This window comes from Micromonospora sp. WMMD987 (assembly GCF_029581435.1).
GTDB lineage: Bacteria > Actinomycetota > Actinomycetes > Mycobacteriales > Micromonosporaceae > Micromonospora > Micromonospora rifamycinica.
The window spans coordinates 1,954,661-2,070,003 of the sequence record NZ_CP120861.1; the positions used below are offsets into that span (position 1 = coordinate 1,954,661).

The window sequence follows — 115,343 nt, forward strand, 5'->3', positions numbered from 1 at the left end:
GGCGAGATGGGCCGTCGGCTGGCCGGGTACGACTGGTCGGCCAGCCCGTTGGGCACCCCCGACACCTGGCCACCGGCGCTGTGCCACGCGGTCGGCATGATGCTCTCCTCGCGGGCGCAGATCGTGATGTTCTGGGGTCCTCAGCAGCTCGCCTTCTACAACGACGCCTACCGGCCGACCATCGGCGACAAGCACCCGCAGGCACTCGGCCGACCGGCCGCGGAGCACTGGGCGGAGACCTGGGACGTGCTCGGCCCGCTGCTGGACGGGGTGCGCCGCACCGGCGAGGCGTACCGGGGCGAGGACCATCCGTTCCTGCTCGACCGGTACGGCTTCGTCGAGCAGGTCTACTTCGACATCTCCTACGACCCGATCCGGGACGCCGACGGCGGCGTCAACGGGGTGTTCTGCTTCGTCAACGAGACCACCGGTCGGGTGCTCGGCGAGCGACGGTTGCGGGCGCTGGCCGAACTCGGCTCCCGGCTCGGCGCGGCGGGCAGCATGGCGGAGCTGGGGCAGGCCACGGCGGGCGTGCTGGACGGGCACCGGGACGACGTCCCCTTCGCCCTGGTCCACCTGACCGACGAGACCGGCCGCCCGGTGCTCACCGGGGCCAGCGGCGTCGACCCGGACCGGGTGCCGGCCGAGCTGCCGACCGTGCTGTCCCGGGTCGCCGCCGGTGGGGTGGCCGCCCGGGTCGACGTGGCCGAGCTGTGCGGCGAGGTCCCGGACGGCGTCGCCGGGCAGGCCCTGGCGCTGCCGCTCACCGCCACCAGCGAGCCGGCCGGGGTGCTGGTGGTCGGCCTCTCCGCCCGGCTGCCGTTCAACGACGAGTACCGCGACTTCGTGGGCCTGATCGCCGCCCAGGTCTCCCGGGCGGTCGGCCAGCAGCGGGTCTACGAGCAGGAGCGGGCCCGCGCCGCCGAGCTGGCCGCGCTGGACCGCGCCAAGACCAACTTCTTCGCCAACGTCAGCCACGAGTTCCGTACCCCGCTGACCCTGGTGCTCGGCCCGCTGGAGGACATGCTGGCCGATCCGACGCTGCCGCCGGCCCACCTCGACCGGCTGACCGTGATGCACCGCAACGCGCTGCGCCTGCTCAAGCTGGTCAACACGGTGCTCGACTTCTCCCGGCTGGAGTCCGGCCGGCTGGCCGCCCACTACCAGCCCACCGACCTCGCCGCGTACACCGCCCGGCTGGCCAGCACCTTCCGGTCCGCGACGGAGCGGGCCGGGCTGCGGCTGGTGGTGGACTGCCCGCCGCTGCCCGGACCGGTCTTCCTGGACCGGGACATGTGGGAGAAGATCGTGCTCAACCTGCTCTCCAACGCGTTGAAGTTCACCTTCGACGGTGAGATCCGGGTCCGGGTGGTCGCGGCGGACGACGCGGCCCGGCTGGAGGTGTCCGACACCGGGGTGGGCATCGTCGCCGAGGAGCTCCCGCACGTCTTCGAGCGGTTCCACCGGGTGCCGGGGGCGCGGTCGCGTAGCCACGAGGGCACCGGGATCGGCCTGGCCCTGGTCCGCGAGCTGGTCGAGATGCACGGCGGCACGGTCGCCGCCGCGAGCCGGGTCGACCGGGGCACCACCTTCACGGTGACCGTGCCGTTCGGTTCCGCGCACCTGCCCGCCGACCGGGTCGCCGCGGCCACGCCGCTGCCCACCGCCGAGTCGGCGCAGGCGCCGCTCTACGTCGCGGAGACCGCACTGTGGACCGACGGCGGGCGGGCCGTCCCGGCGGACGGCACCGGGCCGGAGCAGCGCCCCGGTCGCGCCGGGCGGGAGGCCGCCTCGGCGGGCCGGGTCCTGCTCGCCGACGACAACGCCGACCTGCGCGAACACGTCGTCCGTCTGCTCGGCCCCGAGTACGAGGTGGTGGCCGTGCCGGACGGCGTGGTGGCCCTCCAGGAAGCCACCGCGAGCCCGTTCGACCTGGTGCTCACCGACGTGATGATGCCCCGGCTGGACGGCTTCGGCCTGGTCACCGCGCTGCGGGCGGACCGGCGTACCCGGCACGTGCCGATCGTGCTGCTCTCCGCGCGGGCCGGTTCCGCGGAGGCGGTCGCCGGCCTCTCGGTGGGTGCCGACGACTACCTGACCAAGCCCTTCTCCGGAGCCGAGCTGATCGCCCGGGTCCGGGCCAACGTCGAGCTGGGCCAGCTCCGCGGGCAGATCATCCGACGGCTGCGGGCGCTCGCCGACGCCGCCGTGGCGGTCAACACCGCCAGGTCGACCGCCGAGGTGGTCCAGGTCGCCGCCCGGCACGCCCTGCACCTGGCCGAGGCGGCCCGGGTGGTGGTCGCCACGACCACCGGCGCGCGGCACGAGGCCGACGGTGGCGGCACCGCCCCCGACCAGCCCTTGCAGGTGCTGTCGCTGACCGGCACCACCGGGGCGCAGCTCGGCGAGCTGCGCGTCTGGCGGCACGAGGGCGACGGCACCGACCAGGCCGCCGTCGCGGAACTGGCCCGGCTGGTCGGGGTTCGGCTGGAGAACGCCCAGCTCTACGAGGCCGAGCACCGGATCGCCACCACCCTGCAGCACAGCCTGCTGCCCCGCTCGCTGCCCCAGCACCCCGGCGCGGTGGTGGCCAGCCGTTACCTGCCCGGCAGCACCGACGTCGAGGTCGGCGGCGACTGGTACGACGTGATCGGGGTCGGCGACGACGAGGTGGTGCTGGTCATCGGTGACGTGGTCGGCAAGGGGGTCCGGGCCGCCGCCGCGATGGGCCAGCTCCGCAACGGCCTGCGGGCGTACCTGCTGGAGGGTTACGACCCGGGCCAGGCGTTGACCCGGCTGAACCGGCTGGTCGGCTCGACCGAGCGGCAGTCGTTCGCCACCGTGTTCTGCCTCTCCTTCTCCCCGCACACCGGCCGGCTGCGATATGCCAGCGCCGGTCATCCGTCCCCCCTGCTGATCCGAGGAGACGACGTGGCTTTCCTGCACGAGCGGGCGCTCGGGCCGCCGATCGGCGCGCTCGCCGGCACCGACTACCGCACCGCCCGGGGTGAACTCGCCCCCGGCGGCCGGCTGCTGCTCTACACCGACGGGCTGATCGAGGACCGGCACGCCGGCATCGACGCCGCGCTGGCCCAGCTCCGGGCGGACGCCGCTGTCGGCGGCGACCACGTCGCCGACCTGGTGGACGCCGTGGTGGCGCGGGTCGACGGGCGCGACCGGCACGACGACGTCGCGGTGCTGGCCCTGGAGGCCGCCGAGCCGAACCGGTTCGCGCTGCGGCTGCCCGCCGACCCGACCCGGCTCAGTGTGCTGCGCAAGCGGCTGGAGGACTTCCTGGTCGCCCACGGGGTGGCCGAGAACGACCTGTTCGACCTGACCGTGGCCGTCTCCGAGGCCGCCGCCAACGCCATCGAGCACCCGGTCGCGCCGGTCCGGCCGACCATCACCGTCGAGGTGTCGATCGTCGACCGCACGGTGGTGGCGACGGTGCGCGACACCGGGCGCTGGCGGGAGTCGACCGGGGCCGGCTTCCGGGGCCGGGGGCTCGCCCTGATCGAGGCGCTGGGCGAGCTGACGGTACGGCGTACCGGGGAGGGCACCGAGGTGTCGCTGCGCCGCCGGCTGGCCGACTGAGCCGGGCCGGCGCGGGCCAGGCCCGTCGGCGCTGGTCGGGCCGGATCGGCGCGGGCCAGACTGGGCCGGCGCTGGTCAGGTCGGGTCGAGCCAGTCCTGCTCGCCGAGGCCGGAGATCTCCAACACCCGTCTGACCTGCCGGGACGGGAGCACGGTCAGCGCGCCCGGGGGGAACCGCCGGGCGAGCTGGACCACCGCGTGGATGGCGGCCGAGTCGAAGAAGGTGACGGCCCGCAGGTCCAGCGTGAGCTGCCGGGCCGGCTCCCGCAGCGCCGTCTGGATCATGGTGTCGGCGGTCGCCATGTCGACCTCACCGGTCACCGTGACGCGGGCGTGGTCACCGGCGAGTTCCGCGCACGCGGAGAACACGGGAGGTGCGCCCCCTAGATCCACGCAGCCACAATGGCACAGCCCGGTGGCGCCGGCAACAACCGCCGTGCCGGGGATCACGCGGGTGCCCGGAGATAGGCTGTCGTCATGACCGTCCGTGCCCCGCTCACCCCCGGCACGCTCTCCCCGTGGCGAGCGGTTCCCGGCCACATCGCCCGACCGGAGTACGTGGGCAGGAAGCAACCGCAGCAGTGGCGCGGCTCCCACGTGCAGACCGCGGAGACCATCGCGAAGATGCGGGTCGCCGGCCGGCTGGCGGCCCAGGCCACCCGGCTCGCCGGTGAGCACTGCAAGCCCGGGGTGACCACCGACGAGATCGACCGGGTGGTGCACGAGTTCCTCGTCGACCACGGGGCCTACCCCTCGACCCTCGGCTACAAGGGTTTCCCCAAGTCCTGCTGCACCAGCATCAACGAGGTCATCTGCCACGGCATCCCCGACTCCACCGTGCTCGTCGACGGCGACATCGTCAACGTCGACGTCACCGCGTACCTCGACGGGGTGCACGGCGACACCGACGCCACCTTCTGTGTGGGCGAGGTGAGCGAGGAGGCCCGGCTGCTGGTCGAACGCACCCACGAGGCGATGATGCGCGGCATCCGGGCGATCCGCCCCGGCCGGCAGATCAACGTGATCGGCCGGGTCATCGAGTCGTACGCCAAGCGGTTCGGCTACGGGGTGGTCCGCGACTTCACCGGCCACGGCATCGGCGAGGCGTTCCACAGCGGCCTCTACGTGCCGCACTACGACAGCCCCCGCCCCACCGACATCATGGAACCGGGGATGACCTTCACCGTCGAGCCGATGATCACTCTCGGCACCTACCAGTACGACATGTGGGACGACGGCTGGACGGTCGTCACCAAGGACCGCAAGTGGACCGCCCAGTTCGAGCACACCATCGTCGTCACCGACGACGGCCACGAGATCCTCACCCTGCCGTGACCGAGACCCCGGCGGCGCTGCGGGAGGCGCACCACGCGGACGTGTCCGGCGGCTGGCTCCGGCCCGCCGTCTTCGGCGCGATGGACGGGCTGGTCACCAACATCGCCCTGATCGCGGGAGTCGGCGGCGGCGGGGTGGCGGCGCACAGCATCGTGCTCACCGGCACCGCCGGCCTGGTCGCCGGTGCCATCTCGATGGGCCTGGGCGAGTACACCAGTGTCCGTTCGGCCAACGAGCAGGTCGCCGCCGAGGTGGCCAAGGAACGCCGGGAGCTGGAGCGCCACCCGGAGGCGGAGGCCCGCGAGCTGTCCGACGCCTGGGTGGCCCGGGGCCTGCCCCGCGACCTGGCCGACCAGGTCGCCGAGGCGGTACGCCGCAACCCGGAGGAGGCGCTGCGGGTGCACGTCCGGGAGGAACTGGGCGTCGACCCCGACGAACAGCCCAGCCCCTGGGCGGCGGCCGTGTCGTCGTTCCTCTGCTTCTCCGTCGGCGCGCTCATCCCGCTGCTGAGCTACCTGTTCGGCTCCACCAGCCTGGCGCTCGCGCTCGCCGTCGGCGGGGTGGGGCTCTTCGTGGCCGGTGCGGTCGTGGCCCGGTTCACCGGCCGCCCATGGTGGGCCGGCGGGCTGCGTCAGCTCCTGCTCGGGGCGGCGGCGGCCGGGGCGACGTACCTGGTCGGCATGCTGATCGGCGTCCAGGGCGGCCTCGGCTGACCGGCCGTCCCGCTCACCGTGGGGCCACTCACGGTTGGGCCGGACCGGTCGGGACCAGCCGGAAGATGTGGATCTCCCGGCCGCCGGCCCGGCGCACGTACGTCCGGTAGGCCGGCCACTCGGTGACCAGGAGCTGCCAGAGCCGCTCCCGCTCCGCCCCGGTGGCCAGGTCGGCCCGGACGGCGAGCCGGCGGCCCTTCACGGCCACCTCCCCCCGCGGGAGGGCGAGCAGGTTCAACGCCCATCCCGGCTGCTGACGCTGGCCCCAGTTGGAGCCGATCACCACGAAACCGTCGCCGTCCGGCACGTACAGCAGGGGATTGCTGCGCGGCAGCCCGGACCGGTGCCCGGTGGTGGTGATGATCAGCGAGGGGACCAGACCCAGCGCGACCACCCGGCCCCGGGTGAGTCGGCCGACCAGCCGGTCGGTGGGCACCAACAGGCGCATGGCGGTGCCGAACCACTCGTGGTGACCGAGCCGACGGGTGAGGGTTCCGATGACGGGCACCCGGCCAGTCTGCCTGGTCGGACCCGTATCCGCACCCACCGGATCCCGGCCCGTCCCCGACGGACCGACCCGGCCGGCCGCACCGTCAGTCCAGTCGGCGTTCGACCGCGAGGCGGGAACGGGTGAACAGGCCCGCGCCGAGCATGGCCACCAACGGCACCACCACCAGTACGCCGAGGGTCTGCCAGGGCACCACCACCGGGAACGGCGACTGGACCGGCCAGGTCTGGGCGTACTGCCGGTTCATCGCGGTCAGGATGATCAACGCGGAGCCGAGCCCGGCGACGATGCCGAGCACCGAACCCACCACGGAGATCACCCCCGACTGGCAGAGGGAGAGCACCCGGCGTACCCGGGGACTGGCCCCCACCGCGGCCAGCGTGGACAGGTCCCGGCGGCCCTCCGCCGCGGCGAGCCCGGTGGCCACCCCGGCGGCGCCCACCGTGATCACCCCGGCACCGGCGGCCAGCAACAGCAGCAGCGGGCGCTGCGGGGAGTCCGGCGGGGCGCGCTCCACCTCCACCGACACCGGCAACACCGGCCGCAGGGCGGTCACCACCCGGTCGAGCTGGGCGGAGGACGGCGCGGTGGCGGTGTCGACGGCATAGCCGAACGGCCGGGCGGCCAGGCCCACCTGATCGGCGGCAGCCGGGGAGAGCACCAGCCGGTCGACCGGCAGCCCGCCGCGCAACAGGTACCCGGGGAGGGTGACGGTGGTCGACGTCGACGGCCGGGAACCACCCGTCGAATGGTCGACCCGGACGACCACCCGACCCTCGACGAGGTACCGGGGGTCGGTCACCACCACGCCACCGGCGCGCAGCACGGCCCCCGCCGCCGCCAGCTCCTCCGGCGGCGCACCGCTGAGCACCCCCAGGGCGGCTCCGTCGTCGACCAGGGTGGGCAGGTAGGAGCCGTTCACCGCCCGTGCCGGCGCGGCGCAGCGCGGGTCGGCCAGCGCCTGCCGGCGGACCTCCGCCGAGCGGTACTCCCTCGCCTCGTACGGGCAGACCCGGTCCGCCGGCAGCACCGACATGACCGAGCAGTACCCGTTCGGCGTCTCGTCGACGCAGTCGGGAACGGCCAGCGGCAACACCGCGTCGGTGCCCAGTTCGGTCCGGATCCGCTCGGTGACCAGCGGCAGCGGGGGCAGCGGACCGGTGCCCTCGCCGTCCGCCCGGACCAGCAGCACCCGACCCGGTGGCAGGCCCGGCTGCCACGCGGCCCGGTTCCGGGCGTCGTCACTGGCCACGTAGACGCCGAGCGCGACGCTGCCGGCGACGGCGGCCATCACCGCCGAGATGGCCGGCGCGGCTGAGGAACGGTTGCGGCTGGCGTCGCGCAACGCGATCCGGGGTGCCGGAGGCAGCAGCCGGCCGAGGTTGGCGAGCAGCCCGATCAACGTCGGCGTGGAGAAGACCAGGCCCAACTCGCCCAGGACCAGCCCGGCGAGGAGCACCGGGGTGTTACCGCGGCCGGCACCGAGCGCGGCGGCCCCGGCCCCCAGCACGGTGAGCGTCACCCCGAGGACCAACCAGCGTCGCCGGTGCGGTGGCACGGAACGGCGGCCCGCCAACCCGGCCACCACGTCCTGCCGGGCGGCGGCGAGCGCCGGGGCGAGCGCGGCCAGCACCCCGGCCAGCACCGCGACCCCCGCGATCACGGCGAGCGCCGCCGGGAAGAAGCGGTACCCGCCGCTCCGCTCGCCCATGACGTACTGCTCGACCAGCGACCGGCCGGCGACCGCGGCGGTGACCCCGAGCAGCAGCCCCAGCACCGCGCCGAGGCCACCGAGCACCACCCCGTCGGCGAGCACGATCCGGCGCAGGTGCACCGGGTCACCGCCGGCAACCGCCACCAGCGCCAGGTCCCGCCGCCGACGGCGGACCCCGACCGCGAAGGCCGGGCCGACCAGCAGGACGACCTCCAGCAGGCCGAGCCCACCGACGAGCACCGAGTTGCTCGCCACCACCGGATCGGGCAGCGTGACACGCTCAGGCCCCCCGCCGGCCGGCTGCCCGCCAGGCACCGCGGTCCGGGCGCGGACCATGACGCCGTGCGCGTTGAGCCGGTCCACCAGGGCGGCGTCCACCGCACCGGGGAGGTCGACCAGCCAGCTCTCGTCGTAGCCCGGACCGAGCCGGGGGAGCCCACCCGGGGCCACCGCGACCACCTCGCCCAGCTGGCTGGGGAACTCCACCACGCCGACCACCCGCCACCGGCCGGAACCGTCGGCCGGGACGACCGTCCCACCGATCCGTACGCCCAGCCGCGCGGCGGCCCGCCCGCTGACCGCCACCTCGTCCGGGGCGGTGGGTGCCCGCCCGGCCCGCAGCCGCACCGTCGAGCGGGCCAGCGGGTCGGTGAAGTCCAACACCCGCCCGTCCATCGTCTCGGTGCGGTCACCGATCCGGACCTCGAACGGCACCCACCAGAGGATCCGGCTGACCCGGCTGCCGGCGGGGAGCAGCGTCGCGAGTTCCCGGCGGTCCACCGGCCGCTCCCGGCTCACCTCCTCGCCCTCCCGGGGCCAGGTCGATTCGCCCCAGGCGTCCTGGTGCAGCGGATTCTCCGACAGCCAGCGCAGCTCCACGTCGGCGGCACCGGCCCGGTGGTCGAAACTCTCCGCGCGGGTGAGGGCGGCCATGTCGTAGCTGACCGCCACGAAACTCAACGCCAGCACCGGCAGCGCGATCATCGCCAGCACCAGCGCGGTACGCCCACGCGCCCGGCGGGCCTCCCGACGGGCGATCCGCAGCGCCGCCCGCCAGGACCCGACCGCCTCGCCGAGCCGACCGGAGCGTTCGGGGCGGGGCGGTCGGCTCACCGGCCGATGCCCGAGAGCAGGTGCTCGACCCCGGTCAGCGGCGCGGTGGAGTCGACCATGAGGCCGTCGCGGAGGAAGACCACCCGGTCCGCCCAGCCCGCGTGCCGGGCCTCGTGGGTCACCAGCACACCGGCCGCGCCCGCATCGACCCGGCGGCGCAACAGGTGCAGCACGGCCTCCCCGGTCTGCGAGTCCAGCGCCCCGGTCGGCTCGTCGGCCAGCACCAGCCGCCGCTGGCCGACCAGCGCGCGGGCGATCGCCACCCGCTGCTGCTGGCCACCGGACATCTGGTCGGGGAAGCGCCCGCCGAGCCCGGTCAGGCCGACCTCCTCCAACGCCTCCAGCGCCGCCCGCCGGGCCGGTCGTACCCCGACCCCGTCGAGTTCGAGGGGGAGCGCCACGTTCTCGGCGGCGGTGAGGCTGCCGAGCAGGTTGAGGTCCTGGAAGACGTAGCCGATCCGGCGGCGGCGCAGCCGGGCCAGTCGCCGCCCGTCCAACCGGCCGAGCGACTCCCCCTCGACCAGCACCTCGCCCGCGGTCGGCCGGTCCAGCCCGCCGGCCAGGGTGAGCAGGGTCGACTTGCCCGAACCGGAGGGCCCCATCACGGCCACCAGCTCACCGGGCCGCACGGTGATGCTGACGCCGCGCAACGCGTGGACCGCCGCCGCGCCGCCGCCATGGGTACGGTGCACGTCGCGCAGTTCGAGCACCGCCTGGTCGGAGTCGGTCACCGGTGCGCCTCCTCGTCGGCCCGTTCCACCACCTCCGGCGGTGACCCGCTGCGGGCTGTCGGTGTCGCCGGTCGGTGCCGGACCAGGCTGGTCTCGCAGTGGTCCAGCCAGCGGATCTCCGCCTCGGCCTGGAACATCATCGCGTCCAGCACCAACCGCCAGGGCAGATCCTCCGGCCGGTCGCTGGTGTACTTCAACCGGGTCAACTCCTGGAGGGTACGCATGGTCGCGCTGCGCTGGGTCTGCACCACGGCCCGGACGTCCACCCCGGGGGTGGTCAGCGCCAGGGCCAGCTTGATGGAGAGTTCGTCGCGGGGCCGGTCGGTGCGGCTGATCGGGGTGACGAACCACAGCGCCAGGTCCGCCCGCCCGGCATCGGTGATCTCGTACGGCCGCTGGCCGCCCTCGTGCTCGGGCAGCGAACGGACCAGGCCGTCGCGTTCCAGCCGGTTGAGGGTGGTGTAGACCTGGCCGATGTTCAACGGCCAGGTGGAGCCGGTCGACTCCTCGAACGAGGCCCGGAGTTGGTAGCCGTACATCTGGCCACGCTCCAGCAGGGCGAGCAGGCCGTGACGGATGGACATGGGAACGGAGTATGCATACCCCGTATGCGGACCGCAACCGGAGCGGGCATCCGACCGTGACCGGCGTCACCCGGCGGCCCGTTCCGCGACGGGCTAGGTGGGGCGGCCGGGGAACGGGACGGTCAGCGGGGTGGCCCCGGCGCTGCGCCGCCACCGGGTGGCCCGTACCGCGCAGTCGGTCAGCGCGTTGAGCGCCCGGGTGCGGTCCGCGCCGGTGGTGACCGGTAGCGCCGCCCGCCAGAACGCTCCGGTGCGCTCCTCCACCTGCACCGCCAGCCGCAGCGCGCTGGCCCGGTCGGTGACCGGGAACGGCAGCGCGTAGCCGGCCTGGTCGCCGGGGACAGTGCCACCGGCGGCACTGAGCTGGAGCACCAGGGCGTCGCGGCGGGACCGGTGGGCCGCCTCGGCGGCGCGGGCCGCCCGCCGGTCGGCGTCGTTGAGGCGTACCCCGATCGGGCCGTAGGCGTAGATCGCGGCGTACTCGGCGGCCAGGGCGGCGGCCAGCGCGTCGCCGGGGGCGGACGGGGCGGTACGGCGGTTCACTTGAGCGCCTCCAGGTGGGTGGCCCGGGCGGCGGCGATCGAGCCGAGCAGCGCGGCCCGCTCACCCGGCGCTTCGGCGCACGCCTTCGCCGCGTTGTCCCGGCCGCTCTGCTCGGCGGCCCGCAGCCCGGCCAGGACGGCGGCGGGTGTGCCGGTGGCCGCGGTCGGTTCCGGGGTCGCCGGGCCGCTGGGCGCGGGGCGGCCGATCAGCCGGCGCAACTCGTCGGCGTGCGCGGCGTGCGCGTCGGCGATCGGGGTGAGCCGGTCGGACAGCCCCGGGTCGGCGGCGATCGCGGCCCGGTACCGGTCGGCCAGCGCCCGGGACTCGCCCGCGAGCGGCTCCAGCGGGTCGGGCGGCCGGTCCGGCCCGTCGCGGTCGAGGAGGTCACAACCGGTCAGCGGTACGGCGGTCACGCCCACCGCCAGGAGCGCGCCGGTGCGGAGCACGGCACGCCGGGATCGCCCCGCTCCGTCGTGGTGCGTCGTCGTTCTGCCCGTGGCCACCGGACAAGTCAACACCATCCGTGCCGACCGCCGGGCGGCCGCCGTCGGTGCGCCGCCGGGGCCGTCACCCCGGCGGCGCGTTACGCTCTGCGCAGCCACCGGGGCGGCAGCGCCGGTGGCGTACCGGCGTGCCGTCCCGACGACCGCCGCTGACCAGCAGAAGGGTGCCCAGATGACGCAGCGTGGTCGTGCTACCAGGCCGGCGGCGCCGACGGGACGCTCCCGTCGCACCGACGGCCCCCGGGGCGGGGACCGTGCGGGCGCGTCCCGGGGCGACCTGGCCGCCCGCCGGGCCACGCTGACCGACGTGATCACACCGGTGGTCACCGGGGCGGGCTACCACCTGGAGGACGTCTCCGTCTCCCGGGCCGGCCGCCGGCACGTGGTGCGGGTGATCGTGGACGCCGACGGCGGGATCAACCTGGACGCCGTCGCGGACGTCTCCCGGCTGATCTCGGCGGCGCTGGACGCGGCCGAGGAGACCGGCGGGGACATCGTGGCGGGTGAGTACCAGCTGGAGGTCAGCTCCCCCGGGGTGGACCGTCCGTTGACGCTGCCCCGGCACTGGCGGCGCAACACCGGCCGGCTGGTCAAGGTGACCGTCCGGGTCGCGCGACCCGACGGGCAGCCGGCGGTGGACCGCCAGGTGACCGGCCGGGTGGTGACGGCCGACGACGAGCGCGTGGTGCTGGAGACCGATGCCGGCCAGGTCGAGCACCGTCACGCCGACCTCGGTCCCGGCCGGGTGCAGATCGAGTTCCACCGCCTCGACGAGATCGGCGAGGCGGACGGGGCCGGCGACGACACCGACGACGACCATGACGACGACGATGATGATGTGGAGGGCGAGGAGAGGTGAACATCGACCTCGCGGCGCTGCGCGCACTGGAGCGCGAGCGGGAGATCCCGTTCGACACGATCCTCGCGGCGATCGAGACCGCGTTGCTGACCGCCTACCGGCACACCGACGGCGCCGAGTCGCACGCCCGGGTGGAGATCGACCGTAGGACCGGGGCCGCCCTGGTCTACGCCCAGGAGCTGGACGACGACGGCAGCGTGGTGCGGGAGTGGGACGACACCCCGCACGACTTCGGCCGGATCGCGGCGATGACCGCCAAGCAGGTGATCCTCCAACGGCTGCGGGAGGCCACCGACGAGGTGCACTTCGGCGAGTACGTCGGCCGCGACGGCGACCTGGTCACCGGCGTGGTGCAGGCGCACGAGGCCCGCAGCGAGAAGGGCATCGTCAGCGTCGACCTCGGCAAGCTGGAGGGCGTGCTGCCGCAGTCCGAGCAGGTCCCCGGGGAGCGCTACCACCACGGCGAGCGGATCCGCTGCGTGGTGGTGCACGTGACCAAGGGGATGCGTGGCCCGCAGGTCACCCTCTCCCGGTCGCACCCGGCGCTGGTGAAGAAGCTCTTCGCGCTGGAGGTCCCGGAGATCGCCGACGGCACGGTCGAGATCGGGGCGATCGCGCGTGAGGCAGGTCACCGCACCAAGATCGCCGTGCGCTCCACCACCCCGGGCGTGAACGCCAAGGGGGCCTGCATCGGGCCGATGGGCCAGCGGGTCCGGGCCGTGATGAGCGAGCTGCACGGCGAGAAGATCGACATCATCGACTGGTCGGACGACCCGGCGGCCTTCGTCGGCAACGCGCTCTCCCCGGCCAAGGCGTTGCGGGTGGAGGTGGTCGACCTGGCCACCCGGACGGCCCGGGTGACCGTGCCGGACTTCCAGCTCTCCCTGGCCATCGGGCGGGAGGGGCAGAATGCCCGGCTTGCCGCCCGATTGACCGGTTGGCGGATCGACATTCGCTCCGACGCGGAGCAGGCGGGCAGCGGCGGCCGGGGTGCGGCCGAGGGCGTCCCGGAGCCGGGCAGAGCGATCTCGGGCGGCTAGGGGTAGACTTCTGCCAGTGGTACGACGCGCGCAACCGGAGCGCACCTGTGTGGGTTGCCGGAAACGCGCGCCGGCCAGCGAACTGCTGCGGATCGTCGCGGTCGGTGACGAGGATGGTCACAGTCTCCGGCCTGATCCGAGCCGCAGTCTGCCGGGTCGGGGAGCGAACCTGCACCCGGATCCGGCCTGCTTCGCGCTGGCGGTGCGGCGTCGCGCCTTCGGGCGGGCGCTGCGGCTCACCGGGGTTCCTGACCACGGTGCCGTCGCGGAGCACGTCGATGCGCCAACCACTACGTCCGGTCAACCCGACCGGGCGAGGGTCGCTAGCAAGGTAGGACGACCGACATGAGCACACGATGAAGTCCCTGAAATGACCAGGCTTCAAGTGCAGGAGTGAGGTCGCTGCGGGTGCTGCCCGCACGACCTCGGAGTGAGGAGTGCAGTGGCAGGTAAGGCCCGCGTACACGAGCTTGCGAAGGAGCTCGGGGTCGAGAGCAAGACAGTGCTCGCCAAGTTGAAGGAAATGGGCGAGTTCGTGAAGTCCGCGTCCAGCACCGTCGAGGCGCCCGTCGCCCGTCGGCTGCGTGGCGCATTCGTCGCGTCCGCCGGTGGTTCGTCGGCACCCGCCGCCCCGGCGGCGGCACCGACCCCGGCACCGACCCCGACCCCGCCCCAGACCCCGGGTGCCCCCCGGGTCTCGGCCCGACCGATGCCGCCCCGGCGGCCGGCCGCGCCGACCCCTGGACCGAGGCCCAAGGGCCCGGTCCCCGGCCCGCCGCAGCCGGTGACCCCGGTTGCCAAGCCGGCGAGCGCCCACGACATCGAGGTGGCGGCCGCCGAGGCGCGCGCCGCCGCGCTGAAGGCCGAGCAGGAGGCGGCGGTCAAGGCCGCCCAGGCCGCCCGCCAGCAGCAGCGGGAGAACGTCCGACGGGAGCCCCCGACCGAGGGTGGTCCCCGTCCGGGTCCGCGTCCCGGTCCGAACGCCGTGCCGCCGCGTCCGGGTACCCCGGCCGCCGGTCGTCCCGGCGGTGCCCCGGCGGGTCCGGGTGCCCGGCCCGGTGGTCGTCCGCCGGCGCGCGGCGCCGGTAACAACCCGTTCGGGATCCAGGGCGGTCAGCCCCAGCGGCCCCCGGCCGCCGGTGGCGGCGGTCCCCGGCCCGGCAATCCGGCCGGCATGCCGCCGCGCCCCAGCCCGGCCTCCATGCCGCCGCGTCCCAGCCCGGCCTCGATGCCGAGCCAGCGGCCCACCACCGGTCGCCCCGGCGGTCCCGGTGGCGGTCGTGGCGGTCCCGGCGGCGGCGCCGGTCGTCCCGGTGGCGGTGGCGGTGGCTTCCGCCCCGGTGGCGGTGGCGGTGGCGGTGGCTTCCGTGGTGGTCCCGGTGGCGGCGGTGGTGCCGGCGGCGGTGGCTACCGTGGTGGTCCCGGTGGCGGCGGTGGCGCTCCCGGCGGCGGGTTCCGTCCGGGTGCCCCGGCCGGTGGCGGTGGTCGTCCCGGTGGCGGTGGCCGTGGTCGTGGCGGTGGCGCCGCGGGTGCCTTCGGGCGTCCGGGCGGCCGGCCGACCCGTGGCCGCAAGTCCAAGAAGCAGCGCAGACAGGAGTTCGACAACCTGTCGGCCCCGACCATGTCCTCGGGTGCCCCCCGGGGCCAGGGTCAGGTCGTCCGGCTCTCCCGTGGCGCCTCGCTGTCGGACTTCGCCGACAAGATCAACGCCAACCCGGGTTCGCTGGTCCAGGAGATGTTCAACCTGGGCGAGATGGTCACCGCGACCCAGTCCTGCTCCGACGAGACCCTGCTGCTGCTGGGTGAGCACCTCGGTTTCGACGTGCAGATCGTCAGCCCGGAGGACGAGGACCGTGAGCTGCTCGCGCAGTTCAACATCGACCTCGACGCCGAGGTCGCGGCGGACCGCCTGGTCAGCCGGGCGCCGGTGGTGACCGTCATGGGTCACGTCGACCACGGTAAGACCAAGCTGCTCGACGCGATCCGCAAGGCGAACGTCGTGGCCGGCGAGGCGGGCGGCATCACCCAGCACATCGGCGCGTACCAGGTCCACGTCCCGCACGAGGGCGAGGACCGGGCGGTCACCTTCATCGACACCCCGGGTCACGAGGCGTTCACCGCCATGCGTGCCCGTGGTGCCCAGGTCACCGACGTCGTGGTGCTGGTGGTGGCGGCCGACGACGGTGTCATGCCGCAGACCATCGAGGCGCTCAACCACGCCAAGGCGGCCGACGTGCCGATCGTGGTGGCCGTCAACAAGGTCGACAAGCCGGAGGCCAACCCGGACAAGGTCCGCCAGCAGCTGACCGAGTACGGCCTGGTCGCCGAGGAGTACGGCGGCGACACCATGTTCGTCAACGTGGCGGCCAAGCCGGGCATCGGCATCGACGAGCTGCTGGACGCGGTCCTGCTGACCGCCGACGCGTCGCTGGAGCTGACCGCGGCGATCGACGGCCCGGCCCAGGGTGTGGCCATCGAGGCGCACCTGGACAAGGGTCGCGGTGCGGTGGCCACGGTGCTGGTGCAGAAGGGCACCCTGCGTGCCGGCGACTCCATCGTCGCCGGTGGGGCCCACGGTCGGGTCCGCGCCATGCTCGACGAGAACGGCAACCAGGTCACCGAGGCGGGTCCGGCCCGTCCGGTGCTGGTTCTCGGTCTGACCGCGGTGCCGGGTGCCGGTGACACCTTCCTCGCGGCGGCCGACGACCGTACGGTCCGGCAGATCGCCGAGCAGCGGCAGGCACGGCGGCGGGCGGCGTCCTTCGCCAACTCCCGTGGCCGGGCCACCCTCGAGACGCTCATGGAGCAGCTCAAGGAGGGCGAGAAGACCTCGCTCAACCTGGTGCTCAAGGGCGACGTCTCCGGTTCCGTGGAGGCCCTCGAGGACGCGCTGTTCAACCTCGACATCCCCGAGGAGGTCCAGCTCAGGATCATCCACCGGGGTGTGGGTGCGATCACCGAGAGCGACGTCATGCTCGCGAGCGCCTCGTCCGAGGCGGTCACGATCATCGGCTTCAACGTGCGGGCCGCCAACAAGGTCCGCGAGATCGCCGACCGCGAGGGCGTGGAGATCCGGTACTACACGGTCATCTACCAGGCCATCGAGGAGATCGACGCCGCGCTCAAGGGGCTGCTCAAGCCGGAGTACGAGGAGGTCGAGCTGGGCACCGCGGAGATCCGCGACGTCTTCCGCTCCTCCAAGATCGGCAACATCTCCGGTTGCATCGTCCGGTCCGGCATCATCCGTCGCAACGCCAAGGCGCGGCTGCTGCGGGACGGGGCGGTCGTGGCGGACAATCTCACGATCAGTTCGCTCAAGCGGTTCAAGGACGACGCGACGGAGGTCCGCGAAGGCTTCGAGTGTGGTCTGACCCTGGGTGGTTTCAACAACGTCCAGGTCGGCGACACCATCGAGACCTTCGAGATGCGGGAGAAGCCGCGCTCCTGATCCGGTGCTGACACGGTGCTCAAGGGGTTTACGCCGACCGGCGTAAACCCCTTGAGCATGTCCGGGATGGTTCCGTAACGTCCTGGGCGATGTATACCGGAACCGCACTCTTCGACCTGCTGCTGCCAGGCGACTCCCGATCGTTGAAGGCCAAGCGGTCGTACGTCCGCCCGATCGTGGCGGCGCTGCGCCGCTTCGAGGTGTCGGCCGCCGAGGTGGGCGCGCTCGACCTGCACGGCCGGGCCGAGATCGGGGTGGCCGTGGTGGCCGCCGAGGCCGCCCACGTCCGCGACGTGCTCGACTCCTGCGAACGCCTGATCGCCGCCCGCCCTGAGATCGACCTCCTCTCCGTCCGTCGCGACCTCCACACCCCGGAATCCTGACCCGCCCCCGGTCTCGCCCCCCGCCCCCGCCCTCGCCCTCGCCCTCGCCCTCGCCCTCGCCCTCGCCCTCGCCCTCGCCCTCGCCCTCGCCCTCGCCCTCGCCCTCGGCCTCGGCCCCGCCCTCGCCCTCGGCCTCGGCCCCGCCGCCTCGCCCAGCCGCCCAGCCTGCCCTAGGCCCCGTTTCGGTGATCAAGAGATTTGAGTCAGGATTCAGCGGGATGCTGACCTGAACCTCTTGATCACCGGGGCGGGGGAGGGGTGGCCGGGGCGGGTGGGGAGCGGGGTGGGGTTGAGCAGGCCGGGTGAGTGGGCGGGCGGGTGTGCCGGGTGGGGGAGCGGGGTGGGTGGGGTGGGTGGGGGTGGATCGCGGGTAGTGTTCGGGTGTTGGGTGGTTGGTTCGGTGGCGTTCGGCGTTGCCGCTCCGGCCGCGGGAGGAACGCCCTGGAGGTGGGGGACATGACTGATCCGGCCAAGGTTCGCCGGCACGCCGAGCGGATCCGGGAACTGGTCGCCTCGGTGGTGCGGAGCCAGATCAAGGACCCCCGGCTCGGGATGGTCACCATCACCGACGCCCGGATCACCGCCGACCTGCGCGACGCCACCGTCTTCTACACCGTGCTCGGTGACGCGACGGCCCAGGCGAGCACCGCCGCCGCGCTGGAGAGCGCCAAGGGGATGCTGCGCAGCACGGTCGGCAAGGCCCTCGGACTGCGCCACTCGCCCTCGCTGACCTTCGCCCTGGACGACGTACAGGACCAGGTCAAGCAGATCGACGACCTGCTCGCGCAGGCCCGTAACGCCGATGCCGAGGTGCAGCGGCTGGCCGCGCAGGCGAAGTACGCGGGCGACGCCCAGCCGTACCGGGTCGACGAGGACGACGACGACACGGACGACGACGCCGTCGATGCCGACCCGTCCGTGACGGACCGGCGGTGACCGCCGCCCCGGGCACGGCCGACGGGCTCCGCACCGGGTCGCCGTCCACCGGCCCCGGCGACGACGACTGGGCGGCCGCCGTCGCGGCGGTACGCGGCCTGCCGGCCGATGCCCGGGTGCTGCTGATCTGTCACGTCAATCCGGACGGTGACGCGCTGGGCAGCATGCTCGGCTTCGGGCTGGGCCTGCGTCGGCTCGGCGTACGCCGGTTGCAGGCCACCTTTCCGGGGCCGCCCGAGGTGCCGGAGCCGTTCCGCTGGCTGCCCGGGATCGACCTGCTGGTGCCGGCGGCCGAGGCGTACCCGGATCCGGATCTGGTGATCTGCTTCGACGCGGCGGCGGAGTCGCGTCTCGGTGACCTGGTGGACCGGCTCGACACCGCCGGCACGGCGGTGGTCCTCGACCACCACGCCTCGAACACCGGTTTCGGCACGGTGCGCCTGGTGGACCCGGGGGCGGCGGCCACCTCGGTCGTCGCCGCGCAACTCCTCGCCCGGCTCGACGTGCCGCTGGACGCGGAGATCGCGGCGGGCCTCTACGTCGCACTGACCACCGACACCGGTTCGTTCCGGTTCGCGGCGACCACGCCGGAGGTGCACCAGCTCGCGGCCCGGCTCCTCGCCACCGGCCTGCGCCCGGGTGACATCTCCCGCGAGGTCTTCGACACCCGGCCGTTCGGCGCGGTCCGTCTCTTCGGCGAGGTGCTGGGCCGGTCCCGGCTCGAACCGGAGGCCGCCGCCGGTCACGGTCTGGTCTGGACGCAGGCCACCCTCGACGACCTGACCCGGCACGACCAGCGACCGTACGTGTTGGAGTCGCTGATCGACTCGGTGCGGTGCACCGCCGAGGCGGACGTGGCGTGCGTGCTCAAGCAGGTCGGGCCGGACGAGTGGGCGGTGTCGATGCGCAGCAAGGGCGCGGTCGACGTCAGCGCGGTGGCGGTGGCTCTGGGTGGCGGGGGTCACCGCTTCGCCGCCGGGTTCACCGGACGTGGCGACGTCGAGCAGGTCGTCGCCCTCATCCGAGCCGAGCTGCCCGGTGCCCTGACGGGGGGCCGCGCCGATGCCGACGGGTGTCGGTCTTCCCGCACAGGGTGAGCCCGGGGAGAATCGGACGATGGAGCAGCCGCACGAGATCGCCCTGGAAGCCTCCCGTACCTGGGACAGGCCGGTGGTCACCGTGCCGGTGCTGGCCTGCATCTCCCTGGTCGGCGGGCAGTTTCCGTCGTTCTCCGCACAGGCCAACCTCTGGACGTTGAGCACCGGTGGCGCGCTGATCTGGCTCGGCCTGGGCAACCGGGTGCAGCGCCGCCCGGCGCCGCGCCGGCTGGGCCGGGGCGCCGTGTGGTGGCTGCTCCCGGCGGCGGTGTTCGGTGTCCTCGAGGGTGCCACGTTCGTGATGTCCGTCGGGGACGATTTCCCCACCTTCTCCCGGCTGGCCGACCCACTGTTGGAGGACGAGCTGGTCCGTTCGGCGGCCTGGTTCGCCTGGTTGGCCGCGTTCTGGGGGTTGGTCCGGCGATGATGCGTACCCTCGCCATCGGCGGGTTCCTCGCCTCGCTGGTGCTCTTCGCGGCGGTGGAGTGGGCCGCCCGCCGGGAGGGCTCCCGGATCCCGTCGCTGGGTGACGTCTGCGCCTACGTGATGCGGTACGAGGTCGGCCCGGTGCCGGTCGGCCGGATCGGGGTGTTCGGGTTCTGGTGGTGGCTGGGCTGGCATTTCCTGGCCCGCTGAGCGTCCACCACCCGCACCCGGACGGGCCGTCCCGCTGACCGTCGCCGCGTCGACGGGCCGTCCCGCTGACCGTCGCCGCGTCGCGGCTGCCGCCCCGGTGCCGTCGAGCCCCATCGCCGTCGCCTCCGTGTGCGGTCGAGCACCGGTGCCGATGCCGCTGGCCCGCCGTCGACGTGTCGAAGACTGGCGTGGGGTCGACACGTGCGGATTGCCTGCTCTCCTGCTCTGCCGACGGCGGCGGGCTGCGCGGGGTCGGTTCGGTCACCGGCGCGGTCGTCCTGACCGGTTCCTCCCATCCGGTCCAGATGGCGGGAAGAGTGGACAGCATGTGGAAAGTAAACGTTAACTTGGGAAAGGCCGACGTCGCGTCGCGACGCAGGTCGTGGGCGGTGGTGCCACACCCGGTGCCGCCTCCCTCCAGGGTCTGACCGACCCGGGCTCACGCTGCCAGGCGAGCCGTTCCGGTGATCCCGGGCCGCCCTCCCGGCGCTCAGCAGGACCGCCCGTAGGGCCACCTGTTCCGGTGACCCGCACCCTGGAAGGACACCGCCATGGCGACCAAGCCCAAGACCGAGACCACCGACGAGGCCCGCGAGCAGATGCGTCGCGCGTTGCAGACCTCGATGGACACCCGGCAGTGAACTGACCTACCGAGGGTGACGCTGACTCGTCGGCGTCACCGCAGGCCGCCGGCGGGTCTTCCTGCCGTCGGACGGCCCAGATCATGACGGCGACGCCTGTCCGGGGCCGGCACTCCTGCTCCGCCGCTCGCCGTCAGCGAATACTCGACCCCGAGGTCGACGGCCACCGCGCTGACCACACCACGCGGGCCGCCCCGGTGGTCCCGGGCGGTGTGACGATCCCCCTCGGGCACGCGGCAGCGCCTTCCGCCTCGGTGGCTCCGGCGGTGTGACGATCCCCTCCCGGAGCGCGCAGCAGTGTCCCGCCCCCGGCACGCGCCGTGGTGCCGACTGGTCGTCGGCAGTTCGGGCACCGAGCCGGTGGCGATGCCGGTGAGCCGGGTTCTCCGGCCGTCGGGTGGTGCGGGTACGCCGAGTCCCTCGGCCGTCGGATGTTGCGCCTCGGCCCTCGGCCGTCGGGTGCTGCGCCTCGGCCCGTTCGCGCGGTGGGCGTGGTCCGCCGCCCGTCACCTCGTCGGCCTCCGGGCTGGCCGGGTCTGGTGTGCGGGGCCCCGACAAGGGAGTACGGCCGACGGGTGTGCGACCGCCGTGTGGGCGGTGCCGCCGGGACCCCACCATTCGTTCCGCCCTTGCCGCCGGACTCCCACCATTCGCTCCGCCGTTGCTGCCATCGCCATCGCCATCGCCACCGCCATCGCCGCCGCCACCGCCGGGCGGCGGCGGTGTTCTCGTTCCCCTCAGGTGCTGCCTGTTGCCGGGAATTGCGCGACGACGAGCAGGAACGCCACCGGTCGGCTGTTTCGTCGAGCCGGACGCGTAAGGAATGACGGCTATTGTGATCCTTACCTGATCATGGCAGGATCGGTTCCGATGACCACCTCCGTCACCCCACCCGTCGTCGCCACGCCGCGCCGGATCGCCGCGCTGGCGCTGCCCGCCCTCGTGGTGCTCGCCGCCGAGCCGCTCTACGTCCTGGTCGACACCGCCGTGGCCGGGCACCTCGACCGGGTGGCGCTCGCCGCGCTGGCCGTCGGTGGCACGGTGCTGACCCTGATCGCCTGGCTGGGCACCGTGCTGGCGTACGGGATCACCGGGCGGGCGGCCCGCCGGTTCGGCTCGGGGGACCGGTCCGCCGCCGTGGCCGAGGGCGTGCAGGCCTCCTGGCTGGCCTTCGGCGTGGGGGTGCTGGTCGCGCTCGGCATGCAACTCGGCGCCGGCCCGCTGACCGACCTGCTCGCCGGGCCGGGAGACGTGGCCGACGCGGCCGAGCGGTGGCTGCGGGTCGCCGTGCTCGGTGCTCCCGGACTGCTGCTCGCCGCCGCCGGCAACGGCTGGCTGCGCGGCGTGCAGGACACCCGCCGGCCGCTGTGGTTCGTGCTCGGCCCGAACCTGCTCTCCGCGCTGCTCTGCCCGGTGCTGGTCTATCCCGTCGGCTGGGGGTTGACCGGTTCGGCGGTGGCCAACGCGTTCGCCCAGACCATCGCCGGCGGGCTGTTCGTCGCCGCGCTGGTCAGCGAGCGGGTGGCGCTGCGCCCCCGCCCGGCGATGCTCCGCCAGCAGCTCATGCTCAGCCGGGACCTGCTGGTCCGGGGCATCGCCTTCCAGGCCAGCTTCCTGTCCGCCACCGCCGTCGCGGCCCGGTTCGGCGCGGCGGCGGTCGGCGCGCACCAGATCGCCGTACAACTGTGGTTCCTCACCGCTCTGCTGCTCGACGCGCTGGCGATCGCCGGGCAGGCGCTGGTCGGCGCGGCGCTGGGGGCGGGCGATGCGGCCGGCGCCCGTGCCCTGGCCCGCCGCCTCGCGTTGCTCGGGGCCGCGTGCGGAGTGACGTTCGCGGTGCTCATCGCCGTCGGGGCCGGCGTCGTGCCCGGCCTGTTCAGCTCCGATGCCCGGGTACGCGAACAGGCCATGGTCGCCTGGCCCTGGCTGGTGGCGTTGCAACCGCTCGGCGGCGTGGTGTTCGCCCTCGACGGGGTGCTGATCGGCGCGGGCGACGTGCGTTACCTGCGCAACCTGACGATCGTCGCGGCGTTCGGCGGGTTCCTGCCGGCGATCTGGCTGACCTACGCGTTCAACCTGGGGCTGGGCGGCATCTGGGCCGGGCTGACCCTGTTCGTGCTGTTGCGGCTGGCCGCCCTGCTGTTGCGGCTGCGCTCCGGCGGCTGGGCGGTGGTCGGCGCCGTACGAGGCTGAGCAGGGCGGGAGCGGCCGTCGGGCACGGTGCCGTGGTGCGTGGCGGGTGTCGTGGTCGCGGGCGTCGCCGTGCGGTGACGGGGGCGGCCGGCCCGTCTGGCAGGCTTGGCGGTCGTGAACGGTGACGGTCTGATCGTGGTCGACAAGCCCGGCGGCATGACGTCGCACGACGTGGTGGCGCGGATCCGCCGGTTGGCCCGGACCCGCCGGGTCGGGCACGGCGGCACGCTCGACCCGATGGCCACCGGGGTCCTGGTGATCGGGGTGGGGCGGGCCACCCGGCTGCTGACGTACGTGATCGGGGCCGGCAAGAGCTACACCGCGACGGTCCGGCTCGGCCAGTCCACCGTCACCGACGACGCCGAGGGTGACGTGCTCACCAGCACGCCGGCCGGTGAGCTGACCGACGCCGCGATCCGGGCCGCGTTCGGGCCGCTGACCGGCGAGATCGACCAGGTGCCCAGCGCGGTCAGCGCCATCAAGATCAATGGTGAGCGGGCCTACAAGCGGGTCCGGGACGGGGAGAGCGTCGACCTACCCGCCCGCCGGGTCACCGTGCACCGGCTGGACGTGCTGGCCATCCGTCGGGACGCCCCGGACGTGGTCGACGTCGACATCGACGTCACCTGCTCGTCGGGGACGTACATCCGGGCGCTGGCCCGCGACGCCGGCCGGTCACTGGGCGTCGGCGGGCACCTCACCGCGCTGCGGCGGACCGCTGTGGGCAGTTTCACCCTCGCCGAGGCGGCCACCCTCGCCGCCCTGGAGGAGCGGGCGCCCGAGGTGGTCAACCTGCCCCTGGACACCGCCGCCGGCCGGTACTTCCCCCGCCGGGACGCCGGGGTCGACGAGGCGCGGGTGCTCTCGCACGGTGGCCCGCTCGACCCGGTGGGTATCGCCGGGCCGTACGCCGTCTTCGGACCGGACGGCGGCCTGATCGCTATCGTCAGCGAGCGGGACGGCCGGGCCCGGGCGGAGATCGTGCTCGCCCCGGCCTGACCGGTCGCCGACCAGCGCCGACGGCGGCGGGTGGGTCGGCGACGGACGGCACGGCGCGACGAGCGGGGACAGCGGGCGGGACGGCCCGGTGGTGGTGGGCACGGTGGGCCGGTCAGCGGCGGAGCAGGGGAGGAGCGGCATGCAGCGGTGGCGGGGGTACGAGGCGACGCCCGGTGGGTGGGGGCGGTCGGTCGTCACCATCGGCGTCTTCGACGGCGTGCACCGAGGGCACCAGGCGACCATCGGGCACGCCGTGGCCCGGGCCCGGGAGCTGGGCATCGGTTCGGTGGTGGTGACCTTCGACCCGCACCCCGTCGAGGTGGTCCGCCCCGGTTCGCACCCGGCCGTGCTCACCGAGCCCGCCCGCAAGGCCGAGCTGATCGAGGCGCTCGGGGTCGACGTGCTCTGTGTGGTGCCGTTCACCAAAGAGCTCTCGCTGCTCCCGCCCGAGGCGTTCGTGCACGACATCCTGGTCGAGCACCTGCACGCCGCGCTGGTGGTGGTGGGGGACAACTTCCGGTTCGGGCACCGGGCCGCCGGGAACGTCGAGCTGCTGGAACGGCTCGGCCGTACCTCCGGCTTCGAGGTGGAGCACGCCCCACTGGTCGCCGCCGCCGGGACGGTCTTCTCCTCGACGTACATCCGGTCCCGGGTCGAGGAGGGTGACGTGGCGGCGGCAGCGGCGGTGCTCGGCCGGCCGCACCGGCTCGAAGGGGTGGTGGTCCTCGGCGACCAGCGCGGCCGGGAACTGGGCTTCCCCACCGCCAACCTGCGCTGCCCGCCGCACGCGGCGGTGCCCGCCGACGGGGTCTACGCCGGTTGGCTGGTGCGCGGGGGGACCGAGCGGCTTCCGGCGGCCATCTCGGTCGGCACCAACCCGACGTTCGCCGGTCGGGAGCGCCGGGTCGAGGCGCACGTCCTGGACTTCTCCGGCGACCTGTACGGCGAGTACGTCGCCCTGGACTTCGCCGCCCACCTACGCGGCCAGATCCGGTACGACGCGATCGAGCCGCTGCTCGTCCAGATGGCCGAGGACGTCGAGCGGACCCGCCGGGCGGTCGCCTGACCCGCCGGGCGGTCGGCGGGCCGGCGGGCTCGGCGGCCTCGTCCGGATCCGCCGTCGGGGCCGGCGCGTGGGCCTTGACCGGGCGGTTCGGCGACGGGCTGGTAAGGTGGCGGTGACGTCGGATGACCGACGCGGGGCCTCGCGTGCCTGCACGACGCCGCGGGTGCGAGGTTCGTTCGTCCCCGGTCCACTCGGATCCGTACGACGGACATCAGTTGTCAACCCACCGAAACAGGGAGAACATGGCGCTCGACCAGGAAGCCAAGGCCAAGATCCGCGCGGAGTACGCGACCGCCGAGGGCGACACCGGTTCGCCGGAGGTGCAGGTCGCGGTCCTCACCAAGCGGATCGCGGAGCTGACCGAGCACCTGAAGGTGCACAAGCACGACCACCACAGCCGCCGTGGGCTGCTGCTGCTGGTCGGTCGGCGTCGCCGGCTGCTCAACTACGTCCAGAAGAAGGACATCAACCGCTACCGGTCGCTGATCGAGCGGCTCGGCCTGCGTCGATGACGTGACGGGGGAGTGGCCACCGGGTCGCTCCCCCGTTCCGCGCACCACCAGAAGAAGAGGGCCGCGCGACCACCCGACAGGGAGCCGGTCAGCGTACCGGTCTCCGGTAGTGGCCCCCGGGCAACCCGGCATCATGCCGTCCACCCGGGCGCTTCGATCGAAGACCGGCCGTCTGAGCAGCTCCGGTGTCGTGGGCCCACGACGCGAAGGAGTACCACCGCACATGACCGAGACCAACCTCGGCACCGAATCCCGTACCGCCGTGATCGACAACGGGTCGTTCGGCACCCGTGAGATCACCTTCTCCACCGGCCGGCTGGCCCGGCAGGCCGCCGGCTCCGTCGTCGCCCAGCTCGGCGAGACGGTCGTCCTCTCCGCCACCACCGCCGGTAAGCACCCGAAGGAGCAGTTCGACTTCTTCCCGCTGACCGTCGACGTCGAGGAGCGGATGTACGCCGCGGGCCGGATCCCCGGCTCGTTCTTCCGCCGCGAGGGCCGGCCCAGCGAGGACGCCATCCTCACCTGCCGGCTGATCGACCGGCCGCTGCGCCCGTCGTTCGTCAAGGGCCTGCGCAACGAGGTCCAGGTCGTCGAGACCGTCCTCGCGCTCGACCCGCAGCACCCGTACGACGTGGTCGCGATCAACGCGGCCTCGATGTCGACCAAGCTGTCCGGCCTGCCGTTCTCCGGCCCGATCGGGGCGACCCGGGTGGCCCACGTCGACGGCCAGTGGGTGGCCTTCCCGACCCTGGAGGAGCTGGCCCGCGCCACCTTCGACATGGTGGTGGCCGGCCGCGCGCTCGACGACGGCGACGTCGCGATCATGATGGTCGAGGCCGAGGCGACGCCGAACGCCGTCGCCCTGATCGCGGGCGGAGCGACCGCCCCGACCGAGGAGATCGTCGCCAGCGGCCTGGAGGCCGCCAAGCCGGCGATCCGCGAGCTGTGCCGGGCGCAGAGCGAGCTGGCCGAGGTCGCCGCCAAGCCGGTCACCGAGTTCCCGGTCTTCCTCGATTATCAGGACGACGCCTACCAGGCGGTGGCCGACCTGGTCCGCGCCGAGGTGGCCGAGGCGCTCCAGATCGCCGGCAAGGCCGACCGCGAGGAGGCCCTGGACCGGATCAAGGCCAAGGTCGCCGAGGAGCTGGGCGGCCGGTTCGAGGGCCGGGAGAAGGAGCTGTCCGCCGCCTTCCGGTCGCTGACCAAGTCCGAGGTCCGCAACCGGGTGCTGCGCGAGCAGGTCCGTATCGACGGCCGGGGTCCGCGTGACATCCGGGCGCTGACCGCCGAGGTCGGCGTGCTGCCCCGGGTGCACGGTTCCGCGCTGTTCGAGCGGGGCGAGACGCAGATCCTCGGGGTCACCACGCTGAACATGCTGCGCATGGAGCAGATGGTGGACACCCTCTCGCCGGAGAACCGCAAGCGCTACATGCACAACTACAACTTCCCGCCGTACTCGACCGGTGAGACCGGCCGGGTCGGCTCGCCGAAGCGGCGGGAGATCGGCCACGGCGCGCTGGCCGAGCGGGCGTTGCTGCCGGTGCTGCCGACGCGCGAGGAGTTCCCGTACGCGATCCGGCAGGTCTCCGAGGCCCTCGGCTCCAACGGCTCGACCTCGATGGGTTCGGTCTGCGCCTCGACGCTGGCGCTGCTGTCGGCCGGTGTGCCGCTCAAGGCGCCGGTGGCCGGCATCGCGATGGGCCTCATCTCCGACGAGGTGGACGGCAAGACCCAGTACGTGACGCTGACCGACATCCTCGGCGCCGAGGACGCGTTCGGTGACATGGACTTCAAGGTCGCCGGCACGCCGGAGTTCGTCACCGCGCTCCAGCTCGACACCAAGCTCAACGGCATCCCGTCCGACGTGCTCGCCGCCGCGCTCCAGCAGGCGAACGAGGCCCGGCAGACCATCCTCGGCGTGATGCAGGCGGCGATCGAGGCGCCGGCCGAGATGTCGGACTACGCGCCGCGGGTCACCACCGTCAAGATCCCGGTGGACAAGATCGGTATGGTGATCGGCCCGAAGGGGCAGACCATCAACGCCATCCAGGACGAGACCGGCGCCGAGATCTCCATCGAGGACGACGGCACGATCTACGTCGGCGCGACCAACGGCCCGTCGGCGCAGGCCGCCGTGGACCGGATCAACGGGATCGCCAACCCGACCCTGCCCAAGGCCGGCGAGCGGTTCCTCGGCACGGTGGTCAAGACCGCCGCGTTCGGGGCGTTCATCTCGCTGCTGCCCGGCCGGGACGGCCTGCTGCACATCTCCAAGGTGGGCGACGGCAAGCGGGTCGAGCGGGTCGAGGACTTCCTCAACGTCGGTGACAAGGTCGAGGTGGAGATCGCGGACATCGACGCCCGTGGCAAGATCTACCTGGACAAGGTCCGTCCGGAGGGCGCCGAGGCGCCGGCCGCCGGTGAGGCCGGCGAGGCCGCCGGTGGGGACCGTCCGGCCGGCCGCGGTGGCGACCGGGGTCCGCGGGACCGTGGTGACCGGGGCGGTGACCGGGGTGGTCGTGCCCCGGAGCGCGGCGAGCGCGGCCCGGGTGGCGGCGAGGGTGGCGACGGCGGCGAGCGTCCGCGTCGGCGTACCCGGCACAGCTGAGCAGTGACCGGCCGGGTGACGACGTCGTCGTCGCCCGGCCGGTGCGTTTCCCTCCCACCCCTCGTCTCCCTCCCACCCCTCGTCGCACGGAGAGCAGGTTTGCGTGAGCCGTTCGCCGTTCCCCCCGGCTCGACGGCCGGTGACCCCGCCCGGTGCCGTCCGGCACGCCACCGCCGGGCAGGCCGGTCGCGCCGGCACGGCGTCCCGGGCGGTCACCCGCACGATCAGTGACGACCCGTTGGGTGGGACCGTGCGGCGTACCGTCCTGCCGAGCGGCCTGCGGGTGCTCACCGAGGCGATCCCGACGATGCGCAGTGTCTCGTTCGGCATCTGGGTCGCCGTCGGTTCGCGGGACGAGACCGGCCCGCAGGCGGGTGCCGCGCACTTCCTGGAACACCTGCTCTTCAAGGGCACCCACAAGCGCACCGCGTTGGAGATCTCCTCGGAGATCGAGGCGGTGGGTGGTGAGACCAACGCCTTCACCACCAAGGAGTACACCTGCTACTACGCCCGCGTGCTGGACGAGGACCTGCCGCTGGCGATCGACGTGATGTGCGACGCGGTCGCCGACTCGCTGCTGGAGCCGGCCGACGTGGAGACCGAGCGCGGGGTCATCCTCGAAGAGATCGCCATGCACGACGACGAGCCCGGCGACGAGGTGCACGACCTGTTCGCCCGCGCCGTCTACGGTGGTCACCCCCTCGGCCGGTTGATCTCCGGCACCGAGGAGACGGTCACCCCGATGACCCGCCGGCAGATCCAGGGCTTCTACCGTCGCCGCTACACCGCGCCGCAGATCGTCGTCGCCGCCGCCGGCAACCTCGACCACGCCGCCGTGGTCCGGCTGGTCCGCCGGGCGCTGCACGGCACCCCGCTGGACACCGCCCCGGCCGAGCCGGGCACGCCCCGGCCGACCACCCCGACGGTACGCACGAAGCCGGCCACCGTCCTGGTCGAGCCGAAGGAGACCGAGCAGGCGCACGTCATCCTCGGCTGCCCCGGCATCGACCGGGTCGACGACCGGCGGTTCGCCCTCGGGGTGCTCAACAACGTCCTCGGCGGCGGGATGTCCAGCCGGCTGTTCCAGGAGATCCGCGAACGCCGTGGCCTGGCCTACTCGGTCTACTCCTACGCCAGCCAGTACGCCGACAGCGGCCTGTTCGCCGTCTACGCCGGCTGCGCGCCGGGCAAGGTCGACGAGGTGCTCCAGCTCACCCGCGCCGAGCTGGCCCGGGTGGCCGCCGACGGGCTCACCGGGGCGGAGGTGGCCCGGGGCAAGGGGATGAGCAAGGGCTCGTTCGTGCTGGGCCTGGAGGACACCGGATCCCGGATGAGCCGGCTGGCCAAGGGCGAGTTGCTCTACGGCGACCTGACGCCGGTCGACGAGCTGCTGGCCCGGGTCGACGCGGTGACCGTGGCCGACGTGAACACCCTGGCCGCCGAGCTGCTGAGCCGGCCGATGTCGCTGGCGGTGGTCGGCCCGTTCGGGGAGCGCGACTTCGTCGGCTGAGCCCATTGCGGCCGGGTCGGCTGAGCCCGCTGCCGGCGGCGGGTGTGGGACGGTGGTGGTCCGGCGGTGGGCCGCGTCCCGATTGGGATAGGTTGTGCCCCGTGACTGAGGAGCAGACGAAGGGCCGGGACGGGTCGATCCGGGTGGGTGTGCTGGGTGCCCGGGGCCGGATGGGCGCCGAGGTGTGCCGGGCCGTCGAGGGGGCCGACGACCTGGACCTGGTGGCCGCCGTCGACCAGGACGAAGACCTGTCCGCCGTCTCCGCCGCCGAGGTGGTCGTCGACTTCACCACCCCGGACGCCGTGATGGACAATCTGCGCTGGTGCGTCGACCGGGGCGTGCACGCCGTGGTCGGCACCAGCGGCTTCACCGGGCAGCGGCTCGACCAGGTGCGCGGCTGGCTGGCCGACCGGTCCGACGTCGGGGTGGTGATCGCACCGAACTTCGGCATCGGCGCGGTGCTGATGATGCAGTTCGCGGCCCGCGCGGCCCGGCACTTCGAGTCCGTGGAGATCATCGAGCAGCACCACCCGCGCAAGCTCGACGCGCCGAGCGGCACCGCCACCCACACCGCCCGGCTGGTCGCCCAGGCCCGTGCCGACGCCGGTCTCGGCCCGGCCCCCGACGCCACGAGGGACGAGGTGCCCGGCGCGCGGGGCGCCGACGTCGAGGGGGTACGCGTGCACGCGGTCCGCGCCACCGGCCTGCTCGCCCACCAGGAGGTGCTGTTCGGCACCCTGGGCGAGACGCTGACCATCCGGCACGACTCGTACGACCGGGTGTCGTTCATGCCGGGGGTGCTGCTGGCGGTGCGGTCGGTGCGGCAGCGACCGGGCCTGACCATCGGCCTGGACGCCCTGCTCGACTAGGCCACCGCGCCGCGCCGTAACGCGCCCCGCCCCGCTGTCCGGCCGCGCCGCCCCGCTGTCCGGCCGCGCCGCCCCGCTGTCCGGCCGCGCCGTACCCCGCCCCGCCGAGCGGCAGAGCGGGCCGTGGTCGCCGAACTCCGCCGCTGAGCCCTCGGCGGTGTCACTCCTGCTCGATCACCGACAGGATGTTGCCGGCCGGGTCGGTGAACCAGGCGATCGTCGGCCCGTTGTCGCGCATGATCCCCCGGTCGTCCTGCGGGAACCCCGGGTACCGGGCGAACCGCACCCCCCGCGCGGTCAGCTCGTCGACGGCCCGGTCGACGTCGGGGACCGGGAAGTTGAGCACGGTGAACGTCGCCGGCACGTGGTCGGCCTTCGGGTAGACCACCACGTCCCGGCCGCCGGCCAGGTGCAGCCTCAGCAGCCCGCCGGGGCCGCCGAGCTGCGACACCCGCAGGTCGAGGGTGCCGGCGTAGAAGTCCCGCGCCCGGTCGGTGTCGTCGGCCGAGAACCCGCTGAACGCCTTCGTCTCCCGGAACATGCTCGTCTCCCTCGTTGCCGCCCGTATCCTGACGGTCTACCAGGTGGGGCCGACACGACCGGCCGCGACGCGGCGGACCGGCTCGGGGTCAGGGCGTGTCGGCCGGCTCGGCGGGGACCGCCACGTGCAGCCGTACCTGGCCGACGAGCATGTCGTCGACGTCCAGCGCGCGGGCCGCGCCGTCCGGCTCCCAGCCGGTGCTGGTGAGGAACCGGCGGGTCGCCTCGTCCCCGTCGAACGCCCAGGCCACCGCGTGGGTGAACCCGTCGGCCCGCCAGCCGTCCACGACGGCGGCGAGCAGCCGGCTGCCGTGCCCGCGTCGGCCCCAGCGCGGTTCGACCAGCAGGTCGGTCACCGCCGCCACCCCGGCCCCCAGCGCCGCCGGCGGCTCGCCCGGGGCGAGCGCTTCGGCGTCCGCCGGCCCGGAAGCCGCGAAACCCACCAGATAGGATTGCTCGGCCTGTTCCACGGCGACGAGCACCCGGTGCGTGGCCGAGGGCGGCTCCTGCACCGCGGCGCTCCACCGCCGGGCGAGCCACGCCTCGTCCAGGTTGTCGAGCACGTGCCGGGGCAGCAGTCGACGGTACGCGACCCGCCAGGTCGCGAGCTGCACACGGGCGATCTCGGCGGCGTCCTCCGGACGCGCCGGGCGGACGAACCCCAGAGCCATGGCACGAAAGCCTAGGCCACAGCGAGGGAGACGACGGTGGCGCAGGGTGCCAGGCGGACGACCGGGCAGGTCGTCGCGGTGGTGGTGCTCGCCGTCGCGGTGACCGCCTTCCTGTCCGTGGCGGCCGTCCGGCACGGTTTCTTCGACCTCAAGGTCTACTACGGGGCGCTGCACTTCTGGGTCCACGACCACGGCGAGATCTACGACTACCTCAAGCCCGGCACCCAGTACGGCTTCACCTACCCGCCCTTCGCGGCCCTGGTGATGCTCCCGATGGCGTACCTGCCGTGGCCGGTGGCGATCGCCGTCAGCGTGGCGGCCACGGTGGTGGTCAGCGCGGTGCTGGTCTGGTGGCTGCTCGACCCGGTCGCCCGGCGGGCCGGCTGGACCCGCTGGTTCACCCTGGCGGTGGCGCTCTGCCTGGCCGCCGCGTTCGAGCCGATGCGCGAGACGGTCAACTTCGGCCAGGTCAACATGCTGCTGCTCTTCCTGGTGGCGGTGGACCTGCTGCGGCTGCTGCCGGCCGGCAACCGGTGGGCCGGGGTCGGCATCGGGCTGGCCACCGCGATCAAGCTGACCCCGGGCGTCTTCATCGTCTATCTGCTGGTCACCCGGCGGTTCCGGGCCGCCGGTACCGCGGTGGCCGCCGCGGCGGCGGCCACGCTGCTCGCCGCCGGTCTCTTCCCCGACGCCGCCCGGGAGTTCTGGACGTCGGCGCTGTGGAACACCGACCGGGTGGGCGAGCTGGCGTTCGTGTCCAACCAGTCGCTGCGCGGGGTGGTGGCCCGGCTGAATCCGGAACATCCGAGCACCCTGGCCTGGCTGACCCTGGTGTTGCTCACCCTGGTCGTCTGGGCCTGGCGCTGCCGGGCCGCCGTGGCGGTCGGCGACGAGGCCACCGGGCTGGCGCTGACCGGCGCGGTGATGTGCCTGGTCAGCCCGGTCACCTGGGTGCACCACCTGGTCTGGCTGATCCCGGCGCTGATCCTGCTGGTCGACAATGCCGTCGCCGCCCCCGCCGGCGGCCTGCGGCGGCGGGCGCTGCTCGCCCTGGCGGCGGTCGGCTACGCGCTGCTGTGCAGCCGGATCGTCTGGGCCTGGGAGAAGGACTTCACCGGGGTCACCGGCTTCCTGGGCAGCAACACCTACGTCTGGATCAGCCTCGCGTTGCTGGTGCTGCTGCCGGTCCGGGCCTGGGCCGCCCCGGTCGGCGGCCGGGGTGACGGGCCGTCGAGCCCGGTCGGGTCAGCCGGGGAGCCGGCCGGTGTAGCGCAGCTCGTCGAGGTGGACCGGGGGTCCGCCGCCGGCCAGCGGCACCGGGTAGCGGGACCGTCGGCCGTCGGCTGACAGGCCGGCCCGCTCGTAGAACCGGCGGGCGCGGGCGTTGTCGGCCAGCACCCAGACCCGGTACTCCCGCCAGCCGCGTGCCGCCAGGCCGTCCCGGGCGGCGGCGAGCAGGGTCCGCGCGGTGCCGTCGCCCCAGTGCGCCGGCTCCACGTAGATCGCCAGCAGTTCGCCGTACGTCGGGTCGAGGTCGCCCCGGTCCTGGTTCCTGCGGTACGGGCCGAACGTGGTGAACCCGGCCGGCACCCCGTCGATCTCGGCGAGCAGGGTGGTGAACGGGTGCTCCGGGTCCGCGGTGCCCAGGTCCCGTCGGCGCTGCGCCCAGGCCACCGGGTTGAGCCGGGCCAGCACCTCGGCCGGCATGAAGCCGGCGTACCCGGCCTGCCAGCCGTGGATGTGCACCCGGGCGATCGCCTCGGCGTCGTCCGGCTCCTCGCGGCGGATAGTGAGCATGTGTCCGTTCTATGCCCCGGCGGGCGTTCGGTCCAGTACCCGGTCCGGTGTCGTACCGCTGGTCTAGGGTCGTCGGCGATGGCCGCACCGGAATCGCTCTCGCTCGCCCAGGCCCGGCGGATGGCGCTCGCCGCCCAGGGTTTCGCCGACCCGCCGCCCACCGGGGCGCCCACCCGCCGGCACCTGCGCCGGGTGCTCGACCGGGTCGGGTTGATCCAGATGGATTCGGTCAACGTGCTGCAACGCGCGCACTACCTGCCGCTCTACAGCCGGCTCGGCCCGTACCCGACGAGCCTGCTCGACACCGCCGCCTACCGTCCGCCCCGGGAGCTGTTCGAGTACTGGGGACACGAGGCGTCCCTGGTGCCGGTGGGGCTGCACGCCGCGTTGCGCTGGCGGATGGCCAAGGCCCGCGACGACGCCTGGGGCGGGATGCGGCGGATCGCCCAGGAGCAGCCCGAGCTGGTCGCCTGGGTCCGCGACGAGGTGGCCGACCGGGGGCCGCTGACCGCCGCCGAGATCGAGCACGACGCGCCCCGGGAGACCGGCAACTGGGGGTGGAACTGGTCGGCGGTGAAGCGGGCGCTGGAGTTCCTGTTCTGGGCCGGGGAGGTCACCGCCGCCACCCGTACCCCCTCCTTCGCCCGCCGGTACGACCTGCCCGCACGGGTGCTGCCGGCGGCCGTGCTGGACGCGCCCACGCCGACCGACGCCGAGGCGTACCGCACCCTGGTCGCGGTGGCGGCCCGGTCGCTCGGGGTGGCCGCCGAGCCGGAGCTGCGGGACTACTTCCGGCTCCCGTTGGCCGGCGCCCGGCAGGCCGTCGCCGAGCTGGTCGAGGCCGGTGAGCTGGTGCCGGTGACGGTGCCGGGGTGGCGGCAGCCGGCCTGGCGGCACGTCGACGCCCGGCTGCCCCGCTGGGTGCGGGTCAACACCCTGGTCAGCCCGTTCGACCCGCTGGTCTGGGAGCGGGCCCGCACCGAGCGGCTGTTCGGCTTCGGCTACCGGATCGAGATCTACGTGCCGGCCGCGCAGCGGGTGCACGGCTACTACGTGCTGCCGTTCCTGCAGGGCGAGCGGTTCACCGCCCGGGTCGACCTCAAGGCCGACCGGAAGGCCGGGGTGCTGCTGGTGCCGGCGGCCTGGCAGGAGCCCGGCGTCGACCCGGGGGAGACGGCCGTCGCGCTCGCCGCCGAGCTGCGCCGGCTCGCCGGCTGGCTCGGTCTGGACGCGGTCGCCCCACCGGCGGCGGGCGACCTGGCGGCCCCGCTCGCCGCCGCGCTGCATCGTCTCACCGGTGTACCGTGAGGTCGTGACGAGCGTTGACGGGCCGACCGGGCCGAGCCGGTCGGGGCAGGACACCGATCCGATGCCGCCCGGCTCCTGGTCGGCCGGGCCGGGCCGGACAGCGCAGGGCACCGACCCGGTGCCGCCCGCCCCCTGGTCGGCCGGGCCGCCCGTGGCCTGGCAGCAGCCCGAGCCGGACCGGCTGACCCGTCTCGTGGTCCGGCTCTACGACCGTTCGCCACGGTGGGCGGTGCCGCTGGCCGCGCTCGGCTGTGTCGGTGCCGGGATGGCGTACGCGCTGATGAGCGGCCCGACCACCAGCGACCCGGACGCCCCACCGAGCTGCCTGCTCAAGCTCACCACCGGGCTGGACTGTCCGGGCTGCGGGGGCACCCGGGCGCTGTGGTACCTGCTGCACGCCGACCTGCCGGCCGCCGCCCGGCACCACTTCCTCTTCGTCTTCGCGGTGCCGTTCCTGGCCTACCTCTTCGTCGCCTGGGCCGGTAAGCAGGCGTTCGGCTGGCGGCTGCCCGAGCTGCGGCTCAGCTCCCCGGTGATCGGCGGTTTCCTCGCCGTCTGGATGGCCTTCTCGGTGGTGCGCAACCTGCCCTGGGCACCGTTCACCGCCCTCTACGTCTGATCCGCCGTCCCCGGGGAGACGTTGGCCACCCGTCGCCGCCCCCGGGTCGAACTGTCCATGATCTCGCTGGTCAGCGCGGTGGCCCGGGTTTCCCCGCGGTCCGTCGGGCCACTACAGTCGCAGGAATGCCGGAGATGGTGCAGCCCCAGGTGCAGTTGATCGCGTGGACCCAGTTCCAGGCCCCCGACGACGTGCCGTGGTCGACCGACGCCGAGGGCGGCCAGGCGCTCGCCGAGTTCGCCGGCCGGGCCTGCTACCAGAGCTGGTCCAAGCCGAACCCGGCGACCGCCACCAACGCCGGCTACCTGGCGCACATCCTGGAGGTCGGTCACCTGTCGGTGCTGGAGCACGGCAGCGTGACGTTCTACTTCACCGGGGTGTCCCGCTCGTTCACCCACGAGCTGATCCGGCACCGGCACTTCTCCTACTCCCAGCTCTCCCAGCGCTACGTCCCGGAGCGGGACGCGGCGATGGTCGAGCCGGCGGTGATCGCCGACGACCCGGAGCTGCACAAGCGGTTCGTCGAGGCCGCCGAGGCGAGCGTCCGGGCGTACACCGAGCTGCTGGAGGGGCTGGAGCAGCGGTTCGCCGACGAGCCCAACCCGACGCTGCGGCGCAAGCAGGCCCGGCAGGCGGCGCGGGCGGTGCTGCCCAACGCCACCGAGACCCGGATCGTGGTCACCGGCAACTACCGGGCCTGGCGGCACTTCATCGGGATGCGGGCCACCGAGCACGCCGACGTGGAGATCCGCGAGCTGGCCGTGGAGTGCCTGCGGCAGCTCCAGCGGGTCGCCCCGAACGTGTTCGCCGATTTCGTGGTCGCCACCCTGCCCGACGGCACCGAGGTGGCGACGAGCCCGTACGCACAGCTGTCCTGAGCCCTTCCCCACCGGACGTCCGGTGCTCGTCCGCTAGGTTGTGAGCATGACGCACGACCACCCTGCCGCCCCCGACCGGGCCACCCCCCGTCCCTTCGGGCGACTGCTCACCGCGCTGGTGACCCCGTTCACCGCCGACGGCTCCCTCGACCTCGACGGCGTGGCGCGGCTGGCGACATACCTCGTCGACGAGCAGGGCAACGACGCGCTGGTGGTCAACGGCACCACCGGTGAGTCGCCGACCACCACGGACGCGGAGAAGGAGTCCCTGGTCCGGGCGGTGGTGGAGGCGGTCGGTGACCGGGCGCAGGTGGTGGCCGGGGTGGGCACCAACGACACCCGGCACACCATCGAGCTGGCCGCCACGGCGGAGAAGGCCGGGGCGCACGGCCTGCTGGTCGTGACGCCGTACTACAGCAAGCCGCCGCAGCGCGGCCTGCTGCGGCACTTCACCGCGGTCGCCGACGGCACCGGGTTGCCGGTGATGGTGTACGACATCCCGCACCGTGCCGGGGTGCCGATCGAGACCGAGACGCTGGTGCGGCTCGCCGCGCACGAGCGGATCGTCGCGGTCAAGGACGCCAAGGGCGACCTGACCGCCACCAGTTGGGTGACCAGCCGCACCGACCTCGCCTTCTACAGCGGCGACGACGCGCTGACCCTGCCCACCCTGGCGGTCGGCGGGGTCGGGCTGGTCGGCACCTCGACCCACTTCACCGGCGCGCTCGCCAAGCGGATGATCGAGGCGTACGAGGCGGGGGACACCGGCACGGCGCTGACCCTGCACCGGCGGCTGCTGCCGCTGTTCACCGGGATCTTCCGCAGCCCGGGGACCATCCTGGTGAAGGCGGGCCTGAACGCGATGGGCCTGCCCGCCGGGCCGGTGCGTCCGCCGCTGGCAGACGCCACCGACGACGAACTGGCCCTGCTGCGCGCGGACTGCGTGGCGGCGGGCCTGGACCTGCCCGAATGACCGAACGACACGACGGACGCCGGGTTACGGCGTCGCAGAATGAGGTGGACGCGTGACCGAGGCGCAATTCGAGGGTGAACTGCCCCCGCCACTGCCCGAGGGCGGCCTGCGGATCATCCCGCTCGGCGGACTCGGTGCCATCGGTCGGAACATGACCGTCTTCGAGTACGACGGCAAGCTGCTGATCGTCGACTGCGGGGTGCTCTTCCCCGACGTCGAGCAGCCCGGCGTGGACCTGATCCTGCCCGACTTCGGGCCGATCCTGGACCGGCTGGCCGACGTGCAGGCGATCGTGCTGACCCACGGTCACGAGGACCACATCGGCGCGGTGCCGTACCTGCTCGCCCACAAGCCGGACATCCCCCTGGTCGGCTCCCAGTTCACCCTGGCCCTGGTCGAGGCCAAGCTGGCCGAGCGGCGGATCCAGCCCTACACGCTGACCGTGCGGGAGGGTGGTCGGGAGCGGCTGGGTCCGTTCGAGTGCGAGTTCTTCGCGGTCAACCACTCGATCCCGGACGCGCTCGCGGTGGCCGTGCGTACCCCCGCCGGCCTGGTGCTGCACACCGGCGACTTCAAGATGGACCAGCTCCCGCTGGACGGCCGGATCACCGACCTGGCCGGCTTCGCCCGGCTCGGCGCGGAGGGCGTCGACCTGCTGCTGTCGGACTCCACCAACGCCGAGATCCCCGGTTTCGTCACCCCGGAGCGGGAGATCGGGCCGGTGCTCGACTCGATCTTCGCGAAGGCACGGGGACGGATCATCGTCGCCTCGTTCGCCTCGCACGTGCACCGGGTGCAGCAGGTCTTCGACTCGGCGCTGGAACACGGCCGCAAGGTGGCGCTGATCGGCCGGTCGATGGTCCGCAACATGGGCATCGCCCGTGACCTCGGCCTGCTCAACATCCCGGCCGGGCTGGTGATCGGGATCGAGGAGGCCACCACGCTGCCGCCCGACCAGATCGTGCTGATGTCCACCGGGTCGCAGGGTGAGCCGATGAGCGCGCTGGGCCGGATGGCGAGCGGCGACCACCGGCACATCACGATCGCCCCCGGTGACACCGTCGTGTTGGCCTCCTCGCTGGTCCCCGGCAACGAGACCTCGGTCTACCGGGTGATCAACCGGTTGGCCCGGGCCGGCGCGGTGGTGGTGCACAAGGACGTGGCCAAGGTGCACGTCTCCGGGCACGCCCCGGCCGGCGAGCTGCTCTACCTGCTCAACGTCGTGCGGCCGAGCAACCTGATGCCGGTGCACGGCGAGTGGCGGCACCTGCGGGCGCACGCCCGGCTCGGCATCGAGTCCGGTGTCGCCCCGGACCGGGTGGTCATCTGCGAGGACGGCGACGTGGTCGACCTGGTCGAGGGCCGGGCCAGCGTGGTGGGGCACGTGAAGAGCCGGTACGTCTACGTCGACGGCCTGGCCGTGGGCGACGTCAGCGAGTCGCTGCTCACCGAGCGGCGGATCCTCGGCGACGGCGGGTTCATCGCCACCACCGTGGTGGTCGACTCGGTCACCGGCAAGGTGGTGGCCGGTCCGACCCTGTCGGCGAAGGGCTTCTCCGAGGACCCGGCCGCGTTCAACCCGGTGATCCCGCTGGTCACCGAGGCGCTCAACCGGGCCGCCGCGGACGGCGTCACCGATCCGCACCAGCTCCAGCAGATCGTCCGGCGCACCGTGGGGCGCTGGGTCAACGACGCGTACCGCCGCCGTCCGATGATCGTCCCGACCGTCGTGGAGGTCTGAGCGGGGTCGTCGTACCGACAGCGTTGCGGGCCGGCCGCCGTCGTCACGACGGCGGCCGGCCCGCGCACCTGCGGTGCGTTCAGCGGTGGTGCAGGGTGGCCGCGATCAGGTTGGGATCGGTCGCGGTGGTGTAGGCGGCGCTGGCCACCAGGAGGGTGTGCCCGCGTACGGCCACCGAGGTCGGGTTCTGGAGCCCGTCGGCACCGGTCAGCAGGGTCCGGGTCCGCCCGTCGCGGTCGATGCCCACCACCGTGTTCGGGCCGTTGAGGGCGGCGACCACCAGGCCGTCGGGGGCGAAGGTGAAGTCGTCCAGGCCGACCAGGCCGGTCGCCCTGGTCTCCACCCTCCCGGCCCGGCCCTGCCGCAGCGGGATCCGCAGCAGGGTGCCCTGGTCCAGGTTGGTCACCCAGACCGCACCGCCGCGCACCTTGACGCCGTTGACGCCGAGGAACCCCGTCGCGGCGAGCGCGGACGCCGACGACCAGACCCGGGCGGCACCGCCGGCCAGCGGAACGGTCGAGACGGTGCCGAGCACCGAGTCGGTGACGTAGAACGTCCTGCTCGCCGGGTCGAGGGCGAGGCCGTTCGGTAGCCCTGCCGCCGGCAGCGCGGCGATCCGCCGGGGCTGCTGGCCGGGCGGCATCCGGTAGAGGCCGGTGCTGGCGGCGTCGCCGCTGGCGTACAGGAAGTAGAGCGTGCCGTCACCGGTCCGGACGAGGCCGGTGGTCAGCGCGAAGCCGAGCACGGGGGTGGCGACGCCGCCGTCGGCCGGGGCCGGCAGGGTGGCCAGCACCCGGGTCCGTCCGGCCCGGTCGACGGCGGCGACCTGCCGGGCCGCCGCGAACGTGAGGTAGGCCGTGCCGTCGGGGCCGAGCGCGATGTTCTCCGGTAGCTGCCCCTTGGCCAGGTCGAAGTGGGTCACGATCCGCGCCGCCGGGGCCGACCGGGCAGGGACGACGGGAGCCGACCGGGCCGGGGTGACGGCGGCGGTCGGGGTGCTCGCCGGTGCCGGATCCGCCCACGGTACGACCAGGGTGCCGGCCGCCGCGACGGCCACCGCGAGGGTGAGGATTCTTCTGCGCATGGTTCGTCCTTCTGGTGAGGGGTCCGCGAGTGGACCCGGTATCGGGCGTGGACGATCCGGCACCCGTTCGGGTGCCCTCGTCCTACGGTGTCGCCGCGGCGTCGGCCGACCGGACCGTCGGGTCGGTCGCCGGCCCGCCGGGCCGGAGGGGACGGCAGCACCACGCTGCCGCCGGTGGGGCGGCGGCGGGTCGGCCGTGGGCGGGTGGGCAGCGGGCCCGCCGTGGGTGGGCAGGAACCCGTCAGCCGCAGGTGGGCGGGGAGGCCCGCCGTCGGTGGGTGACGGCGGTCAGCCGTGGGTGGGCAGCGGCTGCCGGACGGTGGCGCGGCCGGTGACCGCGGCGTGCACGAGCAGCGTCATCGCCGCCTGCGACGGGGAACCCGGTGCGGTGGTGGCGACGACGACCGCCTGGTCGTCCCCGGTCCGCAGGGTCTGTTGGGTGACGGTCAGCTCGCCGACCACCGGGTGCCGCATCGTGTAGCCGGCGGCGCCGCCGGCCTTGACCCGGTGGTCGGCCCACCCGGCGGCGAACTCGGGGCTGCGGACCGCCAGCTCGCCGACCAGGGCGGCGAGCAACGGGTCCGCCGGGTGCTGCCCGGAGGCCATCCGTAGGGTCGCCACCACCGCCCGTGCCTTGGTCGGCCAGTCGACGTACAGGTCACGGGTGTGCGCGTCGAGGAAGACCAGCCGCGCCATGTTGGGCCGCCGGTCCGGCCGGTCCACCACCGCCGGGTCCAGGTGACCGGCGAAGAGGGCGTGCCCGGCGGTGTTCCAGGCCAGCACGTCGAGCCGCCGGCCGAGCACCAGCACGGGCACGTCCCCGAGCGCGGCGACGAGCTGGCGTACGGCCGGGTCGATCCGCTCCGGCGGCGGCCGGCGGGCGGCCGGACGTCGGTGCCCGGCGGCCAGCCCGGTCAGGTGGTGGCGTTCCGTGTCGTCGAGGCGCAGCGCCCGGCTGAGCGCGTCCAGCACCTCGGGTGAGGCGTTGGTGGCCTGCCCCTGCTCCAGCCGGGCGTAGTACGAGGCGCTCACCCCGGCCAGCAGGGCCAGCTCCTCCCGGCGCAGCCCGGGAACGCGCCGCCGCCCGCCGTAGGTGGCCACCCCGGCCTCCTCCGGGCTGAGCCGGGAGCGGCGCGAGCGGAGGAACTCGCCGAGCTGTCCTGATGCCTGCATGACTCCCAGTATCGGCACCGGCCACCCGGCCAACCACACCCTGTCAGGGGTAGGCAGGGCGGCCGGGAGCGTGACGGCGCGGACACGTTCCGTCGATATGTGTGGATCTGCTCAACCGGGCGGTGTCCGTTTCCGTACCTCTGTCCGGCGGGCGTACCCCGCGTCGGCCGGGAGGAGCATGACGGATGGACCGCAGACGGATGACAGCGATCGGCGTCGTGCTGGCGGCAGCGGGCCTGACGGCGGCGGTGACCCTGCCGTCGTTCGCCGGTGACCAGGGCACGCCGAACGCCGGTGGAGCCGACGCGAGGGCCACCGGCGGGGTGGCCCCCGAGGTGGTGGACGCCCTCAGCCGCGACCTGCGGATCAGCCGGGACCAGGCGGTCCGGCGGCTGGCCGCCGAACAGCAGGCCGCCGGGCGGCTGGCCGGGCTGCGGGCCGCGCTCGGCGACGCCTACGGCGGGGCCTGGATCAGCGGCGACGGGTCGACCCTCAACGTGGCGGTCGCCGACCCCGCCAGGGCCGACCGGGTCCGGGCCGCCGGTGCGGTGCCCAGGCAGGTCGACCGTGCGGTCGGCGAGTTGGACGCGGCCAAGAGCCGGCTCGACTCGGCGGGCCGGCAGGCCTCGCCGGCCATCACCGGCTGGTACGTGGACGTCGCCACGAACTCGGTGGTGGTGCTCGCCCAGCCGGGTGCCGAGGCGCGGGCCCGCCGGTGGGCGGCGGGCAGCGGGGCACCGGCCGACGCGGTGCGGATCACCACCTCCCGGGAGCAGCCGCGCCCCCTGTTCGACCTGGTCGGTGGCGAGCCGTTCTTCATCAACGACGTGGGGCGCTGCTCGATCGGCTTCTCGGTGGTGGGCGGGTTCGTCACCGCCGGGCACTGTGGTCGGGTCGGCGACCGGACCACCGGCTTCAACCAGGCCCGGCAGGGCGTCTTCGCGGCGTCGTCGTTCCCCGGGGACGACTGGGCGTTCGTGCGCACCAACGGCCAGTGGACCCCGCAGGGGGTGGTGAGCGACTTCAACGGCGGCGTGGTGCCGGTCAACGGCTCCACCGAGGTGCCGGCCGGCGCGTCGATCTGCCGTTCCGGTTCCACCACGGGGGCCCGCTGCGGTGTCGTCCAGGCCCGCAACGCCACCGTGAACTATCCGGAGGGGACCGTCACCGGGCTGACCCGCACCGACGTCTGCGCCGAGCCGGGCGACTCCGGTGGCTCGTGGATCTCCGGCGACCAGGCGCAGGGCGTCACCTCCGGCGGCTCCGGTGACTGCACCGTCGGCGGGGTCACCTTCTTCCAGCCGGTCAACGAGATCCTCCAGCGCAACAACCTGACCCTGGTGACCGCCAACGGCCAGCAGGACGCGCAGCCGCGGGTGAACACCCGGCAGCGGGCACGGACCGCCGGCGCGGCGGTGCGCTGACCTCCCGCCCCGGACCCGGCCGCCGTCGGCGTGGCCGGGCCGGGGCCACCGGTACCGCGGCCCCCGACCCCCACCGCCCGGTGGTCGGGGGCCGCTCCGGGTCCGACCCCGACTGGTCGTGCCCGGCCCCGGCGCTCCGTGCCCGGCCCGCTGGCCGGGTCCGCCCCGCCGGCCGGTTCAGGGGGCGGCGGCCGGGTCAGGGAAGGGCGGCGACGGCCCTGGCGTACGCGACGCCGGTGCTCACCGCCGCGTCGACCAGGATGCCGAGCTGTGTCGGGGCCACCCCGTACGCCAGGTCGGTGGTGACGTCGCCGGCCAGCACCAGTTCACCGCCGGGCAGCTCGTGCACGTACGCCTTGGGCAGCAGCCGGTCGTGGTTCCAGGCGTTGCAGAACTCGTACGCCTCGGCGAGCCGTCCCGCCGCCAGCCGCCGGGCCGCCACCACCCGGGCGTGCAGGATCTCCCCCTGCCTGCCCACCTGGGAGAACTGGATCACCGCGTCGTCCCAGCGGCCGACCACCACGCCACCGGCGTCCACCGCGTACACGTCGCCCCGGGCATCGAGCACGGCGGTGAGCTGCGCCAGGGTCAACGGGGCCGGCTCCCCGGCCGAGGGCGGGAACGGTCCGTCGTCCGGTTCGTCGACGCTCTCCCACGCCGGCACCGGCACCGGGTCACCGGTCGGCCGCTCGGCCAGCCAGGCGGCGATCCGGCCGGCGTGGTGACCGGTGCCGTTGCGGGCGTCGAAGCTGCCCGCGAGCCGGGTCGCCACGGCCAGCAGGTCGGTGCCGAGGGTCGCCACGTCCAGGTCGGCGGTCGGCCGGTCGGCGTGGCCGGGGCGGTGCACCCGTCGACCGTCCCGGCCGGACTCGACGGCGAGCGCGCAGACCAGCGCCCCGGCGGCGGCGAACTCCAGCGCCGACAGGTCGTCGTACGGGTGGTCCAGCCGGGGCAACTGCTCGGCGAGGATGTCCAGACCCCGCTCGGGGTGCCCGGCCAGCGCACAGAACCGCAGCTGGGCGGCCAGGTACGGCAACGCCCGCCGTTCCCGCCGGTGCCGCCGGTACGCCCGCGCGTGCGCCGCCCCGGCCCGTGCGCCCGCCCCGGTGCGCAGCCACGGCAGCAGGCCCACCGCGAGGGCGCCCTCCGGCTGGTCGGTGCACTCGACCACGGCGTCGAGCACGGGTCGCAGCGCGTCCAGGGCCGCCCGGTCGTCCCCCCAACCGGCCAGCAGCTCCGCCCGCCGGACCGGCAGACAACCGGGGCAGCCGGCGGCCGGGTCCTGGTCGGTGGCCGTCCACCGGTCGTACCACCGGCGGGCGGTCGGCTCGTCCCCCCGGTGGTCGGCGAGCCGGCACCGCAGCTGGGCGACCACGGCGGCGTCCTCGCCGACCCGTCGGGCCAGCGCGTCGAGCAGCGCGTCGGCCTGGGTCAGGCCGATCCGGGGGGTGCCGATGGCGGCCTCCACCGCCTGCCGCAGGTGCCGCCGCAGCAGCTCCGCGTCGCCGGGGCGGGCGTCGAGCAGGCCGGGGGACCGGTCGACGGTGGCCAGCAGGCGGCGTACCGGCTCGACGATCCGCCACCGTCCCCCGCCCCGCAGGTACGCCTCGACCAGCGCGAAGCGGGCGTCCAGGGCGGAGTGCGGATCCCCGATCGCGTCGGCGCGGGCGGCGATCCGGTCGAGTTCGGCCAGCCGGGTCTCCCCGTCGGGCAGCTCCGCGGCGTCGGCGAGCGCGGCCGCCAGGCCGGGATCACGGTGGACGGCCGGCCGGTCCGTCGGGGGGTGGAACTCGGCGGTCATCCGGGTGTCCCGCCGGGCAGCAGGCCGACGGCGGCGGCGAGCTGGCAGCCGGTGGTGATGCCCCGGTCGAGGAGCTGGTCGAGCTGGTGCGGGGTGACCCCGCGTTCCAGATCGGTGATCACCTCGCCGCAGACCTGGGCCCGGCCGTCGTCGTCGACGTGCACGAACGCCTTGGGCCAGAGCCGGTCGCGGTTCCACGCGTTGCAGAAGGCGTAGAGCGCCGGCACGTGGTCGATGCCGAAGGTCGGTGCCGCCAGGGTGCGGACCTGGAGCAGCTCGCCGAGGGCGCCCTGGCGCAGGAACCAGATCAGGCTGTCGTCCCAGCGGCCGAGGAGGTCGCCGTCCTCGTCGGTGACCACGGCGTACCCCCGGTGGCGCAGCACGGCGACGACCAGCTCGGCGGTCAGCGGACGCAGGGCCTGCGGGTCACCCGCCAGGGGGTCCGGACGGTCCGCGAAGGCAGGCGACGCCATCGGGCATCCCTTCTGAGGCGAATAACACGTCTGCGGGCGTGGTCCGTGCTGCGACGCGCGGACACGACCCGGAAAAGCGGCGATCTGCCGGGTAACGCCGTTACGGTGACTCTATGGCGGGCCGTACCTCTCAGGCGAGCCGGCGGCGCGGCGCGTCGCCGCGTGGCACCACGAACAGTCGTGCCCGTCAGCCGGCGAAGAAGACCACCCGGGCGACGCCCCGCCGGCGACCGGCGGCCCGGCCCGCTCCGGCGGCGTACGTCGGACGGGCCGTCGGGGCACTGTGGATGGGCCTGGCACACGGCGTCGGCTGGGGCTTCCGGGCCGCCGGCCGGCAGGCCGCCTCCGCCCGGGACCTGGACCCGGAGCACCGCCGCGACGGCGCCGGACTACTGCTGTTCGGCCTGGCCATCCTCAGTGCGGTGGGCATCTGGTTCTCCGGTGCCGGCCCGCTCGGCGCGCGCCTCGCCGACACCGTGCGGCTCTTCCTGGGGGCGATCGCGGTCGTGGTGCCGGTGCTGCTGATGATCGGCGCCTGGCGGCTGATGCGTACCCCGTCGGACCCGGAGCACCGGGGGCGGGGCCTGGTCGGCTGGGGTTCCATGCTGGTCGCCACGGCGGCGATGCTGCACATCGGACAGAACCCGGTCGACCCGGTGCAGCGGGACTACGCCGGCGGCCTGATCGGCGCGGGCGTCGGCGACCTGCTGGAGCGGGCGGTGACCGCCTGGGTGGCCATGCCCCTGCTGATCCTGCTGCTCGTCTTCGGGCTGCTGGTGGTCACCGCCACCCCGATCAACCGGATCCCGGAGCGGCTCGGCCTGCTCGCCGGCACGCTGGTCGCCCCGCCCGAAGCCCCGGCGGAGGAGGTCGCGGAGCCGACGGAGACCGCCGCCAAGCCGGCCCGCCGCCGGCCCCGCAAGGCCGCGCCGCCGCCGGTCGACCCGGACGACTTCGACGACGTCGGCCCGGAGGTGGATCTCCAGGAGACGATCGTGCTGCCGCGCCGGCCGGCGAGCCGGGTGCCGGCCAGCCGCAAGCCGGTGGAGCCGCCCGAGCACTCCGCCCCGCCCACCCGGGCCGAGCAGCTCGCGCTGACCGGGCTCGCGGGCGACTACGTGCTGCCACCGGCCAACATGCTCACCGGCGGCGCGGCCCCGAAGACCCGCAGCAAGGCCAACGACGAGGTGATCGCCGCGCTGACCGGCGTCTTCGACCAGTTCGGGGTGGACGCCGAGGTCACCGGCTTCACCCGGGGCCCCACCGTCACCCGGTACGAGGTCGAGCTGGGGCACGGGGTCAAGGTGGAACGGATCACCCAGCTCTCCCGCAACATCGCGTACGCGGTGAAGTCGCCGGACGTGCGGATCCTCAGCCCGATCCCGGGCAAGAGCGCGGTCGGGGTGGAGATCCCCAACACCGACCCGGAGAACGTCGCCCTCGGCGACGTGCTGCGGTCCCGGGCCGCCACCAGCGACCACCATCCGATGGTGGTGGCCCTCGGCAAGGACATCGAGGGCGGCTTCGTGGTGGCCAACCTGGCGAAGATGCCGCACATTCTGATCGCCGGGGCCACCGGTGCCGGCAAGTCGAGCTGCCTCAACACCCTGCTGGTGTCCATCCTGACCCGGGCCACGCCGGACGAGGTGCGGCTGCTGCTGATCGATCCCAAGCGGGTCGAGATGACCGGGTACGAGGGCATCCCGCACCTGGTCACCCCGATCGTGACCAACGCCAAGAAGGCGGCCGACTCGCTGGAGTGGGTCGTCCGCGAGATGGACATGCGGTACGACGACCTCGCCGCCAACGGGGTCCGGCACATCGACGACTTCAACCGCAAGGTGCGCAACGGCGAGATCAAGGCCCCGCCGGGCAGCGAGCGGGAGATGCGGCCGTACCCGTACCTGCTGGTGATCGTGGACGAGCTGGCCGACCTGATGATGGTCGCCCCGCGTGACGTGGAGGACTCGGTCGTCCGGATCACCCAGTTGGCCCGCGCCGCCGGCATCCACCTGGTGCTGGCCACCCAGCGGCCGAGCGTCGACGTGGTCACCGGCCTGATCAAGGCGAACGTGCCGTCCCGGCTGGCGTTCGCCACCTCGTCGCTGGCCGACTCCCGGGTCATCCTCGACCAGCCGGGCGCGGAGAAGCTGCTCGGCCGGGGCGACGGGCTGTTCCTGCCGATGGGCGCGTCGAAGCCGGTCCGCATCCAGGGCGCCTGGGTGACCGAGCGCGAGATCGCCGACGTGGTGAAGTTCTGCAAGGACCAGCGGGAGCCGGAGTTCCGCTCCGACGTGCTGGCCCCGGCGCAGGACAGCAAGAAGAAGATCGACGAGGACATCGGCGACGACCTGGACCTGCTGGTGCAGGCGGTGGAGCTGGTGGTGACTTCGCAGTTCGGCTCGACCTCGATGCTCCAGCGCAAGCTGCGGGTCGGCTTCGCCAAGGCGGGTCGGCTGATGGACCTGATGGAGACCCGGGGGGTGGTCGGCCCGTCCGAGGGTTCCAAGGCCCGCGACGTGCTGGTCAAGCCGGACGAGCTGGAAGAGGTCCTGGACGGGCTGCGCGGCGACGTGGACTGAGCCTGCGGGGTGCGCCGGTCGGGCGTACCCCTGACCGGGCCGGGACGTGCGACGGGCCCGCCGGAAGTCCGGCGGGCCCGTTCGCGCAGGGCGTGGTCAGCTGTTCAGCATGGCGCTGACGAGTACGAGGCTGAGGACGATGGCGGCCACGTTCGCGGCGGCGGCGTACCAGCCCAGCGGCTTGTCGCCGAGGACCGCGCCGACGATGCCGAGCGCCAGGCCGATGATGCCGAAGATGACCGGCGCGATCAGCAACGCGACGACGGCGAAGACGAACGCCAGGATGGTGCAGATGCGGGCGGCGTTGGTACGCGGGCGGGCGGGGGCGTGGATGTCGGCCATGACGTCCTCCGTGGTCGGGATCATCGGTAACGGTGTTGATCGCTCACTACCCACACCGGACGGAAACTACGCACCGGGCGGCGACCTCCCACCGCGTGCCCGTCGGCGTCGGTCCGGGAATTCCGGTCGATCCGGGGCCTGCCGGTGTGGCAGGGTCATCCGATGCCGGCATCCCGTCGTGACCTGTTGCGTACGCAGTTCGACCTGACCTGGTCCCTGTTCGAGTACCACCTCGAACGCCTGGAGCCGGCGGACCTGCTCTGGGAGCCCGTGCCGCACTGCTGGACGATGCGTCCGGGTGCCGACGGCGGGTGGGTGCCGGACTGGGCGGACGTCGAGCCCGACCCGGTCCCGGTCCCGACGATCGGCTGGGTCACCTGGCACATCGGCTGGTGGTGGACGGTTGCTGTGGACCATGCGTCGGGGCGTCGGCCGCGGGAGCGTACCGAGATCGGCTGGCCCGGTGACCGGGACGGGACGGTGGCATGGCTGGGCGACCTGCGTACCGCGTGGTTGGCGGTGTTCGACCAGCTCGGCGACGCCGACCTCGACGCGACCGCGTCGTTCCCGTGGCGGGACGACCCGGCGTACACCGTCGCCCACCTGGTCGCCTGGGTGAACGCCGAGCTGATGAAGAACGTCGCCGAGATCGGCCAGCTCCGGCTGCTGCGGCACGCGGGCCGGCCCTGACCCGTCGGGCGGTCCCCGGGAGCGGGGCCCGGCGGCCGGGACCGGCCGTTCACCGGCAGCCGGCCCGGCCGCTTCCGTGGCGCGGCTCAGTGGAAGAGCTTGAGGCCGACCACGCCGGCCACCACCAGCAGCAGGCTGAGCAGCCGGGGCAGGCTCGTCGACTCGCCCAGCGCCACCATGCCGACCACGGCGGTGCCGACCGCCCCGATGCCGACCCAGACCGCGTAGCCGGTGCCGACGGGGATGTCGCGCAGCGCGTACGCCAGACCGGCCATGCTGGCGACCAGGGTGACCGCGAAGACGGTCGAGGGCAGCGGCCGGGTGAACCCGGCGCTGCGGTCGAGGGAGACCGCCCACGCGGTCTCCAGGAGTCCGGAGAGCACCAGCACGATCCAGGCCATCGGGCATCACCTCGGGGCGTCGGTCCCGGGCCGTGGCCGGGGACGAGTCGGTTCGGTACGGGGCGTCTTGGCCTGACCGGGTACGCCCACGACTCGTCCGGGGTGACCGCGCGGGCCACCACGACCGACGCTAGCACCGCCGGGTGCCGGGGTGGGGTGATCCCTCCCACCACATCTTGAGCTGAAGTCAGCTTCAGGTTGCAGCATGACGGCATGACGCTGCTCTTCGACGACCGGCAGGTCGCCGCCACCCTGGACGCGCCGACCACCGTCGCGGCGATGCGGGAGGCCCTGCTGGCCGCGCACAGCGGCCGGCTCGTCGCCCCGCCCCGGGCGTCCGCGCCCCTGGCGGGCGGCCGGATGGTGCTCACCGCCGGGCAGCTCGCCGACGAGTGGTACGGCTTCCGCTCCTACGACACCCTCGGCCACCCGGCCGGCGGGCAGCTGGTGGTGCTGCACGACGCCCGGACGGGGGCGGTCCGGGCCATCGCCGTCGGCGCGGAGCTGGGCTCCCGGCGTACCGGCGGGCTGGGCGCGGTGGCGGTCGACGCGCTGGCCCGCCCGGACGCCACCACCCTGGGCGTGATCGGCTCGGGCGGGCAGGCGTGGACCCAGGTCTGGGCGACCGCCGCCGTCCGGCCGCTGCGCGAGGTGACCGTGCACAGCCGCTCGACGGCCCGCCGCGAGGCGTTCGCCGCCCGGGTCCGCGCCGAGCTGGGGATTCCCGCCCGCGCCGTCGGTTCGGCCGCCGAGGCGGTCCGTGAGCGGGACGTGGTGGTCCTCGCCACCACCAGCGTCACCCCGGTGCTGGCCGCCGCCGATCTCGCCCCGGGCACCCACGTCAACACCGTCGGCTTCAAGCAGGTGCACCGGCACGAGTTCGGCACCGACCTGCTCGACGCCGCCGACCTGCTGGTCACCGACTCGCCGGCCCAGGCGGCGGCGTACGACCCGCCGCTGCTGACCGCCGTCGGGCCGTACCGGGGGAAGGTGCGGGACCTGGGGGCGGTGCTGGCCGGTGCGGTCCCCGGCCGGACCGGCGCGGACCAGGTGTCGGTGTTCTGCTGCACCGGGCTGGCCGGCACCGAGGTCGCCCTGCTGGACCGGCTGGTCCGGGTCGGTGCGGCGGCGGTCTGACCGTCGTCACGGTGCCCGCCGCGCGGTGGGGCGCGACGGTTCGCCGGTCACCGGAACCGCCAGGCGGGTGCGTCACGATCAGCTTGCGGTTGCCGTGAGCGTTCCCGGCGTGTCGGGTGCATTTCCGTCAGGTGATCGACGACCGGTCCGGCGGGGGAGGGTGAACCGGCCGACACCGCCCGCCGCCGTCGGTCAGGCCCGCTCCCGCGCCCGGTACCCTCGGATGGTGTCTGCCACCCCCACGCCCGCCAACGCCGGCCCGTCCCGCCGCGCCCCGGAGCAGCCGCCCGCCGACGGCCGCCGGGTCGCCCTGCTGACCCTGGGCTGCGCCCGCAACGAGGTCGACTCGGAGGAGCTGGCCGCCCGGCTGCACGCCGACGGCTGGCAGGTCACCACCGACGGCGAGGGCGCCGACGTGGTGGTCGTCAACACCTGCGGGTTCGTGGAGAAGGCCAAGCAGGACTCGATCCAGACGCTGCTGGCCGCCGCCGACACCGGGGCCAAGGTGGTCGCCGCCGGCTGCATGGCCGAGCGGTACGGCCGGGAGCTGGCCGACAGCCTCCCCGAGGCGCAGGCGGTGCTCAGCTTCGACGACTACCCGGACATCACCGCCCGGCTCGACGCGGTGCTGGCCGGCGAGGCGGTCGCCGCGCACACCCCCCGGGACCGCCGCGAGCTGCTGCCGCTCACCCCGGTCGCCCGGCGGGAGTCGGCGGTGTCGCTGCCCGGCCACGGCACCCCCACCCGGGCCACGGTGGAGACCGACGAGCACACCCCGGCGCACCTGCGGCAGGTGCTGCGGCGCCGGCTCGACACCGGCCCGGTGGCCTCGCTGAAGCTGGCCAGCGGCTGCGACCGGCGGTGCGCGTTCTGCGCCATCCCCGCCTTCCGGGGTGCGTTCGTCTCGCGTACCCCCGACGAACTGCTCGCCGAGGCGGAGTGGCTGGCCAAGACCGGCGTCCGCGAGCTGGTGCTGGTCAGCGAGAACTCCACGTCGTACGGCAAGGACCTGGGCGACCCCCGGGCGCTGGAGAAGCTGCTGCCGCAGCTCGCCGCGATCGACGGCATCGTCCGGGTACGGGCCAGCTACCTCCAGCCCGCCGAGACCCGTCCCGGCCTGGTCGAGGCGATCGCCACCACCCCCGGCGTGGCCGCGTACTTCGACCTGTCGTTCCAGCACTCCAGTGAGCCGGTGCTGCGCCGGATGCGCCGGTTCGGCTCCACCGACCGGTTCCTGGAGCTGCTGGCCGGCGCCCGCGCCCTGGCCCCGGAGGCGGGCGCGCGGAGCAACTTCATCGTCGGGTTCCCCGGCGAGACCAAGCAGGACGTGGCCGAGCTGACCCGCTTCCTGACCGAGGCGCGGCTCGACGCGATCGGCGTGTTCGACTACAGCGACGAGGACGGCACCGAGGCCGCCGGGCTGCCCGGCAAGCTCTCCGCCGCCACCGTCAAGCGCCGCTACGACCGGCTCGCCGCGCTCGCCGACGAGCTGTGCTCGCAGCGGGCCGAGGAGCGGCTCGGCAGCACCGTCGAGGTGCTGGTCGACACGGTCGACGACGGCGTGGTGGAGGGCCGGGCGGCGCACCAGGCCCCCGAGGTCGACGGCTCGACCACCCTGGTCGCCCCGGTCGGCGGCGGGGTCGACCTGGCCGCGTTGCGCCCCGGCGACCTGGTCCGGGCCACGGTCACCGCGACCGAGGGCGTCGACCTGGTGGCCGTGCCGGATGAGATGATCTCGGCGGCGCCCGGCGCGGAACGGTGACGGTGCGCCCGGACGGAGCGGGGGAGCCAGGTGGGGCGGTGCCAGGTGGGCCTCGACGGCCGGAGCGGGGTCCGGCGGTGACCGGGGCGGCGGAGTCCGCGCCGCCGGTCGCCCGGGTGCCGGTGCTCAACGCGGCCAACGGCCTGACCCTGCTGCGGCTGGTGCTGGTGCCGGTCTTCGCGGTCTCGGTGACCGCCTCCGGGATGACCCACACCGGGTGGCGGATCGCCGCCTGCCTGATCTTCGCGTTCGCCTCGATGACCGATCTGGTGGACGGCTGGATCGCCCGCCGCTTCGGCCTGGTCACCTCGGTCGGCAAGGTGGCCGACCCGATCGCCGACAAGGCGCTCACCGGCGCGGCCCTGGTGCTGCTCTCCGTCTACGACCGGCTGCCCTGGTGGGTGACGGTGCTGATCCTCGTCCGCGAGCTGGGCATCACCGGGCTGCGGTTCTGGGTGATCCGGCACGGGGTGATCGCGGCCAGCCGGGGCGGCAAGCTCAAGACGGCGTTGCAGATCCTGGCCATCGCCTGGTACCTGTGGCCGATGCCGGCCGCCCTCGCCGCCGTCGGTCCCTGGATCATGGCCGCCGCCGTGCTGGTCACCGTGGTCACCGGCTTCGACTACGTGGCGCAGGCCGTGCGCCTGCGCCGCCCCCGCCCCTGACCGGGGGCTCCCCGCCGTCGATCCCGCCCCGTCCCTGACCGGGGCTCCCCGGCGTCACCTCCGCCCCGGCTCCTGGGCGGGGCTCTCCGGCCCTCGCACCCGTGCCCGCGCCGGAATCCCGGGGCGGGTGGGACGGCTGTCCCTGCCGGCCGGGACACCGCGCCCCGCAGAGTCGTCACCGCACCGGCCCCTGCGGCCCGGTGCGGCGTCGGCCCGGTCGGGTCGACGTCCGGCGACGGCGGGCGGTGCGTGCCCGGTGGCGGAAGGAACAGCGGTGGGGACAGCGACGAGACAGATCCGGGGACGCTCCCGGGGCGGTGGGTGGCGTGGCCGACGGCTGTGGGCGGCCGGCCTGACGGCGGTGCTGGCGGTCACCATGCACCAGACCCCGGCCCGGGCCGCCGACCCGGTGCCCTTCGACGAGCAGGCGGTGCACGGGGCGCTGTTCGGGGCGGTGGTGCAACTACGCGACGCCGGGGCGGCCGGTCTGAAGGACGCCCTGCTCACCGCCGAGCTGCTGGACTGGCGCACCGGCCAGCCGGGAGCGGACGCGACGCAGGTGGCCGGGCACGTCGCCACCACCCGGGCGGCCGCCGACGCGGCGGTCGGTGACGCCCGGGCCGAGGACCGCTCCCGGTTCGCCGTCGCGATGGCGGTGCTGGCCCGGCTCGGCGACTCCACCGGCGCGGTGACCACCGGCCCGGCGGTGCGGGCGTTCCTGGCCAGCACGGTCGGCGCGGAGGGCGCTAACGTGGTGCCGGACGCGCTGAACCTGGTCCGGGGCGGTTACCAGGACGCGGCGTGGAACGCCCGTTCCCGGGACCTGGCCCAGGACACCTGGCGGGAGCTGCACCGGCGGGCCGCCACCGACGACGCGTTGGCGGCCGGCTGGGACAGCGCCTTCGTCGGACGGACCGGCACCGGGGTGCGTACCCCGGTCGACGGGTTGCTGGCCGCCCGGATCCACGAGCCGCGCGCCGACGGCAACACCGGCACCGTCGGCCACTACGTGCCGCTGGCGGCGATCCGCGACCTGCGCGGCGACCCGACCGCCTTCCGGACGCTGGTGCAGGAGCGGGCGTACGCCGCCCTGAAGGTGCTGGACACCGACGGCAACAACCGGATCACCGAGGTGGTCGGCTACGCCAACACCTACCCGCTCAACCAGGACCCGAAGCCGAGCCAGGCGCTGGTCGACGCGGAGAAGGCGAAGACCGAGCTCAACCGCAAGATCTTCGAGGGGCTCGGCTCGACCGTCACGGTGCTGTCCACCCTGGTCGGTTTCGTCGACAAGAAGTTCGGCAAGCAGCTGGAGACCATCGGCAAGGCCGTGGTGACCTCGGTGACCGCGATCAACACGTACGTGACGACGGTGCTCGGCCAGGGGCTGACCATGGCCGCGACGGCGATGGGCACGGCGGTGCTGACCGGCAACCTGCTCGGCGCGGCGGTGAGCCTGATCGGGCTCTTCGCCGGTGGCGGTGACCCGAACGCCGCGATCCAGGCGGAGATCGGCAAGCTGCGCCAGCAGATCGACCGGCTGGCCAAGGGCATCGACAAGCGGTTCGACCGGATCGAGTCGGCGCTCAAGGAGATGTACGCCGGGCTGGTCGCCCAGCTCGACGCGCTCACCAAGGGCCTCGACGAGGTACGCGCCAACCTCGGCCGGATCGCCACCCAGTTGCAGACCATCGAGCGCAAGGTCGACTCGATGGCGCTCGCCACCCACGTGGCCCTGGAGAACATCGCCAAGAGCCAGCTCAACCAGGTGATCACCACGTACGTGCACCACCGGGAGATCACCGGGCAGCCGATCCCGGACTACGTGGGCACCTACTTCCCGAAGGCCGAGTCGCCGACCTTCACCTTCGCCACCGTCAACGCCGCCGACGAGGGCACCTTCACCGCTCCGGCCGGCGCCAGCCTGGCCGACCCGGTCAGTGTTCTCGACACCCACCTGCCGGCCGGCTCGATCAACTACCTCGGTCGGTGGGCCAGGGACCGGGTCGGTGGCGAGTGGACCATCGGCCCGGTCGCCAACGCCGCCGCCTGGACCACCGCCGCCCGGGTCTACAACATCCTGCAACTGGAGAACCCGCAGTTCGCCGGCCAGGTCGCCGCCGGCCGGGGGGAGGCCGTGACCCAGGCCGGGCGGACCATCAACGAGCGGGTGCGGCAGTTCAGCCAACCCACTGCCGACGGTCGTACCAACCCGCTGTTCACCGCGCTGATGGCCGACTACCGTACGGCGGTCGCCGGCTGGAACGCCCAGGTGGAGAACGTCCGCAAGGCGGTGGTCTGGAACGGCAGCGAAACCCTGCCGGTGCACGACATGTGGGGCAGCCCGGACCAGGAACTCCCGGCGGCGAACCGGATTCCCGAGGCCGAGTCGATCGGCGGGTGCGGGGCGAGCCGGGTCAGCCGGCCCACCCCGTCGACGGTGCGTCGGAGCAACCTGCCCAACGCCTTCCACCTGGCCCACCACGCCATGCCGCCGGGGCACGCGCCGGCGTTCTCCACCTGCTACGACGCGAACTTCGTCAACGTCGAGGAGCACGAGGGCCCCCGGTTCGTGACCACCACCGGCGATCTCCAGATCACCCTGCGGTCGCGGGTCAAGTGGGCCGGCGGGGACTGGCAGGAGGTGCAGAACACCACCCGGACCTTCCCCGTCGGCACGATCTGCTCGTGGGACGTCCGTTCCCCCATCCCGCAGGGCTACTGCCACGACGAGAACAAGTACCTCACCGAGCGGTGGCCCGGGACGTACAAGCCGGCGTTCGAGTCGACGGCGGTCCCGGTCGACGCGACCCAGGCGACGACCGCCCGCACCAAGGCCGCCGCGATGCTCTCCGGCCGGCAGAAGTACTTCTACCGGGTGATGCGGGCCGGCACCGGGCCGAACCCGCCGAGCGGCGACACCTGGGAGGTGTCCCGGGTGCTGTGGCAGAAGGGCAAGGCCGTCGCGGACGCGTTGCGGCTGTTGCAGGCGTACACCGAACTGGGCTGGGGGACCGCGCTGGAACTCGACGACAGCCTCGCCGGCCTGCTCCTCGGCGGCAACGGGCTGCCCGCCGACTACACCCGGCCGCGCAGCGACGCCGACCAGTCGGCCCACCAGCACCTGCGCAACGCGATGACGCAGGCGGTGGCCAACTACGCCGACTGCGTGCAGACGTTCGACTGGAACCCGTGCAACGACGACCGGTCGGGCTTCGACCCGCTGCGCGACCAGGGCCAGTACGGGGCCGGCTGCGCCCAGGCCGCCATGCCGGACAAGCCGCGTGACCCGCTGAGCGCCTGCCTGGCCGGTGCGGCGTACGTGCGGGTCGGGCAGCTCGGCGAGCGGTACGACCACTGGTCGGCCCGGATCCGCTCCGGCGGGCACGTCGAGGGGCTGCCGGAGGTCACGGCGACGACCGACATGACCCGGGCGACCACGGTGGGCGTCCACCCGGCGGGCTGACGCCGATCGGTCCCGCCGGCCCGGGACATCCGTCCCGGGCCGGCGGGACAGCCGACGGTCGACGATGGTCCGACCGTTCACCGCCGACCGCCGGCCCACCCGGCGGTGCCACTGTGGACGATCCACCACCTACGCTGCGGCGGGACGGGTGCCGGGAGACCGGACCCGCCGTCCGCGCACGGCATCCGAGGAGTGACCATGACGCTGACCGCCGGCGACGACCGACGGATCCTGTTGATCGCCACCAACGACACGTTCTGCCACGTCTACCAGAACCTGGCCGACCTGCTGGCGACCGCCGACCACGGCGAGAAGCTCGCCGGTGCGGTCGAGTTCTTCGACGTCACCGGCCGCCGGCTGTACCCGGTCTTCTCCGCCGACTGGCGGCTGGAGGCGTTGGAGGCCGGCACCGGCCCGGCGGTGCCCGACGTCGTCCGACAGCGGCTGACCACGGTGGTCGCGCACGTGACGCAGTACGTCCACGACCATCCGGACGTGCTCGTCCGGTCCCGGATCCCGCTGGAGCGGGCGCTGTCCGAGCTGCCCCGCCTCGACGACCCGGACCTGTCCGAGGTCATCGGCGCCCTGCCGGAACACCTCGAACACGACTCCGGGAACTGGCTGCACAACGCCATGCACGCCGCCGGTTGGGCGGACTGACCCACCAGCCGCCCCGACCGCCGACGACCACCCCGGGAGGCCCTGCCGTGCCGTCGACCATCGCCGCACTGTCCGCCCCCCGCCGGGTCCTGGCCGGGGTGGGCCTGGTCGTCGCCGTGCTCGTCCTGGTCGGGCAGTGGCGGGATCCGTACCCGGCGGCGGCCGGGCCGGCGGCGTTGACCGGCGCGATCGCCGTCTCGTTCACCGCGCTCGGGGGTCTGGTGCTCGCCGGGCTGCCCGGCCACCCGGTAGGCCGGCTGATGCTGGCGGCCGGTCTCGTCGCGGGCACGACCGTGCTGGCGCTGAGCTGGTCGGCGGTCACCCCGCTGGCGTGGCTGAGCCAGTGGCTCTGGTGGCCGCCGTACGGTCTGGTCTTCCTGGCCCTGCTGGTCTTCCCGGACGGCCGGCTGCCGGGCCGGCGCTGGCGGCCGGTCGCCGTCGGGCTGGTGGTCACCACGGCGGTGGTGGCCGTGGCGTTGGCGGTGGCCGCCACCAGCGACCCCCGGGGCCTGCTGCTGTCCGCCACCCCGGCCGCCGACCCGACCGCCCGGCTGCTGGTCCGCCTCGCCCTGCTGACCGTCGCGGTGGAGCTGCTGCTGGTGGTCGCCGTACTCGGATCGCTGGCCCGCCGCTGGCGGCGGGCCGTCGGCGAGGTCCGGCAGCAGCTCGCCTGCCTGCTGGCCGCCGGTACGCTGTTCCTGCTCGGCCTCCTGCTGGACTGGCTCGGCCTCTCCGGCGCGTGGCTGCTGATGGTGATCGCGATCCCGGGCGCGATGACCCTGGCGGTGCTGCGCTACCGGCTCTACGGCCTGGAACAGGTGATCAACCGCACCCTGGTCTGGCTGGTGATGAGCCTGCTGGTGATCGCCGCCTTCGTCGGGGTGGTCGCCCTGCTGCGGGACCTCGTGCTGCGCGGGGACACCTCGAACGCGTCCCTGGTGGCGACCGGCCTGATCGCGGTGACCTTCGAGCCGCTGCGGCACCGGGTGCAGCGCGGGGTGAACCGGCTGCTCTACGGCGACCGCGACGAACCGTACGCGGTGCTGGCCCGGCTCGGTGACCTGTTGGAGCGGACGGTGCAGCCGCAGGCGGTGCTGCCGCTGCTCACCGGCACCATCGCCCGTTCGCTCCAGGTGCCGTACGTGGCGGTGGAACTCGGCGGGGAGGACGTCGACGAGGGGCACCCCGGACGGGTGCACGCGGCGTACGGCCGGGCGACCACCTCGCTGGAACGCTTCGACATGGTCACCCACGGGGAACGGGTGGGTCGTCTGGTGGTGGCCCACCGGGCGGCCGGCACCCGGTTCACCCCGGTCGAGCGGCGGCTGCTCGGCGACGTCGCGATGCACGCCTCGGTGGCCGCCGCGACCGCCCGGCTGATCGGCGACCTGCGGGACTCCCGGGAGCGGCTGGTGACGGCCCGGGAGGAGGAGCGCCGTCGGCTGCGCCGGGACCTGCACGACGGTCTCGGTCCGACCCTCGCCGGCATGTCCATGCAGGTACGCGCGGCCCGCAAGATCGTCGCCGCCGACCCCGACCGGCTGACCCGCATCCTCGACGGGCTCGCCGACGACCTGCTCACCTGCACCGGCGAGGTACGCCAACTGGTCGACCAGCTCCGGCCGGCGGCCCTGGACCGGGGGCTGGAGTCAGCGTTGCGGGCCGAGTGCCAGCGCTTCGACGGCCCGGCCCTGGCCGTCCGGCTGAGCGTGCCGGACGCCCTGCACCGGCTGCCGGCCGCCGTCGAGGTCGCGGCGTACCGGATCGTCGGCGAAGCGTTGGCCAACACCGCCCGGCACGCCGGGGCGACCTGCTGCGACGTGGTGGTGCGCCGGGGCCGGGCGCTGGTCGTCGAGGTGTCCGACGACGGCACCGGCATCGTCGCCCGCCGGCCGGGCGGGGTGGGCCTGGACTCGATCCGGGAGCGGGCCACCGAGCTGGGCGGCGACTGCGAGTTCGTCGACCGCGCCCCGCACGGCACCCTGGTCCGGGTCCGGCTCCCCCTCCCGTCGGACGACGCCCCGCCCCCTGCCACTCCGCCCGCCCCCGGCCTGTCCGCTTCCGGTGATCAAGAGGTCTGCGTCAGAATCCGGCCGGAGGACGACGCGAACCTCTTGATCACCGGGGGTTCCCGGGCCCCGGCGAGGGGCGGGGCGGGTGGGGGTGACGTGGAGGAGAACGCTGCGGGAGGGGGAGGGCGTTGACGGGTGAGGCGGCACGTGGTGGGGCGGTCCGGGTGCTGATCGTGGACGACCACCCGGTGGTCCGCCGTGGCCTGCGGACCATGCTGGAGGGTGAGACCTGGGTCGACGGCGTCCTGGAGGCGGCCACCTGCGCCGAGGCGGTCGGCATCGCGACGACCGAGCCGGTGGGGGTGGTCGCGATGGACGTGGCGCTGCCGGACGGCGACGGCGTCGAGGCGACCCGGCGGATCGTGCAGTCTCGACCGGAGACCCGGGTGCTGATGGTGACCATGGACGACGACGAGGAGGTGGTCGGCCGGTCGCTGCGGGCCGGTGCCCGGGGCTACGTGCTCAAGGACACCGACCCGGACGTGATCGTCGACGCGTTGCGCACGGTGGCCGGCGGCGGTCTCGTCCTCGGCCCCCGGGTCGGTCCGCAGGTGCTGACCAGCCTGCGTCGTCAACCGGTCGAGCTGCCGCCCCCGTTCGACCGGCTCACCCCCCGGGAGCGGGACATCCTGCGCCGGTTGGCCGGTGGAGACACCAACGCCCGGATCGCCCGGCACCTCGGGCTCAGCGAGAAGACGGTCCGCAACCAGCTCTCGGCTGTCTTCGCCAAGCTCGGCGTCGCCGACCGGGTGCAGGCCGCCCTGCTCGCCCGCGACGCCGGGCTCACCGGCTGACCGCCCTGCCGGCCGGGAACGTCGGCCACCCCGCTGACCGCCCTGCCGGCCGGGAATGCCGGCCACCCCGCTGACCGCCCGTCGCGGACGCCGGCTGGCCGTCCCTCGGGTGGGGACGCTGGCTGGTCGCCCCCCCGGCGGCGGCCGGACCGGCGGCCCGGAAGATGAGTAGCGGGGTGACCCGGGGGAAGGAGGACGGCATGGGGACCGGTACGGAACACGGGCCGACGGCGGGCAGCCCGACGGTGGGTAGCCCGGCGGCGGGCGTGGTGCACAGCCTGCACGAGCGGCAGCAGACCCTGGCCACCGTCGAGTCCCTGACCGGTGGACTGCTGGCCGCCACGATCGTGGAGATCGCCGGGGTCAGCGCCGTCTACCGGGGTGGACTGGTGACGTACGCCACGGAGCTGAAGGCGCGGCTGGCCGACGTACCCGAGGATCTGCTGGCCGACCGCGGACCGGTCGATCCGGACGTGGCCGTCGCCCTCGCCGAGGGCGGTCGGCGGCGCTGCGCCGCCGACTGGGGACTGGCCACCACCGGGGTCGCCGGTCCCGAGCCGCAGGACGGCCGGCCGGTCGGCCTGGTCTATGTCGCGGTGGCCGGACCGGGCGGCCCGGTGGTCCGGCGGCTGGACCTCGGCGGGGGTCGCGACCGCATCCGGGCGACCACGGTGACCGAGGCGTTGCGCCTGCTCGCGGAGCGGATCCACCGGGCCTTCCCGGAGACCGGTCCCGGCCCGCGCCCGGGGCCGCCGGCCGACGCCCCGCCGGCCGGCGGCCGACGGCGGTGAGCGGCCGTGCCCAGATCCGACAGGCGGGGCGGGATGTCGCCGGGCCGACCAACGGGTACGGTTGCGGGAAGGCTCCGGCGTACGGCGTCGGCGGCGGCGCGGTCCACCGCGTCCGGCGCGGGCGACCGTCCGCCCGGAGAGTGAATCCCGTCAGGGGGAGGTGCGATGGTCCTGCTACGCCGGGTGATCGGTGACGCACTTCGCGCGCGACGCCAGGGTCAGCACCGCACCCTGCGCGAGGTCTCCACCGCCGCCAACGTCAGCCTCGGCTACCTGTCCGAGATCGAACGCGGCCAGAAGGAGCCCTCCAGCGAGCTGCTCGCCGCCATCTGTGACGCGCTCGGTGCCCGGCTGTCCGAGTTGCTACGCGAGGTGAGCGACACCGTCGCGCTCGCCGAGCAGCTGCCGGGCGTGCTCATGCCGGTACAGGACGAGCCGGTCGCCGCCGGTTCCGCCGCCGGCCCGGTGCGCAAGGCCACCGGCCGGGGGGTGCGCCAGGTGACCACCGACGGCGCGGTCGCCGTCTCGGTGCGCCAGGACTCCCCGCTGAAGGCCACCCTGCGCAGCGCCCGGGTCCGTCCCAGCGACCGCGACGTGGTCTGCGCCGCCTGACCCGGGTCCGTCCCGTGGCCGGGCTGGCAGACGCCGCGTAGTGTTGATCGCAGGCCGCCGGGGCACCCCGCGGTACGAACGGCCCTGCTGGCGTCCGGCTGCGACGATGGGGGCGTGCCGTGCGGCCCGTCCGGCCCCCGGTGTGGCCGAGGCGCAGCGACGCTACTGAGGGGATACCGCGGAGATGGCGAACCCGTTCGTCAAGGGCTGGAAGTACCTGATGGCGCTCTTCGGTGCCAAGATCGATGAGCACGCCGATCCGAAGGTGCAGATCCAGCAGGCCATCGAGGACGCGCAGCGTCAGCACCAGACGCTGGTCCAACAGGCGGCGGCGGTGATCGGCAACCAGCGTCAGCTGGAGATGAAGCTCTCCCGGCAGATGACCGAGGTCGAGCGGCTCCAGGGCAACGCCCGGCAGGCGCTGGTCCTCGCCGACCAGGCCCGGGCCAAGGGCGACGAGGCCGAGGCCGGTCGCTACGAGCAGTCCGCCCAGGTGCTCGCCACCCAGCTGGTCTCCGCCGAGCAGGCCACCGAGGACCTGAAGACCCTGCACGACCAGGCTCTCGGTGCCGCCGCCCAGGCCCGGCGCGCGGTCGAGAACAACTCCATGATCCTCCAGCAGAAGCTCGCCGAGCGGACCAAGCTGCTCAGCCAGCTCGAACAGGCCAAGATGCAGGAGAGCGTCGCCCGCTCCCTGGAGTCGATGTCCTCGCTGACCGCGCCCACCAACACCCCCTCGTTGGACGAGGTGCGCGACCGCATCGAGCGCCGCTACGCCAACGCGATGGGTCGGGCCGAACTGGCCGGCAACTCCGTCGAGGGACGGATGCTGGAGATCCAGAAGTCGACCCTGGACAGCGCCGGGTCGTCCCGGCTGGAGCAGATCCGGGCCAGCATGGCCGGCGACCAGCTCGGTGGCCGGCAGGAGCAGCCGGCCGTGCAGCAGCAGGCCCAGCCCGCCGCGCCGACGGTCGACCCGGCCGCCGCCGCCCGGCTGGACGAGATCCGGGCCAGCATGGGCCGCGACCGCGGCGTGGGGGACAGCACCGCCGGCTGAGCGGCCGGCACGAGGAGGTACGGGTGGCCGACGAGCGAACGCGACACTTCCGTCGACTGGGCAGGCTGCGGCGTTCCGCCCGCCGGTGGAGCGTACTGGCCGGCGGGCTCACCGGCGCGGCGGCGGTGCTGACCCCGTACGCCGGACTGGGGTTGCCCGACGCGGCCTGGGCCGGTGCCGCCGGCAGCGCCGTCGCCCTGGCCGCCTGGCGCTGGATCGACCTGCGGGCGTTCGCGGCCCGCCCGGTTCCGCCCGCCCTCGACCCGGCCGAGGCCGCCGCCCGGTCCCGGGCCCGGCTGGTCGCGGCCGTCGAACGGCTCCCGGTCGGTCCCGGCGTGCTGGCCGAGGCCCGCCGGTTCCGTTCCCGGTTCGCGTTGCGGGGCACCTCCGCCGCCGAGTCCTGGGCCCGGTTGGACCGGGCCGCGCTCACCCTGGCCGGAATCGCGCCCCGGCTGACCGGCCTGGCCGAGCCGGCGGTGCTGGAGGCCGCGGCCGCCGACCGCTCGCTGCGGGACCTGGCCGACCGGACGGCCGGCGTGGAGCGCGCCCTGCGGCTCGCCCCCGCCGAGGCCAGGCCCCGGCTCGCCGAGGCGCACCGGGCGCTGCGCGACCAGCTGGTCGCCGGGGTGACCGCCTACGAGGGGCTGGTCGCCGCCGCCGCCGGTTACGTCGCCGAGGACGCCCACCCGGAGGTTGTCGCCGACCCGGCGGCGACCCGGCTGATGGAGGCGACCGACCTGCTGCACGGTGTCGCCGCCGCCCTGGCCGAGCTGCGCACCGTCGGCGAACCGCTGCGTACCCCCACCCGCTGAGCCGGTCTCAGCGGGGCGTGCTGACCGGCAGCGGGACGGTCCACGGCGAACTGCCCACCACGTTGAACGAGCGGACCCGGTAGTGGTAGGTGACGCCCCGGGCCAGACCGGTGTTGGTGAAGGCCCGGCCGGTCACGGTGAAACTGGTCAGCTCCCGGCGGAACTGCGGGTCCACCGCGCGCTGCACCACGAACCCGGCCCCCGGCCCCGGGGGGATGCCGGCCGCCCAGCTCAACGACACCGTCGCGGTGTCCGACGCGGGGACGCCGACCGTCGCCGCGAGCCCGGTCGGCTGAGCCGGCAGGGGCGGGGTGACCACCGTGGCCACGGTCGACCACGGGGACGCCGCACCGAGGTACGTCGTCCGGACCCGGTAGTAGTAGGTGGTGTCCGCAGCCACCGCGGCGTCGACATGGTGGTCGCAGACCGGGACGGCGGTGGTGCCCGGCCCGCTGGTGAAGGTCGGGTTGGTGGCCCGCTGCACGTCCAGGCCGGTGGCGAAGGAGCGGTTCACCCAGCGCAACGCCACCCGCAGCGGCACCGCCGCCGGCACCGTCGCGGCCAGCCCGTCCGGTGCGGGCAGCCGAACCGAAGCCGGGCTGCTGTTCGACCAGGCCGAGCAGCCGGCGGCGTTCTCGGCCCGGATCCGGTAGTGGTAGGTGACACCGGGGGTGATGGTGGCGTCGGTGTAGCGGATCGCCGTCGCCGCCACGGTGATCGTGGTCAACCCGGCGGTGAAGTCGACGTCGGTGGCCCGCTGGAGCAGGTGGCTGGTGGCCGCCGGCCGGCTGCCGTTGCCCGTCCAGGCCAGGGCGATCGCCGGCAGCGCGGTGGCCGAGCCGGGTACCGGGGTCGCGGTCAGCCCGGTCGGCGCGCGGGGGGACACCCGCAGCACCAGGGGTCGGCTCATGCCCAGGTCGCGCAGCCCGGCCGCGCCGCTGGACCAGCGGAACTCCCAGCCCAGGTTGACCGGCTGGTTGACCACCGTCGCCGGCTGGCCGTCGCAGGGGCTGACCGGGGTGGCGTCGAGCCGTACCCCGGGCGGGCGGGTCGGATCGAGCAGCCGCAGGCTGTCGGCGACCTTGAACGGCAACGGCGGCACCTCGGGGCGCAGCGCCACCACCACGTCCTCGGCCGGGTTGACCCGGACGGTCTGCTTCCAGCCCCGCTCGCCGCCGTCCGGGGGGCGGACCGTGCCGTCGCCGCCGGTCCGGTTGACCACCTGCACGTCGCAGCCGTCGAAGCGGACCGGATGGGTCTGCCGACCGGTGCCGCGGATCCGCCACAGCTCGATGCCGTCGGCGGCTTCCCCGGCCCCGACCGTCGGGTCGGCCGCGACGAGGATCTCGGTCGCCGGGTCCGCCGGGCCGAGCGGCAGGGTCCTCGGGCCGAGCGGTCCGGCGTTCGGGTGGGCCACCCCGAGCCGGCCGGCCCGCCGCCCGTACTCCGGCTCGAAGACGGTGCCGACGGTCTTCACCCGGATCGGCAGGGTGACCGGCCCGGTGCCCCCCGGCGGGGTGACGGTGACCGAGGCGGCGTGCGCGGGGACCACCGCGCCCCGGTGGGTGGTGGTGCCGAACGCCCGGTCGTACTCCGGCTGCGGCACGACCGGTGGCCGCTGGCTGGCGGCGTACGCGGCGGGTAGCCGGTCGGTCAGCCGGTCCAGGTCGTACCGCTCGGTGGGGGTACCGGTGACCCGGAACTGGAGCACGGTACGGGTGTTCGGGCCGTAACCGGGCAGGGTGACCGGGCCACCCCCCTCGGTGCGCTGGTCCGGGGCGTCGGTGTGCCGGTCGTAGCGGGGGTCGGAGCCGGGCAGCGGGGCCGGGCAGTCGTTGTAGAGCAGCACCGTCGCGCCGGGCGGCAGGGCGGCGAAGTCGACGAGCACGTCGGCCCGTTCCCCCGGGGCGAGCAGCAGCGCGGCCGAGTCGACGTTGAGCACGGTCGGGTCACGGCGGTCGTACCGGTAGCCGACCGGGCGGTTCGGCACCACCACCGGGGCGGGGAGCAGCCCGCACTCGTTGCCGATCTGGATCATGGGTGGGCCGGCGGCGGCCGGGTCGGGCACCCCGCCGTCCCGTCCGTCGACCGGCCAGTCCGCCGGCCGCCCGGGAGCCCGTGCGGCGGCCACCATCGGCACCTCGCCGGCGTCGGCGTCGGCGAGGCTCCCGTCGGCCCGCCACATCGGCCCGTCCGAGCGGGCCCGGTAGAGCTGGAGGTTGAGGGCGCGGTCGGCACAGCCGTTGACGATCCGGAACCGGTACGTCGTCGGCCGCACCCGCAGGTACGGGTAGGCGACCCCGTTGACCAGCATGGTGTCCCCGTACGCCTCGGGCACGGCGCTGGGGTGCGGCACCCCGGGCGCGCGGGGCGGCTCCTGCGGTGCGGCGACCGGATCGTGGTGCGGGTTGTCGACCGGGCCGACCCGTGGCCCGTCCCGGCCCTCCTCCCCGCCGGGCAGCCAGGGCCCGTAGTCCCAGCGGCCGGTGGGGTTGCGTCCGGAGTCCCGGTGCGGGTCCTGCCGGGGCTGGTAGACGTGCGGGTGCCACAGGCCGCCCCGGGTGCCCCAGCGGTCCCGGTCCCAGGTGGGGTCCTCGACGGCGAGCTGGGCGTCGTCGGGGACGAAGGTCCGGTCCTGGACCACCAGCGGGATCTGCCCGGCGGGGAGCACCCCGTCGGCGACCAGCCCCTCCTCGGCCGGGTCGGTGAGCAGGTAGAGGGCGAGCTGGCCGGACAGCACGGTCAACCGGGACAGCCCGAGGGTGTTGTCCTGGAGGCACATCAGCCGGCCGCTCTGCGCGTTCGGGTAGTAGAGCGTGGTGGCGCCCGCCCCGGGCGGTGGCATGTCCGGCACGTGGGTCAGGCCCGGCCCGGTCGGGTACGGGGTGATCTCCCCGGCCGGGGTCACCCACTGCCACGGGTTGCCGGCGCTGATCCAGCCGGTGTGCGCCCCGGACAGCTGCGGCACCGCGCGGTTCTGCGGGTAGGGCGCCGGTCCCTCCAGCGGACCCGGTCCGGCGCCCGGGAGGCTGGTGTCCACCGGGAGGAACAGGTCCCCGGCCGGCCCGGTGGGGAGCTGGTTGATGAACTTGATCCGGACCGGACGGTCCCGCCGCGCCATGATCAGCGGTCCGAGGTGGTAGGGCCGCTCCGGTGGGGCGACGGTGTTGTGCCCGTCCGGGTCGGTGCCCAGGTTGAGCTGGCGGTAGCCGCGCAGCCGGGTGGCGGGCAGGTCCCGGTGCAGCCGCTGGGTGTACTCGGCCAACCCGATCTCGTAGTAGTCGCAGCCCGGCCAGCTCACCGTGTCCGGGGTGGCGACCGGCAGACAGCCGCCCAGCTCGGTGCGGACCAGACCGGGCAACGGGAGCGCGTCGACGAACTTGCGCAGGCCGGTGCCGGTGAGCACCCGGCCCTGCGGGTCGCGTACCGGCAGGGGGCTGCCGGCGAAGTTGGGCACCGGGCCGAAGCAGCGTGGCACGGCGGCCGGGTCCAGGCTCGTCGGGGCGGGATCGGACTCGCCGGTCCGGGCCGCCGGCACGGCGGGCCGGTCGGTCCGGTCGGTGCGGACGACCCGGGTCGTCCAGGGCGGTCGCGGTCTGCGGAACAGGGCCATGGCTCTCCCCGGGCACGGGGACGCGCCGACCCCCACCCCGGCGTGGTGGACGGTCGCGTCCGGTGGTGACGAACGGTGAGCACTCCAACGCAGCATGCAACCTGGACGCGCGGATAGGAATTACCCATTCGTCCGTGTCTGCCGGCTCGTCCCGCCAGCCGGGAGGGCAGCGGCGCGCGAGCGGCGTCCGTCCGCTGTGGCGGGGGTCAGGGGGTCGCCGGAGCCGGCTGGCAGACCGGGCACCAGTAGGTGACCCGTTCGCCCAGCTCCTCCCGGCTGATGGCGGTGCCGCAGCGGCGGCAGGGCTGGGCCCGTCGGCCGTAGACGTAGCTGGTCTGCCCGCGGCGCAGCGAGCCGGTGGTGCTCTGGGTCCATCGCCCCCGGTTGGCGGCGAGCAGTCGTCGGGCCAGGGCCACCACGCCGGGCAGGTCGGGCACCGCGCCGACCGGCGTCCACGGCGAGAGGCCGCGCAGGAACAGGAGCTCGCACTTGTAGAGGTTGCCCACCCCGGCCAGGTTGCGCTGGTCGAGCAGCGCCTCGCCGATGGTTGCCCCGGGTGCGGCGGCCAGCCGGCGGACCGCCTCGTCCGGATCCCAGTCCGCGCCGAGCAGGTCGGGTCCGAGGTGCCCGAGCAGGCTCTCCTCCCCGGCGGTGGGGAGCAGGGCCAGCTCGTGCAGGTGGTAGCCGACCGCCACCGCCTCCGGGCTGCGCAGCACCACCCGGATCAGGTGCGCCGGCCGGGCGGTCCACCGTTCCCCCGGGGCGTACGCCCGCCAGGTGCCGTCCATCCGTAGGTGGGAGTGGAGCGTCCAGGCGGCGGTGGCCGGTGCCGGTGCGGTCAGCCGGAGCAGGAGGTGCTTGCCCCGGCTGGCCGACTCGCGCACCGTCCAGCCGGTCAGGTCGGTGGTGGCGAGGGCGGGAATCCGGAAGTCGCTACCGGTGAGCCGGGCACCGGCGAGCGCCCGGTGCAGGACGCGGGCGGTGTTCCAGACGGTGTCTCCTTCGGGCACCCCGGCATTCTCCCTCGTCCGAATGAAATTCGCATGTATCGCTATTTGTAGCGCACTTCCTGTCGATCTACCAACAAATGCACTATGAGGGAGTTCTGAGGAGAAAATTATGGCATTTTGCCCCCGTCGTCCCCCGTCCTCCCTGCTCGTCGGTCTGCTGGCCGTGACCCTGACCGGCGCGTTCACCCCGACCACCGCCGCCGCCGCACCCCGTGCCTCCAGCGGCGCGGACCGGTCCCGGCCCGCGCCGGACCGTGCTGTGCTCGACCGGTCCGTGCTGGCCCGCTCGGTGCCCGACCGTGCTCTGCTCGACCGTGCTGTGCTCGACCGCGCTGTGCTCGACCGTGCTGTGCTCGACCGCGCTGTGCCCGACCGGTCCGCGGCGGCGGCCGGCGGCGAGCGGTGGTCGATCGACCTCGCGGTCGGCGGCGGTGACGACGTCAACGTCCGGTCCGACACGGGCCTGCTGCGCCTGGCCGACACCCGGCCCACCCGGCGGACCCGGCCCGCCGCGCTGGCGGCGTCGGTGGCCGAGGGGGCGCTGCTCGCCCCCGCGCGCACCCTCGCCGGCCCGGCCAACCGGATCCACGCCGACCTCACCGCCGAGACACCCGCCGGCACCACCGTTCAGGTGCAGGTCCGGGGCGCGCGGTCCACCGGCTGGACGGAGTGGCGGGAGGCCGGCGGCGCTCCGGCCGTCTTCGACCGGCCGGTCAGCCGGATCCAGACCCGGGTGCTGCTCACCACCCGCGACCCGAAGGCCGTCGCCTCGGTACGCGCGGTCCGGCTCACCGCCGACACCGCCACCGTCGCGGCCCCCGCCCCCGTCGCGGTCCGCAGCTACCGGGTCTTCGCCACCCGGGAGGGCGAGGTCGGCGGGGTGACCGCCAACGGCCACACCATCCGACCCCGGGACCACTTCGTCGCCCTGCCCTCCCGGCGGGGGCTCGCCCCGCTCGACAGCGGCGACTACACCGTCCGGGTCTGCACCACCAGCGGCAGCCGCTGTGAGTACGCACCGGTCTGGGACGTCGGCCCGTGGAACACCCGCGACGACTACTGGAACCCCGCCGCCGTCCGGGAGAACTGGAAGAACCTGCCGCAGGGGCGGCCCGAGGCCCAGGCCGCCTACCAGGACGGCTACAACGGCGGCAAGGACCAGTTCGGGCGCACCGTGCTCAACCCGGCCGGCATCGACCTCGCCGACGGCACCTTCTGGGACGGCCTGCTGCTGACCGACAACGCCTGGGTCGACGTGACCTACCTGTGGACCGGCAGCGGCCCACGCGGCGTCGTCGGCTCCGGGCCGCTCAACATCCGTACCGGCCCCGGCACCTCGTACGCCACCCGGGGGCTCGCCGCGACGCACGCCGACGTACCGATCCAGTGCTACGTCAAGGGGCAGACGGTCGCCGGGACGTACCGGACCACCAACCGGTGGAACCGGCTGGCCGGCGGCCAGTACGTCAGCCACGCGTACGTGTCCGCCGTGTACGGCGGCACCGTGTCACCCTGCTGACCGGGCCACCCGTCGACGCACGGGACCGCCCCCGACCCCGGGTACGTCCCGGCCGGTCGGGGGAGGGCCCGGCTCAGGGCCGCTCGTCCGGGCGGGGTGGGCGGACCATGTCCTGGTAGCGGGGGTGACTGGCACCGTACACGGCGAAGTTCAGCCGGGCGTGGGTGAGACTCAGCTCACCGTTCGCCCCGCCCCGCACCACGTCGGCATCGGCGTCGCCCTGGCCGTCATCGGTCCAGAAACAGACCGGACAGGTGCCCCCACCCGTCCGGGACGCACAACAGGGACAGCCCACCGGAACCCACACTTCACCCACCGCAGCAGCATTCCACACCGGACGCCCGGCAGGGAGCGCAGCTCACCCCCGGACCCGTCCCCGCACCGTGACGAGGGTGCCCGGGGCGACCCCGAGCAGGTCCACCGCCCGGCCGCCGTTACGGGCCACCGCCACCAGGCCGGCGGAGTCGACGAGCACGAGCAGCTCACCGGCGGGCACGTCGCCGAACGTCCGTCCCTTCACCGCCGGGTGGCCGGCGACCTCCACCGCGCCGGGCAGCGACGTCAGCAGGTCGGCCCCGGCGGCGAGCTGCACGTTGCCGAAGTGGTCCACGGTGAGCACCTCGGCGGTGAACCCGTCCGCCTCCCGACGTGACACCGGTGCGGGCAGGGTCACCAGGGTCGCCGGGTCGACCTGCGGTCCGGCGTCGGCCGGTCGCCCACCGAGGGCCAGCCGGGCGGCCACCGGAGCGAAGACGTCCCGGCCGTGGAAGGTGTCCGACACCTCGGCCGCCAGCCACCCCGGCGCGGTCAGCTCCACCGCCGAGGTGATCCCGCCGAGCGCCCGAGCCGCTTCCGGTAGCACCCCGTTGTCCGGCCCGACCAGCAGCCCGCCCGGCGTGACCAGCGCCACCGCCCGCCGTGCCGTGCCGACGCCCGGGTCCACCACCGCCACGTGCACCCCGTAGGGCAGGTGGGGCACGGCCTGGGCGAGCACCGCCGCACCCCGGCGGACGTCCCCCGGCGGCACCAGGTGGGTCACGTCGACCACCCGCGCCGCCGGGGCGATCCGGCCGATCACCCCGTGGCAGACGGCCACGAAGCCGTCGGTGAGCCCGTAGTCGGTGGTCAGCGAGATCCAGGGGGTGGTGGTCATGCCGGCAGGCTAGTGCGGTGGGCGCACTATCACTGACCGGACACCCCGATCGGCCGACCGGCCGGTGCCGCCCACGGACCGGGTTCGGCAGACTGCCGGGGTGACGAAACGCCTTCGTATCCTGTCCACGACCGCTGCCGTCCTCGTCGCGCTGGCCCTGGCCGGCTGCGGTGACGACCCCGCCGACGAGCGGGACGGCGGGGCGTGGGCCGACGGCCGGTCGAAAGCCCCGGCCACCAGCGAGGCCGCCCCGGCGGACGGTCCGGCGAAGGCCGCCAAGCCGGGCACCACCCCCCGGGAGAGCCCCTCCACCCCGCCGTTCGTGCGGCCGACCAAGGAGACCAGCGCGCCCGCCGCCCGCAAAGTGGTCGACGCGTTCAAGGCCGCCGGGCTGAAGGTGCCCGACCCGCGTGACCGGTCCAAGGACTGCGGACCCGACGGTACGGGGGTCGGCTGCGCCCAGCTCATGGTCACCGACGCGGTCTCCGTCTACGTCTTCCCCGACGAGGCGGCCGCCACCAACCAGACCGACCTGTGGGGGTCCAAGGCGTACCGGGCGGGCGCGGTGGTGCTCAACTACCTGGGCACCCGCACCAGTGCCGCCGAGCAGCAGCGCTACAACGACGTGCTGGCCAAGCTCGGCTGACCCGGCCGGCCCGCCATCGGCCGGTCGTCGCCGCACCGGGCGGCACCGGTGCGGGTGGCCGTCATCCCCGCGAGGAGGCCTGCCCGGTAGCCGGGTTGGCGCAGGCTCCGCCGGGTGGCCCGCCCGGTCAGCCGCGTAGGCGCAGGCCACGGGGGGTGGTCCGGAAACCGGCGGCGGTGAGCGCGTCGCTCAGCGGCGACGAGTGCACCGCCGCGCCGTCGGCCCGCTCCACCGACATCGCCCCCAACGCCCCGGAGTGCACGGCGTCGGCGAGCGCCTTGCCCGCGACGGCCAGCGTGTCGGCGTCGTCGGTGAACGAGAGGATCGTCCGTCCGCCCCGCTCGACGTAGAGCGCCAGGTCGCCACCGACCAGCACCACCACCGCCCCGGCCTTGCGCCCGGCCCGGTGCCCGCTGCCCGGTGCGGTGCCGTCACCGGAGTCGACGGCCCGCTCCGGCCAGGGCAGCGCCGCGCCGTACGGGTTGGCCGGGTCGGTGGCGGCGAGCACCGTGGTCGGCCCGTGACCCCGGCCCCGGTCGGTCGGCTCGGCGAGCGCCCGCAGCCGGTCCACCGCGCCGGGCACCGCGAACTGAGCCGCCCCCAGCCCCTCCACGAAGTAGCCCCGTCGGGCCGCGCCGCGCTCCTCCAGCGCGGCGAGCACCGGGTAGACGGCGGCGAACCCCCCGACCACCTGCTCGGCCAGCACCGCGCCCCGGGTCACCACCCCGTGCCGGTCGAGCAGCAGGTCGGCCAGGGCGGCGGCCCGCCGGGTCGGGTCGGTGTCCCGCTGCGGCAGCCGCGACCAGCGCCCGGCCACCGTAGGCGGGCCACCCCGGCTGGGCAGCGCCACCCGCCCCGGACGCCGGTAGCGGGTCCGTGGGGCGGCCGGGCGGGACCGGTGCGCGCCCCCGGCGCCGAGCGCCGCCCGCAGTGGGGCGAGGGTGTCGTTGGTGAGCTGCCCCGCCCAGACCAGATCCCAGATCACCGCGGTCAGGGCGGCGTCGTCGGTCGAGCCCACCCGGTCGGCCAGCGGGCGGAAGAACAGCGCCTGACCGTCGGCGAGCGCGTCCAGCACGGCGGCGTGCAGCGGGGTGCCGGCGAAGGCGTCGTCCGCCGGGGGGAGCAGCAGTGGCGCGACGTCCGCGTACGCCAGGGTGATCCAGCCGTCGCCGCCGGAGATCGCCCCCGAACCGCACCACACCACCTCACCCCCGGCGCACAGCTCGTCGAGCTGGGCGGGGGAGTAGTCGGCGACCCGGGCGGGCAGCACCAGCCGCTCCCACGCCGACGCCGGCACCGCCGTGCCCTGCAACTGCTCGACGGCGGCGGCGACCGCCTCGACCCCGCGCGCCGACGAGCCGATCTGCTGCCACCGGGGCAGGAAGCCGGCGAGCACCCGGGGCGGCACCGGTTCGATCTCCCGGCGCAGCGCGGCGAGCGACCGGCGGCGCAGCAGCCGCAGCACCTCGGCGTCGCACCACTGGGTGCCCACGCTGTCCGGGGTGAACTCGCCGGAGACCACCCGCCCGGTCGCGGCGAGCCGGCGCAGCGCCTGCTCCACCACGAACACCCCCAGCCCGAAGCGGGCGGCACAGCTCGCGGCGGCGAACGGCCCGTGGGTGCGGGCGTACCGGGCGACCAGGTCGCCGAGCGGGTCGGCCACCGGCGTCAGGTACGCCTCGGCCACCCCGACCGGCAGCGCCACCCCGAGCGCGTCGCGCAGCCGGGCGGCATCCTCGATGCCCACCCAGCGTTCCTCGCCGGCGATCCGGACCCGCAGCGCCCGGCGGGCCGCCGCCAGCTCCACCGGCCAGTCCACCGGTACGCCCCGCTCGGCCAGCTCCGCCTCGCTCAGGTCGCCGACCACCCGCAGCAGCTCGGCGACGTCCTCGGCGTCGCGGGGACGACGCTGGTCGGTGCGCCAGCGCACCTGCCGCTCGGTCTCGGCGAGCACCGCCGGGTCGAGCAGTTCGCGCAGGTCCACCCGGCCGAGCAGTTCGCCGAGCAGGGCCGAGTCGAGCGCCAGCGCGGCGGCCCGCCGCTCGGCCAGCGGGGCGTCCCCCTCGTAGAGGAACGCGCCGACGTAACCGAAGAGCAGCGACCGGGCGAACGGCGAGGGCCGCTCGCTCTCCACCTCGACCAGGCGGACCTTCCGGCTGGCCAGGTCGCGCATCAACCCGGCCAGGGCGGGCTGGTCGAAGACGTCCTGGAGGCATTCGCGGGCGGCCTCCAGGGTGACCGGGAAGTCGGCGTACTCGCGGGCCACGTCGAGCAGTTGGGCGGCGCGTTGACGTTGCTGCCAGAGCGGTTGCCTACGGCGCGGGTCACGGCGGGGCAGCAGCAGCGACCGGGCGGCGCACTCGCGGAACCGGGCGGCGAAGAGCGCGGAGGTGCCCACCGACTCCTCGACCAGCTGGGCGATCTCGTCGGGCTCGAAGACCACCACGTCGGCGCCGGGCGGCTCGTCGGCGGTGTCCGGCAACCGCACCACGATCCCGTCGTCGGCGGGCATCACCTGGGCGTCCACGCCGTAGCGTTCGGCCAGCCGGCGACCGATCGCCAACGCCCACGGCCCGTTGACCCGGGCCCCGAGCACGCTGTGCACGGCCAGCCGCCAGTCGCCCAGCTCGTCACGGAACCGCTCGACCAGCACCGTCCGGTCGTCGGGCAGCGAGCGGGTGGCGGCCTGCTGCTCCCGCAGGTACGCCATCAGGTTGCCGGCCGCCCAGTCGTCCAGGCCACCGGCGCGCAACGCGGTCAGGGCGGTGGCGTCGTCGAGGCGCAGCAACGCCCGGACCCGGGCGCCGATGGCCCGGCCCAACTCGACCGGACGGCCCGACTGGTCGCCCTTCCAGAACGGCATCCGGGCCGCCTGGCCGGGGGCGGGGGAGACCAGCACCCGGTCGGGGGTGATCTCCTCGATCCGCCAGGACGACGAGCCGAGCAGGAAGACGTCGCCGACCCGGGACTCGTAGACCATCTCCTCGTCCAGCTCGCCGACCCGGGCGGCGCGTTCCGCCCCGGCCAGGAAGACCCCGAACAGCCCCCGGTCGGGAATGGTGCCGCCGCTGGTGACGGCGAGGCGCTGGGCGCCCGGCCGGCCGGTCAGCACGTCGGTGGCCCGGTCCCAGACCACCCGGGGGCGCAGCTCGGCGAAGGCGGTCGACGGGTAACGGCCGGAGAGCATGTCGAGCACGGCGTGCAGGGCCGAGTCGGGCAGTTCGGCGAAGGGGGCGGCCCGGCGGACCAGCCCGGCCAGGTCGCCGACCGACCACGGTTCGAGGGCGACCATGGCGACGATCTGCTGGGCGAGCACGTCCAACGGGTTACGCGGGTAGTGCAGCTCCTCGATGGCACCGACGGCCATCCGTTCCGCGACCACCGTGCAGGAGAGCAGGTCGCCCCGGTGCTTGGGGAAGACCACCCCCCGGGACACCGCGCCCACCTGGTGCCCCGCCCGGCCGACCCGTTGCAACCCGGCCGCGACGCTCGGCGGGGCCTCGATCTGCACCACCAGGTCGACCGCGCCCATGTCGATGCCCAGTTCCAGGCTGGAGGTGGCCACCACGGCGGGCAGCCGGCCGGACTTGAGCGCCTCCTCGATCTGTTTGCGCTCCTCCCGGGAGACGCTGCCGTGGTGGGCGCGGGCGATCACCGGAGCGACACCGGAGGCCGTGCCGGACTGGGCCATCACCTCGGCCGGGGGGTGGGGGATCCGCTGCGGACCCACCGGTCCGCCCCACCGCTGCGCCCCGCCCGGCCCGGCACCCGGGCCGTTCGGTGGCCCGTCCCCGTTCGGTGGCCCGTTCCCGTTCGGTGGCCCGTCCCCGTTCGATGGGCCGTCCCCGTCGGGCGGCCTGTCTCCGTTCGGTGGCCCGTTCCCGGCGGGTGGCCCGTCTGCGGGCGGCGGCGCGGCGGCGGGCGGCGGCGCGGCGGCGGCCGGTTCCTCGGTGGCCACATCCTCGGCGGCGAGTTCGTTGAGCCGGGCGCAGAGCCGTTCGGCGCTGCGCCGGGAGTTGGTGAAGACGATGGTGGAGCGGTGCGCCCGGACCAGGGCGAAGACCCGCTCCTCCACGGCGGGCCAGATCGACGCCCGGCGCGGGCCGGGGCCGCCCAGGTCGTCCTGGGGCGGTTGCTCGGTCTCGTCGAGCCGGGTCATGTCCTCCACCGGGACCTCGACGCTGACCTCGATCGTCTTGGGGACGGCCGGCTGCACCACGTCGACCGGGTGGGCGCCGCCGAGGAACCGGGCGCAGGCGTCGATCGGCCGGACCGTCGCGGACAGGCCGATCCGCTGGGCGGGCCGCGCCAGCAGCCCGTCGAGGCGTTCCAGGGACAGCGCCAGGTGGGCGCCGCGCTTGGTGCCCGCGACGGCGTGCACCTCGTCGAGGATGACCGTCTCGACGCCGCGCAGCGAATCCCGGGCCGCGGAGGTGAGCAGCAGGAACAGCGACTCCGGGGTGGTGATGAGGATGTCCGGTGGGGTGCGGGCGAACGCCCGCCGCTCGTCGGCCGGCGTGTCGCCGGTGCGCATTCCGACGGTGATGTCCGCAGGGGTCGTCCCGAGCCGGGTGGCCGCCTGCCGGATACCGGCGAGCGGGGTGCGGAGATTGCGCTCGACGTCGACCGCGAGCGCCTTGAGCGGGCTGACGTAGAGCACCCGGCAGCGTCGCCGGGCGTCGGCCGGCGGTGGTGCGTCGGCCAGCCGGTCGAGCGACCAGAGGAACGCCGCGAGGGTCTTGCCCGAGCCGGTGGGTGCCACCACCAGGGCGTTACGGCCGGCGGCCACCGACTGCCAGGCACCGAGCTGGGCGGCGGTGGGCGCGGCGAAGGCGGCGGTGAACCAGGCCCGGGTGGCCGGGCCGAAGCCGGGCGGCACCGCCGCCGTGCCCGCCGTGCCCCGCTGCCCCGTCACGCGTCCATCCTGCCCCGACCGGCCGACATTCCACCGAAGCGTCGAGCGATCTGTCCGCATAAGGTAATTAAAGACTGATTGACTTTTTAGTACGTTAAGTCTTACTTAACTGCTTGCTTGTGCCCGGCGACATAAAGTAACTTCACTCGGAACGTAGCAACGGGCGAAAGGAATCGGATGTTCGTCGAGGAACGTGGCCCCACGCCCGGCACCGACGTGCTCATCCGCAAGGTCGAAAGCCACCTCGCCGCCCTGCGGACCAGTCTGCGCGGCCCCGAGCTGGAGCTGGCCGAGCGTCTCGCCGGCAGTCTGCGGGAGCTGGTCGTCTCCACCGCGCAGTCCAGCGCCGCCGACCGGGGCCAGGTGCGGGTCGCCGTGCACTATTTCGTGCTGCGCCGGGAGAGCCGCGGCAAGCTGCTGCCGGTGCGCTCGCTCGCGGTGGCCCAGCGGGTGGTCGACAAGGTCGCCCGCCAGCTCGGTCGCCCCGACCTGCTGGTCGAACCGGTCCGGGACCTGACTCCCGTGCTCGCCGGGGGCGACGTCCCGTCCGGCTGAGCGGACGATTTCCCGAAAACGCCCCATAGCGGGCGGAACTGGCGTGTGATCGGTGCTGGCCGGGACATCTCGCCCGGCGCGCGCCGCCAGTTCGACGGGAGGACGCGTGCTCGTACTGCTGCTCCTCCACCTGGTGGCGGCGCTGTCCGCGCCGCTGCTGGTCCGCCGGTGGGGGGCCCGCGCCTGCTACCCGCTCGCGCTGGTGCCCGCCGCCGCGTGCTGCTGGGCGCTGGCCCGCACCCCGGCCGTCCGCGACGGCGGCGCGGTCGTCGAGACGTACCGCTGGATCGGGCAGCTCGACCTGGACGTGGCGCTGCGGCTGACGACGCTGTCCTGGCTGATGACCCTGCTGGTCGGCGGGATCGGCGCGGGGGTCCTGGTCTACTGCGGCCGGTACTTCGCGGCCGACTCGGTGGGGCTGCCCCGGTTCGTCGCGGTGCTGGTCGCGTTCGCCGGGGCGATGCTCGGCCTGGTCCTCGCCGACGACCTGCTGCTGCTCTACGTCTTCTGGGAACTCACCACCGTCTTCTCCTACCTGCTCATCGGCCACAGCACCGAGCGACGCGCCAGCCGCTGGGCGGCGGCCCAGGCGCTGACCGTCACCACCATGGGCGGGCTGGCCATGCTGCTCGGCTTCCTGATCCTCGGCGGACACGCCGGCACCTACCGCTGGTCGGAGATCGCCGCCGCGCCGCTGCCCGGCGGCCCGACGCTGGTCGCCGTGGTGCTGCTGATCCTGACCGGCGCGCTCGCCAAGTCGGCGATCGTGCCGTTCAACGGCTGGCTGCCGGCGGCGATGGCCGCGCCCACCCCGGTCAGCGCCTACCTGCACGCGGCGGCGATGGTGAAGGCCGGCGTCTACCTGATCGGCCTGCTCGCCCCGACCCTCGCCGACGTCGGGCCGTGGCGTCCCGTGCTGCTCACCCTCGGCCTGGTCACCATGCTCGTCGGCGGCTGGGCGGCGCTGCGCCAGTGCGACCTGAAGCTGCTGCTGGCCTACGGCACCGTCAGCCAGCTCGGCCTGCTCACCGTGGTCATCGGCACGGGCAGCGCGGACGCCGCGCTCGCCGGGGTGGCGATGCTGCTCGCCCACGCCCTGTTCAAGGCGGCGCTGTTTCTCGTGATCGGCATCATCGACCACGAGGTCGGCACCCGCGACCTGCGGGAACTCTCCGGCCTCGGTCGTCGGGCACCGGTGCTGGCGGTGGTCGCCGTGCTCGCCGCCGCCTCGATGGCGGGCGTGCCGCCGCTGTTCGGCTTCGTCGCCAAGGAGGCGGTCTTCGCCGCCACCGCCGACCGGCCGGTGGTGCTCGCCGGCCTGGTCCTGGGCACGGTGCTCACCGTCGCCTACAGCATCCGGTTCCTCTGGGGCGCCTTCGCCACCCGGCCCGACGTGCCCGTCACCGCGCCGGACCCGGTCCCTGTGCCCATGCTCGCCCCGCCGGCCCTGCTCGCCCTGGCCGGGCTGGTCGCCGGTCCGGCCGCCGCCGGACTGGACGGCCTGCTCGCCCCGTACGCGGCACTCTTCGGCCCACCCGACGACGAACTCGCCCTCTGGCACGGGTTCACCCCGGCCCTCGGCCTGTCCGCGCTGGCGTTGGCCGGCGGGTTCCTGCTGCACGCGGTACGCGGCCCGCTCGCCCCGACGCTGGCCCGGTGGCGGCTGCCGTTCACCGGCGACCGGGGATACGAGTGGGCCACCCACCGGTTCGACCGGCTGGCCATCGAGGTCACCGGTGCCACGCAGCGGGGTTCGCTGCCGCTCTATCTCGGCACCGTCCTGCTGGCCCTGGTGCTGGTGCCGGGGACCGCGCTGGTCAGCACGAGCCCGTGGCGGACCCGGATCGCGGTCTGGGACAGCCCGCTGCAACTGGTGGTCGGCGTGATCGTCGGGGTCGCGGCGGTCTTCGCGGTCAACGCCCGGCGGCGACTGACCGCGATGCTCCTGGTCGGGGTGACCGGTTACGGCACCGCGATGCTGTTCGTGCTGTACGGCGCACCCGACCTGGCGCTGACCCAGTTCCTGGTGGAGACCGCCACCATCGCCGTCTTCGTCCTGGTGCTGCGGCGACTGCCGGAGCGGTTCTCCGCCCGGCCGCTGCGCCGGAGCCGGTGGGCCCGCCGGCTGCTCGGCTCCGCGGTGGGGGTGGTGCTGGCCGGGCTGGCGCTGATCGCCTCAGACGCCCGCACCGCCGTGTCCGTCTCCACCGACTTCCCGGCCCTGTCCGTCGCGCAGGGGTACGGCCGCAACGTGGTCAACGTGACCCTGGTGGACATCCGCGCCTGGGACACCATGGGGGAGGTCGCCGTGCTGGTGGTGGCGGCCACCGGGGTGGCCAGCCTGATCTTCGAGCGGTCCCGTACCGGGCCGCGACCGCGCCGGGTCGAACCCTCCTCGCCCCGCCGCGACGACCGGCCGGTCTGGTTGCGCGGTGGGGCGACGCTGCACGAGCGGCGGCGCTCCATCGTCTTCGAGGTGGTGACCCGGCTGCTGTTCCACACCGTCGTGCTCTTCTCCCTGTTCCTGCTCTTCTCCGGCCACAACGCGCCCGGCGGCGGCTTCGCCGGTGGCCTGGTGGCGAGTCTGGCGCTGGCCGTGCGCTACCTGGCCGGGGGCCGGTACGAGCTGGCCGAGGCGGCCCCGGTCGGGGCGGGCACGGTGCTCGGCGCGGGCCTGGCGATCTGTGTCGGCGGCGGGGTGCTCAGCCTGCTGGCCACCGGGACGGTGCTGGAGAGCGTCAAGGTCGACCTGCCGTTGCCCGGCCTCGGCGGGCCGTACCTGGTGACGTCGCTCTTCTTCGACGTCGGGGTCTATCTGATCGTGGTGGGACTGATGTTGGACATCCTGCGCAGCCTCGGGGCGGAGATCGACCGGCACGCCGAGGCGGCCGGCAAGGCCGACCGGGGGCTCGTCGTCGACCACGAGGGGGACCGGCGGTGAGGGACAGCGGCGTAGGACCCACGCTGGTGCTGGTGATCGCCGTGGGGGTGCTCACCGCCACCGGGGTGACCCTGCTGCTGGAGCGCAGCCTCACCCGGATCCTGCTCGGCGTGATCCTGGCCGGCAACGGGGTGAACCTGCTCATCCTGGTGGGTGGCCGGGCGGGTGGGGCGCCGGTGGTCGGCACCGGCCCGGACGGGGAGATGAGTGATGCGCTGCCCCAGGCGATGGTGCTCACCGCCATCGTGATCACCTTCGGGCTGACCGCGTTCCTCGCCGCCGTGGCGTACCGGAGCTGGTATCTCAGCGGCAACGACGAGGTCCAGGACGACGTGGAGGACCAGCAGATCGTCGCCCTCGCGGCCCGTAACGAGGTGGCCAACGCCGACCTGGGCGGCGAGGGACCGGGTGACGACCCGGAACAGGTGTCCCCGGAGCCGGCCCGGCGGCCCCCGCACCGGTCGGACGGTGCCCGGTGAGCCGGCTCGTCCCGCTGCCGGTGGTGGTGCCGCTGCTCGGCGCGGCGCTCACCCTGATCCTGGTCGACCGGCCCCGGGTGCAACGCACCGTCAGCGTGGTCGCGCTCGGCACCAACCTGGTCGTCGCGGCGTTGCTGCTGGTCCGCGCGCACCGGGAGGGGCCGGTGGTGGCCGAGGCGGGAGGGTGGCCCGCGCCGGTGGGCATCGTGCTGGTGGCCGACCAGCTCGCCGCGCTGATGCTGGTGGTCTCCTCGGCGGTGACCCTCTGCGTGCTGCTCTACTCGATCGGCCAGGGCCGGGCGGAGACCAGCGAGTCCGCCCCGGTGAGCATCTTCCACCCCACCTACCTGGTGCTGACCGCCGGGATCTGCAACGCGTTCCTCGCCGGTGACCTGTTCAACCTCTTCGTCGGGTTCGAGATCCTGCTCGCGGCGAGCTTCGTGCTGATCACCCTGGGCGGCACCGAGGCCCGGATCCGCACCGGCTCCACGTACGTGGTGGTGAGCATCCTCTCCTCGATGATCTTCCTGGCCGCGGTGGGACTCGTGTACGCGGCCACCGGCACCCTCAACATGGCGCAGCTCGCCGGCCGGCTCGACGCGCTGCCCGACGGCGTACGGCTGGCGTTGCAGTTGATGCTGCTGCTCGCCTTCGGCATCAAGGCGGCGCTGTTCCCGCTCTCCGCCTGGCTGCCGGACAGCTACCCGACCGCTCCGGCACCGGTCACCGCCGTCTTCGCCGGCCTGCTCACCAAGGTCGGCGTCTACGCGATCATCCGGACCGAGACGCTGCTCTTCCCCGGCGCCGAGGTGGGCAACCTGCTGATGGTCGGCGCCGGACTGACCATGATGGTCGGGGTGCTGGGCGCGGTGGCCCAGTCGGACCTGAAGCGGATGTTGTCGTTCACCCTGGTCAGCCACATCGGCTACATGATCTTCGGGGTGGCGCTGAGCACCACCGCCGCGCTCTCCGGGGCGATCTTCTACGTGGTGCACCACATCACCGTCCAGACCACCCTGTTCCTGGTCGCCGGGCTGGTCGAGGAGCGGGCCGGCAGCACCGACCTGCGCCGGCTCGGTGGGCTGGCCCGGGTCGCCCCGCTGCTGGCGGTGCTCTTCTTCGTCCCCGCGATGAACCTGGCCGGCATCCCGCCGTTCTCCGGCTTCCTCGGCAAGGTCGGCCTGCTCCAGGCCGGGGTGGCGCACGGCGGGCCGCTGCCCTGGGCGGTGGTCGTCGCCGGCACGGTGACCAGCCTGCTCACCCTCTACGCCGCCTCCCGGGTGTGGAACATCGCGTTCTGGCGGGCGCCCCGACTGGCCACCGCCGACCCGGTGGAGCGGCTGCCCCGGCTGATGGTCGGCGCGACCACCGCCCTGGTGGTGCTGGGGCTGGTCCTCACCGTCGCCGCCGGCCCGCTGTTCCAGGTCACCGCCGACGCCGCCGTCGACCTGCGGCTGCGCACCCCGTACGTGCGGGCCGTCCTGCCCGGTGGGCCACCGTGACCGGCTCGTCGCCGCCGCGCACCGGACGCCGCCGCGACCAGGTCATCGCCCTCGGCTGGCTGGTCGTGGTCTGGAACCTGCTGTGGGGGCAGTTCTCCCCGGCCAACCTCCTCACCGGCCTGCTCGTCGGCGGGGCGGTGCTGCTGTTCTTCCCCCTCCCGCCGGTCTCCTTCGGCGGCCGGCTGCGCCCCCGGGCGCTGCTGACCCTGGCCGGTGTCTTCGTCGTCGAACTGGTCAGCGCCAGCATCCACGTCGCCACCATCGCCGTGCGTCCGGGCTTCCGCCCGCGCGGGGCGATCATCGGGGTGACGCTGCGGGTCCGCACCGACCTCAACCTGGCGCTCACCGCCGAACTGCTCTCCCTGGTGCCGGGCACCCTGATCGTCGAGGTGGACCGGGACGCGGGGGTGCTCTACGTCCACGTGCTCGACGTGCGGTCCCCGGCCGACCTGACCGGCAGCCGGGACCGGATCCTCGCCGTCGAGGAACGGATCGTCCGGGCCGTCGGCTCCGACGCCGAACTACGCAAGCTCAGCACCGCACCCACGGAGGCACCGTGACCGTCGTCCTCGCCGTCGTCCTGACCGTCCTGCTGTCGGTCACCGCCCTGCTGGCCCTGGCCCGGATCTACCGGGGTCCGTCGTTGCTGGACCGGGTCATCGCCGCCGACCTGCTGCTCGCCACCATGCTCGGCGCGGTCGGCGCGGAGGCGGCGGTCAACCGGCACGCCACCACCCTGCCGGTGCTGGTGGTGCTCTCCCTGCTCGGTTTCGTCGGGTCGGTGGCCCTGGTCCGCTTCGCCGCCCGGGAGGAGTCGTGAGCGTGGGTACGGTGCTCGACGGGCTGGCCGCCGTCGCCCTGGTCTGCGGGGCACTGCTCAGCCTCGCCGCCGGGATCGGCGTGCTGCGCTTCCCGGACGTGCTGGACCGGATGCACGCGGCCACGAAACCCCAGGTGCTGGGCGTACTGCTGTTGCTGGTCGGGCTGGCGCTGCGGCTGCGTACCGCCGCCGATCTCGGCATGATCGTCCTGGTCGGGGTCTTCCAGCTGGCCACCGCGCCGGTGGCCGCCCAGATGATCGGCCGGGCCGCCTACCGGTCGGGTCGGGTCGACCGCAGCCTGCTCGACGTCGACGAGCTGGCCGACCCCGGACCCCGGGGACGACGATGACGAGCGGGCACATTAGGCCCACCCTCAGCGGGCTCGCAGGCAGCGCGGATATCATTGCCGAATGATCGACTCCTCTGCCCAGGAGGGCAGCAGTAGCCAGCCGGGTCGTGCCCGGCAATCCCCCGCCCCGACGTCCACGGGAGCCCTGAGCGACCCGTGTTGATCGTCGTCGGCCTCGCACTCATCATCGTCCTCACCGCCGCCACCGGCTACTTCGTGGCCCAGGAGTTCGGCTACGTCGCCGTCGACCGGGGCAAGCTCAAGCAGCTCGCCGACGACGGAGACGCCAAGGCGGCCCGCGCCCTGGAGGTCACCGGCCGGCTGTCGTTCATGCTCTCCGGAGCGCAGCTCGGCATCACGGTGACCGCCCTGCTGGTCGGCTACGCCGCCGAGCCGTACCTGGGAGCCGGCCTGGCCGAGCTGCTCGGTGGGGCCGGCGTCGGCACCGGGGTCAGCCTGCCGTTGTCGGTGGCGCTGGCCCTGGTCATCGCCACCGTCGTACAGATGGTCCTCGGCGAGCTGGCCCCGAAGAACCTGGCCATCGCCCGGCCCGAGGCGCTGGCCCGGGCGCTGAGCCGGTCCACCCTGATCTACCTGAAGATCGCCGGGCCGCTGATCACACTCTTCGACCGGGCCGCCGTCCGGCTGCTGCGCCGGGTCGGCATCGAGCCGATCGAGGAGCTGCCCAGCGGCGCCACCCCCGCCGACCTGGAGCAGATCATCGCCGAGTCCCGGGAGGAGGGGCACCTCGACGCCGAGATGTCCGACCTGCTCGACCGGGGCCTCGACTTCCGGGAGCTGACCGCCGGGGAGGCCATGGTCCCCCGGGTCGACGTGGACACCGTCCGGTCGCACGAGCCGGTCAGCCGGGTGGTCGAGCTGCTCGACACCGGCCACTCCCGTTTCCCGGTACGCGGTGCCGACGGCGTCGACGACCTGGTCGGCGTGATCGGCATCGCCGACGTGCTCGGCGTCCCCCCGGCGGAGCGGGCCACCACCCCGGTCAGCACGGTGGCCGTACCGCCGCTGCTGGTGCCCGAGACGTTGCCGCTGCCCACGGTGCTGGACCGGCTGCGGTCCGGGCACCGGCAGCTCGCCTGCGTGGTCGACGAGTACGGCGGCTTCGCCGGTGTGATCACGCTGGAGGACATCGCCGAGGAACTGGTCGGGCCGATCCGCGACGAGGACGACCCACCCGAGCGTGCCCCGGCCCGCCAGGACGACGGCTCCTGGGTGGTGCCGGCCCGCTGGCGGATCGACGAGGTGGCCGACAGCACCGGTATCTCGCTGCCCGAGGCCCCCGAGTACGACACCCTCTCCGGGCTGGTCATGCGGGAGCTGGGCCGGGTGCCCGAGGTGGGGGACCGGCTGGAGATCGTCCTGCCGGCCGACGGCGAGGAACCGGTGGAGCGGCCGAAGGCCCTGGTCGAGGTGCTCGCGGTGGACCGGCACGTGGCCGACTCCGTCCGCCTCACCATGGCCGGTGACCGGAACGCGGCCGTGGACCTGAGCGCCACCCGCAGCGGGGAGGAACGGTCGTGAGCCCGGTGGTCGCACTGGTGGTGTCGGTGCTGCTGCTCGCCTTCAACGGCTTCTTCGTGGCCGCCGAGTTCGCCCTGGTGGCGGCGAAGCGCTACCGGTTGGAACAGACCGCCGCCGGCGGCAGCCGGGCCGCCCGCGCCGCGCTGGACGGGGTACGCGAGCTGTCCCTGATGCTGGCCGGGGCGCAGCTCGGCATCACCCTGTGCACCCTGGGGCTGGGCGCGCTGGCCGAACCGGCGATCGAGCACCTGATCAGCCCGCTGCTGCACGCGGTCGGACTGCCGGCCGCGGCCAGTCACGTCGTCGCCCTGGTCTTCGCGCTGGGGCTGGTGACGTTCCTGCACCTGGTGGTCGGCGAGATGGCCCCGAAGTCGTGGGCGATCACCGACGCCGAGCGCTCGGCGACGCTGCTGGCGTTGCCGTTCCGGGCCTTCGCCCGGGTCGCCCGCCCGGTGCTGTCCCTGCTCAACGCCCTGGCCAACGCGATGCTGCGGCTGGTCGGGGTGCAGCAACAGGACCAGCTCGCCCAGGTCCACGGCCCGGACGAGCTGCGCATCCTGCTGGAGCAGTCTCGCGAGCACGGCCTGCTCGGTGCCGAGCAGCACCAGATGCTGACCAGCATGCTGGAGTTGCAGGAGACCACCGTCGCCCAGGTGATGGAGCCCTTCGACCGGATCATCACGGTCCACCGGGACGACACCGCCGAGCGGATCGAACAGGTCAGCCGGGACAGCGGCCGGTCCCGGCTCGCCGTCCTGGACGGCGGCGGCGAGGTGTGCGGGCTGGTGCACGTCCGGGAGGCGGTCCGGGCGGTGACCACCGGCCGGACGGCCACCGCCGCCGAGCTGATGACCCGGTCGTTCACCCTGCCGGCCACCTCCTCGGTCACCGAGGCGGTCGCCGCCATGCGGGCCGACCAGGCCCAGTTGGCGTTGGTCCGCAACGGTGGCGGCCCGACCCGGCCGATCGGTTTCGTGGCGCTGGAGGACCTGCTCGAAGAGGTCATCGGGGAGTTCGACGACGAGACCGACCCGATTCCCCGGGGCCGCCGCCTGCGTTGACGACGACCCGTCTGACCGTGCCGGCCCGCTCCGGCGCATCCCGCCCCACCCCGCTCCCCGCCCGGAGCGGGGTGGGGTGCTTCGTGAGGGTGTCCGGGGGAGTGCCGGGCCGGACACCGGGAATCCCGCTGTCCGTCGCCCGGTCCGCTCGGGCGGGGTGGCGGTCACCGGCCCGTCCGGGCCGGTGACCGGCGGGGGAAGGAGCGGCGATGCGGTTGACCGGGGTGTCCCGGGAGTCCGGTGCGACCGGACTGGCGGTGAGCACCACGCTGACCAATCCGAGTACCCGGCCGGGCCTGCGGCTGCCGGGGCGGGTGATGCTCAGCGCCGGATCGTGGGACGTGCCGATCCGGCACGTGCGCCTCGGTCTGGTCGCCACCGCCGAACCGGAGGACCCCCGCGCGCCCCGCCGGCTCGTGCAGTACCACCAGGTGCCGGTGGGGGGCCGGTTCGTCGTACCGGCCGGGCGACGGCGGGCCATCGACTTCGCGGTGCCGCTGCCGTGGGAGACCCCGGTGACGATCTTCGGCGGGGTGCCGTTGATGAGCCTGCGCACCGCGCTGCGTACCGAGGTGTCGGTGGACCCGGAGCTGGAGCAGGGTGCGCTGGTGCCGGTCTTCGTGCATCCGATCCCCACCCAGCAGGAGGTGTTGGCGGCGCTGGGCACCCTCGGGTTCGTGATGCGGCAGGCGGGTCTGGTGTCCAGCCGGCTGCCGGGGGTCGCGCAGAGCCTGCCGGTGCACCAACGTCTCGGCTACTGGGTCGGCCCGCTGTACGCCGGCCCGATCACCGAACTGGAGCTGATCTTCGTGACCAGTTCCGCCGGCCTGGAGGTGCTGCTCTGGCTGGACCGGCGTCTCTCGTTGACCGGGATCAGCCACCAGAGCATCAGCCGGTTCCGGATCTGGCACGCCGACGACGGGCAACGGGACTGGGTCTCCGTCGTCGACGGCTGGTTGCGTGCGGCGATCGACCGGCACGCGGCGGCGGCCTCGGACGCGCACTGGTCGGCCCGGATAACCGAGTCGGCCCATGTCAGCCGCCCGCCCGACCGACCGGTCCGGCCCGGCTACGGGCTGGGCGGCACCGGTGGCGGCGGTGGGGTCGGCGGCGGTGGTGGCGACGGCACCTGACCGGCGGGGCGGCCGGTCAGACCGAGGCGGTGGCGAGCTTGACGCCGAAGCCCAGGAAGAGCACCGCGACACCGGTGGTGGCTCCTGCGGCGAGCCGCTGCCGCTGCCGGAACTGGGCGGCCAGGAAGGTGCCCGCGAAGATCAACGCGGTCAGGTAGAGCACGCTGGTCACCTGGGCGATCAATCCGAGCAGCAGGAACGACAGCGCCGGCCAGGCGTAGCCCGGGTCGACGAACTGGATGAAGAACGAGATGAAGAAGAGGATCGCCTTCGGGTTGAGCAGGCTGATCACCAGTGCCTTGCGGAACGGGCTGCGCAGCGCCGCCGGTTCGGCGGCGTCGATCAGCCGGGGTGCCGCCGGATCGTGCCGGTCGCGCCAGCGCCGCCAGGCCGCCCGCAGCATGGTCAACCCGACGTAGCCAAGGTAGGCCGCGCCCGCGTACCTGATCACGAGGAAGAGCGGCGGGTACGCCCTGAGCAGCGAGGCCACCCCGGCGGCGGAGAGGATCATCAGCACCGAGTCGCCGAGGAACACCCCGCCGGCCGCCCGGTAGCCGACCGCGACACCCCGTTTGGCGGCGGTGGAGAGCACGAAGAGGGAGTTGGGGCCCGGTAGCAGCACGATCGCCACGGTGCCCAACAGGTAGGTCCAGATGTCGGTGATGCCCAGCACGCCCGTCATACTCGCCCCGGCGGTGCCGGAAAGTGAAACCCTTTCCGCAGCCTGGGCTGTGTGTTCGGCCACTCTGCGGCGGTCGTCGCGGGCGACAGGGTGCCTGGCCGTGCGCCTCCCCCGACTCAGGCCCCCCGGGCGGTGGCGGGCAGGTAGGAGGGGGTCGGTGCGACCACCCCGTCGGCCGGCTCGGGTGCCCCGGCGGCCAGCCGCAGCGGCACCACCCCGGCCCAGTGCGGCAGGTCGAGGTCGGCCGGCTCGTCGCCGACCCCGCCGGTGCGGGACCGCACCGACACCTCGCGCAGGGGCAGGGCCAGGACGGCCGTCTCGGCCAGCTCCCGCCGCGACGGCGGGCGGCTGTCGGCGGCCCGCCCGGCCCCGACCTTCTCCACCAGCGCGGTGAGTGCCGCGCGCTTGTCGTCGTCGCCGGTGACCAGGTGGGCGGTACCGTGCACGACCACGGAGCGGTAGTTGGCGCTGTGGTGGAACTGCGACCGGGCGTAGACCAGCCCGTCGAGCAGGGTCACCGACACGCAGACCGGCAGGCCGGCGTCACCCCGGGCGGCCAGCAACGGCCGGCTGCCGGTGGACCCGTGCAGGTAGAGCACGTCGTCGACGCGGACGTGCAGGGTCGGCAGCAGGCGGGGCTCACCGTCGACCACGAATCCCAGCACGCAGTGGTACGCCTCGTCGAGCACGGCGTGGGCGGCGTCCCGGTCGTAGCTCATCCGGTCCCGGCTGCGGTTGGCGGTGGTGCGCGCGGTCGGTGCGTACATGTGACATCCTGTCTTTGTTCTAGTACGATCCCGAAACTGTGCCAGCACATTATCAGATCCTCGGGTCGACGTCCGCCGCGATTTCGGCGAGCGTCGAAACCGGCATCCGTACCGGTGCGCTCGCCGCCGGTGACGCGTTGCCGCCGGTCCGCTCGCTCGCCGCCGCGCTGGCGGTCAGCCCGGCCACCGTCGCCCGTGCCTACCAGGAACTGCGGCAACGGGGTCTGGTCGCCACCGCCGGCCGGCACGGCACCCGGGTGCGGCCCCGGCCACCGGTGGCCACCCGCCGGGCCGCCCGGCCCCCGGCACCCGCCCCCGGCACCCGTGACCTGTCCCAGGGCCAGCCCGACCTGCGGCTGCTGCCACCCCTCGGTCCGCACCTGGCGGCGCTCGCCACCGGGATCGGCCCACCCGCCGGCTACGCCTCGACCGGCGTGCACCCCGCGCTGGCCGAGGCCGCCCGCTCCCGGCTCACCGCCGACGGGGTGCCCGCCGACGAGCTGACCGTCACCGGGGGAGCGCTCGACGGCATCGAGCGGCTGCTCGCCGGCCACCTGCGCCCCGGCGACGCGGTCGGGGTGGAGGATCCGGGCTGGGCCAACCTGCTCGACCTGGTCGCCGCGCTCGGCCTGCGGCCGGTCGGCGTGCCGGTCGACGACGACGGGCCGACCGTCGCCGGGGTCCGGGACGCGCTGGCCCTGGGGGTGCGGGCGCTGGTGGTCACCAGCCGGGCACAGAACCCGACCGGTGCCGCCGTCTCCGCCGCGCGGGCCGGGGCGCTACGGGCACTGCTCGCCGGCCGCTCCGACCTGCTGCTGATCGAGGACGACCACGCCGCCGAGCTGTCCCGGCTGCCCCTGCACGCGCTGGCCGGGGCCACCCCGACCTGGGCCTTCGTCCGCTCGGTGAGCAAGCCCTTCGGTCCCGACCTGCGACTGGCGGTGCTGGCCGGTGACGAGGTGACGGTCTCCCGGGTGGCCGGGCGGGCCAGGGTGGGCGCCGGCTGGGTCTCCACCGTCCTGCAACGACTCGTCCTGACGCTCTGGTCCGATCCGGCCACCACGGCGCTGGTCCACCGGGCCGCCGAGGCGTACGACCACCGCCGGTCCGGCCTGCTCGCCGCGCTCGCCGAACGTGGCCTGACGGGGCACGGCCGCAGCGGCATCAACGTCTGGCTGCCGGTGCCCGACGAGACCGCCACGGTCACCGCCCTGCGTGACACCGGCTGGTCGGTCGCCCCCGGCGGCCTCTACCGGATCGGCGCCCCGCCCGCCGTGCGGATCACGGTCAGCACGCTCGACGACACCGACCTGGTTCCGCTGGCCGACGCGATGGCGGCGGCGGTCCGCCCCGCCGACCCGTTCGGCTTCACCGCCTGACCCGCCCCGTCGACCTCCTCCCGCCGGCCTGCGGCGGGACGGCGGGAGGAGGCGCGGTCAGCCCCGCCCGCTGCACGAAGATCCGCCGCCGGGAGACGGCCTCCCCGGCGGCGTTCACCTGGTAACCCTCCAGCCAGACCCAGCCGTCGTAGGTGGGCCAGTCGAGCACCCGGATCACCCGGAACCGGCCGATGGAACCACTTCCCACGAGACATGCGCTGGTACTCCTGACGTCGGAGGTTTACGTGACGTAAAGGGTACATTGAGAAAGCGTGTGCAGTACAGCATGTACGCTTCCGGAAGCGTACTCTATCTCTGCCCGTAGCGTTCGTCACGTGGGGCTGGCGTTGATGGGGGCGGCGGAGATCCAGGAACGTCTGGGTATCTCCCGCCAGCGCGCGTACATCTTGATCAACCGGCGGGACTTCCCGGCCCCGACTGCCACTCTCAAAATGGGCAACGTCTGGTTGAAGTCCGATGTAGAGGCCTGGATCGCCGAAAAGCGCCCTCATCTGATCGAAGCCGACGAGGAGCCATAGCCGGGCGACACCGGTAGCTGGTTGAACCCGCCTTCCCGATGGCTAGGTGATTCGGCTGAGCGGGGCGCTACCGGGGACGGAGGACCGGCGGGTCCGTCGCGGGTGCTCCCGTGGGAACGGGTAGAACATTCGCCATGGCCGAGCAGACCGATCCACCCGGTGCCCAGCAGTTCATCCCGCCGCAGGCCGGCACGCTGGCCGAGCTGCGGACCGCCGCCGCCGGCTGTCGGGGCTGTGAGCTGCACCGGGACGCCACCCAGACCGTCTTCGGCCGGGGCGACGAACACGCCCGGGTGGTCTTCGTCGGTGAGCAACCCGGCGACCTGGAGGACCAGCACGGGCTGCCCTTCGTCGGCCCCGCCGGTCGGCTGCTGCGCCGGGCGGTCGACGACGCCGGCCTCGACCCGGCCCACCTCTACATCACCAACGCGGTGAAGCACTTCCGGCACGAGCTGCGCGGCCGACGGCGGATCCACCAGACCCCGGACCGGGTGCACATCGTCGCCTGCCGGCCGTGGCTGGTCGCCGAGTTCGCCCGGCTCCGCCCCGAGCTGGTGGTGGTGCTCGGCGCGACGGCGGCGAAGGCCCTGCTCGGCCCGGCCTTCCGGGTCACCCGCCAGCGCGGCGAGCTGCTGCCCTGGCCGGCCGCCGCCGAGCACCCGGCGGATTTCACCCGGGTGCCGGTGGACGCCGGTACGGTCGCCGCCGCGCCCGCCGCCCGCCTGCTGGCCACCATCCACCCGTCGGCGGTGCTGCGCGCCGACAACCAGGACGTCGCGTACCGGGGGCTGGTCGACGACCTCACCGTGGCCGCCCGTGCCCTGACCGGCTGACCGGCGCCCGTGCCCTGACCGGCTGACCGGCGCCCGTGCCCTGACCGGCTGACCGGCGCCCGTGCCCTGACCGGCTGACCGGCGCCCGTGCCCTGACCGGCTGACCGGCGCCCGTGCCCTGACCGGCTGACCGGCGTCCGCGCCGATGGTCGACCGGGTCATACCCCCGTGCGGACGGCGGGCCGGTTGCGCGAGGATGGGCTCCCCGAACCAGGAGTCTGCGATGACCGTCGACCTGCGTGTGCCCACCCGGCCCGATGTCGCCCCGATCCAGCGGCGCACGCTGCGACTGCTCATCGCCACCCAGATCATCGGGGGGATCGGGGTGGCCATCGGGATCTCCGTCGGCGCGTTGCTGGCGGCCCGGGTCGCCGGTGTCGCGGTGGCCGGGCTGGCACAGAGCTGCGGCGTGGTCGGCGCGGCGCTGCTCGCCGTACCGGTCACCCGGATCATGAACGGGCACGGGCGTCGTCCGGGGCTGGTGGTGGCGTACCTGGTCGGGGCGGTCGGGGCGGCGCTGGTGGTGCTCGCCACGGTCACCGGCGGGGTGCCGCTGCTCTTCCTCGGGATGCTGCTGTTCGGCGGTGGCACGGCGGCCAACCTCCAGGCCCGTTACACGGCGGTGGACCTCGCCGAACCCGCCCGCCGGGGCCGTCAGCTCTCGCTGGTCGTCTGGGCCACCACCATCGGCTCGGTGGCGGCACCCAACTTCGCCGCGCTCGCCGACGGGGTGACCCGGGGTTGGGGGCTGCCGTCGTTGGCCGGCCCGTTCGCGTTCAGCGCCGTCGCGTTCGGTCTGGCGGCGGTCGTACTGCTGCTGCTGTTGCGGCCCGACCCGCTGCTCACCGCGCGGCGGCTCGCGGCGGCCGAGGCCGGGACACGGCCGGCGGGTGACGGCGGGACGCCGCTGGTGGCCGACGCTGGGACGCCGCTGGTGGCCGACGCTGGGACGCCGCTGGTGGCCGACGCTGGGACGTCGCCGGTGGCCGACGCCGGGACGTCGCCGGTGGCCGGGGCCGCTCCGGCGGCGACGAAGACCACGCCGGTGGCGCGGGGGGCCGGCATGTGGGCGGCCTGGCGGGTGGTGCGTGGCCGTCCGGCCGCCCGGCTGGGCATCGCCGCCGTCGCGGTCGGCCACCTGGTGATGGTCGCGGTGATGGCGATGACCCCGGTACGCCTCGGCGAGTCGCACTCCGACGCGGACGTGCTGCGGGTCGTCGGCATCGTGCTGAGCGTGCACATCGCCGGCATGTACGCCCTCTCCCCGGTGGTCGGGTGGCTCACCGACCGGCTGGGCCGTCGGGCGGTGATCCTCGGCGGCGTGGGCATGCTGCTGGCCGCGTGCGCGGTGGCCGGCACGGCCGGACACCACACGCCACGCCTCTCGATCGGCCTGGCCCTGCTCGGCCTCGGCTGGTCGGCGACCATGGTGGCCGGCTCGACGCTGCTGTCCGAGGCGGTGCCGGCCGGGGTGCGTCCCAGCGTGCAGGGGCTGTCCGACCTGACCATGGGGTTGGCCGGGGCGGGCGCGGCGGCGGCCAGCGGGTTTGTCATGCGGGTGGTGGGTTATCCGACGCTCACCCTGTTGGCGGCGATCGCGGTGCTGCCGCTGCTGGCGCTAGCGTTGCGTCGGGTGCCGTCGACGGCATCCGTGGAGGAGGAGTGATCACGTGCGGCTGACCGACTTCTGGACCCGGCTGGACGAGGCGTTCGGGCCGGGTTACGCGGCCAGCATCGCCAGCGACCAGGTGCTCTCCCAGCTCGACGGACGGACCATCGAGCAGGCTCTCGCGGCCGGTGAGCAGACCCACGTCGTGTGGCGGGCGGTGGTCGCGGCGTATCCCGACCGGGTGCCCGTACGGCTACGCTGAGCTGCCGATCCGGCACTTCCGTGTGTCGCTTGCCGTCTCGTACACCTGTTCGGCTATTGTCCACAGCGGGGTGCTCGTCCACAGCTCGCGGCCCGTCGGCTGGTTTTCTGTCGGACCCAGCGCCTAGCGTGTCCGCGTGACGCGAAGCTCAGGAAAGACGCCGGCGAAGGCAGGAGTGGCAAACATGGCCGCAGGGCCCGACCGGGAGAAGGCACTCGACCTTGCTCTCGCTCAGATCGACAAGCAGTTCGGCAAGGGGTCGGTGATGCGGCTGGGCGAGCGCCCGGTCGTCCAGACCTCGGTCATCCCGACCGGCTCCATCGCGCTCGACGTGGCGCTCGGGGTGGGTGGCCTGCCCCGGGGCCGGGTCGTCGAGATCTACGGCCCCGAGTCCAGCGGTAAGACCACGGTCGCCCTGCACGCGGTGGCCAACGCCCAGCGGGCCGGCGGCATCGCCGCCTTCGTCGACGCCGAGCACGCGCTCGACCCCGACTACGCCAAGGCGCTCGGCGTCGACACCGACGCCCTGCTGGTCTCCCAGCCGGACACCGGCGAGCAGGCGCTGGAGATCACCGACATGCTGGTCCGCTCCGGCGCGATCGACATCATCGTGATCGACTCGGTGGCGGCCCTGGTGCCGCGCGCCGAGATCGAGGGCGAGATGGGCGACAGCCACGTCGGTCTCCAGGCCCGGCTGATGAGCCAGGCGCTCCGGAAGATCACCGGCGTGCTCAACAACACCGGCACCACGGCGATCTTCATCAACCAGCTCCGCGAGAAGATCGGCGTCATGTTCGGCTCGCCCGAGACGACCACCGGTGGTCGGGCGCTGAAGTTCTACGCCTCGGTCCGGCTCGACGTGCGCCGCATCGAGAGCCTCAAGGACGGCACCGACGTGGTCGGTAACCGCACCCGGGTCAAGGTCGTCAAGAACAAGGTCGCCGCGCCGTTCAAGCAGGCCGAGTTCGACATCATGTACGGCAAGGGCATCTCCCGCGAGGGCTCGCTGATCGACGTCGGCGTCGAGCAGTCGATCATCCGTAAGTCCGGTGCCTGGTACACCTACGACGGTGACCAGCTCGGCCAGGGCAAGGAGAAGGCCCGGGAGTTCATGAAGGAGAACCCGGACGTGGCCGCCGAGATCGAGAAGAAGATCCTGGAGAAGCTCGGCGTGGGGGTCGGTGCGGGTGACGCCGCCGGTGGCCCTGAGCTGCCGCCGGTCGACTTCTGACCGGCCGCGGTCGGATGGCAGGACGACGCGCCCGCACGGGGCGGGGTTGGGACGCCGCCCCTCCCCGCGCGGGAGCTGACGACACCACTCCCGGCCCCCGCCCGGGCGCTGACGACACCACTCCCGGCCCCCGCCCGGGCGCTGACGACACCACTCCCGGCCCTCGCCGGGGTCGCCGGGGGCGGTCCGACCCGGCCGCGCCGACGTCCGGTGAGTCGACGCCTCGTGACGAGAGCGAGGTGGCCCGGGAGATCTGCCTGCGGCAGCTCGCGCTGCGTCCGCGTACCCGGGCCGAGTTGGCCGGGGTGCTGGCGAAGAAGGGCATCTCCGCGGAGGTGTCCGCCGGGGTGCTCGACCGCTACGACGAGGTCGGCATCATCGACGACGCGGCCTTCGCGCGGGCCTGGGTCTCCAGCCGGCACAACGGCCGCGGGCTGGCCCGCCGGGCGCTCGCCAACGAGCTGCGCCAGCGTGGCGTGGACGGCGAGGTGGCCAGCGAGGCCCTCGACGAGTTGGACGAGGAGACCGAGGCGCAGACCGCCCGCGCCCTGGTCGACCGGAAGCTGCGGACCGCCCGGGGTGAGCCGGACGCGGTGTTCCGCCGGCTGGTCGGCATGCTCGCCCGCAAGGGCTACCCGCCCGGGGTGGCGATCCGGGCGGTGAAGGACGCGCTCGCCGCGCAGAGCGCCGAGGCTGCCGAGTTCGCCGAGCAGATCGACGCCGACGCGCTGGCCGACGCCGAGGGCGAGCGGGGCTGACCGGTGCAGCTCGACGCCGGTGCCGGTGCCGGGGGCGAGCGGGGCTGACCGGTGCAGATCGACGCCGACGTGCTGGCCGGTACCTCCCGGACGGTGGCCCGCCCTCCGACACTGCCACCCTGGCGTCACACGCCCGTGCCCTGGGCGTCACCTGACCCCTGCGTACCGCCACCCGCCTGGACCTGCGCCCTGGGCGTCACCTGACTGACCCCGCGCGTATCCGCACCTGCGTAGCCTCCCTTGCCGTTCCGCCTACTCCCACATCCCGCAAGATCGTGCTCGAACCTGGTTGTAGCGGTATCCGTCGTTTCGGAGGCCACTGCAACCAGGAAACAGTGCGATCTTGCGGCGTGGGGTGTGGGCGCTGGTCCGGAGGGCGGCCCCGGTCCGGACAGCAAGCGGAGTGGAGAGACGCCCGGGTGTGGAGGGCCGCAGGCGCCGGAGGTGAACAGCGGCCGGAGGACGGCCGATGGGCGTATGAAACGGGAGTTTTGTGGAGTGGTGTCCGGACTTGCATCACCAGTGGGTGACGTCCCCGACTCTCTCCGTTCGGGTGGTTTGATCATGAGTTCTTGACCGAACGGCCTTCCTCGACCTAGCCTCGCCATACAGGCTCACTTTGCCCGACCAGCGCAGGCTAAGCGCACAACATAGATCTCGTAACAGAACCGCATCACTTTGGCCAGCTCCACCGGCCTTGACGGTCGCTCCGGACAGCCGGTCCGGAGCCGACCCGACAACTGCACCCGGCTGTCGGCGATGCCCCCTGGGCACCGCCGACGGAGAGCTATCCCTACGGCCAGCCGCTCGGTCGGGCGTCCAGAGCCGCAGAGGTGCGTGCCCTTCGGCACGGTTCCCCTGCGGCGTAGACGTTTGGGGAGGCGCGACCATGGTGGGTCGGCACAGGGACCGGGGGTCTCCAGGAGGCGGTGGCGGGCGCGGACGCGGCCCGGGAACTGCCGGTGGTGCTGCTCCACCCCGACCGGGTCGTCGCTGCCGGGCCGACGCCGCCCGGCCATCCGTCACCGTGCCGCCCGGCGGGCCGGGACAGCCCACCGGGGCGGTGCGGTGCCCTGTCGGCGCTGCTGACGGGACGCCGGCATGAGCACCTTCGACGTGGTGCTCCTGGTCGTCGTCGGACTCCTCGCCCTGGTCGTGGTCGGTGCCGTCCTGGTCGGCGTACGCGCGTTGCGTCGCATCAGCGTCGCACCCGCCCCGGAGGACCCCGCCTTCATCGCCGAGAAGGACCGCCAGGAACAGTCGCTGGCCGCGTTGCGGACCGCCGCCGACGAGGTGAACAGCACCATCGACGTGGCGAAGTCCGCCGCCTCCGCGGCCCGCGCCGAGGCGGCCGGGGCCAAGGCGGAGGCGAAGTCGGCCCGTGCGGAGGCCCGCCGGGTGCTCGACGACGCCCGTGCCGAGGCGGACACCGTCCTGGAACGGGCACACAAACAGGCCGAGGCGGACGCCGAGCAGTTGCGGGCCAGCGCCCGGCGCAGCGGCGAGCGCGAGGTGGCGGTGCTCGCCGCGACGACGCGGGAGCAGGCGGCCGAGGTGGAACGCCGGGCCGCCCGGATGGACGAGCGGGAGCGGCTGCACACCGAGGAGGTGGAGCGGCTGGCCGAACGCGAGCGTCAGCTCACCGCCGCCAGTGCCGCGTTGGCCGAGCGGGAGGCGGTGGTCAGCGCCCGGGAGGCCGCGCTGACCGTGGCGGAGGAACAGCGCCGCCGGGAACTGGAACGCGTCGCCGGGCTGACCGCCGAGTCGGCCCGCGCGGAGCTGATCGAGGCGATCGAGACCCAGGCGAAGCGGGAGGCGGCGCTGCTGGTCCGGGACATCGAGTCCGACGCCCGCAGCACCGCCGAGCAGCGTGCCCGGCACATCGTGGTGGACGCCATCCAGCGGGTGGCCAGCGAGCAGACCGCGGAGAGCGTGGTCAGCGTCCTGCACCTGCCGGGGGACGAGATGAAGGGGCGGATCATCGGCCGGGAGGGGCGCAACATCCGCGCCTTCGAGTCGGTGACCGGGGTCAACCTGATCATCGACGACACCCCGGAGGCGGTGCTGCTGTCCTGCTTCGACCCGGTGCGCCGCGAGGTCGGCCGGCTCACCCTGGAGAAGCTGGTCCTCGACGGGCGGATCCACCCGCACCGGATCGAGGAGGTGCACGACCTGGCCCGGCAGGAGGTGGAGGAGCTGTGCCACCGGGCCGCCGAGGACGCCCTGGTGGAGGTGGGCATCACCGAGATCCACCCCGAGCTGGTCACCCTGCTCGGCCGGCTGCGCTACCGCACGTCGTACGGGCAGAACGTGCTCAAGCACCTGGTGGAGACCGCGCACATCGCCGGGATCATGGCCGCCGAGCTGCGGCTGGACGTACCGACGATCAAGCGGTCGGCGTTCCTGCACGACATCGGCAAGGCGCTCACCCACGAGGTGGAGGGCAGCCACGCCATCATCGGCGCGGACCTGGCCCGCAAGTACGGCGAGAGCGAGGACGTGGTGCACGCCATCGAGGCGCACCACAACGAGGTGCCGCCGCAGACCATCGAGGCGGTCCTCACCCAGGCGTCCGACGCCTGCTCTGGCGGGCGGCCGGGGGCCCGGCGGGAGAGCCTGGAGGCGTACGTCAAGCGGCTGGAACGGATCGAGGAGATCGCGGCCGGCAAGCTCGGCGTGGAGAAGGTCTTCGCCATGCAGGCGGGCCGGGAGATCCGGGTGATGGTCAAGCCGGACGACGTCGACGACATCGGCGCGGCGGTCCTCGCCCGGGACGTGGCCAAGCAGATCGAGGAGGAGCTGACCTACCCGGGGCAGATCCGGGTGACCGTGGTCCGCGAGTCCCGGGTCACCGAGATCGCCCGCTGACCGGTGCGGGGCTGGAAGACACGACGAGCGCCGACGACCGTACGAGGTGACGAGGGCCGGTCCGGAGTTCCGGACCGGCCCTCGTGCCGTGCAGGATCAGTTACCGACCGCGCCGCCTCCGCCGCCCCCGGCCTGGGAGACGAGCGCGGTGGCCGGGGCCTGCGGGGCCGGGGTGCCGGCCGACTTGCGGCCCCGGGAGAGCCGTCGCTGGACGAACTGGGCCAGCTTGGACAGCGAGTAGTTGACCAGGATGAAGAGGGCGGCGATCACCACGTAGACCTGGATCGGGTTGTCCAGCACGCCGATGATCTGCTTACCGATGTTGAGGGTTTCCTCGTAGCTGATGATGAAGCCCAGCGAGGTGTCCTTGAGCACCACGACGAGCTGGCTGATCAGCGCCGGCAGCATGATCCGGAACGCCTGGGGCAGCAGGATCATCCGGGTGGTCTGGGCGGGGGAGAGGCCGATCGCGGCGGCGGCCTCGGCCTGCCCGCCGGGCAGCCCTTCCATGCCGGAGCGGAGGATCTCGGCGATGACCACGGAGTTGTAGACGGTCAGGCCGATGACCAGGTACCAGAGCGTGTCGAAGGAGATGCCGAACTCGGGGAAGCCCCGGGCCACGAAGAAGATGGTGAGCACCACCGGCAGGCCCCGGAACACCTCGACGCAGACCCGGGTGACCGCCGAGAGGGTGACGCTGAGCCCGCGCAGCAGGTAGGACACCGGAGTGGCCATGCCGGTGAAACGTCGCCGGGTCAGGCTCTTGAGCTGGATCCGGAGCACCGCGAGCAGGGTGCCGACCACCAGCGAGGCGACGATGGCCAGCGCGGCGGCGGTCAGGGTGTTCTTCAGGCCGAGGCCGATCCGGTCCCACACCTGGGAGAAATTCTCGTTGGAGGGGTCGACCAGCGGCCCCCACAGCTCCATCGAGAACTGGCCCTTGTCGTCCAGTGGACGGTAGATCAGGAAGTACGCGCCGACTGCCAGCAGCACGGTGGCGACGATGCTGCTGATCAGGGTGATCCGCCGCTGGCGCGGGCCGGGGACGTCGTACAGGACGCTGGTCTGCTGACTCATCGGGCCACCGCCTGTCGCTTCTCCAGCCGGTCGAGCAGCGCGCCGAGCGGCACAGTCATGATCAGGTAGCCGATCGAGATGCCGATGGCGACCGGGATGAACGCGTAGCCCTCGGCGGAGGTGAGCTGGTCGGCGCTCTGGGAGAGGTCGCCCACCACGCCGAAGAAGCCGATCAGCGCGGAGTTCTTGATCATCGCGATGATCACCGAACCGAGCGGCACGACCGAGGCCTTCCAGGACTGCGGCAGCACGACGTGCCGCAGGTTCTGGCCGAAGGTCAGGCCGAGCGAGCGGGCCGCCTCGGCCTGGCCGGGGGGCACCGCGTTGACCCCGGACCGCAGCGCCTCGCAGACGAACGCGGCGGTGTAGAGCACCAGGGCGATCAGCGCGAACCGGAAGTACGGCAGGTCGGTACCGAGCCGGGTGAACAGCGAGTCCAGCACCGGGATCCGCAGGAAGTCGGCATTGGAGCCGAGCGCCGGCAGGCCGAAGGCGGCGAAGAACATCACCACGGTCAGCGGCATGTTCCGGAAGATGTTCACGTAGGCGGTGCCGACGGCGCGCAGCGGCGGCACCGGCGAGATGCGCAGCACCGCCATGACGGCGCCCAGGACCAGGGCGCCGAACGCGGCGAGGACGCAGATCTGGAGGGTGAGCCAGAAACCACCCGCAAAGACGTCGAACTTGTCGATGAGCACACTCACGGGCCGGTGTTCCTCCCCACCCTCCAGATCGAGGTCAGATCAGTAACGGTTGACGGTGGGCGCGCTGCCCAGCTCCGCGCCGAACTTGCCGGCGGTGTCGTCCCACGCCTTCTTCCAGCTGCCGTCGTTGAACGCCTTCTCCAGCGTGTCGTTGACGAAGTTGCGGAAGTCGTTGTCCTCCTTCTTCACCCCGATGCCGTACGGCTCCTTGGTGAAGTTCTCGCCGGCCAGCTTGAACGACGCCTCGTCCTTGGCGATGTAGCCGAGCAGGATCACGTTGTCCGTGGTGACGGCGTCGACCTGGCCGCCCTTGAGGGCGTCACGGCACTTGTCGTACGTGTCGAAGAGCACCAGCTGGGTGCCGACGTCCTTGACGTACTTCTTGATCTCCTCGGCCGGGGTGGACCCGGTCACCGAGCAGACCTTCTTGGCGCCGTCCTTGAACGAGTCCGGGCCGGTGATGGTGGTGTCGTCCTTCTTGACCAGGATGTTCTGGCCGGCCTCGTAGTACGGCCCCGCGAAGGCGATCCGCTCCTTGCGCTTGTCGTTGATCGTGTAGGTGGCCGCGACCAGGTCGACGGTGCCGTTGACGATGACGTCCTCACGGACCTTCGACGGCGTCTCGACGTACTCGATCTTGTCCTCGGGGATGCCCAGCTCCTTGACGATGAGCTTGGCCACCTCGACGTCGAAGCCCTCCGGCTTGCCCGACAGGCCCTTCTGGCCGAAGCCGGGCTGGTCGAACTTGGTGCCGATCTTGATCTTCTGCGCCTTGTTGAGCTTCTCCATGGTGCTGCCGGCGGCGAAGGACTTGCTGCCGGAACCGGTGCCCTCGTCGGCGTCGTCGCCACCGCAGGCGGCCAGACCGAGCGCCAGAGTAGCCGCCGCGGCGACTGCCGCCACGCGCTTCATACGCATACTGATCTCCTTCTTCGTCGGAATGCACCGGGAACCGGCGCGCTCCACTACGGACGCCTAGTGCGTGAGGATCTTGGAGAGGAAGTCCCGGGCCCGCTCGCTGCGCGGGTTGGCGAAGAACTCCGCCGGCGGGGCGTCCTCGACGAGCTGCCCGTCGGCCATGAAGATGACCCGGTTGGCGGCGTGCCGGGCGAAGCCCATCTCGTGGGTCACCACCACCATCGTCATGCCCTCGCTCGCCAGCGAGGTCATCACGTCCAGCACCTCGCCGACCATCTCCGGGTCGAGCGCGCTGGTCGGCTCGTCGAAGAGCATCGCCTTGGGCTGCATGGCCAGCGCGCGGGCGATGGCCGCCCGCTGCTGCTGGCCGCCGGAGAGCTGGGCCGGGTACTTGTCGGCCTGGTTGGCGATGCCCACCCGGTCGAGCAGGGCCAGGCCGCGCTCGCGGGCGGCGGCCGGCTTCTCCTTGCGGACCTTGATCGGCCCGAGGGTGACGTTCTCCAGGATGGTCTTGTGGGCGAAGAGGTTGAACGACTGGAACACCATGCCGACCTCGCTGCGCAGCTTCGCCAGCGCCCGGCCCTCGGCCGGCAGCGGCTGCCCGTCGAAGGTGATCGTCCCGTCGTTGATCGGTTCCAGCCGGTTGATCGTCCGGCAGAGTGTCGACTTGCCGGAGCCGGACGGCCCGATCACCACGACGACCTCACCCTTGCCGACGGAGAGTGACACGTTGTCCAGCACGTGCAGCGGGCCGAACCACTTGTTGACCCCGTCCAGCACGATCAGCGGTTCGCCGGTCGTCACGTCGTCCACCGTCCCTGTCGTCGTACCGGAAACCGGGGGCGCTCCACCCCCGGTTGGGCCACTGTAGGCGGGGCGACGTGGCGGAACGCAACTCCACGGGTCACGGAGAGGTAACACCGGTGCCGGCTGGGTGCCGACGTCCGAATTCCGCCTTCTGTCGGGCCGTCGGGTGGCGGGCCGGCCGACGGGCGGAGAGCATGGGGGGATGACCGACCGGGTCCGCCTGACCGAGTACGCGCGTGGTGGCGGCTGCGCCTGCAAGATCCCGCCGGGTGAGCTGGAGGCGATGGTCGCCGGGCTCGGCCCGGCCACCGGCAGCGCCGAGCTGCTGGTCGGCCTGGACCACGGCGACGACGCCGCGGTGGTCCGGCTGGACGAGCGGACCGGCCTGGTCACCACGGCCGACTTCTTCACCCCGGTCGTGGACGACGCCTACGACTGGGGGCGGATCGCCGCCGCGAACGCCCTGTCGGACGTGTACGCCATGGGCGGCACCCCGCTGGTCGCCATCAACCTGCTCTGCTGGCCCCGGGACGTCCTGCCGCTGGAACTGGCCCGGGAGGTGCTGCGTGGCGGTCAGGACGTGGCCCGGGAGGCCGGTTGCCACCTGGCCGGCGGGCACAGCGTCGACGACGACGGCCCGAAGTACGGGCTGGCCGTGACCGGGCTGGTCCGCCCGGAGGAGCTGATCACCCTGGACGCCGGCCGGGCCGGGCTGCCGCTGTCGCTGACCAAGCCGCTCGGCGTCGGGGTGCTCAACACCCGGCACAAGGCCACCGGCGAGGTCTCCGCCGAGGCGGTGGCGTCGATGACCACGCTGAACCGGGACGCCGCCCGTGCCGCCGTCGCGGCCGGTGTCCGCTGCGGCACCGACGTGACCGGTTTCGGGCTGCTCGGGCACGCCTCGAAGCTGGCCCGGGCGAGCGGGCTGACGGTGGCGATCGACGCCGCCCGGGTGCCCTACCTCCCCGGTGCCCGGGAGGCGGTCCGGGACGGGCACGTCAGCGGCGGCACCCGGCGCAACCTGGACTGGGTGCGCCCGTGGACCGACTTCGGGTCGACCGGTGAGGCGGACCGCCTGCTGCTGGCCGACGCGCAGACCTCCGGTGGACTGCTGCTGGCCGGTGAGGTGCCCGGTGGCACGGTGGTCGGCGAGCTGCTGCCCCGGGGTGGGTCGATGGTCGTGGTCCGCTGACGCCCGATGCGGCGGGCGTACGGCGGCGCCGCCCGCATCGGGCTGGCCTGGGTCGGGCTGGCCTGGGTCGGGCTGATCCTTGTCGGGCTGATCCGTGTCGGGCTGGCCCGGGCCGGACTGGCTCGCATCGGGCTGCCCTGGGTCGGGCTGCCCTGGGTCGGGCTGCCCGGGCTGGGCACGGTACCCGATAAACTGTCATCTTCCGGCCACTCCCCGCAATGGCACCCTAGGAAATTTTGCCCGGAATGGTCACAGACCGGTAACTTGCCCCCGGCTGGGGGCAAATGCCCCGCACCATCGTCAGTAAGGCCCGATCCGGAGGCCGGTGGGAACTAACGCAGCGAGGAGGCGGCATGACCGAGCTGTGGAACTGGAGAATCGACCGGGCCGAACCGGTGACGGTCTACCCGGCCCTGGCCGAGGCGCTCGGCCGGGTGGTGATGCCGCTGGCGGTGGCGGACCCGGGCCGGCTGCCCAGGCACGCGGTGATCTGCGACGTCTGGCAGGCCCCGGGGGAGTTCGGCACCGTCGTCGACTGTTACGGCGTACCGGAGTCGCGGCACGAGCTGAGCACGGTCGCCGCGCTGGCCCGGCTGCTCGACCGGGACTGCCTGCTCACCGACGACACCCTCGACGCCGGTCGGCACCTGCTGGTCGCGCCGGACGGCACGATCCGGCCGGTGCACTTCGAGGTGACCGAGACCGACGACGGCGAGATGCTGTCCGCCCGCCGGCTCTGCACCCTGGCACACCCGGCCTGCCGGGGCTGGTCGCGGTGCCGTGGCTCGCGCTGGGCACCCGACTCGGTCAACCCAGCCCTCGCCGCCGCCTAACCCCCCACCCCCCACCCCCCCACCCCGTCGATCATGGAGTTGTGGCGCTTGCAGAACGGGTCAAATCAGTCTGATCCGTCCACCACAACTCCATGATCGACAGGAGCGTGGGGTGGGGGTCAGGGGGTGGGGGTGGGGCGGGTGCTCCGGACCTGCAACTGGTCCAGCAGGGTCGCGGTGGCGGCGGTCACCGCGCTGACCGCCGCCTCGAACGCCGCCGCGTTGTGCGCGGCCGGGGCGCGGAAGCCGGACACCTTCCGGACGTACTGCAACGCCGCCGCCTCGATGTCGGCGGGCGTCACCGCCGGCACGTACGGCTCACGCAGGGTCTTGATGCTCCGGCACACGGCTCCTCCTTGTTCGGGTCTTCCCGGTCGGCCCGGTTCGGTCGGCCCGGATACGCTGTGCACGTCATGACTACCGCAGCGGCGGGCAGCCCGCGTACCTATCAGGTGCGCACCTACGGCTGCCAGATGAACGTGCACGACTCCGAGCGCATCTCCGGCCTGCTCGAACAGGCCGGTTACGTGCGGGTCGCCGAGGCCGACGACAACCCGGACGTGGTGGTGTTCAACACCTGCGCCGTCCGGGAGAACGCCGACAACCGGCTCTACGGCAACCTCGGTCACCTGCGTCCCGTCAAGGACCGGCACCCGGGGATGCAGATCGCCGTCGGCGGCTGCCTGGCCCAGAAGGACCGCGGCGACATCGTCCGCAAGGCCCCCTGGGTGGACGTGGTCTTCGGCACGCACAACATCGGCTCACTGCCGGTGCTGCTGGAACGGGCCCGGCACAACGCCGCCGCCGAGGTGGAGATCCTCGAATCCCTCGACGTCTTCCCGTCCACCCTGCCGACCCGGCGCGAGTCGACGTACGCGGGCTGGGTGTCGATCTCGGTGGGCTGCAACAACACCTGCACGTTCTGCATCGTGCCCTCGCTGCGCGGCCGGGAGAGGGACCGCCGCCCCGGTGACGTCCTCGCCGAGGTGCGCGCGCTGGTCGCCGAGGGGGTACTGGAGGTGACCCTGCTCGGCCAGAACGTCAACTCTTACGGCGTCGAGTTCGGCGACCGGTACGCCTTCGGCAAGCTGCTGCGCGCCTGTGGGGACATCGACGGGCTGGAGCGGGTCCGGTTCACCAGCCCGCACCCCAAGGACTTCACCGACGACGTGATCGCCGCGATGGCCGAGACCCCGAACGTCTGCCCCTCCCTGCACATGCCGTTGCAGTCCGGCTCCGACGACGTGCTACGGGCGATGCGCCGGTCGTACCGGTCCGAGCGGTACCTCGGCATCATCGACAAGGTCCGGGCCGCCATGCCGGACGCCGCGATCACCACCGACATCATCGTCGGGTTCCCCGGCGAGACGGAGGCGGACTTCGAGCAGACCCTCGACGTGGTGCGCGCGGCCCGGTTCTCTTCGGCGTTCACCTTCCAGTACTCCAAGCGCCCCGGCACCCCGGCGGCCACCATGCCCGACCAGCTTCCCAAGCAGGTGGTGCAGGAACGGTACGAGCGGTTGGTCGCCTGCGTGGAGGACATCACCTGGGCGGAGAACCGCAAGCTGGTCGGCGAGACCGTCGAGGTGCTGGTCGCCGTCGGCGAGGGGCGCAAGGACGAGCGCACCGGCCGGTTGTCCGGCCGTGCCCGGGACGGGCGGTTGGTGCACTTCGCGGCCGGGGCGGCCGGCCAGCCCGGGGCGGCCGGCACCATCCGGCCGGGCGACATCGTGCACACCACGGTCACGTACGCCGCTCCGCACCATCTCAACGCCGACGGCGCCCCGCTGGCCCACCGGCGGACCCGGGCCGGTGACGCCGCCGAGGCTGGTCGCGCCCCGCGTACCCCGGGGGTATCGCTCGGGTTGCCCACGGTCGGGCCGCCGGCCGCGCAGCCCGCGCCGACCACCGGCTGCGCCGCGCACTGACCCTCGGCCCGACGCCGACCCTCGGCCCGAGGCCGACGCCGATGCCGACTCTCGGCCCGACGCTGACTCTCGGCCCGACGCTGACTCTCGGCCCGAGGCCGACCCTCGGCCCGACGCCGACCCTCGGCCCGAGGCCGACGCCGAGGCCGACCCTCGGCCCGAGGCCGAGGCCGACGCCGGCGGACCGGCGTGTCGGTCGGTGTCGGGTGCGGCGGGTGGTCCCCGGCCGGGGTCCGCCGGTGTGGCGGACCCCGACCGGTGTGCGGTCAGACCGAGATCCGGCCCGCGCCGGCACCCGCCGTCACGATGGACTTCACGCTGCTCGCGCTGTCCAGGTTGTACGAGTACGGGATGCCGGCGACGCTGCCGCCGGTCTGCCCGGCGGGCGAGTTGACGAAGTGGTTGTTGCGGGCCACCAGGCTGCCCGGCCCGGAGTCGCCCTCACCGAGGTGGTAGGTGTCCTTGACGTTCTCGAAGTAGTTGCCCTCGACGAGCACCCCGGCACTCATGGTGGACGCCACCCCGTAACCGGCGTTGTTGTAGTAGTAGTTGTTGTAGACGTGCACCGGGTTGCCGAAGCGGACCCGGGGGTTGCGCTGCTTGCTGCCGTCGTACCAGTTGTGGTGGTAGGTGACCCGCAGGTGCCCGATGTCCTGGCTGCCGTTGTCGTCGCTGTGCCCGAGCAGCATCGTCTTGTCGTGGCTGTAGACCCGGTTCCAGGAGACGGTCACGAAGTCCGAGCCCCGCTTGATGTCGACGGTGCCGTCGTAGCCGTTGCTGAAGGTGTTGTGGTCGATCCAGATGTTGGTGGCCGACCCCTCCACGTTGATCGCGTCGTCGCTCCAGTTGCGGAACGTCAGGTTCCGGATGATGACGTTGCGGTCGCCGTTGACGGTGAACCCGCAGCCGACGATGGTCGCCCCGGAGTTGCCGAGGACGGTCTTGTTGGACCGGACCCGCAGCATGCCCGAGCAGTTGATGGTGCCGGAGACCCGGATCACCGCCGCGCCGGTGGCGTTCAACGCGCTGGTCAGCGCCGAGGCGGTGCTGACGGTGGTCGCGCCGGCGCTGCCGCCGCCGGTGGTGCCGCCGTTCTGGGTGGCCCACCCCACCAGGCCGGTCTGCGGCTGGCTGGGGGGCGGGGTGGTCGCCGGGGGCGTCATCGGCGGGGGCGTGGTCGGCGGGGGCGGGCTCGACGGCGGGGTGGTCGGCGCATTGGTCGGGGCGGTGGTCCCGGTGCAGGTCACCCCGTTGAGGGTGAAGCTGGTCGGCGCCGGGTTGCTGGAGTTGTTCCAGGTGCCGTTGAATCCGAAGGAGACGGTCCCGCCGGTCGGCACGCTCCCGTTGTAGCCGACGTTGGCGGCGGTCACGGTGCTGCCGCTCTGCGACACGGTGGCGTTCCAGGCGTCACTGACCGTCTGCCCGGCCGAGTACGACCAGCGCAGGCTCCAGCTCGACAGCGGGTCGCCGAGGTTGGTGACGGTGACGTTGCCGGTGAAGCCGCCCTGCCACTGGCCGCCGACGGTGTAGCTGACCGCGCAGCCGGGTGCGGCGTGGGCGGCGACGGCGGTGAGGGCGCTGGTGGCGAGCAGGGCGACGGTGGTGGCGGCGATCAGCGTCGTACGACGCCGGGGTGTGCGCATGCTGCGTCCTTTTCGGGTGGGACAGGGCTGCCGTCGACGGGAGAGCCGCCGGTGGCTGCCGCGCCAGTGGGCACCCGCGGTGACTCGGGACGTCGCCGATCGGTTCCTGCCAGGGGGTCAGGTCGGTACGAGGTGGCTCCCGTGTGGTGCGCCCGCGGCCCGGACAAGCGCTTTCCTGAGCAAAGCATAGACAGTCGCAGATGTAAATCGGCGCGTCGGACACCGCCGGCAGCGGCGGACGAGCCACCGGGTCGCCGGCCGACGCAAGCGTCGACCGGCGACCCGGTGGCGGAACCACGGGCGGGGTGGCTCAGCAGGCGGTGCCCTTGAGCTTCACCGCGCCCGGCGCGGCGGCCGTACCGTTGGCGGTGAAGCCCACGGTGACCGACGCGCCGGCCGCCAGGGACGCCGCGTAGCCCGGTGCGGCGGCGGTCACCGTCGTGCCGGACTGGGTGACCGTGGCGTTCCAGCCGTTGACCAGGGTGACCCCGGCCGGCCAGGTCCAGGTCACCGACCACGGGTTGACCGCCGACGAACTGGTGTTCTTCACGGTCAACTCACCCTGGAAACCACCCTGCCACGCGTTGACCTGCTTGTAGGTGGCGGTGCAGCCACCGGCCGGTGGGGGCGTGGTGGTGGGCGGCGGGGTGGTGGGCGGCGGGGGAGGGGTGGTGGTCGGCGGCGGCGTCGGACCGGTGGTGGTCGGCGTCGGGGTGCCGGTCGGGTCGGTGCCGCCACCCGTCGGCGGGATCAGGTACGGCTGGAGGATCGCCTGCTTGGCGGTGTTGATGTTGGTCCAGTCGTCCAGCGCGATGCCGCCCGTGTCACCCGAGTTCGGGTTCCACGACCAGTAGGTGAAGGACATCCCGTTGACGCCGGTACCGGTGTAGGCCATCAGCTTCTCCAGCCACACCTTGTCCCGGGGGTCGGCCAGGGTGCTGCCGAACTCGCCCATCATGATCGGGGCGATGTTCTGCTTGTACAGGTAACCCCAGTAGCGGTCCCAGACCGCCGGCAGGTTCGCCGGGAAGTCCGCGGCCTTGAACCAGTCCTGCTCGTAGACGCTGGTGGCGTACTCGTGGGGCGAGTAGACCAGCCGGTTCGCCACGTTCAGCCGGACCGGGAACTGCCCGGCCTTGGACAGGTTGCCGCCCCACCAGCCGCAGTCCTCGTCGTTGCTGGTGTCGTTGTCCCAGACGTTCGACAGGCCACCGCTGGGGCAACTCACCCCCTCCACGAAGATCAGCCAGTTCGGCTGCACCCCGAGGATGGCGTTGCCGGCCCGCTCGGCAGCCAGCCGCCAGTCCCGGGCGGTGTCCCCGCAGCCCCAGCACGCACCGGTCGCGGCCGGGTTGGTGCCCTCGGCGTGCGGCTCGTTGTGCAGGTCCGCGCCGATCACCGTGGTGTTGCCGGCGTACCGCTGGGCCAGCATCTTCCAGTCGGCGAGCCAGGTCGCCTCGGAGACCGTCGAGGTGTACCAGAGCGGCGACTGCCCGGCCGACGTCGGCCGGTGCCGGTCCAGGATGACCCGCATACCCTTGCTGCCGGCGTAGTTGATCACCTTGTCGAGGATCTGCAACGGGGAGAGGCCGACCAGGTCAGGGTTGACGAAGTCGTTGATCCCGGTGGCCGTCGCGCCCGGCTTCAGCGCGTCGTTGGAGAACGGGATGCGCAGCGTGTTGTAGCCCAGGCTGGCCATCTTGTCGAGCTGCCCGCGCCACGGGTTGTTCGACCACAGGCCGTGGAACGTCCGGTTGTCGGTCTCCATGCCGAACCAGTTGATGCCGGTCAGCCGTACCGTCGCGCCGGTGCTGTCGACGATCTTGTTGCCGTTGGTGTGCAGGTAGCCGGTGCCGGTGCCGGCTGCGGACGCCGGCGCGGTGCCGACGGTGGCGGCGACGATCACGCCGGCCGCTGCGGTGGCGAGCGCGGTCAGCGCCGCGCCGATGAAACGGGGTCGGTACATTCGGGCTCCACTTCGGATGCCCGGCGTCACCACGGCGACGCAGGGCGGAAAACCAGGGGGAACGCCGGCCGCCGCCGGTCCGTCCCGCTTTCCTCGGGTACGCGGACAGCGCGCGACGTGCCGGGTCACGTGGACGCGGCCACTCGCTGCGGTGCCCCGGCGACTCCCCACGACGGTGTCCGTCGTCGGTGCCCTCGCGCCGGTGGGACAGACCTGGCTCCGCCGCTCATTCTGATCAGCCCGCCTCGATGCGTCAACCGCACCCCCGGTGGTCGCCACCGGGCGGCCGTGCCGTTGACCGGGCGGTGGGCTCGGATCCTGGTTGTCGTGGCATCACACCGTCGGGACACCACTACATCCACGATCGAGCACGATCATGCCGGTCGGGCTCGGCGGGGCGGGGTGGGTGTCGGGGTGGGACATGCGGAAGCCCCCGGTCCCCAGGGGGGAACGAGGGCTTCCGGGGTGGTCGGGGTCAGCCGGCCTGCTCGGCGAGCTGGAGGAACTGCCGCTTGGAGGCGAGCGCCTGCTCGGCCTCCCGGACCCGACGGGCGTCCCCGGCGGCCTGGGCGCGGGCCAGCCGCTCCTCGGCCTCGGCGACCTGCGCCCGCATCTGCGCGAGCAGCGGGTTGTCCTCCTTGGTGGTCCGTCGCCAGGCCGAGTCCATCACCTCGCGGACCTTGTCGTCGATCGCCCGCAGTCGCCGCTCCAAACCGGCGGCGGCCTCCCGGGGAACCCGACCGGCCTCGTGCCACTGCGCCTGGATCTCCCGCAACTTGGCCTGGGCGCCCTTCGGGTCGCCGTCGACGTCCAACGCCTCGGCCTCCACCAGCAGCGCCTGCTTGCGCTCCAGGTTGGCCCGCTGCTCGTTGTCCCGGGCCGAGAAGACCTCGCTACGCCGGCTGAAGAACGCGTCCTGCGCGGCGCGGAACCGCTCCCAGAGCTTCTGCTCCGACTCCTTGGCGGCCCGGGGAGCGGCCTTCCACTGGTTCATCAGCTCCTTGAGCTGGTTGGCGGTCGCCGCCCAGTCGGTGGAGTCGGAGAGCTTCTCGGCCTCGGCGACCAGCTCCTCCTTGACCGTGTGCGCCTGCTTGCGCTGCTGGTCGAGGGAGGCGAAGTGGGCGCCCCGACGCCGGGTGAAGCCGTCCCGGGCGGCGGCGAACCGCTTCCACAGCTCACCGTCGGCCTTCTTGTCGACCCCCCGGATGGTCTTCCACTCGTCGAGGATCTCCTTGAGCCGGTCACCGGCGGTCTTCCAACCGGTGGACTCGGCGGCCAGCTTCTCGGCCTCCTCGACCAGGGCGGTCTTGCGGGCGAGCGCCTCGCCCCGGGCCGCCTCCCGGGCGGCACGGGCCTCGCCGGCCTTCTCCTCGGCGACGACCGCGAGCTTGTCCAGCCGCGTGGCGAGGCCGTCGATGTCCCCGACGACGTGCGCCTCGGCCAGCGAGGCCCGGATCCGCCGGACCGTGCCCAGTGAACCAGCCGCGTCGGCGGCACCCGAGTTGAGGCGTGCCTCGGTCAGGTCAACCTCGGTGACCAGGTCGGCGAAGCGGCGGGCGAAGTGCGCCAAGCCCTCCTCGGGGGCACCCGCCTGCCAGGATCCGACCACCCGCTCACCATCGCCGGTCTTCACGTACACGGTGCCGTCCGCGTCCACCCGTCCGAAGGCAGTCCAGTCGCTCATGTGCACATCCTCGTTCTCCCGGCGTCGACGGGAAACCCCCCGCGATCGCCGCCACGGCGCAGCCAACTTGCTCCCGGCATTGTCACAGGTCCGCCCCCGTCCCCGTCGAGCGCCTGTGTCTGACCGTGACCATACGGTGTCCTAGCACCCACACACAGACTCCGCGGGGGGAGTGTCGCCTTTCGCCGTACGGTGTACCGTACGACGTACACGATGCTGCCGCCCGTACTCCGGGCGGACGAGGAGGAGCAGGATGACCCAGTCCCACACCCGGATGACGCCCCCGGCCGACCCCGGCTTCGTGCCCGATCCCGCCGACCTCGCCGAGCTGGACGAGTGGTTCCGGCGCTACGACGCCCTGGCCGAGGCGGGTGACGTGACCGGGACCGCCGAGCTGGCGATGTTCCCGCTCAACACGGTCACCGACGACGCGGCCAGCGAGGGTTCCGCACGCCAGCTCGACCGGGCGGCGTACCTGGAGATGATGGGCGGTGTGCTCGGTGGCGGTGGTGACCTGCGCATGGAGAGCCGCCGCACGCCGTACTTCCTCACCCGCAGCCTGGCCGTGGTGCTCACCGAGGCCGAGTTCACCCTCGACGGCGAGCGGCAGCGGGTGCGCTACGCCGACGTGCTGGTCCGCACCGGCGGGCAGTGGCGGTTCCAGACCATGATCCAGGGTGGCTGGGGCGGCCAACCCGGCTGACCGCCGGACCCCGCCGACACGGCCCGCCCGGTCGCGGTGCTCCCCGGGGTAGCCGGTCGCCCGGGGGCGATGGTCGAGCAGGGCCGATGGTGAGACCGGGCCGCCGATGATCCGGGGCCGCCGATGATCCGGGGCCGCCGATGATCCGGGGCCGCCGATGATCCGGGGCCGCCGGTGCCCGGGGCCACCGGTTGTCCGGGGTCGGTGGTGCCCGCGGGTCGGCGGGCTGCCAGTCATGGAGGTGCCCCGGGCCGGTGGTGGACCGTCGGGGTGACCCGGGGGGCCGGGGGTGCCCGGCCGGTAACGTGGCCTGGTGCCCCTGGTCGCCGCGGCCGTCTGCCCGCACCCGCCGTTGATCGTGCCCGAGTTGGCCGGTACCGCCGCGCCCGAGCTGGCGGACCTGCGTGCCGCCTGCGCCGTCGCGGTCACCGCCCTCTACGCAGCCGGCGCACGCACCGTCGTGCTGGTCGGCTCCGGCGAGCACACCGCCGAACTGGAGCCCCCCTACCGGGGCAGCTTCACCCCCTGGGGCCTGCCCCGGACGGTGAGCCTCGGCCCGGGGCCGACCGGCCCCGAGCCCGGTTCCGCCCCTGTCCTCCCCGGTTCCGTCGCTGCCCACCCCGGACCCCCCGGTCCCGGTTCCGCTGCCGGCCTCCGCGCGCCCGGTGCCGGCCTGCGTGGGGGCTCCGGAGAACTGCCGTTGAGTCTGCTGGTCGGGGCCTGGCTGGTGGACCGGGTGGAACCACCGGTGCCCACCGCCTGGCGGATGGTCAGCGTCGCCCCGGACGCGTCGGTCGACCGGTGCGCCGCGCTCGGGGCCGGGCTCGTGGCGAACGGGCCAGTATCGGACGGGCCAGTATCGGACGGGCCGTGGGCACTGCTGGTGCTGGGGGACGGCTCGGCCTGCCACGGGCCGAAGGCGCCCGGCTACGACGACCCGCGCGCCGGGGCGTACGACGAGGGGGTGGCCCGTGCCCTGGCCGGCGCGGACGTCGACGCGCTGCTCGGCCTGGACCCGGTGGTGTCGGCGGAGCTGAGGGTCGCCGGGCGGGCGGCCTGGCAGGTGCTGGCCGGAGCGGTCCGGGCGGCCGGCGGTGACTGGCACGGTGAGCTGCGTCACCACTCGGCTCCGTACGGCGTCGGTTACCTGGTGGCCTCCTGGACCCGGACGGACGGGCGGGTGCGGTGAGCGGCACGGTCGTCGCCGTGGTCGGACCGACCGCGGCGGGCAAGTCGGCGTTGAGCATCGCGCTGGCGCACGCCCTGGGCGGCGAGGTGGTCAACGCCGACTCGATGCAGCTCTACCGGGGTATGGACATCGGCACGGCCAAGCTCACCCCGGCCGAGCGGGACGGCGTGCCGCACCACCTGCTGGACATCTGGTCGGTCACCGAGCCGGCCAGTGTCGCCGAGTACCAGCGGCTGGCCCGCGCGGCGGTCGACGACATCCTGGCCCGGGGGCGGGTGCCGCTGCTGGTCGGCGGCTCCGGCCTCTACGTGCGGGCGGTGCTGGAACAGTTCGAGTTCCCCGGCACCGATCCGGCGCTACGCGGGCGGCTGGAGGCGGAACTGGCACAGCTCGGCCCCGCCCCGCTGTACGCCCGGCTGGCCGAGGCCGACCCGGTGGCGGCGGCCGGCATCCTGCCCGGCAACGGTCGTCGGATCGTCCGGGCGCTGGAGGTGATCACGCTGACCGGGGCACCGTTCGCCGCCTCGCTGCCCGAACCGACGCCGTACTACCCGGCGGTACAGCTCGGTGTCGACCAGGACACCGCGTCGCTGGACGAGCGGATCGCCCGCCGGGTCGACCGGATGTGGGCCGACGGCTTGGTCGCCGAGGTCCGTACGCTGCTCGGGCAGGGCCTGGCCGACGGACGGACGGCCAGCCGGGCGCTCGGCTACCAGCAGGTGCTGCGCTTCCTGGCCGGCGGGACCGACGAGGCGCAGGCGCACGACGAGACGATCCGGGCGACCCGGCGCTTCGTCCGGCGGCAACGCTCCTGGTTCCGCCGCGACCAGCGGATCCACTGGCTGGACCCGACGTCGCCGACGTTTGTCGACACTGCGCTGCGGGTGGTCGCCGGGCATCGGCGATGATGGGGGCGTGGAGTTCACCAAGGGCCACGGCACCGGCAACGACTTCGTCATCCTGCCCGACCCGGACGGCGCCCTCGACCTGACACCCGGCCTGGTCGCCGGGATCTGCGACCGGCGGCGGGGCGTCGGCGGCGACGGCGTGCTGCGGGTGGTACGCGCGGCCAAGCACCCCGAGGGGGTCGCCCTCGCCGATACCGCCGAGTGGTTCATGGACTACTGGAACTCCGACGGCTCGTTCGCCGAGATGTGCGGCAACGGGGCCCGGGTCTTCGTCCGATACCTGCTGGCCACCGGGCTGGCCACGCCGACCGCCGGAACCCTGCCGGTGGCCACCCGCGCCGGTCTGGTGCGGGCCCGGGTCGACGGTGACGCCATCGCCGTCGAGATGCGCCGCCCCCGGCTGTACGACGCGTCGAGCGCCGTCCTGGGCGGGCTCACCCTCCCGGGCGCGGCGGTGGACGTCGGCAACCCGCACCTGGTCTGTGCCCTGCCGGCCGGCGTCGACCTGGCCGACCTGGACCTCACCCGGGCACCCGGGTTCGACCCCCGGCTCTTCCCCCAGGGGGTGAACGTCGAGTTCACCACCCCCGGCGACCCGGTGGACGGCACCGACGGTCACCTACTGATGCGGGTCTACGAACGCGGCTCGGCCGAGACGCTCTCCTGCGGCACCGGCGCCTGCGCGGTCGCCGCCGTGGCCCTGCGCGACGCCGCCCGGGACACCGGCACGATCACCGTCGACGTGCCCGGAGGCCGGCTCACGGTGACCGTGACCGACGACTCCTGCTGGCTCTCCGGCCCCGCCGTCCTGGTCGCCACCGGCACCCTGACCGGCCCCTGACCCCACCCCCACCCTGCCCTGCCCCGCCCCGCCGGGGCTGGCGGGGCGGGGCAGGGCAGGGGGATGCCGGTCAGGGGGTGGCGCTGGCGGTGGCGGCGATCTCGGGGAGGTCGGCCGGACCCGGGTCGGCGGCCGGCGGCGGGGTGACGGCGGGGTTCTGGGCGGCGGCGCGGACGGCGGCGGCGACCGCCGGGGCGACCCGGGAGTCGAAGACGCTGGGCACGATCACGGTCGGGTTGATCTTGTCCTCGCCGACCACGTCGGCGATGGCGCGGGCCGCCGCGATCGCCATCTCCTCGGTGAACTCCTCGGCGTGCGCGTCCAGCATGCCCCGGAACACACCGGGGAAGGCGAGCACGTTGTTGATCTGGTTGGGCTGGTCCGAGCGGCCGGTGGCGACGATCGCCGCGTGCTTGCGGGCCTCCCGGGGGTCGACCTCCGGATCGGGGTTGGCCAGCGCGAAGACGATCGCGTCCTTGGCCATGGTGGCGACGTCGTCGCCGGTGAGCAGGTTGGGGGCGCTGACCCCGATGAAGACGTCCGCGTCCCGGACCGCACCGGCCAGGTCGCCGGAGTAGTTCTCGGCGTTGGTGTTGTCGGCCAGCCACTGCCAGGCCGGGTTGAGCCCGGTCAGCCCGCGGTGCAGGGCGCCCTGCCGGTCGTACGCGATGATGTCGCCGACGCCCTGGCGCAGCAGCAGTTTCATGATCGCGGTGCCGGCCGCGCCGGCCCCGGAGACGACCACCCGGACGTCGGCGAGCTGCTTGCCCACCACGCGCAGCGCGTTGGTCAGCGCGGCCAGCACGCAGATCGCGGTGCCGTGCTGGTCGTCGTGGAAGACCGGGATGTCCAGCGCCTCGCGCAGCCGGGCCTCGATCTCGAAACAGCGCGGCGCGGCGATGTCCTCCAGGTTGATCCCGCCGTACGCCGGGGCGATGGCCTTGACGATCGCCACGATCTCGTCGGTGTCCTGGGTGTCCAGGACCACCGGCCAGGCGTCTACCCCGCCGAACCGCTTGAACAGCGCGGCCTTGCCCTCCATCACTGGCAGCGACGCCGCCGGGCCGAGGTTGCCCAGGCCGAGCACCGCCGAACCGTCGCTGACCACGGCGACCGTGTTGCGCTTGATGGTGAGCCGCCGGGCGTCCGCCGGGTTCTCCGCGATCGCCATGCAGACCCGGGCCACCCCCGGGGTGTACGCCCGGGACAGCTCGTCACGGGTCCGCAGCCCGACCTTCGAGTGCACCTCGATCTTGCCACCGAGGTGCAGCAGGAACGTCCGGTCGGACACCTTGCGCACGTCCACCCCGTCGAGCGCGCTGAGCGCCTCGACAACCTGGTCGGCGTGGCCGGCGTCGGCGGTGTCGCAGGTGAGGTCGACGATCACGTGGGTCGGGTCGGAGTCGACCACGTCCAGGGCGGTGACGATCGCGCCGGCCTCGCCGACCGATGTGGTCAGCCGGCCGATCGAGGAGGCGTCCGCGGGGACCGCGATCCGGATCGTGATCGAGAATCCGGCACTCGGCAGTCGGGTGATGGCCACGGAAATACCTCCGTCGTCGCTGGCGGCTCGTCAGCATTTCTACTCGCCCACCGGGCTCCGGTGGCAGCCGCCCCCGCGTTCGGCGACCCGCACCACGGGCATATACCGGTCGCGTTCCGCGTTGGCCCATGTCAGGATTACTTGGTACATGCACAGAACGGACAGGAGACGCAGCTTGCGAGACCAGGAGACCCACACCCCCTACTCGGACGACGACCTCGACGCCACGACCGGCGAGTACGAGCTGTCGGAGCGGCAGGCGTTGCGACGGGTCCCCGGCCTCTCCACCGAGCTGACCGACGTCACCGAGGTCGAGTACCGCCAGCTCCGGCTGGAGCGGGTCGTCCTCGTCGGGGTCTGGACCGAGGGCAGCCAGCAGGACGCCGACAATTCGCTGACCGAGCTGGCGGCGCTGGCCGAGACGGCCGGTTCGCAGGTGCTCGAAGGGCTGATCCAGCGTCGCAGCCGTCCCGACCCGGCCACCTACGTCGGCCGGGGCAAGGTCGACGACCTGGGCGCGGTGGTGCTCTCCACCGGGGCCGACACGGTGATCTGCGACGGTGAGCTGTCCCCGTCCCAGCTCCGCAACCTGGAGCAGCGCACCAAGGTCAAGGTGGTCGACCGCACCGCGCTGATCCTCGACATCTTCGCCCAGCACGCCAAGAGCAAGGAGGGCAAGGCGCAGGTCGAGCTGGCCCAGCTCGAATACCTGCTGCCCCGGCTGCGTGGTTGGGGCGAGACGCTCTCCCGGCAGACCGGTGGTTCCGGGCGGGGTGGCGG

98 protein-coding genes, 2 pseudogenes and 1 riboswitch (1 of these 101 cut by a window edge) are annotated in these 115,343 nt (G+C 73.8%); of the genes and pseudogenes, 67 read left to right on the top strand and 33 right to left on the bottom strand.

The window, feature by feature from the left end:
• The first annotated feature begins 6 nt into the window (after window positions 1-6).
• On the top strand, window positions 7-3,594 hold the full coding sequence (locus O7612_RS08605) for a SpoIIE family protein phosphatase (RefSeq protein ID WP_282272046.1): 3,588 nt from the start codon (window positions 7-9) through the stop codon (window positions 3,592-3,594).
• Between the two features lie 75 nt (window positions 3,595-3,669).
• Here O7612_RS08605 and O7612_RS08610 read toward each other — a convergent pair whose 3' ends face one another.
• A complete protein-coding gene (locus tag O7612_RS08610) occupies window positions 3,670-3,987 on the bottom strand; it encodes an STAS domain-containing protein (RefSeq protein ID WP_282272048.1) in 318 nt (105 codons plus the stop codon).
• An 84-nt stretch (window positions 3,988-4,071) separates the two neighbouring features.
• On the opposite strand from O7612_RS08610, the gene map reads away from it, so the two are divergent.
• Together map and O7612_RS08620 are read left to right on the top strand one after the other, a co-directional pair.
• Window positions 4,072-4,929, top strand: a complete 858-nt coding sequence (gene map / locus O7612_RS08615) for a type I methionyl aminopeptidase (RefSeq protein WP_282272050.1) — start codon at window positions 4,072-4,074, stop codon at window positions 4,927-4,929.
• Entirely contained in the window at window positions 4,926-5,642 is a 717-nt protein-coding gene (locus tag O7612_RS08620) for a VIT1/CCC1 transporter family protein (RefSeq protein WP_282272052.1), read from the top strand. The genes map and O7612_RS08620 overlap by 4 nt, the downstream gene beginning before the upstream one ends.
• 28 nt (window positions 5,643-5,670) lie before the next feature.
• Here O7612_RS08620 and O7612_RS08625 read toward each other — a convergent pair whose 3' ends face one another.
• From O7612_RS08625 to O7612_RS08650, 6 genes are all read right to left on the bottom strand, one after another.
• Window positions 5,671-6,150, bottom strand: a complete 480-nt coding sequence (locus O7612_RS08625; protein ID WP_282272055.1) for a nitroreductase family deazaflavin-dependent oxidoreductase — start codon at window positions 6,148-6,150, stop codon at window positions 5,671-5,673.
• A gap of 85 nt (window positions 6,151-6,235) precedes the next feature.
• Window positions 6,236-8,977 carry an ABC transporter permease gene (locus tag O7612_RS08630; RefSeq protein ID WP_282272058.1) on the bottom strand — a complete coding sequence of 914 codons (2,742 nt, stop codon included), beginning with the start codon at window positions 8,975-8,977 and terminating at the stop codon, window positions 6,236-6,238.
• Window positions 8,974-9,708: an ABC transporter ATP-binding protein gene (locus O7612_RS08635; protein WP_282272061.1), complete on the bottom strand. Its 735-nt coding sequence runs from the start codon at window positions 9,706-9,708 to the stop codon at window positions 8,974-8,976. Before O7612_RS08635 ends, O7612_RS08630 begins: the two co-directional genes overlap by 4 nt.
• Window positions 9,705-10,292, bottom strand: a complete 588-nt coding sequence (locus O7612_RS08640) for a PadR family transcriptional regulator (RefSeq protein WP_282272063.1) — start codon at window positions 10,290-10,292, stop codon at window positions 9,705-9,707. The genes O7612_RS08635 and O7612_RS08640 overlap by 4 nt, the downstream gene beginning before the upstream one ends.
• A 93-nt stretch (window positions 10,293-10,385) precedes the next feature.
• Window positions 10,386-10,835 carry a ferritin-like domain-containing protein gene (locus O7612_RS08645; RefSeq protein ID WP_282272065.1) on the bottom strand — a complete coding sequence of 150 codons (450 nt, stop codon included), beginning with the start codon at window positions 10,833-10,835 and terminating at the stop codon, window positions 10,386-10,388.
• Window positions 10,832-11,281, bottom strand: coding sequence for a hypothetical protein (locus O7612_RS08650; protein ID WP_282273845.1), 450 nt, complete (start codon window positions 11,279-11,281; stop codon window positions 10,832-10,834). Before O7612_RS08650 ends, O7612_RS08645 begins: the two co-directional genes overlap by 4 nt.
• Before the next feature lie 229 nt (window positions 11,282-11,510).
• Between O7612_RS08650 and rimP the strand changes: the two genes are divergently transcribed.
• The 16 genes from rimP (at window position 11,511) to dapB (ending at window position 30,135) form a co-directional block, all read left to right on the top strand.
• Window positions 11,511-12,197: a ribosome maturation factor RimP gene (rimP, locus tag O7612_RS08655; protein WP_282272067.1), complete on the top strand. Its 687-nt coding sequence runs from the start codon at window positions 11,511-11,513 to the stop codon at window positions 12,195-12,197.
• A complete protein-coding gene (gene nusA / locus O7612_RS08660; RefSeq protein ID WP_282272068.1) occupies window positions 12,194-13,237 on the top strand; it encodes a transcription termination factor NusA in 1,044 nt (347 codons plus the stop codon). The genes rimP and nusA overlap by 4 nt, the downstream gene beginning before the upstream one ends.
• Window positions 13,238-13,253: 16 nt before the next feature.
• Complete coding sequence (locus tag O7612_RS08665) at window positions 13,254-13,586, top strand: YlxR family protein (RefSeq protein ID WP_084261169.1); 333 nt, start codon at window positions 13,254-13,256, stop codon at window positions 13,584-13,586.
• A 93-nt stretch (window positions 13,587-13,679) separates the two neighbouring features.
• Window positions 13,680-16,685 carry a translation initiation factor IF-2 gene (gene infB / locus O7612_RS08670; protein WP_282272071.1) on the top strand — a complete coding sequence of 1,002 codons (3,006 nt, stop codon included), beginning with the start codon at window positions 13,680-13,682 and terminating at the stop codon, window positions 16,683-16,685.
• A gap of 89 nt (window positions 16,686-16,774) precedes the next feature.
• The gene (locus O7612_RS08675) at window positions 16,775-17,068 is read left to right on the top strand and encodes a DUF503 domain-containing protein (protein ID WP_282272074.1); all 294 of its coding nucleotides are present in this window, start codon (window positions 16,775-16,777) and stop codon (window positions 17,066-17,068) included.
• 456 nt (window positions 17,069-17,524) lie between these two features.
• Window positions 17,525-18,004: a 30S ribosome-binding factor RbfA gene (rbfA, locus tag O7612_RS08680; protein ID WP_282272076.1), complete on the top strand. Its 480-nt coding sequence runs from the start codon at window positions 17,525-17,527 to the stop codon at window positions 18,002-18,004.
• Entirely contained in the window at window positions 18,001-19,101 is a 1,101-nt protein-coding gene (locus tag O7612_RS08685; RefSeq protein ID WP_282272077.1) for a bifunctional oligoribonuclease/PAP phosphatase NrnA, read from the top strand. The genes rbfA and O7612_RS08685 overlap by 4 nt, the downstream gene beginning before the upstream one ends.
• Before the next feature lie 19 nt (window positions 19,102-19,120).
• On the top strand, window positions 19,121-19,528 hold the full coding sequence (locus O7612_RS08690) for a hypothetical protein (RefSeq protein ID WP_067315727.1): 408 nt from the start codon (window positions 19,121-19,123) through the stop codon (window positions 19,526-19,528).
• Window positions 19,528-19,737: a DUF6186 family protein gene (locus O7612_RS08695; protein WP_282273846.1), complete on the top strand. Its 210-nt coding sequence runs from the start codon at window positions 19,528-19,530 to the stop codon at window positions 19,735-19,737. The genes O7612_RS08690 and O7612_RS08695 overlap by 1 nt, the downstream gene beginning before the upstream one ends.
• 1,511 nt (window positions 19,738-21,248) lie before the next feature.
• Complete coding sequence (locus tag O7612_RS08700; protein WP_282272081.1) at window positions 21,249-22,571, top strand: MATE family efflux transporter; 1,323 nt, start codon at window positions 21,249-21,251, stop codon at window positions 22,569-22,571.
• Between the two features lie 114 nt (window positions 22,572-22,685).
• A complete protein-coding gene (gene truB, locus O7612_RS08705) occupies window positions 22,686-23,570 on the top strand; it encodes a tRNA pseudouridine(55) synthase TruB (RefSeq protein WP_067302615.1) in 885 nt (294 codons plus the stop codon).
• 139 nt (window positions 23,571-23,709) lie between these two features.
• Window positions 23,710-24,636 carry a bifunctional riboflavin kinase/FAD synthetase gene (locus tag O7612_RS08710; protein ID WP_282272083.1) on the top strand — a complete coding sequence of 309 codons (927 nt, stop codon included), beginning with the start codon at window positions 23,710-23,712 and terminating at the stop codon, window positions 24,634-24,636.
• Between the two features lie 242 nt (window positions 24,637-24,878).
• The gene (rpsO, locus tag O7612_RS08715; RefSeq protein WP_043962418.1) at window positions 24,879-25,148 is read left to right on the top strand and encodes a 30S ribosomal protein S15; all 270 of its coding nucleotides are present in this window, start codon (window positions 24,879-24,881) and stop codon (window positions 25,146-25,148) included.
• A gap of 223 nt (window positions 25,149-25,371) precedes the next feature.
• Window positions 25,372-27,756, top strand: a complete 2,385-nt coding sequence (locus O7612_RS08720; RefSeq protein WP_282272085.1) for a polyribonucleotide nucleotidyltransferase — start codon at window positions 25,372-25,374, stop codon at window positions 27,754-27,756.
• 223 nt (window positions 27,757-27,979) lie between these two features.
• On the top strand, window positions 27,980-29,266 hold the full coding sequence (locus O7612_RS08725) for a pitrilysin family protein (protein WP_282273847.1): 1,287 nt from the start codon (window positions 27,980-27,982) through the stop codon (window positions 29,264-29,266).
• Between the two features lie 101 nt (window positions 29,267-29,367).
• Window positions 29,368-30,135: a 4-hydroxy-tetrahydrodipicolinate reductase gene (dapB, locus tag O7612_RS08730; protein ID WP_282272087.1), complete on the top strand. Its 768-nt coding sequence runs from the start codon at window positions 29,368-29,370 to the stop codon at window positions 30,133-30,135.
• 160 nt (window positions 30,136-30,295) lie between these two features.
• Here the strand turns inward: dapB and O7612_RS08735 are convergent, their stop codons facing one another.
• The gene (locus O7612_RS08735; RefSeq protein ID WP_282272089.1) at window positions 30,296-30,676 is read right to left on the bottom strand and encodes a VOC family protein; all 381 of its coding nucleotides are present in this window, start codon (window positions 30,674-30,676) and stop codon (window positions 30,296-30,298) included.
• 88 nt (window positions 30,677-30,764) lie between these two features.
• On the bottom strand, window positions 30,765-31,346 hold the full coding sequence (locus tag O7612_RS08740) for a GNAT family N-acetyltransferase (RefSeq protein ID WP_282272091.1): 582 nt from the start codon (window positions 31,344-31,346) through the stop codon (window positions 30,765-30,767).
• Window positions 31,347-31,382: 36 nt separating this feature from the next.
• On the opposite strand from O7612_RS08740, the gene O7612_RS08745 reads away from it, so the two are divergent.
• Window positions 31,383-32,693: a glycosyltransferase 87 family protein gene (locus O7612_RS08745; protein WP_282272093.1), complete on the top strand. Its 1,311-nt coding sequence runs from the start codon at window positions 31,383-31,385 to the stop codon at window positions 32,691-32,693.
• Here the strand turns inward: O7612_RS08745 and O7612_RS08750 are convergent.
• On the bottom strand, window positions 32,592-33,143 hold the full coding sequence (locus tag O7612_RS08750) for a GNAT family N-acetyltransferase (RefSeq protein ID WP_282272095.1): 552 nt from the start codon (window positions 33,141-33,143) through the stop codon (window positions 32,592-32,594). The two genes, O7612_RS08745 and O7612_RS08750, sit on opposite strands and share 102 nt — an antisense overlap.
• A gap of 78 nt (window positions 33,144-33,221) precedes the next feature.
• Here O7612_RS08750 and O7612_RS08755 point away from each other — a divergent pair, with 78 nt between their 5' ends.
• The 5 genes from O7612_RS08755 (at window position 33,222) to O7612_RS08775 (ending at window position 38,662) form a co-directional block, all read left to right on the top strand.
• Complete coding sequence (locus tag O7612_RS08755; RefSeq protein WP_282272096.1) at window positions 33,222-34,451, top strand: crosslink repair DNA glycosylase YcaQ family protein; 1,230 nt, start codon at window positions 33,222-33,224, stop codon at window positions 34,449-34,451.
• A gap of 61 nt (window positions 34,452-34,512) precedes the next feature.
• On the top strand, window positions 34,513-35,070 hold the full coding sequence (locus tag O7612_RS08760) for a DUF2752 domain-containing protein (RefSeq protein ID WP_282273848.1): 558 nt from the start codon (window positions 34,513-34,515) through the stop codon (window positions 35,068-35,070).
• Window positions 35,071-35,204: 134 nt separating this feature from the next.
• Entirely contained in the window at window positions 35,205-35,948 is a 744-nt protein-coding gene (gene thyX, locus O7612_RS08765) for an FAD-dependent thymidylate synthase (RefSeq protein WP_282273849.1), read from the top strand.
• Between the two features lie 46 nt (window positions 35,949-35,994).
• Complete coding sequence (gene dapA / locus O7612_RS08770; protein WP_282272098.1) at window positions 35,995-36,921, top strand: 4-hydroxy-tetrahydrodipicolinate synthase; 927 nt, start codon at window positions 35,995-35,997, stop codon at window positions 36,919-36,921.
• Window positions 36,922-36,973: 52 nt separating this feature from the next.
• Window positions 36,974-38,662, top strand: coding sequence for a ribonuclease J (locus O7612_RS08775; protein ID WP_067302660.1), 1,689 nt, complete (start codon window positions 36,974-36,976; stop codon window positions 38,660-38,662).
• A 79-nt stretch (window positions 38,663-38,741) separates the two neighbouring features.
• Here O7612_RS08775 and O7612_RS08780 read toward each other — a convergent pair whose 3' ends face one another.
• Both O7612_RS08780 and O7612_RS08785 read right to left on the bottom strand, forming a co-directional pair.
• Window positions 38,742-39,746: a hypothetical protein gene (locus tag O7612_RS08780; protein WP_282272101.1), complete on the bottom strand. Its 1,005-nt coding sequence runs from the start codon at window positions 39,744-39,746 to the stop codon at window positions 38,742-38,744.
• Window positions 39,747-40,034: 288 nt separating this feature from the next.
• Window positions 40,035-40,919 (bottom strand): helix-turn-helix transcriptional regulator, encoded by an 885-nt coding sequence (locus O7612_RS08785; RefSeq protein ID WP_282272103.1) that lies wholly within the window; start codon window positions 40,917-40,919, stop codon window positions 40,035-40,037.
• A 185-nt stretch (window positions 40,920-41,104) separates the two neighbouring features.
• On the opposite strand from O7612_RS08785, the gene O7612_RS08790 reads away from it, so the two are divergent.
• Window positions 41,105-42,343 carry a S1 family peptidase gene (locus tag O7612_RS08790; RefSeq protein WP_282272105.1) on the top strand — a complete coding sequence of 413 codons (1,239 nt, stop codon included), beginning with the start codon at window positions 41,105-41,107 and terminating at the stop codon, window positions 42,341-42,343.
• A gap of 196 nt (window positions 42,344-42,539) precedes the next feature.
• Here O7612_RS08790 and O7612_RS08795 read toward each other — a convergent pair whose 3' ends face one another.
• Both O7612_RS08795 and O7612_RS08800 read right to left on the bottom strand, forming a co-directional pair.
• Window positions 42,540-44,144 (bottom strand): YbjN domain-containing protein, encoded by a 1,605-nt coding sequence (locus tag O7612_RS08795; RefSeq protein WP_282272107.1) that lies wholly within the window; start codon window positions 44,142-44,144, stop codon window positions 42,540-42,542.
• Window positions 44,141-44,617, bottom strand: a complete 477-nt coding sequence (locus O7612_RS08800) for a YbjN domain-containing protein (RefSeq protein WP_282272109.1) — start codon at window positions 44,615-44,617, stop codon at window positions 44,141-44,143. Before O7612_RS08800 ends, O7612_RS08795 begins: the two co-directional genes overlap by 4 nt.
• Window positions 44,618-44,730: 113 nt before the next feature.
• On the opposite strand from O7612_RS08800, the gene O7612_RS08805 reads away from it, so the two are divergent.
• Window positions 44,731-47,199 carry a DNA translocase FtsK gene (locus O7612_RS08805; protein ID WP_282272111.1) on the top strand — a complete coding sequence of 823 codons (2,469 nt, stop codon included), beginning with the start codon at window positions 44,731-44,733 and terminating at the stop codon, window positions 47,197-47,199.
• A 96-nt stretch (window positions 47,200-47,295) separates the two neighbouring features.
• On the opposite strand, the gene O7612_RS08810 is transcribed toward O7612_RS08805, so the two are convergent.
• Window positions 47,296-47,565, bottom strand: a complete 270-nt coding sequence (locus tag O7612_RS08810; protein WP_348774277.1) for a hypothetical protein — start codon at window positions 47,563-47,565, stop codon at window positions 47,296-47,298.
• Between the two features lie 138 nt (window positions 47,566-47,703).
• Between O7612_RS08810 and O7612_RS08815 the strand changes: the two genes are divergently transcribed.
• Complete coding sequence (locus O7612_RS08815) at window positions 47,704-48,231, top strand: DinB family protein (protein ID WP_282272113.1); 528 nt, start codon at window positions 47,704-47,706, stop codon at window positions 48,229-48,231.
• Window positions 48,232-48,317: 86 nt separating this feature from the next.
• Here the strand turns inward: O7612_RS08815 and O7612_RS08820 are convergent, their stop codons facing one another.
• Window positions 48,318-48,632 (bottom strand): SMR family transporter, encoded by a 315-nt coding sequence (locus O7612_RS08820; protein ID WP_145918443.1) that lies wholly within the window; start codon window positions 48,630-48,632, stop codon window positions 48,318-48,320.
• 56 nt (window positions 48,633-48,688) lie between these two features.
• Window positions 48,689-48,754: riboswitch (guanidine-III (ykkC-III) riboswitch) on the bottom strand.
• Window positions 48,755-48,845: 91 nt separating this feature from the next.
• Between O7612_RS08820 and O7612_RS08825 the strand changes: the two genes are divergently transcribed.
• From O7612_RS08825 to O7612_RS08875, 11 genes are all read left to right on the top strand, one after another.
• On the top strand, window positions 48,846-49,769 hold the full coding sequence (locus O7612_RS08825) for an ornithine cyclodeaminase family protein (RefSeq protein WP_282272116.1): 924 nt from the start codon (window positions 48,846-48,848) through the stop codon (window positions 49,767-49,769).
• Window positions 49,770-49,995: 226 nt separating this feature from the next.
• Window positions 49,996-51,531: a 30S ribosomal protein S12 methylthiotransferase RimO gene (rimO, locus tag O7612_RS08830; RefSeq protein ID WP_282272118.1), complete on the top strand. Its 1,536-nt coding sequence runs from the start codon at window positions 49,996-49,998 to the stop codon at window positions 51,529-51,531.
• 77 nt (window positions 51,532-51,608) lie between these two features.
• Window positions 51,609-52,196: a CDP-diacylglycerol--glycerol-3-phosphate 3-phosphatidyltransferase gene (pgsA, locus tag O7612_RS08835; protein ID WP_282272120.1), complete on the top strand. Its 588-nt coding sequence runs from the start codon at window positions 51,609-51,611 to the stop codon at window positions 52,194-52,196.
• Between the two features lie 274 nt (window positions 52,197-52,470).
• Window positions 52,471-55,662 (top strand): hypothetical protein, encoded by a 3,192-nt coding sequence (locus O7612_RS08840; RefSeq protein ID WP_282272122.1) that lies wholly within the window; start codon window positions 52,471-52,473, stop codon window positions 55,660-55,662.
• Window positions 55,663-55,860: 198 nt separating this feature from the next.
• The gene (locus O7612_RS08845) at window positions 55,861-56,322 is read left to right on the top strand and encodes a hypothetical protein (protein WP_282272124.1); all 462 of its coding nucleotides are present in this window, start codon (window positions 55,861-55,863) and stop codon (window positions 56,320-56,322) included.
• Window positions 56,323-56,369: 47 nt separating this feature from the next.
• Window positions 56,370-58,526: a histidine kinase gene (locus O7612_RS08850; protein WP_282272126.1), complete on the top strand. Its 2,157-nt coding sequence runs from the start codon at window positions 56,370-56,372 to the stop codon at window positions 58,524-58,526.
• Complete coding sequence (locus O7612_RS08855; RefSeq protein ID WP_282272128.1) at window positions 58,523-59,188, top strand: response regulator transcription factor; 666 nt, start codon at window positions 58,523-58,525, stop codon at window positions 59,186-59,188. The genes O7612_RS08850 and O7612_RS08855 overlap by 4 nt, the downstream gene beginning before the upstream one ends.
• 200 nt (window positions 59,189-59,388) lie before the next feature.
• The gene (locus tag O7612_RS08860) at window positions 59,389-59,979 is read left to right on the top strand and encodes a CinA family protein (RefSeq protein WP_282272129.1); all 591 of its coding nucleotides are present in this window, start codon (window positions 59,389-59,391) and stop codon (window positions 59,977-59,979) included.
• Window positions 59,980-60,144: 165 nt separating this feature from the next.
• The gene (locus tag O7612_RS08865; protein WP_282272131.1) at window positions 60,145-60,591 is read left to right on the top strand and encodes a helix-turn-helix transcriptional regulator; all 447 of its coding nucleotides are present in this window, start codon (window positions 60,145-60,147) and stop codon (window positions 60,589-60,591) included.
• A 184-nt stretch (window positions 60,592-60,775) separates the two neighbouring features.
• On the top strand, window positions 60,776-61,648 hold the full coding sequence (locus O7612_RS08870; RefSeq protein ID WP_282272133.1) for a PspA/IM30 family protein: 873 nt from the start codon (window positions 60,776-60,778) through the stop codon (window positions 61,646-61,648).
• 23 nt (window positions 61,649-61,671) lie between these two features.
• Window positions 61,672-62,460, top strand: a complete 789-nt coding sequence (locus O7612_RS08875; protein ID WP_282272135.1) for a hypothetical protein — start codon at window positions 61,672-61,674, stop codon at window positions 62,458-62,460.
• 7 nt (window positions 62,461-62,467) lie between these two features.
• On the opposite strand, the gene O7612_RS08880 is transcribed toward O7612_RS08875, so the two are convergent.
• Window positions 62,468-66,073 carry a hypothetical protein gene (locus O7612_RS08880; RefSeq protein WP_282272137.1) on the bottom strand — a complete coding sequence of 1,202 codons (3,606 nt, stop codon included), beginning with the start codon at window positions 66,071-66,073 and terminating at the stop codon, window positions 62,468-62,470.
• Between the two features lie 206 nt (window positions 66,074-66,279).
• Window positions 66,280-67,083 (bottom strand): zinc finger domain-containing protein, encoded by an 804-nt coding sequence (locus tag O7612_RS08885; RefSeq protein ID WP_282272139.1) that lies wholly within the window; start codon window positions 67,081-67,083, stop codon window positions 66,280-66,282.
• Window positions 67,084-67,192: 109 nt separating this feature from the next.
• Here O7612_RS08885 and O7612_RS08890 point away from each other — a divergent pair, with 109 nt between their 5' ends.
• A complete protein-coding gene (locus O7612_RS08890; RefSeq protein WP_282272141.1) occupies window positions 67,193-68,602 on the top strand; it encodes a hypothetical protein in 1,410 nt (469 codons plus the stop codon).
• A 73-nt stretch (window positions 68,603-68,675) separates the two neighbouring features.
• Here the strand turns inward: O7612_RS08890 and O7612_RS08895 are convergent, their stop codons facing one another.
• Window positions 68,676-68,918, bottom strand: coding sequence for a CPCC family cysteine-rich protein (locus tag O7612_RS08895; RefSeq protein WP_084261072.1), 243 nt, complete (start codon window positions 68,916-68,918; stop codon window positions 68,676-68,678).
• 42 nt (window positions 68,919-68,960) lie between these two features.
• Window positions 68,961-69,755 carry an SAM-dependent chlorinase/fluorinase gene (locus O7612_RS08900; protein WP_282272143.1) on the bottom strand — a complete coding sequence of 265 codons (795 nt, stop codon included), beginning with the start codon at window positions 69,753-69,755 and terminating at the stop codon, window positions 68,961-68,963.
• 100 nt (window positions 69,756-69,855) lie between these two features.
• On the opposite strand from O7612_RS08900, the gene O7612_RS08905 reads away from it, so the two are divergent.
• The gene (locus O7612_RS08905; protein ID WP_282272144.1) at window positions 69,856-70,401 is read left to right on the top strand and encodes a hypothetical protein; all 546 of its coding nucleotides are present in this window, start codon (window positions 69,856-69,858) and stop codon (window positions 70,399-70,401) included.
• Between the two features lie 127 nt (window positions 70,402-70,528).
• On the opposite strand, the pseudogene O7612_RS08910 reads toward O7612_RS08905, so the two are convergent.
• Window positions 70,529-75,268, bottom strand: a pseudogene (locus O7612_RS08910) (DEAD/DEAH box helicase); the annotation flags it as partial.
• Between the two features lie 225 nt (window positions 75,269-75,493).
• On the opposite strand from O7612_RS08910, the gene O7612_RS08915 reads away from it, so the two are divergent.
• From O7612_RS08915 to O7612_RS08960, 10 genes are all read left to right on the top strand, one after another.
• The gene (locus O7612_RS08915) at window positions 75,494-75,871 is read left to right on the top strand and encodes a hypothetical protein (RefSeq protein ID WP_282272147.1); all 378 of its coding nucleotides are present in this window, start codon (window positions 75,494-75,496) and stop codon (window positions 75,869-75,871) included.
• Between the two features lie 106 nt (window positions 75,872-75,977).
• Complete coding sequence (locus O7612_RS08920; protein ID WP_282272148.1) at window positions 75,978-78,812, top strand: Na+/H+ antiporter subunit A; 2,835 nt, start codon at window positions 75,978-75,980, stop codon at window positions 78,810-78,812.
• A gap of 26 nt (window positions 78,813-78,838) precedes the next feature.
• Window positions 78,839-79,291, top strand: a complete 453-nt coding sequence (locus O7612_RS08925) for a Na(+)/H(+) antiporter subunit C (RefSeq protein WP_282272150.1) — start codon at window positions 78,839-78,841, stop codon at window positions 79,289-79,291.
• Window positions 79,288-80,793: a Na+/H+ antiporter subunit D gene (locus O7612_RS08930; protein WP_282272152.1), complete on the top strand. Its 1,506-nt coding sequence runs from the start codon at window positions 79,288-79,290 to the stop codon at window positions 80,791-80,793. The genes O7612_RS08925 and O7612_RS08930 overlap by 4 nt, the downstream gene beginning before the upstream one ends.
• A complete protein-coding gene (locus O7612_RS08935; protein WP_282272154.1) occupies window positions 80,790-81,353 on the top strand; it encodes a Na+/H+ antiporter subunit E in 564 nt (187 codons plus the stop codon). Before O7612_RS08930 ends, O7612_RS08935 begins: the two co-directional genes overlap by 4 nt.
• Window positions 81,350-81,613 (top strand): monovalent cation/H+ antiporter complex subunit F, encoded by a 264-nt coding sequence (locus tag O7612_RS08940; protein ID WP_067302741.1) that lies wholly within the window; start codon window positions 81,350-81,352, stop codon window positions 81,611-81,613. Before O7612_RS08935 ends, O7612_RS08940 begins: the two co-directional genes overlap by 4 nt.
• Window positions 81,610-81,963, top strand: a complete 354-nt coding sequence (gene mnhG / locus O7612_RS08945) for a monovalent cation/H(+) antiporter subunit G (RefSeq protein ID WP_282272155.1) — start codon at window positions 81,610-81,612, stop codon at window positions 81,961-81,963. The genes O7612_RS08940 and mnhG overlap by 4 nt, the downstream gene beginning before the upstream one ends.
• Window positions 81,964-82,119: 156 nt before the next feature.
• Window positions 82,120-83,505 (top strand): hemolysin family protein, encoded by a 1,386-nt coding sequence (locus O7612_RS08950; RefSeq protein ID WP_282272156.1) that lies wholly within the window; start codon window positions 82,120-82,122, stop codon window positions 83,503-83,505.
• Window positions 83,502-84,566 (top strand): hemolysin family protein, encoded by a 1,065-nt coding sequence (locus O7612_RS08955; RefSeq protein WP_282272158.1) that lies wholly within the window; start codon window positions 83,502-83,504, stop codon window positions 84,564-84,566. The genes O7612_RS08950 and O7612_RS08955 overlap by 4 nt, the downstream gene beginning before the upstream one ends.
• Window positions 84,567-84,775: 209 nt before the next feature.
• Window positions 84,776-85,699, top strand: a complete 924-nt coding sequence (locus O7612_RS08960; protein WP_282272160.1) for a sporulation protein — start codon at window positions 84,776-84,778, stop codon at window positions 85,697-85,699.
• 16 nt (window positions 85,700-85,715) lie between these two features.
• Here O7612_RS08960 and leuE read toward each other — a convergent pair whose 3' ends face one another.
• Both leuE and O7612_RS08970 read right to left on the bottom strand, forming a co-directional pair.
• Window positions 85,716-86,381 carry a leucine efflux protein LeuE gene (leuE, locus tag O7612_RS08965; protein ID WP_282272162.1) on the bottom strand — a complete coding sequence of 222 codons (666 nt, stop codon included), beginning with the start codon at window positions 86,379-86,381 and terminating at the stop codon, window positions 85,716-85,718.
• A 137-nt stretch (window positions 86,382-86,518) separates the two neighbouring features.
• Window positions 86,519-87,148, bottom strand: a pseudogene (locus tag O7612_RS08970) (pyridoxamine 5'-phosphate oxidase family protein); the annotation flags it as partial.
• A 38-nt stretch (window positions 87,149-87,186) separates the two neighbouring features.
• Here O7612_RS08970 and O7612_RS08975 point away from each other — a divergent pair.
• Window positions 87,187-88,527 carry an aminotransferase class I/II-fold pyridoxal phosphate-dependent enzyme gene (locus tag O7612_RS08975; RefSeq protein WP_282272164.1) on the top strand — a complete coding sequence of 447 codons (1,341 nt, stop codon included), beginning with the start codon at window positions 87,187-87,189 and terminating at the stop codon, window positions 88,525-88,527.
• On the opposite strand, the gene O7612_RS08980 is transcribed toward O7612_RS08975, so the two are convergent.
• On the bottom strand, window positions 88,517-88,735 hold the full coding sequence (locus tag O7612_RS08980) for a hypothetical protein (RefSeq protein ID WP_282272166.1): 219 nt from the start codon (window positions 88,733-88,735) through the stop codon (window positions 88,517-88,519). The genes O7612_RS08975 and O7612_RS08980 overlap by 11 nt on opposite strands.
• Window positions 88,736-88,877: 142 nt before the next feature.
• On the opposite strand from O7612_RS08980, the gene O7612_RS08985 reads away from it, so the two are divergent.
• The 7 genes from O7612_RS08985 (at window position 88,878) to rny (ending at window position 96,627) form a co-directional block, all read left to right on the top strand.
• On the top strand, window positions 88,878-89,066 hold the full coding sequence (locus O7612_RS08985) for a helix-turn-helix domain-containing protein (RefSeq protein WP_067315306.1): 189 nt from the start codon (window positions 88,878-88,880) through the stop codon (window positions 89,064-89,066).
• Between the two features lie 134 nt (window positions 89,067-89,200).
• On the top strand, window positions 89,201-89,899 hold the full coding sequence (locus tag O7612_RS08990) for a UdgX family uracil-DNA binding protein (RefSeq protein ID WP_282272167.1): 699 nt from the start codon (window positions 89,201-89,203) through the stop codon (window positions 89,897-89,899).
• Between the two features lie 196 nt (window positions 89,900-90,095).
• On the top strand, window positions 90,096-91,565 hold the full coding sequence (locus O7612_RS08995; protein WP_282272169.1) for an MFS transporter: 1,470 nt from the start codon (window positions 90,096-90,098) through the stop codon (window positions 91,563-91,565).
• A 4-nt stretch (window positions 91,566-91,569) separates the two neighbouring features.
• A complete protein-coding gene (locus O7612_RS09000) occupies window positions 91,570-91,770 on the top strand; it encodes a DUF3046 domain-containing protein (protein WP_282272171.1) in 201 nt (66 codons plus the stop codon).
• A gap of 184 nt (window positions 91,771-91,954) precedes the next feature.
• Window positions 91,955-93,001, top strand: a complete 1,047-nt coding sequence (gene recA, locus O7612_RS09005) for a recombinase RecA (protein WP_067315772.1) — start codon at window positions 91,955-91,957, stop codon at window positions 92,999-93,001.
• Between the two features lie 14 nt (window positions 93,002-93,015).
• Window positions 93,016-93,759 carry a regulatory protein RecX gene (locus O7612_RS09010; RefSeq protein WP_282272173.1) on the top strand — a complete coding sequence of 248 codons (744 nt, stop codon included), beginning with the start codon at window positions 93,016-93,018 and terminating at the stop codon, window positions 93,757-93,759.
• A gap of 1,101 nt (window positions 93,760-94,860) precedes the next feature.
• On the top strand, window positions 94,861-96,627 hold the full coding sequence (gene rny / locus O7612_RS09015; RefSeq protein ID WP_282272175.1) for a ribonuclease Y: 1,767 nt from the start codon (window positions 94,861-94,863) through the stop codon (window positions 96,625-96,627).
• Window positions 96,628-96,723: 96 nt separating this feature from the next.
• Here rny and O7612_RS09020 read toward each other — a convergent pair whose 3' ends face one another.
• The 4 genes from O7612_RS09020 to O7612_RS09035 are packed head-to-tail and all read right to left on the bottom strand — an operon-like array spanning window position 96,724 to window position 100,139.
• Window positions 96,724-97,704, bottom strand: a complete 981-nt coding sequence (locus tag O7612_RS09020; RefSeq protein ID WP_282272176.1) for an amino acid ABC transporter permease — start codon at window positions 97,702-97,704, stop codon at window positions 96,724-96,726.
• Window positions 97,701-98,408 (bottom strand): amino acid ABC transporter permease, encoded by a 708-nt coding sequence (locus O7612_RS09025; protein WP_282272177.1) that lies wholly within the window; start codon window positions 98,406-98,408, stop codon window positions 97,701-97,703. Before O7612_RS09025 ends, O7612_RS09020 begins: the two co-directional genes overlap by 4 nt.
• Window positions 98,409-98,447: 39 nt before the next feature.
• Window positions 98,448-99,326 carry a glutamate ABC transporter substrate-binding protein gene (locus tag O7612_RS09030; RefSeq protein ID WP_282272179.1) on the bottom strand — a complete coding sequence of 293 codons (879 nt, stop codon included), beginning with the start codon at window positions 99,324-99,326 and terminating at the stop codon, window positions 98,448-98,450.
• 57 nt (window positions 99,327-99,383) lie between these two features.
• The gene (locus tag O7612_RS09035; RefSeq protein WP_282272181.1) at window positions 99,384-100,139 is read right to left on the bottom strand and encodes an amino acid ABC transporter ATP-binding protein; all 756 of its coding nucleotides are present in this window, start codon (window positions 100,137-100,139) and stop codon (window positions 99,384-99,386) included.
• Between the two features lie 196 nt (window positions 100,140-100,335).
• Here O7612_RS09035 and selD point away from each other — a divergent pair, with 196 nt between their 5' ends.
• Both selD and O7612_RS09045 read left to right on the top strand, forming a co-directional pair.
• Entirely contained in the window at window positions 100,336-101,325 is a 990-nt protein-coding gene (gene selD / locus O7612_RS09040) for a selenide, water dikinase SelD (protein WP_282272183.1), read from the top strand.
• A gap of 353 nt (window positions 101,326-101,678) precedes the next feature.
• Window positions 101,679-102,158, top strand: coding sequence for a hypothetical protein (locus O7612_RS09045; RefSeq protein ID WP_282272184.1), 480 nt, complete (start codon window positions 101,679-101,681; stop codon window positions 102,156-102,158).
• A gap of 119 nt (window positions 102,159-102,277) precedes the next feature.
• On the opposite strand, the gene O7612_RS09050 is transcribed toward O7612_RS09045, so the two are convergent.
• The gene (locus O7612_RS09050; RefSeq protein WP_282272185.1) at window positions 102,278-102,505 is read right to left on the bottom strand and encodes a DUF2277 family protein; all 228 of its coding nucleotides are present in this window, start codon (window positions 102,503-102,505) and stop codon (window positions 102,278-102,280) included.
• 66 nt (window positions 102,506-102,571) lie between these two features.
• Here O7612_RS09050 and miaB point away from each other — a divergent pair, with 66 nt between their 5' ends.
• Window positions 102,572-104,086, top strand: a complete 1,515-nt coding sequence (gene miaB / locus O7612_RS09055) for a tRNA (N6-isopentenyl adenosine(37)-C2)-methylthiotransferase MiaB (RefSeq protein ID WP_282272186.1) — start codon at window positions 102,572-102,574, stop codon at window positions 104,084-104,086.
• A 266-nt stretch (window positions 104,087-104,352) separates the two neighbouring features.
• Here miaB and O7612_RS09060 read toward each other — a convergent pair whose 3' ends face one another.
• The 3 genes from O7612_RS09060 to O7612_RS09070 all read right to left on the bottom strand — a co-directional run bounded on the left by O7612_RS09060 (window position 104,353) and on the right by O7612_RS09070 (window position 109,379).
• On the bottom strand, window positions 104,353-105,729 hold the full coding sequence (locus tag O7612_RS09060) for a cellulose binding domain-containing protein (protein WP_282272187.1): 1,377 nt from the start codon (window positions 105,727-105,729) through the stop codon (window positions 104,353-104,355).
• 310 nt (window positions 105,730-106,039) lie between these two features.
• A complete protein-coding gene (locus O7612_RS09065) occupies window positions 106,040-107,695 on the bottom strand; it encodes a cellulase family glycosylhydrolase (RefSeq protein ID WP_282272188.1) in 1,656 nt (551 codons plus the stop codon).
• A gap of 475 nt (window positions 107,696-108,170) precedes the next feature.
• A complete protein-coding gene (locus O7612_RS09070; RefSeq protein WP_282272189.1) occupies window positions 108,171-109,379 on the bottom strand; it encodes a DUF349 domain-containing protein in 1,209 nt (402 codons plus the stop codon).
• 253 nt (window positions 109,380-109,632) lie between these two features.
• Here O7612_RS09070 and O7612_RS09075 point away from each other — a divergent pair, with 253 nt between their 5' ends.
• The 4 genes from O7612_RS09075 (at window position 109,633) to dapF (ending at window position 113,020) form a co-directional block, all read left to right on the top strand.
• Complete coding sequence (locus O7612_RS09075; RefSeq protein ID WP_282272190.1) at window positions 109,633-110,082, top strand: hypothetical protein; 450 nt, start codon at window positions 109,633-109,635, stop codon at window positions 110,080-110,082.
• Between the two features lie 313 nt (window positions 110,083-110,395).
• The gene (locus tag O7612_RS09080) at window positions 110,396-111,271 is read left to right on the top strand and encodes a class III extradiol dioxygenase subunit B-like domain-containing protein (RefSeq protein ID WP_282272192.1); all 876 of its coding nucleotides are present in this window, start codon (window positions 110,396-110,398) and stop codon (window positions 111,269-111,271) included.
• Complete coding sequence (gene miaA, locus O7612_RS09085; RefSeq protein WP_282273851.1) at window positions 111,241-112,179, top strand: tRNA (adenosine(37)-N6)-dimethylallyltransferase MiaA; 939 nt, start codon at window positions 111,241-111,243, stop codon at window positions 112,177-112,179. The genes O7612_RS09080 and miaA overlap by 31 nt, the downstream gene beginning before the upstream one ends.
• Before the next feature lie 7 nt (window positions 112,180-112,186).
• Window positions 112,187-113,020 (top strand): diaminopimelate epimerase, encoded by an 834-nt coding sequence (gene dapF, locus O7612_RS09090; RefSeq protein WP_282272193.1) that lies wholly within the window; start codon window positions 112,187-112,189, stop codon window positions 113,018-113,020.
• A 70-nt stretch (window positions 113,021-113,090) separates the two neighbouring features.
• On the opposite strand, the gene O7612_RS09095 is transcribed toward dapF, so the two are convergent.
• The gene (locus O7612_RS09095; RefSeq protein WP_282272194.1) at window positions 113,091-114,563 is read right to left on the bottom strand and encodes an NAD-dependent malic enzyme; all 1,473 of its coding nucleotides are present in this window, start codon (window positions 114,561-114,563) and stop codon (window positions 113,091-113,093) included.
• A 148-nt stretch (window positions 114,564-114,711) separates the two neighbouring features.
• On the opposite strand from O7612_RS09095, the gene hflX reads away from it, so the two are divergent.
• A protein-coding gene (gene hflX, locus O7612_RS09100; protein ID WP_282272195.1) for a GTPase HflX crosses the window boundary here: on the top strand, window positions 114,712-115,343 show its beginning. 847 nt of this gene lie beyond the right edge of the window; 632 of the gene's 1,479 nt are visible here — the first part of the coding sequence; the start codon lies at window positions 114,712-114,714; the stop codon falls past the right edge of the window.

Coding starts and splice junctions, on each gene's coding strand:
- O7612_RS08605 (WP_282272046.1), top strand. CDS start 7: ATGGGCCGTCGGCTGGCCGGGTACGACTGGTCGGCCAGCCCGTTGGGC.
- map (WP_282272050.1), top strand. CDS start 4,072: ATGACCGTCCGTGCCCCGCTCACCCCCGGCACGCTCTCCCCGTGGCGA.
- O7612_RS08640 (WP_282272063.1), bottom strand. CDS start 10,292: ATGTCCATCCGTCACGGCCTGCTCGCCCTGCTGGAGCGTGGCCAGATG.
- rimP (WP_282272067.1), top strand. CDS start 11,511: ATGACGCAGCGTGGTCGTGCTACCAGGCCGGCGGCGCCGACGGGACGC.
- O7612_RS08675 (WP_282272074.1), top strand. CDS start 16,775: ATGTATACCGGAACCGCACTCTTCGACCTGCTGCTGCCAGGCGACTCC.
- rbfA (WP_282272076.1), top strand. CDS start 17,525: ATGACTGATCCGGCCAAGGTTCGCCGGCACGCCGAGCGGATCCGGGAA.
- O7612_RS08690 (WP_067315727.1), top strand. CDS start 19,121: ATGGAGCAGCCGCACGAGATCGCCCTGGAAGCCTCCCGTACCTGGGAC.
- O7612_RS08695 (WP_282273846.1), top strand. CDS start 19,528: ATGCGTACCCTCGCCATCGGCGGGTTCCTCGCCTCGCTGGTGCTCTTC.
- O7612_RS08700 (WP_282272081.1), top strand. CDS start 21,249: ATGACCACCTCCGTCACCCCACCCGTCGTCGCCACGCCGCGCCGGATC.
- O7612_RS08710 (WP_282272083.1), top strand. CDS start 23,710: ATGCAGCGGTGGCGGGGGTACGAGGCGACGCCCGGTGGGTGGGGGCGG.
- rpsO (WP_043962418.1), top strand. CDS start 24,879: ATGGCGCTCGACCAGGAAGCCAAGGCCAAGATCCGCGCGGAGTACGCG.
- O7612_RS08720 (WP_282272085.1), top strand. CDS start 25,372: ATGACCGAGACCAACCTCGGCACCGAATCCCGTACCGCCGTGATCGAC.
- O7612_RS08735 (WP_282272089.1), bottom strand. CDS start 30,676: ATGTTCCGGGAGACGAAGGCGTTCAGCGGGTTCTCGGCCGACGACACC.
- O7612_RS08740 (WP_282272091.1), bottom strand. CDS start 31,346: ATGGCTCTGGGGTTCGTCCGCCCGGCGCGTCCGGAGGACGCCGCCGAG.
- O7612_RS08750 (WP_282272095.1), bottom strand. CDS start 33,143: ATGCTCACTATCCGCCGCGAGGAGCCGGACGACGCCGAGGCGATCGCC.
- O7612_RS08755 (WP_282272096.1), top strand. CDS start 33,222: ATGGCCGCACCGGAATCGCTCTCGCTCGCCCAGGCCCGGCGGATGGCG.
- O7612_RS08760 (WP_282273848.1), top strand. CDS start 34,513: ATGCCGCCCGGCTCCTGGTCGGCCGGGCCGGGCCGGACAGCGCAGGGC.
- thyX (WP_282273849.1), top strand. CDS start 35,205: ATGGTGCAGCCCCAGGTGCAGTTGATCGCGTGGACCCAGTTCCAGGCC.
- dapA (WP_282272098.1), top strand. CDS start 35,995: ATGACGCACGACCACCCTGCCGCCCCCGACCGGGCCACCCCCCGTCCC.
- O7612_RS08780 (WP_282272101.1), bottom strand. CDS start 39,746: ATGCGCAGAAGAATCCTCACCCTCGCGGTGGCCGTCGCGGCGGCCGGC.
- O7612_RS08785 (WP_282272103.1), bottom strand. CDS start 40,919: ATGCAGGCATCAGGACAGCTCGGCGAGTTCCTCCGCTCGCGCCGCTCC.
- O7612_RS08790 (WP_282272105.1), top strand. CDS start 41,105: ATGGACCGCAGACGGATGACAGCGATCGGCGTCGTGCTGGCGGCAGCG.
- O7612_RS08795 (WP_282272107.1), bottom strand. CDS start 44,144: ATGACCGCCGAGTTCCACCCCCCGACGGACCGGCCGGCCGTCCACCGT.
- O7612_RS08800 (WP_282272109.1), bottom strand. CDS start 44,617: ATGGCGTCGCCTGCCTTCGCGGACCGTCCGGACCCCCTGGCGGGTGAC.
- O7612_RS08805 (WP_282272111.1), top strand. CDS start 44,731: ATGGCGGGCCGTACCTCTCAGGCGAGCCGGCGGCGCGGCGCGTCGCCG.
- O7612_RS08810 (WP_348774277.1), bottom strand. CDS start 47,565: ATGATCCCGACCACGGAGGACGTCATGGCCGACATCCACGCCCCCGCC.
- O7612_RS08815 (WP_282272113.1), top strand. CDS start 47,704: ATGCCGGCATCCCGTCGTGACCTGTTGCGTACGCAGTTCGACCTGACC.
- O7612_RS08820 (WP_145918443.1), bottom strand. CDS start 48,632: ATGGCCTGGATCGTGCTGGTGCTCTCCGGACTCCTGGAGACCGCGTGG.
- O7612_RS08825 (WP_282272116.1), top strand. CDS start 48,846: ATGACGCTGCTCTTCGACGACCGGCAGGTCGCCGCCACCCTGGACGCG.
- O7612_RS08845 (WP_282272124.1), top strand. CDS start 55,861: ATGACGCTGACCGCCGGCGACGACCGACGGATCCTGTTGATCGCCACC.
- O7612_RS08860 (WP_282272129.1), top strand. CDS start 59,389: ATGGGGACCGGTACGGAACACGGGCCGACGGCGGGCAGCCCGACGGTG.
- O7612_RS08865 (WP_282272131.1), top strand. CDS start 60,145: ATGGTCCTGCTACGCCGGGTGATCGGTGACGCACTTCGCGCGCGACGC.
- O7612_RS08870 (WP_282272133.1), top strand. CDS start 60,776: ATGGCGAACCCGTTCGTCAAGGGCTGGAAGTACCTGATGGCGCTCTTC.
- O7612_RS08880 (WP_282272137.1), bottom strand. CDS start 66,073: ATGGCCCTGTTCCGCAGACCGCGACCGCCCTGGACGACCCGGGTCGTC.
- O7612_RS08890 (WP_282272141.1), top strand. CDS start 67,193: ATGGCATTTTGCCCCCGTCGTCCCCCGTCCTCCCTGCTCGTCGGTCTG.
- O7612_RS08900 (WP_282272143.1), bottom strand. CDS start 69,755: ATGACCACCACCCCCTGGATCTCGCTGACCACCGACTACGGGCTCACC.
- O7612_RS08915 (WP_282272147.1), top strand. CDS start 75,494: ATGTTCGTCGAGGAACGTGGCCCCACGCCCGGCACCGACGTGCTCATC.
- O7612_RS08960 (WP_282272160.1), top strand. CDS start 84,776: ATGCGGTTGACCGGGGTGTCCCGGGAGTCCGGTGCGACCGGACTGGCG.
- leuE (WP_282272162.1), bottom strand. CDS start 86,381: ATGACGGGCGTGCTGGGCATCACCGACATCTGGACCTACCTGTTGGGC.
- O7612_RS08985 (WP_067315306.1), top strand. CDS start 88,878: ATGGGGGCGGCGGAGATCCAGGAACGTCTGGGTATCTCCCGCCAGCGC.
- O7612_RS08990 (WP_282272167.1), top strand. CDS start 89,201: ATGGCCGAGCAGACCGATCCACCCGGTGCCCAGCAGTTCATCCCGCCG.
- O7612_RS08995 (WP_282272169.1), top strand. CDS start 90,096: ATGGGCTCCCCGAACCAGGAGTCTGCGATGACCGTCGACCTGCGTGTG.
- recA (WP_067315772.1), top strand. CDS start 91,955: ATGGCCGCAGGGCCCGACCGGGAGAAGGCACTCGACCTTGCTCTCGCT.
- O7612_RS09010 (WP_282272173.1), top strand. CDS start 93,016: ATGGCAGGACGACGCGCCCGCACGGGGCGGGGTTGGGACGCCGCCCCT.
- rny (WP_282272175.1), top strand. CDS start 94,861: ATGAGCACCTTCGACGTGGTGCTCCTGGTCGTCGTCGGACTCCTCGCC.
- O7612_RS09020 (WP_282272176.1), bottom strand. CDS start 97,704: ATGAGTCAGCAGACCAGCGTCCTGTACGACGTCCCCGGCCCGCGCCAG.
- O7612_RS09030 (WP_282272179.1), bottom strand. CDS start 99,326: ATGCGTATGAAGCGCGTGGCGGCAGTCGCCGCGGCGGCTACTCTGGCG.
- selD (WP_282272183.1), top strand. CDS start 100,336: ATGACCGACCGGGTCCGCCTGACCGAGTACGCGCGTGGTGGCGGCTGC.
- O7612_RS09045 (WP_282272184.1), top strand. CDS start 101,679: ATGACCGAGCTGTGGAACTGGAGAATCGACCGGGCCGAACCGGTGACG.
- miaB (WP_282272186.1), top strand. CDS start 102,572: ATGACTACCGCAGCGGCGGGCAGCCCGCGTACCTATCAGGTGCGCACC.
- O7612_RS09060 (WP_282272187.1), bottom strand. CDS start 105,729: ATGCGCACACCCCGGCGTCGTACGACGCTGATCGCCGCCACCACCGTC.
- O7612_RS09065 (WP_282272188.1), bottom strand. CDS start 107,695: ATGTACCGACCCCGTTTCATCGGCGCGGCGCTGACCGCGCTCGCCACC.
- O7612_RS09070 (WP_282272189.1), bottom strand. CDS start 109,379: ATGAGCGACTGGACTGCCTTCGGACGGGTGGACGCGGACGGCACCGTG.
- O7612_RS09075 (WP_282272190.1), top strand. CDS start 109,633: ATGACCCAGTCCCACACCCGGATGACGCCCCCGGCCGACCCCGGCTTC.